A 115,343-nucleotide genomic window follows, 5' to 3' on the forward strand; every position below is an offset into this window, starting at 1 on the left:
ACCTTCTACTTGCTTGATCCGTAATATTTCACAAAAGCTGCATCATGCCGTTTCATCTGGTTGAAAACTGCACCAATAATGCGTGACTGGACAAAATCTAATTTTTCCTTTGCCTTACGTACATATGCCTTCTTTACTTTGCCCGCATGAATAACAAGTAGAACACCATCACAGAAAGAGCTGATGATCAGACTGTCTGTGACTGCCAGAACCGGCGGTGTATCAAACAAGATTAAATCGTAGCATCCTCGAAGCTCTTCAATCAAAGCTTTCATTCGAGTCGATCCAAGCAGCTCTGCCGGATTTGGCGGAGTCGCTCCGGAAGTAATTAGTGATAAATTTTCCACACCGCTGTCCTTTATTACTTCCTGCAAGGTATTCATACCCGTTAGCAGATTCGTCAGACCTAAACGATTCGTTTGTGAAAAAATACGATGAACTACAGGCTTCCTCAAATCAGCATCAATCAGTAAAACCCGCTTTCCCTCCAGAGCATAAGCAACTGCCAAATTACTCATTACCGTTGATTTGCCTTCTCCCGGCTGTGCAGAGGTAGCCATTAATAGTTGAATTGAAGAATCTACCGAAGAATAATGAATGTTGGTCCGCAGCGTTCGGTAAGCTTCAGATACGGCTGAGCTTGGATTTATCAATACGACTAACCGGTTATCATTGGTTAAGCGTGACATAGGAATTCTCACCTGCTTCATTTCGAATTAGGACTATTTCTCCGCGACTATTTCTTAAATCCTCTTTCTTTATTTTGCCCATAGCTGCAAGGAGAGGTATTCCAAGAAGCTCCTTGAGTTCTTCTTCATTTTTTACGGTATCGTCAAGGAAGTGGAGGATCAGAGTCAGAGCAATTGCAGCCATAAGAGAGAGTACAAATGCCATCAGCACACTCATGAAAACATTAATGTTAACTGGATCATGCACTTGATCATCGCCTGTTTTTGCTTCATTTAAAATGGTGATATTGTCGACATTCATAATGCTAGGGATTTGTGCTTTGAACACTTGCGAAATGGCATTTACTGTTTCTGCTGCGGCTTCATAGGATGTGGACCAGTAGGTCAGGTTAAGCACCTGCGAATTATCTGAGGAGCTTACTGAAAGCGTACTGGCCATTTGATAAGAAGAGTCCTTGATATTAGGATATTGCTGTACGACTTTATCCAATATGGCGGACGATACGATTATTTCTTTGTAAGAGTCCATTAGCATCAGGTTCGTCTGTAATAAACCGACGCTCGGAAATCCCTGCTGATTCTCATTAGCTGATTGGTTGACGATCAACTTTGCGTTTGCTTCATAAATCGGTGTTGTATAGTAGTGGCTTTTTATTCCGGAAGCCGTGCAAGCCAGCAGGACAATTATAGTTATCAGCCACCACTTTTTAAGTACAATTCTGAGATACTGTTTAATCTCCACTTCCGCACCTCCGCCAGCACTTTTTCGATACGTTTTGTATATATACAACTTTATGATACAAATAGTAGCATGTCAAGAACTATTCCATCTTAAAAGCCGGTATTTCTGAATGAGCATTCAGAGATACCGGCTAATAGCTTCTGTTATGTCGGAGTTATGCCTTACGTAAGCGGCGTAATCTGTAGTTTTCCATTTACTAATTCAACTTTGCCTCTAGTACCTGTTGCTTTATCAATAAGAATGAGTGCATCTCCGCTTTCGATTGCTTGCTTCGTATAAACATGATTATATGGTGAGTAAGAACCGTTGAAATCGTAAGATACCATAACGGCAGCAATGTAAGTTGGCTGTGTGGCAGATAAATCAAAGAAGGAAGCTGAATAAGCGCTTGTATGCGGGGCAGATTGCTCCCGGCAAGTAATCCGTGTCCATTGGTTCACCGGTACTTCAAAGGTGTTGTCGTACAATGTGGTGAAGTTCCCGAATTCAAGCCTGCTGCGGTATCTGGCTTGCGGGGAAAGAACATAATACTCAAAGCATATGAACCGTTTCGTATCCACTGTAAGCGGTGAAGTGTTAAACGGTATCCCTACAAACGGGCTGCTCGATCCGTTCGGAGTTACTTTGAGTACAGCTGTGACCGTCTTATCCACGTAAGACTTCATTTCAGAGCTGAATGGAACCGGTAAGGTGTCCAAATTCGTTATCATGGAGAGACCAACTCCGGTACCTGCAACGATATTCCAGTTTTTCAACAGCTCGGGGTTTACAATTAAATTACCGTGGCTGACCGGACTGTTTGCTTTGGCGTGAATTGATTCTCCAACAGAGAGTGGTGTTGTATAAAGCAGGGTAGATACTACGTTTCGCTGCAGGACCTTCACATACTCAGGCTGCAGCCCTTGTATGACATTACCCTTTTCTAACATGTTGATACTGGCTGTTCCTGTAGTTCCTGGAGCGCTTGATTTGACGACAACACCTTCAATATTATCAAAATGAGCATTCGAAATTGTTCCCAAATATACCCCATAGCTTTGCTTCGCTTCCCGCGCCTTTAACGTATCGGGAAGAGCATAATATTCTGCCGAAGCCGGATCAATAGAAGACCAGGACATGCCAAAGCCTGACATATATAACCCGCTTGTTACTGATTTAGACAATAACCGGACAGCCGCTTCCCCAATTTGCTCGAAACGGACAGACTCCATCGTCCCGCTTAAACCGCCAACAACACCACTGCCATTGTTATAGGTGTCTGAATCGATTACTTGATAAATACCGTATGGGGAGTATCCCATATGCACACGCTTCATTGTTACGTTAAAGCCGCCGTAGTGGCCGACATGTTCTTTAATCCCCAGCATAATACAGCAGAACGCACCTGTAATTCCACCGCCCTCAATGAAGTAATCTTCACTGTTTTTCATACAATAAAGGCCAATTAATCCTTCCCATGTACAGTCATATGAGGTGACATGTCCATCAGTGCTGTTAAGAAGCAAGCCTACCTTCACTTGTTTGGTACTGACGCTCCTGAAGATCGGTTTAGCTCCTCCTGCCACCTCGATAGCTGCAGTACCTGTTGCAAACATGCTGTATGAATCCTGATCAAACAGACTCTTGTTAATCCAGGTTGATAAGTTCCGGGAAGTATAGCTCACCTGACCAATAATAGCGAAATTCTCAAAACTTGCGTCAACAGCAGCACTCTCAATCCGGATACAAGGCAGCAGGTCCGTCGTTTTATCAATCGGATCCCACACGAGCAGGGAACCAGCCTGACCATCATCGAGATAGTTAGCTGCTCCATACATTCCGCGTGAATTATTGATAATCGTCTGACGGATACGGTATTTACCTACCGGGATAAAAATCCGGTATTTCTTCCCGCATAGAGACATGGCTGCTTGAAATGCTGCAGTATCATCGGCCGTACTGTCGCCCACAGCCCCAAACCATGTCGGATAAATATCTCCCACCTTAGGTGCTCCTGCGATGATACCTCCAGTCGTAATGTCGAAGATCCAATCATAAATACTTGCCGCAATGGTTCCGTTTACAGTAATCGTAATCCCTTTTGCTGGTTTCAGCCGGGCACCTCTTGCAAATTCAAGCCTTTTCGCAGCTGGGATCATAATATTTTTTTCAATTAAATACACCCCTGGCGGGATAAAAATTGCTGTTGTTGCCGTATCATTAACCGCTGCTAACAGCGCATTATAGCTGCCCGCAGCACCTGTGGCATCGGCCCCTTTCCAGCGAATGTTGAAACCACGTGTACTTAGTTCAGTGTCAAGCGTATCAAAGTTTGCATTCAAATCAGTTTGTTTTACGGTTTCACTTGTTCCCCAACTGTTCATGCCCATATTTTTTGTTTTGCCTGTCGCCATACATATCCTCCTCCTTTCATCTCCTCCTTCCATATATGAAACAACTCTATGAAATGCAACTGTGACTAGCCCTCCTCAGTTTTATAGATTTCAAATGATAGAAAGGCGCATTGTCCCCTCATGGAGACGAATGCGCCTTTGATTCATGTTCACACCTACATATTCGTACAATGCTCCTCGACTTCTTCCCACGTATTGTACAACTCGACGATTCGGCTATCCTCTTCTCCGTTGCCGGATTGTACAATAATGATCTCTAGCTCAGATACCGCACGGATGCTGTGCAAAGTCTTCATCGGAATATGCAGCACATTGCCAGCTCTCACCTTCATATAATTGCCGTTCTGGACGAACTCACCTTCACCCTTCACGATGGTCCATACTTCTTCCCGATTGATATGAAGCTGGTAGCTAATATTCCGGCCTTGCAATATACCTACACGCTTGGTTACGACTGAGCGTCCATCATCATAATGCTGATCGTCGAGAATCCTAGCCCAGCCCCAGCTCCGCTCCTCGAACTTCGGGCCTTGATTATAATTAATGAAGTCTTTCACTCGTGGACTTGCGGTCTTCTCCGACACCAGAATACCATCCGGGCTTACAGCAACGACCACATTCGATAAGCCAAGAATAGATACCGGAATATCAATCTCATTAATGAGATGAGTGTTGATGCTGTCTTCACTAATCATGCCTTTGCCGATCAGATGATTGCCCATCTCTTCCGTCAGCGTATTCCAGGTGCCAAGATCTTTCCAGTAACCTTCGTACGGCCGGACGACAATATGGCTAGTCTGCTCGACCACTTCATAATCGAAGCTGACTTTCGGCAGTGTATGATACTGCTTCAATAACTCTTTATAATGAAGAGGTAGCCCTTTCTGCTCAAGCAATTGAATAAGAAACCCAAGCTTAAAAGCAAACACGCCGCAGTTCCATAACGCATGATGCTCTTGGATAAGCTCAGCAGCACGCTCTTCAGAAGGTTTTTCCTCAAACCGATTCACATCAGAATAGCCATCACCATCTTGATCTCCGGAAGGAATAATATACCCGTATTTCGAGGAAGGGTAGGTTGGTTTGACTCCAATTAAAGCAAGGTTTGCCTCCGTAGCATGCAGGACGTCCTCGAGCTGCTTGACTTCATCAAAAAACCGGTTCTCTACATAAGGATCTACGGGCAAAATAACAATCACTTCATCCAGCCCGACCTCTTGCTCCGAATAGAGATAAGCTGCAGTTAACGCGATCGCGGCGAAGGTATCTCTGCGCTCAGGCTCAATAATCAACGGCACATTCCGGCCAATCTGACTTTGCATCATTTCGACCTGCGATTTGCCGGTTGCAATATAACTATTTTCAGAGAGTCCCTTTTCGGCAATTTGTCCCCATACTCGCTGGACCATGGATACAAGCTGATGCTGCTCATCCTCGAGCACCTTCAGGAATTGCTTCGAACGGGCATCATTGGAAAGCGGCCACAGCCTTTTCCCCGAGCCTCCAGACAACAGTACTAGCTTCATTCCTACTCCTCCGTTTCGCTCTATCTCTAATAAGCGTTCTTGGAGCCGAACATGACCCTCACGGTAAGCAGGACCAGCTTCAGATCAAACAGAAATCCCCGCTCTTCGATATACTTCAGATCCAGCTCAACCATTTCCTGAAAGCTGAGCTCGTTACGGCCACTAACCTGCCACAGCCCGGTGCATCCTGGCAACACCTTAAGCCGAAGTTTATCGTAGCTGCTGTAGTCCTGTACCTCACGTGGCAAAGCAGGACGTGGACCAACCAGTGACATATCGCCCTTAATCACATTCCATAACTGTGGAAGCTCATCGATACTTGTTTTCCGGATGAATTTCCCCACTTTCGTAATCCGGGGATCTTCCTTCATCTTAAACATGGCGCCTTCGATTTCATTCTGACTAAGCAGTCCTTCTAGCAGTTCCTCAGCATTGGCGACCATCGAACGGAATTTAAACATCTTGAATACCTGCTCATTGCGCCCTACCCGGGTTTGATAGAAGAAAACAGAGCCCTTTGGACTCTCCAGCTTGATACATAAGGCAACGAGAAGAAAAATCGGAGCAAGCATAATCATTCCAGCTGAAGCAGCAATAAGATCAAACCCTCGCTTAATCATTAAATAAAGCCGCAAAGGCCGACGCTCGTAAGCCGTATACAGGGTTGCGGCATCAAAGACCGCTTCGAGATCATTTTGCTGAGGGGTCGGAGCCATCACCATTCACCTCTAATTAATCTTATTAGACTGCTCTCTCACAATCATTTCTTCCATAGCAGCAAGCAGAGGAATTCTAAGCTCTTCATTTCTTAAAGCAAAATCAAGCGTTGTCGTAATAAAACCTAGCTTCTCCCCAACATCGTACCGGATCCCCTCGAAATCATAAGCATATACGCCTTGACTTTCATTCAGCCTCTGAATGGCATCCGTCAGCTGGATTTCGCCTCCAGCCCCTTCTTCTTGATTCTCCAAGTAATCGAATATTTCAGGGGTTAAAATATAACGTCCCATAATAGCAAGATTGGAAGGCGCCTGTCCCTTATTGGGCTTCTCTACAAAACGCTTCACCTGGTAGAGCCTGTCGAACTTCTCGATTGGATCTACGATCCCGTATCGATCCGTCTGATCTTCCTTAACAGACTGAACACCAATAACCGAGCGGTCCGTCCGTTCGTATTGCTCAATCAATTGCTTCACGCACGGCACTTGCGACTGCACAATGTCATCACCAAGCAGAACAGCAAATGGCTCATTGCCGATAAAATTACGTGCGCACCATACCGCATGGCCAAGTCCTTTTGCTTCTTTTTGCCGGATATAGTGGATAGCGACGTTTGATGAACGCCGAACCTCATCCAGCAATTCAAACTTGCCTTTGCTGAACAAATTATGCTCCAGCTCGAAGGCATGGTCGAAATGATCCTCAATCGCCCTTTTCCCTTTGCCCGTTACGATAATGATGTCTTCAATGCCTGATGCGATTGCTTCTTCGACAATGTACTGAATCGTTGGCTTATCGACGATCGGCAGCATTTCTTTCGGCATAGCCTTTGTTGCCGGAAGGAACCGGGTCCCGAGTCCCGCAGCAGGTATAATTGCCTTTTTCACCTTATTCATTACACTCTCACCCTCACCTATCCGTTTTTGTATATCTCTATATAAAACAAGCCCTGATAAGGTCCAGAGCTGCCAAACCCGCAGCAATCTTTACTGATTAAGTGTGGCGTATGATGCTTCTTTACTTTTCAACGATATAGACGGCGGCTTCTTGGAACCGCCAAGATCCTGTCTATTAATTTTATTGATTAAGGCAAGAACAGGAAGATCCAAGGTTTGCAGCATCTCGGTCTCGCTCTTGATTGTGTCGTCCAAATAATCAAGCAGGAAGATAATGCCGACGGCCAGCATTAACGATACGATAAAGCTGATCAGCATGTTAAGAATAGGGCTATTGTTAATGGGACTTGGCAAATCTTTCTCATCTGCCTTATCCAAAAGGGTGACGTTATCCACTTGCATGATATTCGGGATTTGCTCTTTGAAAATTTCAGATACCGCATTTACAATTTGAGCAGCCTGCTGATAGGAAGAACCGCTGTACATGATGTCCATTACTTGCGATTCATCTGCGGAGGTGACTGTAACTTTCGAGGATAATTGATCAGAGGTAGCGCCAATATTAGGATTTTGTTCTACAACCTTATCCATAATGAATGCTGATTCAACAATTTTCTTGTATGAGTTGATCAACATGACATTGGACTGTAATACTCCAAGATTAAGCGTTTCTACACCAGCCTGCTGTGGGGATTGATTGACAATAAGAGTTGCTTTAGCCTGATAGACAGGGGTTGTGAAAAAATAACTCTTAATGCCGGTTGCAACGACTGCGACTATAACGACGGCTGCGATTAACCACCACTTCTTCATCACGATCTGAACGTACTGCTTTAGCTCCACACGCTTCCCTCCTGCAACCTAAGTAGGACTTCCGATACAAACCGTATCCTTATTTGTACTACTTACTTTAAGATACAAAACGTATCATTGTCAATAGTTTTCTGAGCTGTTTTCATAACCTTGCGACATTTTGTTGCATAGTGATTTTCTGTAAAAACAATAAAAACTCATGTAAACGGTTACCCGTTACATGAGTTTTTATGCTTGAAAAGACTCTATGATTCTAGCTTTCTATTGCCCTAATCACTTAGAAATTTCGCTATACCAACGTCGGTTTCCAATGGGTAGACAGGAGTTCCTCCGATATCGTTACAAAATGAGCTCCAGCTAGTGCAGCTTGCTCCACATGAGCGATATACAGATACTCGCCGCAATGATCTCGGCAGACAATTTATAGTTCGATTAATCGTCTAGAGATCCTCAATAGGTCCCATGCCATAAGTACCAGTATCGTCAAGACGTCCGTTGAATGGACTTATGCCTTTTTCCGATAAAGCACATTTCTTGTACCTATCTTCCGTCATGGGCAGATACTCCTCTTGAGTTACAGCTGATCTCCGAAAAACATTTGAATCTCATGTTCTGCACTCTCGACAGAATCAGAACCATGCACAATATTGCTTTCTACACTTAGCGCAAAATCACCACGAATGGTTCCGGCATCTGCATCCGATGGATTTGTCCGGCCAATCAAAGTACGGGCATTTTTCACAGCACCAGGGCCTTCCCAGACCATAGCGAAAGAAGGACCTGAAGTAATGAACTCGACTAATTCACCGAAGAACGGCTTCGCCGCGTGCTCACTATAATGGCGCTCTGCCAAAGGCGTATCGATCTGAATCAATTTCGCCTGTATGAGCTTAAAGCCTTTGTGCTCGAATCTTGCTACTATGCTGCCGATTAATCCACGTTTCACACCATCGGGCTTCACCATGACAAAGGTTCGTTCCATTCCCATTCCTTCTTTCATTCCTAGTTTATTTGCGTAGAAGAGGTTTGTTCGGCAGATAATGCAGGGACTTCACATATCGCACGGTACGGGTCTGCGCCCGCATCACCATGGAATGAGTCTCCGCCCGCTGATCCGGCATATAACGCACGCCGCCTAGGAATTCTCCTGGCGTCACACCAGTCGCTGCGAAGATGACATCCCCATTACCTACCATGTCGTTGATCACTAATATTTTGCGAGGGTCAGACAGCCCCATGGAGACACAGCGCTCATATTGCTCTTCGCTTTCCGGCATTAGCCTGCCTTGAATCTCGCCGCCTAGACATTTGAGCGCAGCTGCTGCAAGTACGCCTTCCGGCGCACCGCCGGATCCAACATACAAATCGATGCCCGCTTCCGGGAAGGATGGTGCAAGCGCCCCGGCTACATCCCCATCCGACAAAAACTTGATACGAACGCCAGCTTCTCTCAGCTCACGGGTCATATCCGCATGACGCTCCCTGTCCAGTATCATAACGGTCAGATCCGTAATTGGCTTATCAAGCGCCAGCGCCGCCTTTTCCAGCGTCGTTCGGATTGGATCCTTCAGCGACAATTTCCCTGCAAGCTCAGGACCAACTGCCAGCTTTTCCATATACATATCGGGCGCATGGAGAAGCTGACCTTTGCCTGCTACTGCAAGAACAGCCATTGCATTATTAAGACCTCTGGCAACGATTTCCGTCCCTTCTAGAGGATCCACGGCTACATCTACCTCCGGCCCTAACATGCTGCCCACTTGTTCACCGATATAGAGCATTGGCGCTTCATCCATCTCACCTTCACCAATGACGACCGTTCCGCGGATCGATACCGTATCAAACATACTCCGCATCGCCTCAGTCGCCGCACCGTCGGCGCTGTTCTTGTCTCCCCGGCCCATCCAAGGGGAGGCGGCAAGCGCCGCAAGCTCCGTGACTCGAACAAGCTCTAAAGACAATTCGCGTTCTAACATAATTGGGCATCCTCTCATAACGTATTGCCATTTTTATGTGATAAATACGTTGGCAACGTTTTTTTATTTAAGATAAACGTTCAATAATGAGTCCTGCGGTCTCTTCAATCGCGCGATTGGTGACGTCAATTACCGGGCAGCCTAATGCTTCCATCACTTGGGTTGCATACTCAAGCTCCTCCAAAATACGCTCCATAGATGCATACTGGGCAGAGCCTGGAAGTCCTAACGTCTTCAGTCTCTCACTTCGAATGTGAAGCAGAGGCTCCGGCTGCATCGTCAGTCCAACAATCAATCTGCCCGGTGCTGGTGTTAGTTCGGCAGGTGGTCTGACTTCCGGCATAAGTGGTAAGTTAGCAGTTTTAATCCCCTTGTGGGATAGGAAAATGCTAAGTGGTGTTTTCGACGTGCGCGACACACCAATCAGCACAACTTGTGCTTGCATGAATCCTCTTGCGTCCTTGCCGTCATCATATTTGACCGTGAATTCAATCGCATCCATACGGCGGTAATATTCATCGTCAATGGAGTGTAGTAGTCCCGGCATGCGCTTTGGCGAACTGCCAAAGGTATCAACAAAAGCCTGCATCATTGGGCCCATAACATCGACTGCTCTAACACCCCGGCGGAAAGATTCCTCCTTCATAAGCTCACGCAGCTCAGGTTGAACAAGCGTATAGCTGATGAAGCCGCCCGTTCTCGCCGCTTCCGCGACAATCTGGATCACTTCTTCTTCAGTCTTCATATGACCGAATCGTTTAATCTTTACATGATCCGATGCGAACTGACGCAGGGTTGCTTTCGCAACTGCCTCTGCCGTTTCCCCTACCGCATCTGAACAAACGTAGATGATCTGCTCTGACATACTCCTAATCCCCCAGTTCCGCAGCTGTTGCAATATCCGACATCAGCCGGATAATGTTCGATTTCGATACCCATCCACTAATCTCCGGCCCGCCTTCGCCAGGTATAATGACAGGCAGGCAGTCAACTTGATGGAGCATCATCTTTCGAACCGCATCAGAAACGGATTCTTCCGGAACTAATGTGACGATATTGGGATAACGAGTCATGACCATACTGACTGGCACAGTCGCTGCTCCCGGGTTTCCGAGCGTCATTTTCAGCAGATCCTTTGGTGTAACGATGCCTGCCAGTTTCTTATCCTCGTTAACGATGAGCAATGTATTTGCATTCTCAGTGAACAAGGTAATGACCGCATCATGAACGGACAACGTCTCCGGTATATTGACCGGAACCCCTTGAATTTCACGAACCTTAATATTGTCGAAGCGCTGCCGTGTTGCCGTATCGTCCGTTGAACGGTATGCCGTGCCGAGAAAATAACCAACCTTCGGCTTAGCATCAAGCAAGCCAAGCATGACAAGCAGCGACAAATCCGAACGCAGCGTCGGGCGACTGACGCCCATATATTCTGCAAGCTGTTCCCCTGTAATAGGCGCGTGCTTCTTAACTAGCTCTAGTAATTCTAGCTGGCGACTCGATAGCTGGATAACGGTTCACCCTTTCATTCTCTTTATTACACACATTTACCTATATTACCATCATTATTCGGAAATAATATATCACATATATATTTAATACACAATATATGTTCATACACACGTCATATGTGCTCTATTTATGCTACTATCACCCTGCTTATCGCTTCATTAGGGTTCTCAAATCGAATATACCCTAGGACTCCTCCGTTAAAGCACATAATAACCAGCACACAAAAAAGGCGCATCATCCATAGGATGACACGCCTCCTTCACCTTACAAACCTTTTATTCCGTGAGCTCCAGGAACAAGTCGATATCCTTCGTTGTAAGCTCAACCGCATCACGCCAGAAATCTGCTTCATCCAGTTTAACACCAAGATGCTTCTGCGCGAGCTCTTCCACAGTCATACGACCCGTATCCCGCAGCAGCTGCACATAACGGTCGGCAAATGCCGGACCTTCCTGCTGAGCACGGGCATAGATGCCTGCGCTGAACAAATAGCCAAACGTGTACGGGAAGTTATAGAACGGCACACTCGTAATGTAGAAATGCAGCTTGGATGCCCAGAAGTGCGGGTGCACTTCGCCAAGCGCTCCGTTGTACGCCTCACGTTGTGCTTCCACCATCAGACTATTCAACTTCTCTACTGGCACAATGCCAAGCTTACGCTGCTCATAGAACCGCGTCTCAAACAGTACCCGTGCGTGGATGTTCATGAAAAAGGCTACAGCGTTCTGGATTTTGTCTTCCAATAGGCCTAGCTTCTCTTCCTTGTCGACAGCCGTTTTCATTGCTGAATCAGATACGATCAGCTCTGCGAAGGTAGATGCCGTCTCTGCCACATTCATCGCATATTCCTGCGACAACGCGGGTAGGTCATCCATCACGTATTGATGATAAGCATGGCCAAGCTCATGAGCAAGCGTTGAGACATTATCCGCTGTACCCGAGTATGTCATGAAAATCCGAGTCTGACGGCTTTTCGGGAAAGAGGTGCAGAAACCGCCTGGCCGTTTGCCTGCGCGATCCTCAGCTTCAATCCAGCCATCCCGGAACGCCATCTCAGAGAAGTCTGCCATATCGGGGCTGAACTTGCGGAACTGCTCCACAATAAACTTCGCGCCTTCGTCAAAGCTGACCGTCCGTGCAGAAGAACCAAGTGGTGCACTGACATCATGCCAATCCAGCTTCTCTAGACCAAGCAGCTTCGCCTTACGCTCCAAATAACGGACCAGCTTAGGCTTGCCCTCATTGATGGCAGACCACATCGCATTAAAGGTCGCTTCGCTCATCCGATTAATTTGCAGCGGCTCCTTAAGTACCGAGTCCCAGCCACGTTTGTCGTACAGCTTCAGACGGAAGCCGGCAAGACGATTAAGGGAGTCTGCGCACAGCTCTGCCGCATCGCCCCACTCCCGTTCCCACTCAGCAAACGCTCGGATACGGACCGAACGGTCACCATCTGACAGTCGATTGAACATTTGTCCTGCGGATAACACTTTTTCCTTACCGTCTTCATCTACATCTGTAAACTTCGCTCTCGATACGATCAAGTCGTAGAGTGCACCCCAGCCATGATAGCCATCAACCGCCAGATCGCCAGCTAATGCTTCAAGCTCAGGAGCCAGCTTTTCCTTCGCCAGTTCACGCCGTTCTGACAAGCTGAATGCCACTTCTGCCAGTGGGCCGTCACTAATGATTTGTGCCCATTCTTCGTCACCGATCTGGCGAAGCTCACTATCATAACGGGTTAATACCCCCAGCAGCTTAGCACTAAGCGTCTTCACCCGATCACTCAAGCCGCTTGCTGCAAAGTCCTTCATATTTTGCGCCTGCAAGCATTCCACAAAAGATTCCGACTGGCGCAGACGAATCAGCACAGATTGAATAATGGCCGTCGTCTCCTCGATCTTCTTCTTTGGTTCTGCACTGCTGCCTGACAGCAGTCTTTCCAGCTCGGCGACATCTTTATCCATACCGTTAAGCTCTCCGGCGAAAGCGGCTGAATTCGAGCCTCCTTCATAAAACGTCTCCAAATCCCATTTCATCGGGTAATTACCTGTCGTCATTCTGCCGTTCTCTCCTTCATTCTCATTTAGGCTATGTAGGCCTTCATCAAAAACACCGCCACAAAAGATCACGAAATAAATTTGCGCAATCTCTATCAGCGGTGTATAACTTAATTATATCTAAATTACACTTACGAAGTAAGAATTATCGCAATTCTTTTAAGCATACGCTTACGAAGCAAGAATTACTTCGCAATTCTTTTAAGGCCCACGCTTACGAAGCAAGAATTACTTCGCAATTCTTTTAAGGCCCACGCTTACGAAGCAAGAATTACTTCGCAATTCTTTTAAGGCCTACGCTTACGAAGCAAGAATTACTTCGCAATTCTTTTAAGGGGGAATAACATCATGACTCAACCATTGCAAATCTCGGCCGACACAGCCATCAAGCTGTCCAAGCAGCTTGGCGTGCCGATCGAACATTTGATGCATATGCCTAAACATATTTTGCTGCAAAAGCTTACCGAGCTGGCAAAAGCGGAAGCAGAGGCTAATAAGCCGTCCGAATCCGCTTCTGAGGAATCATCCTCATGATTCCATTCGAGAAGACTTGGCCTTACGACATTATCATGAAGGATATTTACGTCCCAAGCTGCCCATTCTGCGGCAGTGATAACGTATTGATACCTCTGCGTGTCCGTGAGATCGAAGAGATTCATCACGGCAAAAAAAGACTGCTCGTCTTCCCCTGCTGTCATAACAAAGTCACGATCCTTGATATGGATCATGACTATATGCTAACGGATCAGCCGCTCCGCAGACTGACCCGTTAATGTTGGACAAGCCAGTTAAGCCGTCGTTTGCACAGGAGAATCTCCTTCTCCTTTGCTTTCGCCTGATGATACTGGCTGTCCGTTATTCAGCTGTTCGCGGATCAGCTGCCATTGCTCACGGCTTTTCCGAATCATAGCGGCATCCATAATTCGTTTATCGCCAACGATTCGGGAGAACCATTTGACCGCTTCAGTGAGCTCGCCGGTACGCCTGTTCAGTTCCCCAATCAGATACATGAGCTTCGCATTGTTCAGCTCCGATCCTTCTTCCTCGTATACCTTAATATACGCTTGCAGCGCGAACCGCATAAACCGCTGTTCCTCCTGCTGATTGCTCTCATAACGATATAACCACGCTATATGATGCAAAATGCCCGCGATAACCCTCTGTTTTTCCCCAATCGATTGTGCCGACAATAGGGCAAGCTTGTACACCTTCATTGCCCCAGCTGCGTCTCGTTCACCACCATAATCACACATCGTCCAGCGTGAACCAATCTGCGCATGGTAATCTTTTTTCTGATGTTCTGTAAGCCTTTGTATCCCATTCTCTGTTGTTGCAAATCCGCAAGCCGGACAGACTCGGACTACATAATAATCCGGATTCGCATCCGACCGGTAATACCCGCAAAAATCAGAATCCATAGACATCGCCTTCTTAAAGCTCGGGCGAACACGTGATGTCGTAAAGATGGTTTCACAACAAATGCAATTCATCTTTGTCTGATAGAGCGGCTCCATACCAATCCCATCTCCTATTCGGGTGTGTTCACAAAATGGTGGGCAGGACCTGATAGTCTTTCAATAATGTACGATTGCAGCTCTTCATCCAGGCCGGAAACCTCTTGTAATGCTCTTCTCATACAATCGAGCCAAGCTTCAGCATGTTTCGGCGTAATCGGAAAAGGCATATGCCGTGCCCGCATCATTGGATGGCCGTATTCATCAGAGAACAGCATTGGCCCTCCAAAAAACTGCGTCAAAAACATAATCTGCTTCTCCATAACGGGAAGGATATTATCCGGAAAAAGTGGACCGAGCAGCTCATGCGCCTGTACTTTAGGGTAAAAAGACTCAACAATTCGTCTTAAAGACTCAGCTCCACCTATTGCTTCATAAAGGCTTATATTCCTATTCATCGTCAAATTCATCTCCAAAATGTAGGTATTTAGTATTATATCATAAAAAAAATCCCGCATCGTCTCCAATGCGGGATTGTTATCAATAAGCCGAAACGATTCGTGTTAACCTTCGTAGTCCTCTTCTCCCGGTGCTGTTAAGGATTCTCGGATGACATAAACAAATGCACAGACCAGAATGCCAGCGATTATACTCATTCTCATCACTCCAAGCCTTCAAAGGTACCTTCATTGTAACATAAAAAAACGGACCGTCCAGCCCTTTTTGCAAGCGTTTTCTTAGAATTATGAAATTTTTTTTTCGCACATAAATCGTCCAAAAGTGATGGATGTCCAACTTTCTTCATATACCTCATGTAGAGGTTGTACATTATGCCTGCCGTATATTCAAAGGAGGACGTATTCATGCTGCTCCGAACGCTTACCCGTCCGGCCTCGCTAACAGGCCTTTGTGCCTTGCTTATCGCCTTGCTAATGGCGGTTTTCCCGGCTCAAACGCTGGAATCCTCACTTCGGGGATTATCGATATGGTGGCAGGTGTTATTTCCTGCCCTTTTCCCTTTCTTCGTTATCTCCGAGCTGCTGCTCGGCTTTGGAATCGTCCATTTCTTCGGCAAGCTGCTTGATCCGCTTATGAGACCGCTATTCCGGCTTCCTGGCATCGGCAGCTTTGTAGTTACAATGGGCTATGTATCCGGTTATCCAGTAGGAGCAAGGCTTACTGCTCAGTTATGGGAGCAGGGACTCGTGAATCGGGCGGAAGGGGAGCGCCTTGTTGCTTTCACCACCACATCGGATCCGATCTTTCTGATTGGAGCCGTATCCGTTGGCTTTTTCCACAATGCGGCTTTAGCTCCTGTGATTGCAGCTGCCCACTATGGCGGAGCATTTATCATCGGGCTTCTCATGCGCTTCCATGATCGGCAGGCGCCGATAACGGAGTCACCTGTTCATCGCCGTGCCCATCACCGGCGTACCTCCCGCCTGGTCGAGGCGACCAAAGCCATGCATGGGGCAAGACTCCTTGACGGCAGAACCCTCGGCAAGCTGCTGCAAGACAGTATCCAATCTGCGCTTCGTCTTATGATCGTTGTTGGCGGGCTTGTCGTTTTTTTCTCCGTTGTGATGGAGCTTCTGACACGTGCTGGTGTCGTTGAGGTATTAGCTGAGGGGCTGCGGCTTTTGTTTGGAGCAATTGGACTTCCTGTTAAACTGGCCGATGCCAGTATTTTCGGCTTATTCGAAGTTACTCTTGGGGCAAGGGCAGCAGGTGAGGCCGGTACGGGTCTTATGCACCAGACTGCAATTGCCGTTTGGATTCTCTCTTGGGGAGGACTTTCTGTACATGCCCAAGTACTCAGCTTGTTAAGCCGCACGGACCTTCGTTATCTTCCGCTTATGTTCGCCCGGCTGGCGCATGGCTTCATCTCTGTTGTGCTAGTCTATATGTTATGGGGATGGCTGGCCCCTTAAACTTTGTGCTCAGCGTTGAATTTGAAACCATATTCCTATATCATCAATAGTACTATGCAATGTGTCCGGAAGGGGTTTAAATTTCTTGAAATATGCAATCATTGATCGTGGCGATCAACTATCAAAATCATTAGCGGAGCAATTCCATCTGCTTGCGGCGGAGCGCGGGCTCACGCGTCATGACGACGCACCCGACATTATCGTGTCTATCGGCGGAGATGGAACGCTGCTTCAAGCTTTCCACAAATATGTTGACCGGGTGACCGACGTATCCTTTGTTGGGATTCATACCGGCCATCTTGGCTTTTATGCGGATTGGAAAGCAGATGAATTAGAGGAGCTTGTCACCATGATGGCGGAAGAAACGCCCCACATCGTCCGTTATCCATTAGCTGAGATCGCGGTGGAAACGGTCGAACAGAACTATTACTACCTTGCCCTTAACGAATTTACTTTAAAAGGCGTTGATGCGACACTGGTCGTACAACTACGCGTTAATGACGAATCCTTTGAGATGTTCCGTGGGGACGGAATTGTTATCTCTACCCCTTCGGGAAGCACCGCTTATAACAAAAGTGTCGGAGGCGCTATCGTCCATCCTTCGATTGAATCTCTGCAGATTGCAGAGATCGCATCGATCAATAACCGTGTCTATCGAACACTTGGCTCATCATTCCTGCTACCGCAGCATCATCACTGCGATATCAGTTCCAAGAAGGATCAACGCTTGCTGCTGACTATTGACCACCTCAGCTTCCAACGGACCGATATCCGCTCCATTCGCTGCAGTGTATCCACAAGGAAAGTCAGCTTTGCCCGCTATCGCCCGTTCCCGTTCTGGAACCGCGTCCGCGACGCGTTTGTCGATATGTAGGTACAAAATAGGGGCTGTCCGTAAGGTCAAATTGACCTTTGGACAGCCCCTATTGTTATTATTGACGGCTTCCTTGCTCCTTGCCTTGCTCTTTGTTGCTGTGTTCCCTGCCTTGCTCTCTGCCTCTATCCCTGTCTCTCGGCTTCTGTCCCGATTGTGCATGGGATTGAACGGGCACTTGCTCAGATGCTGCGGCTACATCTTTGCCCGCTGCGGGCCTAATTGGCTTCTTGCCGTTTGGACGATAGCTTTTCCGATGTTGATCCTTACCGCTCTTGTGCTGTTGCTGCCGGGCAGGCTGCTGCGATTCTTCACCACTGCGTGGACTTCTTCCCGTTGCTGCGCTTTCACGGGCTGCTGCGGCTGCACCAGCCAAGATGGCATCAGCAAGCAAGGAGGAAGCTCCTGCATCCAGCTCTTCCTCTGGGTAACGCCTGTCCGATGTGAGCGTCTCCTGCTTCAGCGAAGCTTCCTGATCTTCCGCTTCTTCTTCGTCAGTTGATTTCTTCACTGTACCTGTCTTCTCCAAAACAAAATACGCACAGCCGAAATTGCAATATTCATTAATATAGTCAGACATCCCCGAGAATGAGCTATCCTTGGTCACCTTCATATGGTTATCCCGGAAGAACCCCTTCAGGCGCAACTGGCTGTAACCCCAATCACCAATAATAAAATCGTAACGCTCCAGTACATCACTATAACGATCCTTGAACGCGTCTACATTCCAGCCATTGCGATTCTCATGAATAAGTTCATAAATTTTGCCGCCAACTTGGATCAATTCCGTTTCCCCTCTTTCGAATTCCCCAATAGAAGCTATACGTTGCTAAGCTCGCGTTCTTGCGCAGCCGCCGCGGAATCGGTCTGTTCATGCGCATGATAGGAGCTTCTTACAAGTGGTCCCGACTCGACATGACGGAATCCACGCTTGTATCCTTCTTCTTTCAAGCTTTTGAATTCATCCGGGTGAACATAACGTTCAATCGGCATATGGTTTGGCGTCGGCTGCAAATATTGGCCTAACGTCAAAATATTGCAATCCACAGCCCGAAGATCGTCCATCGCTTGCAGCACTTCTTCATACGTTTCGCCAACGCCAAGCATAATGCTTGATTTCGTTGGGATTTTTGGATTCATTTCCTTCGCGCGTCTCAGCAGCTCCAGCGATCGTCTGTATTTTGCCTTCGCCCGTACACGATTGGACATTCTCTCTACCGTCTCGATATTATGGTTCAGAATGTCCGGTTTGGCATCCATGACAACCTGAAGGGCATCGCTATTCCCCATAAAGTCAGGAATCAGTACTTCTACCCGGCAGAAAGGCATCCGTTCACGAATCGCTCGGATTGTACCTGCGAAGATCGCTGCACCACCATCGGCAAGATCATCCCTTGCAACTGATGTAACAACGCAGTGGCGAAGCCCCATTTGCTCCGCTGCTTCCGCTACACGTTCCGGCTCCTGAAGATCAAGCTCCGTTGGCAGTCCTGTCTTAACCGCACAGAAACGGCAGGCACGCGTACAAATATCGCCTAGAATCATAAAAGTCGCAGTTCGGTTCGCCCAGCATTCATAAATATTCGGGCAGCGTGCTTCCTCGCAGACCGTATGAAGCGTTTTTGTACGCATCATATCTTTAATTTCTGTGTAGTTGCCTTCAGTTGTTAGTTTTATTTTAAGCCAGTCCGGCTTTTTCAGTTTTTCTTTATTTGATTTCATCTGGAATTCCCTGCTTTCACTTTCAATTGGACAGCTGAATCTCACCGTTTATTATAGCATAGTTCGGATAAAATCCAATGATTTGCAAAACATAACGAATATTGCTTCGAGCTTGTGAAAGGGTGGAACGATTGAAACCAACTATTTCTATTATTACAGCTGCCGTTGTCGCTTCCATGCTTATGACCGGGCAATTATGCTACGCAGATCGGAACGTCAGCAAAGCTGAAGCTGAGCCAGCCAATACGCAATCTTCCAACGTGGACATTGATCCTATGGTTAGCAGACAGCAGATGTACGATCGGCTAAGTGTCATGACAGGTATTCCATGGTACCGCCTTGCTGCTGTTGATCAATACGAACGAACGTTGTCAAAGGCTCGTCCGAAAGCCCGTCCGCAGCTCGGCAGCATCGTTGGTGTTTTTATCGATGAGGAGCTATGGGCTGGAGCATTGAATCCGGATCCAACCGATAACATACCGGCTTCCATTCAATGGTTCAACGGTGTTGGCCGCGATGGCGACGGTGACGGCTTCGCAGACCGTTCAAGTGATCTGGATCTGCTGTATTCCGTTGCGACACGACTTCTGCAGTATGGTGGATCAACAGAGGATGACTTCTCCATCGGCTTATGGGAATATTACCATAATAGCAGAGCGGTGCAGCGCATTCAGCAGTTCTCAAGTATTTATGCCGCTTTTGGCCGGCTGGATCTGTACGACCATGCCTTCCCGGTTCCCGTTGGAACCAATTATTCGTACAAAAGCACATGGGGTAATGCCCGTGGCTGGGGAGGAAGGCGGACCCATGAGGGAACAGATATTTTCGCTAATTACGGCATTCCTGTTCGAAGCACCTGCTTTGGCGTAGTAGAAGTGAAGGGCTGGAATCCATATGGAGGCTGGCGAATCGGCATTCGGGATTTGAACAATTATTATCACTATTACGCTCATCTGTCTGGCTTTGACAAGACAGTCGGAATCGGTACCATTGTAAAACCTGGCCAAACGATCGGGTGGGTCGGCAGCTCAGGCTATGGGAAGCCGGGAACGCAAGGCAAATTCCCTCCTCATCTGCATTATGGAGTTTACAGGGATCGCGGCCTTATCGAATGGGCCTTTGATCCTTATCCGCTTCTAAGACGGTGGGAGCAGGATGAGCGCCGCAGGTTAAAATCAAACCATTAAAAGGGGCGATCCCTAAAGTCCGATTGGACTTTGAGGGACGCCCCTTTATTTTTGCTTCACTCACCGCCAGCATTGCCGGCATTAGCATTACCTGCGGCGTTATTGGCGGAACCGCTATCTCCACTGGAAGGAAGCGGCGAATTAGCCGAATCCAGCTGTTCCTTGAGCATACTTCCATCCGAAGGCTGGGTAACCCCTGCACCTTTTGACATCGGCAGAGATATATTTGGCGCATTTGGTGCAGATTCTCCGACAGCCTTGCCTTCATTATCGTAGTAATACATCGGCACATCACCAACAACCAGCAAATAAGAGATCGGAATTTCGGTTTCTACGATCTGAGGGTCGGTCTCAAACGGAACGATAATAGCAACCTCGGATACGATATGAATGTAGACTTCAATCAAAATCATATTGATGCCTGCATTCGTCTGACGTGTATTCAGATCAACTTTCACCGCGCCAACCGGCTCGAACTTCACGGGAATACGTGGACCATAAGTCGAAATCAGCGCACTGCCAAGTGCATTACCGACTGGAATATGCTCCGGAATTTCCTTAAGCTCGTCAAGAGTAGCCTGTACGGTTTTAATCGTTTCCGAGCGGATCTTTGTGTGCTCCGCATAGTTCAGCATAAAACCGGATACTTTTCCGTTGCTGTTCATTTTCCAATCAATCAGCTTCTCGAAGTCGGCATTGTTTACGACCTCATTCGTAGTAGCCTTATTAATAGCCTGTGTGGCCACCTGCTTAATACGTAGCTGAGCCACCTTCATGAGAGGCGGGCGTAAATGTTTTTCAATGTACACGAGGGATTGGATCGTTCCGAACAAAAGGATAAGGATGGTAAAAATGATCCACATTTTCGTATTCCGCTTTCGTGACTTCAGCCTTGTACCTCCACTGTCTGAGGAGCGGATGTTCATCGTCTTTATTGACTTTATCGCCTTTGCCGATGATCTTACCGGACGTTTACGAGGCTGCCACATCCCGCCCCAGCCTGCGTTAGAAGCGGTAGGCTTCGGTTTACTTGAATGCCACTTCTTGCGTTGTCCCCACGGCTTCGGATTGCTGCTTGAGGTGGAGATTTTACTGCCCCAGCTGACCCGCTTCACCTTGGCAAATGGATGATTAGACCATAATTGCTCCAGGCTCAGGCCAAGCGATCGAAGCAGCCATCCCCTTCTTCCCCATTTCGTCACGTTCGTCGCCTCCTAAAAAGAATTGCCACACAAATGGTCTGACATTGACCATTTGTGGAAATTCTTGCTTCGTAAGCATAGTCCAAAGAATTGCCACACAAATGGTCTGACATCGGCCATTTGTGGAAATTCTTGCTTCGTAAGCATAGTCCAAAGAATTGCCACACAAATGGTCTGACATCGGCCATTTGTGGAAATTCTTGCTTCGCGCAAGCACAGTCCTTAGCCTAGGACCTGTACCTCTACATGCTTATGCGAAGCTAGGACAAAAAAGACGACCTCCCGTTATTCCAAGATCAGTTACTCCCAATATCCTCTATGAACTTCAACGACCTCTTCCTCCAGCTCGGGGAATGGCCCAATTACTTCGATCGGCTTCTGCCCTTTGTCAAAAATGTCTCGGCACGGCAGATTAAACGTTGGATTCTGTTCATGATCTCCAGTCAGCTTCAGAAGTGCTTCTTCTGTCGCTGCGTAAACCACTTTACCTACATTCCCCCAGTAGATGGCACCTGAGCACATCGCACATGGTTCAAACGTGGTGTACAGCGTGTAATTCCACAAATCATGATGCGAGAATTGATGCGACGCTTTTTCCATCAGAGCCGTTTCGGCATGACCGGTACAACGTTTTTCCGTAAGCTCTACGTTCTCCTGCTCCAAAACAATCTCACCCTGCACATTCACAAGAATGGCGCCAAATGGCGTATTTCCGTTTTCTCTGGATTTGCGGGATACCTCAATACAATATTTCAAATAGTACGTATGATCATGTTTCATGCGCTTCTCGCTCCTCTCGTTTCCCTTATCATAGTGACATTAACCGAAGGAGTAAACGTGCTTAGCTTAAACTTTGTAGCGGCGACTAATGAGTCGTTTTTTCTTTAGTTCCCGCGCACAGTCCGGATCTGCTTCGTAAGAAGCTTCGCTTATGCTATAATAGCCGAAGCACATTTGGGATTAATGGAGGATGTTATGTTAACTTTTGAAGAAAAAATCGCGATTATCGAATCGTTCCCGGAGCTGGAGCGGTCTGATGTATCGCTTGGACGTGTGAACTTCCAGTTCGAGAACAGCTTATATGACCGAAAAAATGTTGTGTACCATTTGCACCCGAACGGTAACGGTTTTGTGTATGCCGGACTGCTTCGCAATTTTAACCAGGATGACAAAGGCATGATCAATATCCGCGACTATAGCGAGATACAGCTCCGTACGCTGCTTCGTCAATCAATCGACTCGTTGTCGGTCCGTGAGGAAGAGCCTGCACCAAAACCGTCTCGTAACCGGAAGAAAAAAGACCAACTGTGGACCAACGAGGAAAATCAAAGTCTTGTCGTGAAATGGGAAGATGATATGTGGTACATCTACGCCGGTATGAACCTTGAAATGGCGTTTGAGACGCATAAAGAGGTTGAGGTATACATGGAAGAGGAAGGGTTTACTCGGGAGCTAGGATAGTCAGCAGTTGAGAGCAGTCCTATTTTGGGGGACTGCTTTTTTTATTGAAAATTTGGAGAGTAACCTGTACACGCAAAAAAACGATTAACTTAAGGCAGAGTGCCCAGGTTAATCGCCAGCATGTTAAACAATAAGTGCAGTACCACTTAGCCTCTGATCCAGCATAGCCCTTAGCATGGTTCCAATCCATACACCTGCTTCAGCAGGCGGGGTGCCGCCTTCATGAATATTAGAGATTACGTTACGATTAGAATCCATCTTCCCGGAGCATGGCTTGTAACACATGTAGGCACTCATGGAGTTAGCGGATAAGAGCCCCGGGCGTTCTCCAATCAGCATAACTAATACCTCAGGATTCAAAATATCACCGATATGATCCATGCTGGCTACCCGTCCATACTTAACAAATAGAGCTGTGCCGACCTCCATCCCCAATCGTTTCAACGAATCAAGTAAAGACGAGTAAACATCCTTCAAATTTGCTTCGATCGCTGCCGCGCTAAGTCCATCCGATACGACGATCTGCACCTGCGGTGCATGGACGCAGCTTGCCCTTATTTCCTCTGCAGATTCAGCCGTAAGTCTCCTGCCAAGATCAGGCCTCTTTAAATACTGCACCTTGTCTAAAGCTTGCGTCTTCACAGAGAGTAAACCCATCTCTTCGATCAGTACGCGAGGAACTTCGCTGTAAACCGCGTCCACAGCCGCCGCATGGTCTAGCCGTAATTTCAACAGATTACTCGTTAGCGGCCTCGTGCCAGACCGCCCCACATCTATGCGGGCCACAGTCGCACTCCTCAGTTCATTCCATTCATCCAGCTGATTGCTCATCCGAATCCCCCTCTCCATTACCGATTCTTACATAAAGATCTTCGGATCTCCTGCTTTCGCTGTCAGCCTGCCGTTCTTCATCAACTCCATTCGTTCAAGCCAACGCTCGAACGCAGGCGCTGGCCGAAGCCCCATCGTTTCCCTCAACGTTGCGATATCATGATAGCTCGTGGATTGGTAATTTAGCATGCAATCGTCAGCCATAGGTACACCGATAAGAAAGTTAACTCCCGCTGCCGATAGCAGGACAGAGAGATTATCCATGTCATTTTGATCAACCTTCATATGGTTCGTATGGCAAACGTCAACCCCCATAGGCAACCCATGAAGTTTGCCCATAAAGTGATCCTCGAGCCCTGCACGAGTAACCTGCTTACTGTCATACAAATATTCAGGACCGATAAAACCTACAACGGTGTTGACCATAAACGGTTTATAATGTCGGGCTAGCCCATAACAACGTGCCTCTAAAGTCAGTTGATCGATTCCATGGTGGGCATCAGAGGACAGTTCCGAGCCTTGCCCCGTTTCAAAATACCAATGGTTGCACCCTGTCCCTGTTCCCTCGGTCCGAACCACCTCGTCCGCTTCATCCAGCATCACTGCGTTAATCCCAAAAGCTTTATTGCCGAGCTCCGTACCCGCTAAACTCTGAAATACCATATCAGCAGGAGCTCCCATTCGGATCGCGCGCAGCTGTGTTGTAATATGAGCCAAGACGCAATTTTGCGTCGGCACTTCCCAGCGAGCCATCACATCCTTTGTCATGGAAAGGATATTATAGACACTTTCAGCAGTATCAATGACCGGATTAATCCCGATTACGGCATCTCCGATGCCATAGGAAAGCGCCTCGTACAACGAAGCCCGAATACCTTGTAAATGGTCAGAGGGGTGATTCGGCTGGGCACGACCGGCAAGGACGCCACGCTGGCCCATCGAATAATTACATGTCGTCACAACCTCAATACGAGCGGCAGCTTGGATCAGATCAAGATTGCTCATGAGTTTGGCACAGGCAGCAATCATTTCACTTGTCAGCCCTTGACCCACACGAAGCAGAGAATCGGAGCCGCCATCCATTTGCAGCAACTGCTCCCTAAGCTCAGCTATAGTCCAGTTTTTAATCTGTGCGTACACATTTTCATTAATATCCGACTCTATGATACGCGACACCTCATCGATCTCCCCAGGGAGCAATGGCGACTCGCGGATATCCGATAATCGGAGCTCCGCCAAAACCATCTTAGCTGCAACCCGTTCTGTAGCGTCTTCGGCAGACAATCCTGCCAGTCTGTCTCCCGACTTCTCCTCATTAGCTTTAGCCATGACCTCCTTGAGGTCACGGAATTGAAAATGTCTCCCTCGTACAGTTGCCGTCATCTTCATTGTCTCTCCTCCTCTCCAATTTGAATTTCATCTCTTCGCTCATTAAAGCTGCATTTATACATCATATGCAGACACAAGCATCCATGCAGACGCTCGGTATTGTCGTAGCCAAGTACTACTTTCCACATATGTTATCACAAAAAAATCCCCTCCACCGTAAACTCGGTAGAGGGGATCGTTCTATTTTTTATGGTGCGCGCTTTGGAAGCTGCTGCACATATTCGTCCGACAGGCTCATCAGCTTCATAATGTAGTCGTAATCGCCGCGGTACGCGGAAAAGTCTTCGACGGGCTGCATCGTCTTGAGTGAGTATGCTGTGCCATCATCGAAGCCTTTGCCTGGGACAAATAGGATATCGTTATTGAAGAATGATCCTGTCGGCAAGTAGTAACGCATCCCGAACACGTTATGATCCGTGTTGAGCAGGTCATGCCCAAATGCTACGACGCCTTCATCTGCCGGCTTAACGCCAAGCAGGTTCGCCAAGGTTGGCATTATATCGAGCTGTCCGCCTGGCTGATCAACGACCTGTCCGCCGTTTTGGCCAGGTACATGGATGATTAATGGAATGTTGAAACGGCTGAGCCGATCATCATAATGAATGCCTAGTTGCTCACTGATTTGCTCAGCACTCGCTTTATCCGGCTGCAGACCAAAGTGATCGCCGTATGCGACAAGCACCGTATCATCCCACATGCCGTTTGCTTTCAGTTTATCAATCAGTGTTCCAAGTGCATAGTCCGTGTAATGGATTGCCTGCAAATAGTTGCCAAGCTGAGTCCCTTCCAACTCTCCAGGCAATGCTAATGGAGCACGGTCCTGCGGCACCTGGAACGGGAAGTGGCTGGATACCGTAACCATCTGCGAATAGAACGGCTTATTCTGCTCATGTAGTGCCTGCAGCTTGTCGACAGCCACTCGGTATAGTTCTTCATCCGATGCGCCAAACTCGTTAAAATGATCATTCGTATAATATGGCTTATCATAATAATGATCGAAATGAATCGCAGGGTACATCTTGTTCCGATCCCAGAAGGCAACATCATTCACGTGGAAAGTGTCTGCTTCATAACCCCTGCTTTGCAGCATACGCGGCATACTTGGAAGCTCCCGGTTGCCGTACCCGGTCGACATCGCGATCTCTCCAGTCGGGTAGATCGAAGTGTTCGACATAAACTCAGCATCCGAGGTGTTGCCTTGACCAATCTGCTGGTAAACGTGAGGGAAGTAATAGCTCTCATCAGCCAGCTTATTCAGCACTGGCGTCAGCTCCGTTCCCCCTAGGGACAAATGAAGCGGAAAATTTTGAAAAGCTTCCATCTGAACCACAATCACATTTTTCCCTTGTGCACTCCCGAATTGAATCGCCGGCTGCTCCGGCTGGTCTTTATAAGGATACGAAGCCATCAGTGCTTCAATCTCGGCTTTTGTCTCCTCAATATTGCCGCTGCTCGCCATCGCCTTTTCGGATTGGTTCTCCCAAGCGGCCGCAGCCTGATATCCGATAAAACCAAGCCCTTCGGCTTGCTCCAGCTCATTTGGAATATCGTTCCCCGCATATACGATCGTTCCCGATACAGCAATACAGACAAGCAGACCACCAAGCACGATACTCGCATGACCAATTCTTTTCCGACCTGAAACACGGGTTCCTCTCACCATACGTACGATATATAGGATTGCTAGAATCACAAGATCGAGGAAATAAATATAATAGACGTTCTTAATAAGCGATTCTACACTATCCTGGATTTGATTGACCTGATCGAGTGCTTTCAACGCTGTATAAGTAGGCACAGAGCCGTAATAACTGAAATAAACGGTTGATGCAAACAGCAGCACAGATACAATCAAATTCACGGCCCAGTATGCGATTCCTCTCCATCTTGCAGCGGTAACAAGCTCCACGATGAACAATAGGCCAAGCCAAGCGGCTGCGTCAGCCAGCAGTCCGTCCCACTGCAGCTCCCCAAACAAGAAGACTCGGAACAAGACGGATTTGATCAGCAAAAGCCCAAAAATCCATATCATCGGCGAACGCCGGTAATCATCTTTGTAAAACGATAACAATGTACTCACTCCTCAAGCGTAAACGGCTGCGCCGTCCTTAGGAGGAGCAGCATACGTTTCGCGGGTGAAATATAAGCGCAGTATAGAGTAAATTTATACTTTCTTATAGTTTAAGAAAAAAAGAAGCCGTCAATTGACGGCCACTTTCAATGCATCTCTACTATTCTATTTATATTAACCGATTTACTAGTAAGAGAAAAGGGCAGGAGGATGTATGTTCCATGTCAATTAATAGCTAGCACACCAGCTTACACTGCTGGCTGAATGTTGTCAGCAGGTTTTTTCGACTGACGCATAAAGTACAAGAAAGTCAGTGCCAGGAACACGATAGCAAACGATCCCAGGACAAGCATCTGTTCACGCATGAGCGCATAATCACCGCTGGCAATAATCGTCTTGAAGCCAGTAATCGCATGGGTCATCGGCAGGAATGGATTCAGCTTCTGCATCCAATCCGGCAAAAGTTCAAGCGGGAATGTTCCCGCACTGGAGGTCAGCTGGAAGATCATCAGCAGTACGACCAGGAAGCGGCCTGGATTATCTAGCCATGTGACAAGCGCTTGAATAATAAAGGTATAAGCAAGACTCGTCAGGATGGTAAATAGAACAAAGAGCGGTACACTCGTCACTTCAATCTTCAGTCCATACAACAGAACAGCATCTGCGATTAAGGACTGCAACAGGCTTATAGTTACATAAGTTAATGTGCGGCTTAAGAAGCGGCCCATAGGCGATGCTCCCAATGTGTAAGATTCCCGAACCGAGAATACGGTTGTGTAAACAAGAGCCCCCATAAACAGCGCTAATGACAAGAAGTACGGCGCAATACCAAGTCCATAATGATCGAGTTTGTGGTCCGTATTTTCCTTCACTACAACAGGCTCCGCAAACATATTAACAATGTTGTCGCCGTCCTTAATACTGCCCGTCTCAGCTGCAGCATCATTAAGCTTTGTCGCAAGCTCGCCTGAACCATTCACGAGCTGCTCAGAGCCGTCTTTCAGTTGTCCTGCGCCTTGATTCAACTGCTTCGAACCGTCGGCAATTCCATCTACACCGCCAGACAACTGGCCAAGCCCCTCTTTCAACTGGGCAGCACCACTGTTAGCCGCTTTTGCACCATCAGCAAGCTTAGCTGATCCAGTACCAGCTTCCTTCAGCTTTCCGCCAAAAGTCACCATTCCAGCAGCAAGTTTATCTTGCCCTTCACTCAATTGAGCTGCTCCAGCATACAGCTGATCCTGGCCTTGTGCCAGCTTGCTGCTTCCGGCAAGAAGCTGATCCTGCCCTTCCTTCAGCTGTGCACTGCCTGCCGCAACCTGCTTGCTTGCTGCAAGCAGCTGTTTCAGCGACTCATTCTCCGCAAGTTCAGGTGTTGCCTCCATCAGTTGCTCAAGTCCTTTAGCCACATCAGCAGCACCAGCTGCTACTTGACTGCTAGCTGCGGAAGAAGCCGTCAATCCTTGCTTAAGCTCAGCTGCACCATCCTTAGAAGACTTCAAACCTTGAGCCAACTGAACTGCTCCGGCCTTGGACTTGGCAGACCCGTCTTCGAGCTGCTGCTCAGCTGCCGTTAATTGACTCAATCCACTAGCTAGGCTCGATGCGCCGGATGACAATTGGCTAGTGCCTTGATTCAAGCTAGCCGCTCCGTCATACAGCTTGGATACGCCACCGCTTAACTCGGACGTGCCGCTAGCTAATTTGTTCAGGTTCTCTTTCAGCGTGACCAAACCGTCTTCCAGCTTGCCCGCGCCATCCTTCAATTCCGTAGCGCCTTCTCCCGCTTGGCCGAGACCATCGGAGATCGTTCCAACCTGATCAAACATGCTGCGCGTATAAGCTTCCGTTATTTGTACGTTCAGCTTAGACTTCAACTCTTTCATCGCACTGCTGCCAATCTGTCCGGCAACAAAGTTATATTCGCTGTTTGGCTCGAAGATCAGTTCCGCCTGAACAGGATTTTCCTGCGTTAAAGTCGCTGCATTTTCCGAGAAATTGCTTGGTACGGTAATGGTCATATAATAGTCGTTATGCTCCATCCCTTCCTTCGCCTGTTCCTCATTCACGAAATTCCACTTGAAATTATCACTTTTCTTTAATTCCTCAACGAAATCTTCCCCAACATTCATCGTTTTCCCTTCATAATCGGCCCCTTTATCAAGGTTAACAACTGCAACGGGCAGCTTGCTCGTTTGGGCATAAGGGTCCATTGACCCGTCGATCAGAATACTGCTGTACAGCATTGGGAGCAGCGCGACGCCAAGAAAAGAAAGCAGCAGCATCCTTTTCGTCATAAGAGTTTTCATGTCTTTAAAGAAAACCTGAATCGGCCTCATATTTACACATCCTTCTTCCTATTGAATAACTGACTAAATTCGTATTTCGGTCATTTTAGACCAAAAAAACAGCCCTTTCAGGCTGGAATTTTACAAGGATCTAGCTTCTTTCATAATCCCTTGCGTGATGAGCATTGCGATGTTCTCCTTAATCTGCTCCTTCGTCAACGGCTCGCTATGTGACTTATTCCATTCCGTCGCCAGACCAAGGTACAAGCGGAAAATCATATAGGAAGTGATCGTTGTATCACATTCCCGCACTTCGCCCTTCTCAATGGCCAAATCCAGCTTTTGCTTCAAGAACTCAAGTCCAAACTCCTCCATCCGCCGAATTCCTTCCAGCGCCTGGACAGTGCCGATATCCCGAACCTCTTGAGCCAGCTTCACGAACAGTTCATGATCCGAACGGAACTCCAGGATAGAATCAAGCAGGTTGAACACACTATGGATAAAGGATCTTTGGCTGTCATCTTTCGCAAATCCGCAGTTCATAGCTTCCTTCAATTCGATCTCAGCTTTGTTCAGTATCGCTTCGAATAGTTCTTCCTTCGTCTTGAAAAAAGTATAGATCGTGCCTTTACCAACACTTGCGATCTTGGACACCAAATCCATTGTTGTCGCCTTATAGCCAAATTGTGCAAAGGACTGCGTCGCTGCTTTCAATATTAACGCTTTGCGGTCAACGGACATGCTTCTTCTCTCCTTTCGTTCTTGATCATGAGTTCTCAGTAAATTGACCAAAAATCAATTCCAGTCAATTAGTCATGATTTATTTATAGCATAACAAAGATACGAAGATCAAGTGCAACTTTCCCCCTCATCCATGGTACAATCAACGTACATTTCATTTCATGGAAGCACCGGAGGAACAGTTACTATGAATAACGGCTTTGATCTTATGATTACCATTATCCCCATCATTACTGTTTTAGGATTCGTCATCGTCATTGGAACAATCGTATATAAACGTTCAATAAAAGACTCGGCTTCCACCAGCATTGTGTCTAAACAAACGGACGTGCAGCAAAATCCCCATAAGCATGATGAATAACTCTTCGTTACTTGGCTAACTCCCTGACAGAACCACCCTTACGCAAAACAGGCGCAGCACTACAGCGCATAGCAGGGTAATCAGGATGCCGGAGCATTTGGCCAAGCATCTCAACTGCTGCAGTGCACAGCGCTTTTTTATTTACTGCCATCGTAGTAAGTGGTGGATCGGACTCCGCCGACATCGCAAGCCCGTCGAACCCAATAACCGAAACATCCCCAGGAACTTTTACGCCCCTCTTCTCTAGTTCCTTCATCAGCAGCAAGGCAATCCTGTCATTCCCGCAAAAGACGGCCGTTGGATATTCTTCTTCCTGGAACCGGTCGCAATAAGCCGATAATTCCTCCTGCGTCCGGCTGAAGCTTTCCGACTCGAGCAGACACAAGGCAAAATCAGGCTGAAGCTTGTACTGCAGCATCGCTTTCGTATACCCGAACCACCGCTCCTCATGACTAGTCGTCAAATGAATTGGCGCGATACAGCCGATTCGCTTATGTCCAGCTAGTATCAATGAAGTGACTGCTTCACAAGCTCCTTCAATATTAGCTGAAGTAACTGCCGGCGTATCGAGCTCCCGATAGTAGGAATCAAAGAGCAGCATTGGCTTCGTAAGTGTCTGTTGTACTTTTTCGATATATTCCTTCTCTAATATGCCAAAGGCAATAATGCCCTGATAATCAATATGCTGCACGAGCTCAGGAAGGATTCTATCTTGTTCCTGTGCATGGCTGACCCGTACGATAACCGCACTATAGCCTTCCTCCTGCAAACGACTATCAAGTCCCCAAATCAAATCGTGATAAAACAAAAAATGCTCGTTATCCGCATGGCTCATCACCCGCTCTGGTACAAGCACAAGAATTGGAGCACTGATGGATGATTGCCCTGCATCTACAGAATAACCAACTTCCTGTGCAGTCTGGATGACAAGCTGCCTCAGCTCTTCTCCAATTCCTTTTTTATTAGACAACGCTAATGAAACGGCATTACGTGAAATGCCCAGCTTGTCGGCAATGGTCTGCATCGAAATTTTTTTTGGTCGCGGCATTCTTCTACTTCCCCTGTTCCTATGTTATAATCAATTTACTTTACAAATATTTATTTTGTCAAGTTTAGTAAAGTTGTATTCGATAACTTGGAGGGATTGAGATTGGCGAATCAACCGATTTTCCTGGAACCAGTATTTCAAGAACGCATTTGGGGCGGCAAGCAATTAAGAGAACAGTTCAATTACGATATTCCATCTGACCGTACTGGAGAATGCTGGGCAGTGTCCGCTCATCCGAATGGACAAAGTATTGTTCATAACGGACCATATAAAGGACTAAAGCTTGGAGAGTTATGGGATCAGCAGCCGCAGCTGTTTGGCTCGAGCGCTGTTAAATTCCCATTGTTGACTAAAATTCTAGATGCCTCGGATGATCTGTCCGTTCAGGTCCATCCCGATGACGCTTATGCATTGGTCAACGAGAACGGCGAGCTTGGCAAAACCGAATGCTGGTACATTCTTGGCTGTGAGCCGGGAGCTGAAATTATTTATGGTCATCATGCTACTTCCAAGGAGCAGTTCAAGCAAATGGTTGATGCGGGAGAATGGGATAAGCTGCTCACTCGTGTAACTGTAACGCAAGGCGATTTCTTCTATGTTCCTAGCGGAACGCTTCATGCACTAGGGAAAGGTATTCAAGTACTCGAGACGCAGCAAAGCTCGGATACGACTTACCGCATCTACGATTATGACCGGACTGACGATAAAGGGGCTAAACGTGAGCTTCATTTGGACAAAGGTATTGAAGTAACGACGGTTCCTCATGTCGATGCCAAAGCTTCTTCTTCTATTGAAACCATTGGTGGAACAGAAGTAACGACTCTGGTATCCAACAACTTCTTTACCGTTCAAAAGTGGACAGCTGACGGAGAGTCCAATTTCCCAGCTCCAGTGAAATTTACGATTTGCAGTGTGATCGAAGGCAGCGGAGAATTGGCTAATGAAACCGGCAGCTATCCGCTGGTCAAAGGCGACCACTTCATCCTTCCACTTGGCTTCGGGGAATTTACGCTCCTTGGCAAGCTTGAACTTATTATTTCACATGAGTAACAACCACTAGAGGAGGCGACAAACTTGCGTATTGGGGCAATTGAAGCAGGCGGAACCAAATTTGTATGCGGCATTGGCAACGAACATGGCGAGATTGAAGAACGCATCAGCTTACCTACTGAACATCCGGAGTCAACCCTTCGTGAAGTACTGAACTACTTCCGCGATAAAAATGTTGAAGCCATCGGGATTGGCACCTTTGGACCTATCGATATTGATCCTTCAAGTCCAACTTATGGATTTGTCACCACAACACCAAAGCCAGGCTGGTCCGGGTTTGATTTTCTCGGGACGATGAAACGTGAGCTGCCTGTTCCTTATGGTTGGGATACAGATGTGAATGCTGCAGCATTTGGCGAAGCCAAATGGGGAGCTGCCAAAGGGCTGAACAGCTGCCTTTATTACACCGTAGGTACAGGGATTGGCGTTGGCGTTTACACCGAAGGCAAGCTTGTCCATGGTCTGCTTCATCCAGAAGGCGGTCATGTCATCACCCGCAGACATCCGGAAGATACATTCGCTGGATGCTGCCCTTATCATGGCGACTGTCTGGAAGGAATGGCTGCAGGTCCGGCACTTGGACAACGCTGGGGCGTGAAAGGTGATGAGCTGACAAAGGATCATCCCGCATGGCAAATGGAGGCCTTCTATCTTGGCCAAGCTTTGTCCAGCGCTATTCTGCTGCTATCCCCGAAGAAAGTAATTCTTGGCGGAGGCGTTATGCACCAAGAGCAGCTGTTCCCGCTGATCCACGCGGAAGTTCAGAAGAACCTGAACGGCTACGCTTCGCATGAAGCCCTCCGTGAAGGTATCGCCTCTTACATTGTTCCGCCAGGACTTGGCGACAACGCCGGCTTATGCGGATCGATCGCGCTTGGTATCGACGCGTTGGAGAAGCTATAATAGATAGAAAGGCCTTCCCAAGTATCATTAAACTCGGGAAGGCCTTCTTTTATTGCATGCTCTCTACGACATTATTCCATCCGGAAAACAATTTCCGTGCCTGTTGGCTTCTTTTTCAATGGCCTCTCATATTCGCTGAACACGAAAGTAATTCCTCCCAGATCATCTGGAAGAGCGGGTGAAACAACAAATCCGTAAGCAGCATGACCACCTGAGCTTGTTCCTTGATCGATCCGGCAGTGATAGCCTTCTCCCAGCTCCAGTTCGATATGGGTATGTTTATTCTGTTCTTGGTCATCACCATGAATACTGAGGCAGACGACGCTTGCGTTCTCATATTGCCTAATGCCGGATAACGTATAGATAATACCCTCTCTCTCCACATTTCGAAGAACAGGCAAATACTTGCGGAAGCTTGATGGTTCAACTACTGGCAAAAAATGCTCTTCATTCATTAATAGTCCAAACAACGATTTCAAGAAATCCTCATACAGATGGTAACGATCAGCCCAGCTCTCAATACTCTTGAAGGGCGGATACCCCGGATTCTGATTCGAAATCTCTCTTCGTTCTTCCAGCAAAGCACAAATCTGCTCATCAATCTTGAATAAGCGTGCATCATAGTGGTCCGTTGGCCGCTCCATAGGCAATCTTCTCATCCTAATCACACTCCCTCTATTAATTCAGCTTGCCCAAATCACCAGTAATGAGAATGTAAAATCCCCAGCCAAGAACGAGCACCGACCCAAATCTGCTTAGAAAAATATAATGATCACTAGGTTCGGATTTGCCATCCACAGCCCAGCCATGCTTCATGTGCCAGCTTAAGGACGGGAAGAACCACCCTAATACTCCTGAAATAATGAATATAAGCGAAATGAAAACAGCCAAGTCATCATCCCCATCTGTTCATTTGCCAAAAAATTAGGCCTTCTCCGAATGGTTCACTTAACGGAAAAGGCCCTAATCAACTTTCAATATAACTGAAACCAAACTCTTTGAGAATACCAAAATAGTGATATTTATATCGTTTTTTCTATCTCTTTCCGAACAAAAGGCACTATAAATTGATTTTACGAATAGGACACTCCGATTCTGTAAAAAGTAAATTTATGAGAAAATCTAGACTCTTCCGCATGATAAACACAAGAGCAGCACAAATCAATACGGATCTTACCCAGAACAAGGAACATCACCCGCTCTTTGCTAATCTGGAGCATAATAAACAGCAGCTAGTTGCTGTTTATTCAAGCTGTACCGATTTTATTATTCGTACCTTCCCTGTCGGGGGAGTGAAACAGGCAGTTGTTTTTTATATCGACGGACTATCTGATACAGCAAGAATTGAGCAAACGGTTATACAACCGCTAATGAGCTTTAATGGCGATGTTACTTCCATTACTTACTTGTCCGAGCATCTCGTTACTTCTGCCTTTTCGAAGTATCTAACTACCTTTGAGGACGCCATTAAGCATTTATCAATTGGAGAGCCTGTATTGTTCTTTGATGATGAACCTCGGGGTATAGCATTTGGTTTGAGCAACTGGCAAGCCCGGTCCATCGAAGAGCCTACCGCTGAATCTGTTATTAGAGGCCCCAGAGAGGGCTTCACGGAAACCTTACGTGTCAACACGTCTCTTATTCGTCGGATTATTAAAAGCCCCCTGCTCAAAATGAACTCCATCCATCTCGGAGAGTATACACAGACAAATGTCATCATTACGTATATCGACGGCTTGGCAGCACCCGAACTGCTGAAAGAGGTCGAGCGGCGTCTGGAGCGTATACAAATCGACGGAATTTTAGAGAGTGGTTATATCGAGGAATTAATTGAGGACAGCCCGTTATCGCCGTTCCCGCAAATATTGAGCACGGAAAGACCGGATGTGGTCTGCAGCAACCTTCTTGAAGGCCGAATTGCTATTTTGACTGAGGGAACCCCTTTTGCCCTTATTGTTCCGGTAACCTTCTTTTCCTTTATGCAGTCGGCAGAAGATTATTATCAGCGGTTTCTGTTTAGTACAGCACTCAGATGGCTGCGGTATTTTTTCGGGGCAATCTCCCTACTGCTGCCTTCCATCTATGTAGCCCTGCTCACCTTCCACCAGGAAATGGTGCCGGGATCTTTATTAATCAGTATGGCAACCTCCCGCGAAGCCGTACCTTTCCCCGCCTTGGTTGAGGCATTGCTGATGGAGATTACATTTGAAGCTTTACGGGAAGCCGGGGTAAGACTGCCGAAGCAGATCGGTGCTGCTGTTAGTATCGTGGGAGCGCTAGTCATTGGGCAGGCAGCGGTTCAAGCCGGACTTGTGTCGGCTCCGATGGTCATAATTGTTGCGATTACAGGCATCTCTTCCTTCATGATCCCTCGTTATGTGACCGGACTGCCCATCAGAATGCTGCGGTTTCCGTTCATTCTGCTAGCAGGTTCACTTGGACTACTTGGTATTATGTCAGGATTTATCGCTCTCGTTATCCATCTATGCAGCCTGAAATCCTTTGGTTTGCCCTATCTGTCCAGTGTGGTGAGGACAGAACTGAAGGATATTCTCGCGAGATCCCCTATGTGGATGATGGATACAAGGCCCGAACTCTACGAAACAACGAATAACTATCGGCAAGCTTCTGACCAGAAGCCTGATCCGGCACAAGGTAGGAATGACTAGAAAGGTGTGGTGATGACAATGGACAATGGGAAAATTACTTCTTTTCAGATGTCGCTTATGATGTACTCGGTTATATTGGCAACCGGGTTTATTACGATCCCCGTCATTTCTGCCCAATACGCCGATAATGACTTCTGGATTACGCCTATCATTGCCATCTTATCAGGGGGGAGCGTTATTGCAATTTCGATTAAGCTGCATCGATTATACCCTAACAAAAATTTGATTCAATATGGTGAACGGATTATCGGGAAAGTGCCGGGAAAAGCGCTTGGTCTCATTTACTTTCAGTTTTTTGTATTAACGGCCGGAATTGTCTCCAGAGAATATGCCGAATTTGTTACTGGCAATTATTTATTTAAAACCCCTATGTTTTTTCTTGTTATATTAATGGTTCTGCTTGCTGCCTTTACTGTTCGCGGGGGGATAGAGCTCTTGGTTAGAAGTGCGGTTTTGTTAACCCCACTCTTTATTTTGCCGTTATTTTTTCTGCTGTTATTAATACCTGATTTCGAGATCAGCAATATCCTGCCGATCATGAGTCACGGATTCACTCCGGTTTTGAAGGGCTCTCTCCCGCCAATATCCTGGTATGCCGAATTTTTAATGATTGCTTTTTTCCTGCCCAGTGTTATTGATCAGGAGAAAACAGTAAAGTACAGCTTTCTTTCACTCGCAGCTGTCGCAGCCAGCTTAACTTATGTCTGTCTGATCGCACTGTTCGTACTCGGGCCAGATACAGCCAACAAAGTGTATCCGGTATTAACAACGTTTCGATACATATCCCGGGCTGATTTCTTCGAGAACTTGGAGGCCTTGCTTCTAGCCATGTGGGTCGTAGGTAATTTCATTAAGATTGCGGCTGTTTATTACGCTGCTGTCTTATCGTTTACGTCCTGCTTTAATATTAAGGATTACAAACCTTTTGTTTTTCCAATCGGTATTCTGATCGTCATCCACTGTTTTTGGGATTTCCCAAGCTTCTTCAAATTGGCTGGTTTCCTCCATAATGCCGGTTTATTTCACTTGACTACCTTCTTGCTTGCCATCCCGTTCCTGCTTCTGATTATTGCCTTATGCCGAAAACAATGGAGTAAACTGGTCTCATGAGGAGGATCATGATGCGTACAATCCTCTTCGGGTCAATGCTATTGCTTGGTGGATGCTGGGATCGAACAGAACTTAATGATCTTGCGCTTGTTTCGGCTACGACCTTTGACAAAGGAGAGAATAATAAGGTCCTTGTTACCGTACAAGTGATTATTCCGCAAAATCAGGGCGGAGGACAGCAAAGCGTTGGGAGCGGAGGCAACGGACCGAAAGCAACTACCCGGTCGGCTGAAGGAACCAATATCGCAGATGCCCTGTCCAAGCTGCAACGCAAGATGCCAAGAAGATTGTTTTGGGGACAATGCAAAATTTTCATATTCAGTGAGGAGATTGCCAAGTCTGGTATTCGTGAGGAATTTGATTTTCTCATTCGGCACCCTCAGCCCCGTGAACGAGCCTATATGATGATCAGTAAAGGAAAAGCAGCAGACGCGCTTGAATTGATCCCTCCTATAGAACGCACGTCATCGGAAGCTCTGCGTGAAATATCCAATTTGCATGACGGACTGCATGTCACGATGGAGCAAATGAGCATTGATCTGAAAGGGGATTCCGGAATTAATCTTCTCCCCCTGGTCTACATTTTGCCGCCTTCCAAGCTTGCAGATAAACCCATACAGACCATCCCTTATATGAAGGGGGCTGCTGTGCTGACAAAAGGTAAGCTGGTTGGCGAGCTGCCGGAAAGGCTGCTCAGAGGAATCTTACTCATGTCAAATAAAGTGGGGGATTACAGCGTTACCTTTAATGTTGGCGACGACCAGAAACAAGTATCCCTAAATCCCGTCAAAACCAAAACAAATCTGATCCCGCATATTGAAGGGAATACCTGGTCGATGACCATTAAGGTGAAAGCAGAGGGCAGTATTATTCAGAACAATACGAATATGGATCCTACGAAGCCGAAACAGTTGGCTAAAATGAATGAGGCATTTCGCGAAGATATTAAGAACCGAATTCAGGCTGCTGTCCTTTATTTGCAGAACAATGTGAAGACAGATGCCGTTCATTTTTCAAGAGAATTTCAAAAAAAATATCCGAAGCAATGGGATAAAATGAAGGATCAATGGGATGAACAATTTCCGAAGGTTAATGTTTCAGTTGAAGTCAAGACAGAGATTAAAAAACCAGGCTTAATTAATGCTCCCGGCGGAATGTCGTTTGAAGAGGTGGAGTAAAATGAGACTACAATTTATTACCCTAATCACTATAGGAACGATCCTGATCATTTGGCTTGAATGGCAGAAACTCAAGAAATGGGGTTCGAAAGAAAAGACGGTATTTTTCTCCCTGCTGGCTGTCCTATGGATCTTTCTCTTCCTAGACATTCCTAATACGCCCGGGACGCCCAGCCTAATTGAATTTCTATACAAGCCATTCAGAAGTCTAGCTGAACGGTAAGAAGACGTAAGTTAAAAAGCCAATGAAGCTGTCTACTTCATTGGCTTTTCTAGAATTAATACTTAAGCTAAGTTGGGCATAACCTTCTGTTCCGTCATTTCATTCAAATCGGAAGTCAGCTTGTCCAGCTGCAGGAAGCTCTCGACTACCTCAATAATGCGGCTGTCCTGCGTCGTCATGCTTGCGGACATCTCTTGAATAGCCGCCATATTTTGCTCCGTTGCACTAGCAATGGTCATGATCTGGTCCGTTATTCTTCTGTATTGCTCTTGCAGCTGCTCAGCTGAATGATCGACTTCGGTCGAATGGCTCTCCAGGTTATTGGCGTCTGCTGCCAAAGCTCGCATCACATCAGCTACTTTACGGGTAGCAGCCGTACTGCCAATAACCGATTGCTGCCCTTCGAGCACCTGCTCTGCTGCCCGGATCGTCTTCGAACGGATGCTTTCGAGAATCTGCTCAATCTGTTCTGTAGACTGCTGAGAAGTTTCCGCCAGCTTACGGATTTCATGCGATACAACACCAAAGCCTTTGCCATGTTCACCAGCACGGGCAGCTTCGATAGCTGCATTTAAAGCCAGCAGATTGGTCTGCGTGGAAATATGCTTGATAGTAGCGACAATCTCGCTAATGCTCGCATTTTGCTCCCCTAATTCATTCATAAGCTGAACCGACGAATCAATTGATTCGTTAACCCGCTCCATCTCTTGTTCAAGTACCGTTGTTCCTTCGCTTCCAGCCTTCGTCAGCATAGCGGAGCTTGCCGAAATCTCTTTCATTTCGGTAGAGCGGTCAGCTAGTGAGGAAACGGATTGCTCAATATAGCTGATCGATTCGCTAATATCGGTAATGCTGGAGGTTTGAGCCTCCATACTGGAGGTGATTTCTGTGAAGGCGGAGGTTACTTCTTTGGAGATGGAACACGTTGTTGTCATATTCGTCTTCAGGTTCGTACTAAACGTATTAAGGAGGGCTGCTGATGAAGAGACTTGACCAACCAGCTCAAGCGACCTATTGTTCTCTGTCATCGCTTGTTCACCTTGCTTAATAATATTAAGCTGCAGCCGTTCGCTGAATCTAGTAGAGACGTATAAAGGTACAGCAACCATAGCCAAATACATAAACATTGTCGTTGGAGCGTTATCACCAAAAATCTCCGTTTTGTCAGGACTTATGTAACAATAAATAGTTAGAAGGACACCCATCAGTCCGGAGAAACCGATAGCCCGGGAATTACCGTAAAGCGTCATAATGGCAAGATTCACATACACTAGAAAATAGGTTGTAATAATCGGACCAGTAAGCAGTAATAATAAGGTCAGGATCGTTACGATAGCAGAAATAAAATACATAATGTACGTCGTTAACCAGTGTTTGTAGACGAACAATGTGGTCGCGCCGCATGTAATTGTCCCTACAATACACAACATGATAACGGAATCCATTCCCGCCCCTGTTAACAAATCAACCGCTATACCCAGAATAAGCATTCCCCAGATAATGTTAACGAGTAATTTATTACGGCGGTGCAAGGTTTCCATATACTCCATAAGTTCTCCACCTTTTTTACCATAATATAGGCAATAATTTTGATAATATCATAAATCGCTATAATTCGACATCTATTTTACAAAGTGGACATAGCCCTTATAATCCTGTAATCTATTGTGACACTATAGCAACATGGAGGTGTTCGACTGTGGCGAAAGATATCCGCTCCCGAATTGAAGTTGATCAAATTAACTGTGAGAAAGAATTGACCCTCGCGTTAATTGGAGGCAAGTGGAAGCTTATTATCCTCTGGCATCTGGGTATAGAAGGCACGAAGAGATTCAGCGAGCTGCAGAAGCTCATTCCCCATATCACGCAAAAAATATTAACCAACCAGCTTCGTGAGTTGGAAGAGGACCAGCTTGTCGAGCGAACTGTTTATCCGGTAGTTCCCCCTAAGGTAGAGTATAAGCTGACTCCATATGGAGAAAGTCTAGTCCCAATCCTGAAGCTGATGTACAACTGGGGCAAGCATTATGGCGAGCAGGTGCTCGGCAGAACTTCTGATTCCGAACCTATTCCCCTTCAAGCAGCAGAAAAATAAATGAAAAGATTAGTCTCACAAACTGGGCAGACTCCGCATGGGGTCTGCCTTTTTGCTCATTACAGTTTCCTGCAGGATACCGACTTACTTGAAAGTGCGTACTTCCTTAATTTTCGGTATCGTCCTAATATGAACTCATCCCTAACAACAACATTCAAATTAAAGGAGAGATTCATCATATGGAACTTCAATTAGCACTAGACTTGGTAAACATCCCTGAGGCAATACAAGTAGTTAAAGAGGTGGCCCCTTTCATCGATATCGTGGAAATCGGGACTCCTGTTGTTATAAACGAAGGGCTTCGCGCAGTGAAAGAAATCAAGGAAGAATTCCCTTCCCTCAAAGTACTCGCAGATCTGAAAATTATGGATGCAGGCGGTTATGAGGTAATGAAAGCTTCAGAAGCTGGAGCGGATATTATTACCGTACTTGGCGTATCCGATGATTCCACTATTAAAGGTGCTGTGGAAGAAGCACGGAAGCAAAACAGAAAAATCATGGTCGACATGATTAATGTGAAAGATATTGCTGCACGTGCAGTAGAAATCGACAACCTTGGCGTTGATTATATCTGTGTACATTCCGGCTACGACCATCAAGCAGAGGGTAAAAACTCGTTCGAAGATCTGGCTACGATCAAACGTGTCGTAAAACAGGCAAAAACAGCAATCGCAGGCGGCATTAAGCTTCAGACATTGCCTGAAGTCATCAGTGCACAGCCTGATCTTGTTATTGTTGGCGGCGGCATTACAAGTGCTGGGGACAAACAAGCAGTAGCCGCTCAAATGCAGCAGCTGATCAAACAGGGGTAATACTATGAGTACGCTCATTTCAACATCGTCCATTATTGAGGAATTAGAGCGGACGCTTCGGCATATTCAGCCAGATCAGATTGAACAGCTTGCCGAGCAGCTCTCGGTGGCAGAGAACATTTTTGTGGCTGGGGCAGGACGGTCGGGGCTGATGATGCGGGCTTTCGCGATGCGCCTGATGCACATGGGATTCCGTGTGTATGTTGTCGGCGAGACCATAACACCAGGTATTTCTGAAGGAGACCTGCTTCTAGTTGGATCGGGATCGGGCGAGACAAAAAGCCTGACCGCGATGGCTTCCAAAGCAAGCAGTATTGGCGCATCAGTAGCAGCCATCACAATTGTGCCGGAATCCACTTTAGGCACCTTAGCTTCTACGGTCGTCCATATTCCAGCTGCTACGAAAGAAAGCAAGTCTGCTAGCTCCAAACAGCCAATGGGCAGCTTGTTCGAGCAAAGCCTGCTTCTGCTGCTGGATACGGTAGTGCTGAACCTGATGGAGAAAAAAGAGCTTCAAGGTGCAGCTATGTTTAAGATTCACGCCAACCTCGAATAAGAACGGCAAAAAACTCGGTATTCTTCATCCGTCATACAACGGATGGAATGGATACCGAGTTTTGTTGTTTAAGCAATGGAAGCTGCTTTAAATATTTTCTGAAGCATTAGAGTTGCTGCCCCGTAAAGTGCGCCGTCATCCGGGTAAGAGGAGGAACAGATTCGGTCAGGCGAGAATGGTACCGGGAAAGGAAACTTCACCAGCTCATCAATCAGCTTGCTCATAAATTTGGACGAATCTTTCATCCAGCCCTCGAAAACGATCGTCTCGGGACTTATGAAGTTGACCGCCGAAGCGACCATGATCGTAGTGACATACAGCACTTTGTCGAAGACGGGTTCCAGCCACTCTTCATGAACGTTATAACACTGCAGCAGCTCCTCGAACGACTCAGGCGAACGCTTCCCGTTTACTTCGGCTAGACTTTGACAGCGCTTCAGGATGTATGGAATCGTAATAACGGTCTCAATACAGCCCCTTCTGCCACAGCTGCATATCAGCCCTTCTGGATCAACCGGAATATGGCCAATCTCACCAGATGCGCCAAGATACCCGGAGAAAATCTCCTTATTCAAAATAAGTCCGGACCCGATTCCTTCATTAATAGTGAAATAGAGCAAATGACTCTTATCTTCTCCGATCCCGTTGTACTGCTCGGCAAATGCTGCCGCGTTCGAGTCGTTGATAATCTGAAGCGGTATATTCGGATACAAGGAAGACAACCGTTCTTTAAGTGCCAAATGCGACAGCTTCAGGTAGCTGGAATAAATAATTGTCTCACCGCGTTCATCTATAATACCCGGAGCCGCAATACCAATTCCCTTCATGCTTCCACAATCTTTCACCTTCGGATCTTCCAGACAGCTTGTAAGAGCGGTTTCAATCTGCTCCATCATGGCGTCATTGCCAATAGCGATCTTGGTCTTGAACTCGGCGATCTTATCACCATGCAAGTTAAAGACTGCACAGATCAGCGCACTGTTACTTAAGAAAATCCCAACGACATAACCGCCATGTGCTTTAATCTGAAGAGCAATCGCTCTTCGGCCTGCTCCGACCATCGGACGCTCGCCTACTTCTTCAACCATATCCGCAGTTATAAGCTCTTCTACAAGTGCAGAAACGGTTGTCGCGCTCAGCCTAGTAATGGAAGAAATCTCAGCTCTGGATAATTTGTCACCGCGGTGAAGTAAATTTAAAATAGTCGCGGTATTAATCTCTTTCATTAATTGTAGATTACCCTTTTTAATAGACGGCATAATTATCCCTTCTTACTTCCTTGTTACGGCTGCCTCTGCAAATGCCAACAAAGAGTAATGAGAAGTTGAACAAATCAATACTTTACCCGCTGATTGCGGAAGAACTGCCGCATCATACGGATTCCGTAATACAAGATTAAGCAGCGGTTTGATCGCAGCAAGCTGCTCTGCCAGCTCCAGCTGGCCTTGGAACAGATGAGCATTTATCGTTCCTTGAATAAGACATTCGTATGAGTCACATTGTACCAATATTTCCGCTATTTCACTAGACTCCGGATTCATTGATATATTCCGTTTATCCACCTGAATACCATAGCTTTGCAGAATTTCGGCTAAGATGATTTCCGTGCTGCTAGATGTATCCGCCACGGTTAATCTTGCTTGCTCAGGCAGTAATAGAAGATAACGGGGTTCCGCTGTAAGGGGAAGCAGATGCTGCGAATCATTGATGATATGAATCGTCTGGCGGGCGAGCCGCTTGGCTTCATCCTTCCATTGTTCCATGGTGAAAGGCAGCGCCGCTTCACGATAGGATTGAAACTTAGCCGTTAACTGTTGAATTCTACGATAAGAATCATCGATCCGCATCATGGGGATTCGACCATCCTGAACGGCTGCCACAATACCAGCAACGACCCTGTCCTGGAAATCTGCTGTGTGGCACATTAGTATCCTATCATTGCCAGCAAGCACTGCTAGTACACCAATCTCTTCAGGCTTGAAAAAATCACGGATCGCCGCCATCTCTACATCATCCGTGCAAATGACACCTTCAAAGTTTAACTCTTCCCTCAGCAGCTTTGTCACAAAGAACGGATTAAGAGATACTGGAAGCTCCCCCGCTTCATCAATATTTGGGAACACGAGATGCGCCGTCATAATGGCATCTACTCCAGCTTTGATAGCTGCCTCGAATGGAAGAAGTGGTCCTTGCCTCAGTTCTTCTAAGGTGAGCATGCATTCCGGGAGCATATAGTGGGAATCGCCGCTGACTTGACCATGACCGGGAAAATGTTTCGCCGTCGCAGCAATCCCTGCCTCATGAAGTCCGCTTATATAAGCCTCTCCGAAATCTGCGGTCTTATAAGGATCAGAGCCAAAGGAACGGATACCTATGACGGGATTGTCGATATTCGTATTAACGTCAAGAACCGGCCCCCAGTTCATTGGAATGCCCAGTTCATGAAGCTGACTGCCAATTAATTTACCAAGTAGAAACGCCGTCTCTGGATCATCCCCAACACCTACTGCCCCGTTGCCGGGGATAAACGGATAAAATGATTTAAAATTAGACAGGCTCCCCGCTTCCTCATCGATCGAAATAAAATAGGGGGCCGGAAGCTGCTGATTTGCAGCCAGCTTCCCTACCTCTTCGATAAGAAGCCGGGTCTGCTGTTCCGATTTTATATTATGAGGGAATAAGCCGATACCGCCGTATTTGTAACGGGATAGACGATCTTGGAACGGCAGTCCCGCTTCATAGGAAGGAACACCGACCACACACATGGCCGCTACTTTATCCTCAAGCCGCACAGCTGGTTCCTCCTTTAGTTTTAACTGAAAATATACGCATAAATTCCTACCTTTCTATGACTTCACTGCCCCGCTTGTCATCCCCGCAATAATATACTTCTGGAATAGAACAAAGATCACCACGACAGGAAGCGTTGCAACGCAGGAGGCAGCCATCAGGTGAACCCAATCTATCGCATTAAAGCCTTTATACAAAGAAAGACCAATCGGAAGGGTCCTCATTTTTTCCGAGTTCGTAAGAATTAGCGGATTAATAAAATTGTTCCATGAGCCTAGGAATTGCACGATGATCATAACTCCAAGGGCAGGCTTTGCCAGAGGGAAAATAATTCGCCAGAACACGCCAAACTCGGAGGAGCCGTCAATCTTGGCCGCATGAATCAGTTCCGTCGGAATGGTCGATATGTATTGTCTCATCAGGAAAATCCCCATTGGCGTCACAAGGCTGGGTACAATTAAGGCGGCGTATGTATCAATCCAGCCCAGCTCTCTCATTAGCAGGAAGATCGGAATAAGCGTCACCTGGAAAGGAATCATCATCGTTGCAAGTATGGCAAGGAACAACAGGTTTTTACCAACAAAACTCATCTTGGCGAAGGCATAGCCAACCATCGAGCCAAACAGCACATTACCCGCAACAACCAGCACAGCTACTAGCGTACTATTGAAGAAATAGGTTCCGAACGGACCGCTGCTTAGAACATCTACATAGTTCTGAAGCGTAATTTTGTGCGGGATAATATCGCCTAACGTCTTAATCAGCATACCGTCACCCTTCAGTGACATGCTAATCATGTACAGATACGGAAAGAACATAAGCGCGAGCGGGATAAGCAGAACAACAAATACGATGGTGGACCGGACATTGTTTTTCAAAGCCATTATTCGCCTACCCCCTTGTTTATGCGAAGCAGCCCCATTTGAATCATCGTTACCAACAGAATAAAGATCATCAACAGGTACGCAACTGCCGAGCCTTTGCCTAATTGGAGATTGGAGAATGAGATGTTGTACATATAAAGTACAATTGTTTTCGTCGAGTTAAGAGGACCACCCTTGGTCATGACAAATACTTCCGAGAACACCTGCAGAGAATTGATCGTATTCATCACAATGACGAGAATACTCATCTGCCTCAGATGCGGTAAGGTTACCATCCGAAACTGTGTCCATAAGCCTGCTCCGTCAGTCGTTGCCGCTTCATACAACTCCTTCGGAATCGACTGCAATGCCGCTACATACATCAGCATGTAAAAGCCCACTGCCGTCCATACCGACATTGCCATAATAGAAGGAAGTGCCGTCTTTACATCAAGCAGCCAGGATACTCTCGGCAGATGAAGGACATCGAGGATGGCATTCAAAATGCCCGAAGGAGCATACAGCAGCATGAACATCATCGAGACAACAACAACCGAAGTAATCGTTGGCATGAAAAAACCGACTCGGAATAGGACCTTTCCTGGAATACGGCTGTTCACCGCTATGGCCAGAATCATCGCAAGGACTGTCGTAATGGGAACCGTCACAATAACGAAGTAGATCGTGTTCCACAGCGACTTCAGGAAATCCTTATCCTTCAGCACATGAATGTAATTATCGAGACCCTTCCAGACGGGATTGATATCAAGCATGCCCGTATCTGTGAAGCTTAGATAAAAAGAGAAGACAATCGGGAATAAACCAAAGATAAGGAAGGAAAGTAACCATGGCGAGAGAAAAAAATACGCGGTAGCATTTTGCCTAAGCTTGATTCGGCTGGCCGTCTTCACATTGATTCCTCCATTAGCAGGAGGTGGAGGAGGCTATCCCCCACCTGTCCCTATTTCTATTCAGGCCTCAGCAAGCTGTTTATTTTATCGGAGGCTTCCTTCATGGCATCGGCTGGTGCTGTTTTGTTCAAGACCACCTGCTCCACGGCCATCGTTACCGCTTCAGATATCGGCTGCCATTCCTTCATACTTGGCGGGTTCTTTGCATTCGGAAGCTGCTTCGCAAATACGGTGAGCTCCGGCTTGTCGGCGAAGAACGGATCACTTTCCATACCTGGGTACGGCGGGAAGACCGACTTCGCACTCTCCGTAATCTTCATCGCATTTGCTTTGGACGTCATAAACTGTACCAGCTCATAAGCTTCGTCCGGATATTTGGATTTCGCCGAGATGCTTAAGATCTCACCACCTCCAAATGTAGCTGACGTGCCGTTTGCATTGGCAGGAATTTCGGCTACGCCCCATTTCAGATCAGGCGCATTTTGTGGAAGGCTGCGCAGATTCCATGCCCCGGATATAAACATCCCAACATTACCAGCGGCAAATTCCTGCCCGATTATGGCATCTTGTGCAACCAAGGAAGATTTGGAGAGCTCATTATAATAGTCCATGGCACCTACGGCAGCCGGATCGCTAAGTGCACTTGCCGTATGGTCATTATTCAGGAAATCGCCGCCGTTGCTCCAGAGGAAGATCGAGAACTCGGTCCAAGGCGTCTCCGCTTCACCTGCTGCAATACCAAACCCCTTTGTTTTCGTCTTCGACGTAATCGTCTCGGCTGCGCTCTTCAACTCATCCCAAGTTTTTGGCGGACTGTTTGGATCAAGACCTGCCTGCTCAAACAACTCCTTGTTGTAGAAAAGGGACCGGGTGCCAAGCAGCCAAGGTACTCCGTAATATTTCGAATCAATCATGACACTGTCCCAGCCTATGTACTGGTCCTTAACATCCGCGATATGATCCGTTACATCAAGCAGCGCGCCTTGCGTAGCGAATTGTGTTACCCATGTATTGCCGAGCTCGACCACATCAGGTGCTTCATTAGCGCCAAAAGATGTCGTTATTTTATCCAAGCCGTTATCCCAGGCCAGCTGCTGCACATCGACCTTTATACCAGGATGCGAGTCTTCGAATTCTTTAATAATCGGTGCGATATTAATATCGGAGCTGTCGTCCATCGTGCCCATGAACTGCCAGAACTTAATCGTCTTCGTCTGAGCTGGCTTGTCTCCATTACCCGATGTTTCCGCCTCATTGTTACTATTACCGCACGCTGCGGTTACAAGCATTAAAGCACTTGCCGTTAAAGCTAATAAAGATTTCCGCATTCCCCTAACCCCCTCTTAGAAATAAAAAATAGAAACATGACTAAGACTTACGGACAAACAGGTTAACCGGACGAGTCGGCCTCACCTCCTGCAAGAATCGGATCGAATGCTTTTGTATGGACGATGCGGGTTTGTCATGATGCGGGAGTGCTGTAGGTGTGAGTTCTTGGATAGTTGTACGAGAAAGGAAAGCAGTGAAGTTTGATACTAATGTGTTGCGATGAATGGTAAAAGAGGTGTGTTTACTCTTGATGAAATGGCTCAAATAATTAATTTGTCCATTGGATTTATTTATATTGTATGAACTTCCCCAAGTTCTGTCAACGGGTGATGTGAAGAAACTTCTCATCGCTTGTCTACAGCAAATCTATACTTTTTGATGAAAACGCTTTAATTTATATGGCTTTGAATGTGCTAAGATCGACCTGTAGACAGCAGAATGGAGGGATTTTTCTATGAAGACAGAGGTACATAAAGGAGCTTTTTATACAGGGAAATATCGGAATCTATTTGAGGAGCTTGGGTATTCGGAAGAAGCCGTACAAGCGAAACTGAAGCAGGCGTGGTCAGATATCCTGGGAAATGATTCAGAGGTTCAAATCTATTATTCAATGGGTGATGATAAAGGTTATTTGCTGGATACCGGCAACATAGATGTGCGGTCTGAGGGCATGTCCTACGGGATGATGATGGCGGTTCAAATGAATGATAAGGAGATCTTCGACCGGCTGTGGAATTTCTCCGTCACCTATATGCAGCATACAGAAGGCCGCTACAAGGATTATTTCGCTTGGCATTGTAAGACTGACGGTACTCGTCTTTCACAAGGGCCGGCTCCAGATGGAGAAGAGTTTTTCGCATTGGCCCTCTTCTTTGCCGCTAACCGCTGGGGAGATGGACCCGAGCCATACAATTATTCGGAGCAGGCAAGACGAATCTTGCGGGCATGCGTACATCAAGGTGAGGACGGAAACGGCGGAGATCCGATGTGGGATCCAGCAACAAAACTAATTAAGTTCGTTCCGGAGTCATTATTTAGTGATCCATCCTATCATCTTCCCCATTTCTACGATCTGTTTGCTCTATGGGCTGATGAAGAGGACAGGCCATTCTGGAAAGAGGCTGCTAAAGCAAGCCGGGCTTATCTGCATACTGCGTGTCATCCCGAGACCGGGCTTTCACCTGAGTATGCAAATTATGATGGAACGCCTGCAGAGGTTCAGCGTCATGGCGACTTCCGGCATTTCTACAGCGACGCTTACCGCACAGCAGCCAATATCGGCCTGGACTGGGCATGGTTCCGCCAAGATCCTTGGCAGGTGGAGCAGTCGAACCGAATTCAACAATTTTTCCGCAACATTGACGTTAACGATTATCGCCGCTATACGATTGACGGCAAGCCGTTCGAGGAGCCGGCGCTGCATCCAGTAGGACTGCTTGCGACGAATGCAATGGCCTCGTTAGCAGCAGATGGACCCGATGCGGAGCATTTCGTTCAGTTGTTCTGGAATACCCCGCTGCGCACGGGAGAGCGCCGTTATTACGATAACTGCCTCTACTTCTTCAGTCTGCTGGCGTTAAGCGGCAGCTACCGGATTTATTAATATCACTCCTCTATCCGTAGAATTGATAGAATTCTATGCTACAATAAACGGGATAGTCGACTAGAAAACTAGAGACATAGCAGCTACTACTGCTATGTCTTTTTTTTGTGGGGTGAAACAGATATGAAGGATTATGGCCATGAATTTGCGGACATTTTTTATTACACACCAAATGAATTTGAGAAGCTTGGCGGGCTTTGGCCGCTTCGCACAGGACATAATATCGCGAAGGCCAATTACAGCGTTGGGCCGAGGGTTATAGAATGCTTTTCCTTTCATTTTGTGCTTAATGGTGCGGTCACGTTGTCCAGTATGGGAGAGACAATTACGCTGACGAAAGGAAGTATGTTTTGTCTGTTCCCCGACGTGAAGCATAGCTATTGGATTACGCAATACGACCCCGATTCCCCGCTGCAATTGCACTGGCTGGCCTTTAATGGGGCACAAGCGGAGCTCCTAGTGAAGAGACTTGGAATAACGGAGCAAAAACCGTATTTGCGCAACCGGCTCACGACCGAGCTCACCAATCAATTAAGGGCTTGTATGGAACGGATGAAAACACCGCAGAAGGATGGAGATTTGCAGCTGCAGATGAAGCTTTACCAGTTGTTTGAATTACTGTCGCGCCCGCTTCCAGAAGTTCTGAAAGATAAGGATTGGTTAAAAGCCTGCCTGCAATATATGGAGACACATTATGCTGAGGGCATCACCGTCACCGACATCGCTCAGTTGACCGGCATGCACCGATCTCATCTGTCCAGCAGATTTAAACATAGCTTTGGAATGAGTCCTCGCGAGTATTTAATAAAGCTGCGTATGGAGCGCGCTGAGGAAATGCTGCATAACCGGACGTTATCCATTACGGAAATTTCACTGTCGCTAGGATATTCGGACCTGTATACCTTCTCCCGAGCTTTCTGCACCTATTATGGGATGTCGCCTTCCCATTACCGCAGCATCCCTAACAAAATGTTAAATCGATGACAACGAAATGTCATTTCTATTTGCTGCCGCTTAATTTATGCTAAATCCAGCCCATAAAACCAACTATATGGCTTTGAATACTTTGTTTTAAAGGAGAATGTTGTAATGATGAATAACCATCGAAGTAAACTAACCGTGTCCGCGATGATCGCACTTGGTCTGACACTTGCAGGATGCAGCTCTAGTAAGGACAGTAGTAACACGAATACGAATAACAAGGCTGACGAGGCATCCGCGAATGCGGTTAATGCTAGTGGTTTTCCGATTGTACAAGAACCTATCAAGCTGAAGATGTTTTCGCGTATCGCTCCAGTAAATGGTCCTTTCAAAGACATGCCTGTGTTTCAGGATTACTCCAAACTCAGCAACATCCAGGTGGATTTCACCGAAGTACCTACGGACGGCTTCCAGGAGAAAAAGAATTTGCTGTTCGCAGCCAACGAGCTTCCAGATGCCTTGTTCCGCTCGGCTCTTACCTCTCTCGAAACGATCCGTTACGGATCGGCTGGTCAATTAATCCCGATCGAGAACCTGATTGACAAATATGCACCAAACTTCAAAAAACTGATGGAGCAATACCCTGAAATTGCACCAGCTATCACCACTCCGGAAGGCCATATTTACGCACTCCCAACCGTCGTTACCTTAAGTGCTGCGCGGACGGACAAGAAGTGGATTAATCAAGCATGGCTGAAAAAGCTGAATTTACAAGAACCGCAAACAACAGAAGATCTGTATAAGGTGCTGGTTGCCTTCCGCGATCAGGATCCAAACGGCAATGGCAAGCAGGATGAAATTCCGATGACTGCACGCGCAAGCAGCGGCGTTGGTCTAGGGCTGCCTATTCTCTCTATGATGAGCGGCTCTTTTGGCCTTGATTCTCAGCTAGGCTATAACATTAATCTGGATAATGACAAAGTCGACATCTGGATGGGCAATGACCGTAACAAGGAGCTGCTCCAGTATTTGAACAAGCTTTACAGTGAGAAGCTGCTGGATCCTGAAGTATTCTCACAAACGGAAGCACAATACCTTGCGAAGCAAGGGTCAGGAAACCTTGGCTTCTTCTTTGATCAAACGAATAATTCATTCCTGCCTATCCAGGAACAATATACAGGAATTGCTCCGCTCGAAGGTCCGCATGGCGATCGTCTACAAAGTCAAGGCGCGTCTGTTCCGCGGGATCTAGGATCATTTGCCATCACATCTGTCAACAAGTATCCGGAAGCTACTATACGCTGGATTGATTACTTCTACGGCGAGGAAGGCTCGACTCTGCTCCGATTCGGAAGAAAAGGAGAACATTACGAGCTGAAGGACGGCATTCCGTATTATACGGAGGAGTTTTTGAACACAGGAAACCAGGGGAAAATCACACCTTATGCCGGTGGTGGAGCTCCTCACTTAATTAGTGAGAAGGTAGCTTCCTTTATTAATCCGCCTCAAGTACAAGAGGCTCAAACGAAGCTCGATCCGTACATGCCAAAGGTCCGCTACGCATCTCCAATGTTTGATGAGGTAACGGCTAAGAAAGTGGATGTACTTCGCAACGACATCGATAAGTATTACGAAGAGCAAAGTTCCAAATTCATTACTGGTGCACTCAGCTTTGATAAATGGGATGATTTCCAGGCTACTTTGAAGAAGCTGAAAATCGACGAACTCGAGAAGCTGTACCAGGATGCTTTTGATAAAATCAAGTAATGACCGAGGAGGGCGCTTATGAATGCGGCGCAGACTAAAAATCCAACCATCGTTTCTTCCCGCAGCCGTGTCATACGCGGCTCCCGGCTGTTTAAACAGATTGCCAGACGATATGACCTTTACTTGATGCTTCTTCTGCCTATCGTCTGGTATCTCATTTTTCAATATGGACCATTATATGGGCTCCAAATCGCCTTTAAAGACTTCAACCCGGCAAAGGGAATTGCAGGCAGCAGCTGGGTAGGTTTTGAGCATTTTACGCGTTTTTTTGATTCGTATTATTTCTGGAGACTGCTGTGGAATACCGTTTCTATTAATCTATTTTCGCTGCTGATTGCCTTTCCGATACCGATATTACTGGCACTCATCATTCAAGAGCTGCCAAGCAAAGGCTTCAGCAAATGGCTTCAAAATATTACGTACCTTCCACATTTTATTTCGGTTGTTGTTATCGTCGGCATGCTACAATTGCTGCTGTCTCCCAAGAGTGGTCCCGTCAATGGGCTGATCGAGACTTTTGGAGGCACGCCAATCCGATTTCTTGAGGAAGCCTCATGGTTCAAACCTATCTTTATCAGCTCAAACATTTGGCAGAACATGGGCTGGCAATCCATCATGTATATTGCAGCCCTGGTCGGCATCAACCCTCAGCTGTATGAGGCGGCGAAGATGGACGGTGCTTCCCGGCTGCGGCGCATTTGGCATATTTCCTTGCCTGGCATCGTTCCGGTCATTGTGATTTTGCTTATTCTTGATATCGGCCATTTCATGAATATTGGCTTTGAGAAGGTGCTGCTCATGCAAAACAGCTTAAATATTGAAAAAAGTGATGTCATCTCTACTTTTGTCTATACAACGGGTATTCTCAAAGGGGAGTACAGCTATACGGCCGCGATTGGACTATTTAATTCCGTCATTAATCTGGTGCTGTTGCTGGTAGTCAATCGTTTTGCTCGCAAGCTTTCGGAGACAAGCTTATGGTAAGGGGCGAGCAGTTATTTAACATAGTCATCTATGCATTAGCCGCAGTTATTATAGGCATTGTGCTTTATCCTCTGCTGTTTGTGGTCAGCGCTTCATTCAGTGATCCAGCGAAGGTGCTCGGCGGCGAAGTATGGCTTCTGCCAAAGAGCGTTACGGCTGAGGCTTATACGGAAATTTTTCATAACAAGGAAGTGTGGCTCGGATATCGGAATACAATCGTGTATACGGTAGTTGGCACCATTATTAATATCATTATGACCATCTTGGCTGCCTATCCGCTGTCGAGGCCTGATCTTCCTGGACGAAAAATATTGATGCTGTTCATTACACTTACGATGTTTTTCAGCGGCGGCCTTATCCCAACTTATTTGCTGGTCAAGGATTTGGGGATGGTCGATACGATGTGGTCGCTTATCGTTCCCGGTGCGATCTCTACCTACAATCTGATCGTGATGAGAACTTATTTTCAATCGAGTATTCCTTGGGAGATTCAGGAGGCAGCCCATATGGATGGCTGCTCGAATTGGCGGCTGCTGCTGAATATTATTTTGCCGCTGTCAAAACCAATTCTGGCTGTTATGATTTTGTTCTATGCGGTAGCTCATTGGAATTCCTTTTTTAACGCACTTATTTATATGCGTGACGAGTCACATTACCCGCTTCAGCTTGTTTTACGAGAAATATTAATGTTCAGCCAATCTGCTGCTGCGGATGGAACTGTCGGTCTGGAAGATAAGATTCTGCTGGCCGAGAGTATCAAATATGCGATTATTATCGTCTCCAGCCTGCCTGTCTGGATTATGTATCCTTTTGTGCAGAGGCATTTTGTTAAAGGTGTTATGATTGGTTCAATTAAAGGATAATAGACGAAAGCCCTGATCCATCAAGGATTCTTGATGATCAGGGCTTTTTATTCGCTTAATGAAGTAAGTTCAGTACGACAGACTGCTGCGCTTGCAGAATCACTTTGCTCTGAAAATGTACGGTATTTTCAGTGATACTAAAGCCTATCTCATCATCGCCGATATGAATGTGATTGACCTTGTTAATTTCGGATGCTGTTAGCTTAAGCATTTTCAGTTTCAGCTTGCCAGCTAATACCTTTACGCTCACCTTGTCTGCTGTCATCTCGAATATGCCCCAGCCCTGGTCAAGCGACCATAGGGTCCGATACTCGCCCTCCATCATTTGAACGGGTTGAAAGCCGATCATCCCTTGGACCACATCGAATTCAAATCCGCTAAAAGCATGGAGTAAGGAGTAGCTCGCCATAGACCGCGCATAGTTGCTGCCGCATTCGATCTCATTCCAAGGATTACGTTTCTCCCCATCGTAACGATCTCGAATCGCTGCTACAATGGAAAGACCCTCCTCAACAAGACCCTCTTGAATCATGTGCGAAGCCGCTTGATATTCAAAGCCTGTCATCGTCTCCGAATTATAGGTCAGCGGGATCGAAGGCTTGCTGGTTCCCTCCGGCCATGTACAAATGATGAGACCTGCTTCATCATTTAGGGAATATAAACGCCAGGTGTTAGCTTCATTTCTCATGCTTGATTTAAAATTATACCGATATAACGATTGCAGTGCCGTGCGGGTTTGAGCTTTATCGAAAATCTCTCCCAATCCGCATAAATTGGCATGCCACTGAGCAATAACCTGATCGATCACACAGCCATCTGCAATCTGGTATTTGATTTCCTCCAGCTCTTCATTCCAATAGCCTTGTACTGCGTCGCTCCCGAATTGCGTAAGGATCGTTTGATCGGACAAATCCACACTCTGTGCATAATACGAACCGTAAAACAGATGCTGATCTACCCATTCTTTTCCCTTATTAAAAATTCCTTGATAGTTTTCGGCTGTGTCTGATTCGCCTAAGAAGGAAGCCATCTCAGAACCCGCCTTCAGTGCAGCGAGATAAAATCCAGTCAACCAGGAGTTAGGCCCATAAAGCTCCATGTCAAGGGTATGGTGCTGTCTCCCCTCCAAAACCCCTTTTTTTAAAGGGTCCCATTGATCAACGTTCGTATCTGCCCACGCATATTCAATGGAGCCCTTTATCGCAGGCCAATTCGAAACTAACCACTCTGTATTGCCGGATATTTTCCAATCCCGATAAGCTTTAATAACGCCCCCAAATTGACCATCCGCGCAAGCATGATAATGCTGTTGCTCCCGGCCGACGGGCAGCATGAGTCTAAATGTCATACGCCCATCCGGGCGGCTGTTATAGCGAAAATCGAGATCACGCATGCTTCTTTCCAGCTTTGGAAATAGGAACGGCAGCGCATAGGCGTAGTTCCACACATGTGTACAGGAGCCTTCACAGGAGCCGGTATCTTCCGTCACTCCCTCGAAGCCATAGAAGGAGCCATCCGTCAAACGTAAGCAGGTCGCTGACTTTAGCACGGATAAATTAGCGGACACCGCTTCCTTGACGACCTCGGGTATAGTGGAAGAAAACAGGGCCTCTTTAAAGGTTATTGTTTCTGCAAGGAGGCGATCCCAGTGCTCTAACGCATATTTTCCGCTTGCCTCAGCATTTTCGAATAACGAAGCATAGTAATGTTTCCAGCTGTTAGAACCGGCCACTTGCGGATTCCAAAAATTAACCATATTCGGGAAGCTCCAGCTGATCGTAAACCTGAACTTCCCCTTCTCGCCAGGATTCAGGGTAAAATGTGAAGCAAGTGTAGCCGTATCCTTATGTCTCTCGCTAGGCGGCATCTCTTCGGTATATGTTCTATTCTTCAGTGGTCCGGGCTTTGCAAAATCATGCCAATACATCTCCAGCGCATCGCACCATCCGCCGCGATACCAGAAATCTTGATGGCTGACTTTAGCCGCATCCGTAGCGATACATATATCGCCATAATGCGGATGATCCTCGTCGTACTGCTTGGAGGAAAGTCCCAGCGTATGTATTTTGTGACCCGTCTCACTCACCGATTCTTCATATCGATGGATGACCCTCTCCGTAGGAATCGGGTTCCCTACCGACAAACCGATCGTATAGGTGATAGATTCCTCGCTGCTATTTTCGATCTCCCATTCGAAGAAAGCAGCAGGAATACTCGAATCCCGATCATTAAGTGGGATAAAGGGATTAAAGGCCAGCAGCTCCACCCGTCCGGGAAACGAAGGGTCTGCGAACGTCATTCCAGCCAAAGGAAATTCTCCCCTGAACTCGGTCTCTCTAAAATGCGGCATGCCAGCCATCGTCTGGCTTTCTGGTCCAAAGCCATATCCGCTGTACCACGGGCCTCCCCTGATGTGCTCTCCTATGTAAGGTGCCTGCAAGTCCCCATTTAGAATCCTGGCGTCTAATAGACGATCCTCTTGCTCTGCCTTAATAGCAAAATGACTAAAACCATTAAAGCTCTTTTTATTCGGCCGATTAAAAATCTCCCAATCAATCAGCCTTCCATTGCCGGAAAGCCCGATGCTGCCGCTGCCAATCCCACCAAGGGGGAAGGAGATTTCTCTCGTTTTTGCACCTTTATACACCTTTTCCATATCGAAACTCCTCTCACAATCCAATGAAGTACGAAGAGAAAGCTGCTAATGATTCTATTATAATAGGCTCTGCCAATTAGAAAAACCTTACAAACGAGAGTAAAACAATGAAGCCAGGACCTCTGCTTGAGAAGCCCTGGCTTATGTTTAATTTATTGTATCCGCCCAAGAATGCTGCGGCTTCCAGCCGAGTACCCTTTGAGCCTCCATGTTACTTACAAGAGCGGTCCGTTCCGGGAAGGCGTCACGTAAATCCTTCACATCGGGGTAGAACTGATCAATGAGCTGCTCCGTGCTGAGATCACTAAGCGTATCGCTGCTCGTAATATTGAGGCAGATCGCCCCACGATCCTTGACCTTAAGCGAAGCAATGCATGCACTGACGGCATCCCGGATATCGATATAGCTCCAGAAAATATTTTTAAAAGCTTCTGGTTTGCGGATGGAAAGATGCTTGTAGTCCTCCGGCTTTGTAATCATGGAGAAACGGAGTGAGATAATCTGCATCCCATTGCGCCGATCGAACATGGAAGCGGTAAGTTCGTTCACAACTTTAGATAACCCGTAACACTCCTGTGGCTGCTGCGGATGCTCTTCATCGACTGGCAGATAATCCGGCGAGAAGGGTGTTGGCGCCCAAGCAAAGCCATAGGAGGATTCGCTGGAGCCAACTACTACTTTACGAATGCCAAGAAGCGATGCTGCCTCGAGAATATGATAGCTGGACACTACATTATTAGCGAAAATATACGGGTACGTGTAACCAAGCGGAGCTGGAATGGCTGCCAAATGGATAACTGCGTCAGCCCCGTGAAGCGCAGATACGACCTGCCCGAAATCATTTAGATCCACTTTGATCTGCCTGCACTTTAATTCATTCGAACGCTGTGTATCAAGCGAGGTAACCGTATAACCCTCTTGCAGGAGCTCCTTAATAAGTGCCATACCCAGCTTACCGCTGCCGCCTGTCACTACAATTGTCTTCATGTGATTACACTCCTATTGTCCAATATTGTTATGGGCGAACCAACGTACCATCTGCCTTGCGATCAAGCTGATAGGGGTTAAAATAAACCGATCGGCTCCACCCTTCTCCAAGCAGCTGCTGCGCTTTCAGCTCATCTAGTTCAATGCCAAGTCCTGGCTTTTGTGACGGATACAGATAACCGCCTTTCCGTTCAATGTGCCCCGCAAAAGCATCCTGCTCCTCCGGCCGGAAATGGTTCACTTCCTGAATACCAAAGTTCCAAATAGCCATATCGAGGTGCACAGCCGCCGCTTGGTTGACAGGGTCATTTTCCCCGCCTTCCTGCCAGGCAGTCCGAACGCCAAACGCTTCTCCTAACGCAGCAATTTTGCGACACGCACTTATCCCTCCTGCCTTCGAGACACGTACGCGGATAAAATCAATCAACTGCTCCTTGATCAGTTGTGTCCATTCCTGCGGATTTACGAATAACTCGCCGACAGCTTGAGGTGTTGCACTTTGCTGCCGCAAATGGCGATACCATCCGATCTGTTCTGGTGCTAACGCATCCTCAAGGAAGAACAGACTATACGGCTCAACCCGCTTGGCCAGCTGTATGGCGTTAACCGGTGATAGATGCTCATGCACATCATGGGTAAACTGAATGTTCATCCCAAATTCATTCCTTAGCTGCTCGAACATATTTGGTATCGCATTCAAATAAGACTGCTCATCAAACACTGGCCCGCTGCCCCATGCCTGCTGAGGAAGATTCGCCTTATCCCGATCGATAAAACCGCCGCCTCCGTAGCCGCCCATTTGAACACGGATCACAGAGTACCCCTCTTCGATGAACTTGTGTACATCCTCCTTCAGCTCGCCAATATCCTTCCCGCCCGCATGTCCATAGCATGGAATCGCTGCACGACAGGCACCGCCAAGCAGCTGATAGACCGGCAGGCCGGCTTCTTTTCCTTTTATATCCCACAGCGCCATATCAATACCGCCAATTGCCGTATGAAGCAAAGCTCCGTTTCTCCAATATCCACTCATATACATCGTCTGCCACAAATCCTCTATATTGGCGGCCTCTTTGCCGATTAACAGAGGGGCAAGCAATTGCTCAATAATCTGCACGACCGCTTCCGGGTTATACACATCCGATGCAGATCCAAGCCCATATAGTCCATCCTGGTCAGTCATAACTTTAACGATGGTCCAAGTCCCGTTTTTGCGGGTACGAATACATTTGATTCCTGTAATTTTTGCCATCCTATTGTCCTCCTCTTGTCGTGCTTCCTACCATTCTAAGCCCGTTCACAGGCATGCTAAATAAGACATCTTTAAACTTTCTGTCGCAATATTGGCTTCTTTCGCTCCAGCTATGTTTACGTGCTTATCGTTGCGCTAGAGTAGATATGAGCTTGCTAGATCTAGAGTCCAGACAAACATGAAAAATAGGCTGGAGCAAAGGTCTGTTAACGACCTTTGCTCCAGCCCTTTTCTGTTATCTCTTCAGCGGCTCGTAGCCAGCTGCTTGATAGATCATCTCGCTGAGGCGCACCACTTTGAGTGCGAATTCGCCAGGAACGAGTACTTCATGACGGCCGAGGATGGCGTCGATGAAGCTTTTATCTTGATTGGTGACGGGTTCGGGCAGCTCTGGCACGATGGTTTCCTCGCCCATACGACGGAGTGTGATATTACCATTGTCGTAGAAGATCCCGCCTTCCTCTCCGCAGAATGCAAACGTCTCATGCCAGCCAGGTGCATACCCAACGAAGTTCAAACTAGCGATAGCACCTTCCTCAAACTTGATCGAAGTAAAGGAATCAATCTCAACCGGCGCGCCATGGCTATTAATCCGCGATTGAACGTCCTCAGGAGTCAGTCCAGTTGTCCATAGCAGCACGTCGATAATATGGCTTCCCGAATCCATTAGGAACCCGCCGCCGGATAACGACGGAATCTGCCGCCAAGTATCAGTTGTAAGCTGGTACCACTCTTGGAAAAGCGATGCCGTTACGGAAGTAACCTTCCCGATTACTCCACTTTGAATCGCATCCCGGATGTACAAAAACTCTGGCTGAAAATGCCGCTGGTACGATACCTGCATCACTTTCTCCGTCTGCTTGGCCTTCTGAATCAGCTGCTCAGCTTCCTCCGATGAGCAGGTCATCGGCTTCTCAATCAGGACATGCAAATTATGATCCAATACATCATAGGCTTGTCTGAAGTGAAGCGTATGCGGCGAACAGATGACAACCGCGTCAAGCTCCCCTTCTTCCAACATATCCTCATATTCGGAAAACAACCTGGCATCCTGCAAACCAAATTTTTCTACAAAAGCAAGGCGATTGCTTTCGCTTGTATCCGCAAGCGCCGTAATTTGAACCTCAGGGAGCTCCAGCAGTTGTTTCGCATGCCAGCCGGCAATACCTCCCGTGCCAATAAATCCAATCCGAATTGTACTCATCACATACAGCCTCCCAACATTAATAGCCATGCCTGTGTCTGCAGTCTAGTAAGCGCTTACTTGTCTTTCTTACCACATCGGAAAGTTTAAGTTCTTTAAAGCGATAAAGCGTAAAGAAAATCATTACGATTGGCGATAAAAACTTCCGCTTAAACGCGGTCGCTCATCTTCGAAGTACAGATAGGAGTTTTTCTCATTTGTCCAAAGGCTTGTGTAGTACGCTAATAATACGCCAAAAAGGAGCCAGATTCCTGCATGGAATCTGGCTCCTTTCACACTTATTAACGATTATAAATTCGGTAGAATAGAACAGCTGCTTCTGCTCGTTTCAATTGGCCTTTTGGCTCCAGCATTCCATCATGGCCTTGCAAGAGACCGGCCTTCACAAGAGAGCTTATACTTCCCTTCGCATAAGCCGATATTTGATCTGCATCTGTATAATCCGCAAGCACATCCTCTGTGCCAACCGGTAGACCGGCTTTCACAGCTGCAAGAGCACGTTCGATAAACGTTGCCGCTTCTTCCCTCGTGATTGGTGCTTCCGGATCAAACCGGTTACCACCGGCACCATTTGTGATACCAAGCGACTTCGCAATGCCTACAGCCTCAGCATAATAACGACTTGCCTGCACATCTGCAAAGCTGCCTGGAGCATCCGAGGTGAGTCCAAGTGTATCTATGAGCAGCTTCACGAAGTCCGCCCGTTTGATAGATGCACCCGGCTTAAATGCCGTTTCCGATACACCTTTAATAACACCTTTTGACGCAAGCACCTCAATCGCTTCTTTCGCCCATCCGTAACCGTTTAAATCTGCAAACGATTTTTGCACATATGCAACTGCATACTGGCTAAAATGTTTTGTAGTAAATACGATCTGTCCGCCAGTTGCATCATAACGTGCGCTTGGCACAGGGAACGATTTTCCACTTCCGTCAATATACCAGATGGTCAGCTTATTTGTATCCACTTTCTCAGTCACCGAAGGGGCATAAGGAAGTGCTACCGTGACCGGAGATTGGCTATTATGCCAGTCAACAGTATGACCTGAAGATTGAACAGTCAGATCAACAACTGGACGATCTCCAATCTTCTTCAACAGCTCTTCGCTCCAACCACTTCTGTCTGCATTTCCAATACTGATGATTACGGTTTGACCAAGCTTACTCGCATCAGGCGTCAGCATATCACTGGACAATAGAATCGTTCCAGACGGTGTAATGAGCTCAATCTGCCGATTCGAGGATTGCTGTGTCAAATAACCCGACGGAAGCTCCAAAGAATAACCGTTTGCTCCACTAGCAGCAGGCAGTACAACCGTAATCTTTTTCTTGCCGGCTTGATCTGCTGCTTTGGAGAACGCTTGATCAAGCAATGTTGCCGTCAAGGAAAGCTTCGCATTCTTCGAGCTTGCATCTACAACAGCAGTACCTTCCACTTGTACCGTTCCATCTGCCTTAACTGTTACTTTCGGCTGATCAACTTGCCCAGAGCCTGAGCCAGATCCTGTACCAGGACCCGGATTCGTCGATCCGCCAATTGCAGTCAGTCTCGCTGCTAGTCCAGCCTTCACTGTTCCTTGCGGAAGCAGGCTGACAAAGTTCGCTGCTGCATCAATGCTTGTAACATCTTTCGCTTGTTCAGCCGCAGCAACCGCTGCTTCAGCCGATTGCGCGAGCAGGCTTCCATAATCAGAGCTAAGCAGGTACAGATCACCAAACTGCGTAGCATCCTTACTTGTTCCAATTCCTTGGTTATATTCGATAAAACCAGCACGGCCTGCGCCATCATGTTCATTAAGCAGGATCGTCAGACCAAGCTGATCCTCCGGCGAGAAGGTATATCCCGCACCATGAAGCGCAGAGATTGGAAGAGTAATCTCATAGAGTGTCGCATGCGTCGCTTCATCTCTTGTAATAACAGCATCCGCTGCGTTAAAAGCTCCAGCTGCTACGCCAGCAGGCGCACGCCATCTCCATTTCGATACCGTACCGCTATTCGTCAGCGCAAAACCAAGCTCGTTGACATTTTGGCTGGTAGAACCATCTTTTCTCGATAAATCGATACCAAGCTGCAAGCTGTCGCCCTGCCAAATATCGCCGTTTGTCCACGTTTGATAATGCGTATTATCCGTTGCACGGACCGTCACGTACAAATTCTCATCATCCCACCGAACGGTTGATTGTGCACTCAGGTCATCCTTGCCGCCCCAATTGCCGCCAAGGCTCGAGTAATTAACTGCACTTGAAATATCAATGACAGGCTGTACCTCGCTCTCGTCATCGAGACGGGTCGCGAAAGACTGTGCCGTTTTCACCTGGGTCACATAGGAATACCCGTTATCCAGCGTCACTTTATACTTCAGCGTATCGCCCGACAGATAAGGGAGCTTGATCGTTACACTCTCACCAAGTGCGATATTGTTGAAGCGGACCGGTACGAACAGATCTTTGTAGCTGTCCGGTGAAATGACTTCAATCTTGCCAGCAAGTGGAGCCGATTCTGTCATATTGGTCAACTTCAGCGCAAAATTCGCATTTGCCGGATGACTTTCATCAAACTCACCTTTCACCAGATCCAGCGATACCGGAACCAAATTCGTTCCTGTTACTTTTGTGCCCGCTTCATTGACCAGCTGCAGTCCACCTTTGAACAGGTTGTTAGCGATAACCAGCTTCTCAATGTCTGGCCCAGCATACACATGATTCGTATTTGGCTGCTGGAAGTAGGAATCATAGAGCGTAATATCGCCGCCAATAGCATTGATACCGCGTTGTCCTACTCTCGTAAAGTTGCTTTGCTGGATACGAACTTCTCCTCCGAAAATATCAAAGGAACGGGTCGTATCTCCCCACATCGAAGAGTTAAAGAAGATAGCCTTGGAGTCAAAATCTTCCCCAACAACAACGTACACTTTATCGGAGGAGCTCATCGAGACCAGCTCGGTGTTAATCAGTTTAAGACCTGCTTCTCCTGCGCTGTCCAGCACCGCGCCCTTCTTGCTGCCATCCGTACCGTGACCGATGACGACAGCTTCCGGCCCTTTACCATTCTGCTCCTCAAAATGAATACCATATTTCGAGCCATACACAAATGTATTAAAGATCGTTTCGCCTTTAACATCGCCAATACGGAATGCGTCCAGATTTTCCTTCTGGTAGCTCCATACCGCATCAAAATCCTGGTCGTTAGACGGATGGTTAGGGAAATTGTTACGTCCGTAATAATGCGGATTGAACTGTACGTTACGCATTAATCCGCCTTCAGCTCCGCCGCCAAGGAAAATACCTTCCATCAGCGGTGATCCAGCTACGTAATCGATATAGTGACCGCTTGTATTATGGGAACCAAAGTCTACGCCTTTATACGGGTTAATAAGCGTTGTATCGATCAGATATACACCTGTTCCTTGACCCTGTACCGTCCAGGCATACGGCTTCACATTGGTCCAGCTTTGCTGATCGTAATAGACCGACAAGCCTCTTAAGCCGGCATCCTGCTCAAGTGACAGGAATGGTACACCATCTGGATCGTTTTCGCCATGATTCGTGAATAAAACAGTACCTCCGCCAATCGTATGATGCGGAACATCCCATGAACCACGCAGCTCAACGCCGCTTGGAACGGTCAGCGGATCATTAGCGCGATAGATACCAGCCGGCAAATAAACGGTGCCGCCTCCTGCTGCATCAGCATCATCAAGCGCCTGCTGGATAATGGCCGATACATCTGTCTCACCTGTGCTGTCAGCCTCATAAGGTGCTGCTGTAATATCAAACAGACTGTTGGTTGCTGGTTTAGGTCTGTTTTCCAGATCTAATGCTCCCACTTCAGGAAGCTGTTCAAGTGTATACTGCGCTCCTTGGCGGACACTAACCTCCGCTGCTTCGCTCTCATCAAGGACAGCCAGACTGCCGTTATGACCGGAATTGATCGCGTTAACGGTATTAACGCTGCCTTCCAGCTTCACATGCTTCGAAGCCTTAGCGAAACTCGACTGACCTAATAGGAATGAGCCTCCCTTTGCTTCAATAGCATAACCGCCGCTTTGATCATCCCAATTCTCAAACGTACTGTTCTCGAAGGACAATACTCCACTGCCTTCATTTACAACAGCATGATGCGGATTACCGCCAAACGTCACCGTATTGAACTGGGCAATCGAATGGAAGCCCTCTGTTGCATAGACAGCTTTTGGCTCTGTACCCACACTCGCCTTAAAGCTGCTGTCCGAGACAAGAAGGCCAAAATCGTTAACGCCTTCTATTTTCAAAGCCACATTACAATCTTCAATATTAATTTTATAGAGCTGGGCATTTGCCGTCTCCAGGCTGCCCGTTCTTGTTGTAATCCGCATACCTGTTTTGAAATCGGCAATATGAATGTCCGACATGTACTCCCAGTCCGACCGGCCCATCACAATGCCTTCCGAATTGGTCGTCATATACGACTTCAAATCTGCTTCTTGAGGTGAACCTGCAAGACTCGAGTCAGCCCAATACGAAGAAGACAGCCTTACATGCTCCAATCTTCCGATATCCGTCGTGTAGTCGAGGAAAATTCCCGTTTTAAGTGCTGTGCCATACAAATTACGGACATAGTGAAGCTCATTCCAGGATGGACCAATCTTGATCCCGTTATAGGAATTGACGAGCGTCACATTCTTGATCGTCATGCTGTCACCCGACAGCTGCTCGAACGTCCACGGGTAAGCAACCGGCGAACTGGCCGACTGCTCCGGATACCAGACGGACAAGTTCGTCACGCCGCTCACCGGTGCCAGCTGCAGGAAGCTTGGGCCATTCTCAACACCCTTGTCGGCATATACAGCAAGGATGGTTCCTTCGACCTCGCCTCCTGAAACCTCAGGACTGTTCCAGTCACCACGCAGTGTAACGCCAGTTGGTACGATTAGATGTTTGGTCAGTTTATAGGTGCCAGCAGGTGCAAAAACAACTCCGCCGCCCTTATTGCCGGCTGCCGCCAGCGCATCCTCGAAGGCTTTCGTGTCATCCGCTGTACCGTCGCCAACTGCGCCAAAATCCTTCACGCTCATATCGGCAATTACAACGTCATCCGTTGGATAGACCGTGTCGTAGACTTTGGTCGCTGTATCAGAGTTCAGCTGCGGCGATTTCTTCACCGTAACCGATGCAATATGCAGATCGGGATTGCTTCCAAGTGCTCCCGGCCCGGATACATGAAGCCGGAAATCTCCGTTATTCGTACGGTTAGCAAACTTGGCGTCGCCAAGCTTAAAGGTATGTTTTCTCCACGTATTCGTATTCGTATAAGTAAACTCTGGCGCATCCTTGAACGATGCCGACTGCGAATCGTACTGCAGCTTCATGCTGCCGCTGCCGCTGTCATAATATTCGACCGTTACAAAAACATCCTGGTCCGAGTTGTCATACAAGTAAGCGTCATCTACATTGAAGTAAAAATAGAGAATATTATCGCCATGAACCGTTGGGCTAATCGTTTGATTCGTTTGCCAATACGTTTTCCCCGCGATTTCGCCCGTCAGCAAATGCTCTGCTGCTCCATCGCCTGGTACTGCCGTAATGCCATTAGATACCGGTGTCTCGCCCAAAATGATTCCTGGATCCGATGTTTCCGGTTCTTCAGGAACTGTTGGCTGCTTCGCTGTCTTCTTGACGGTAACACTCGCCAGCTTCAAATCAGGATTAAGCTCACCGTTAATACCTCCACCTTCAATCGCAATCCTGAAGTCGGTATCGTTCGTACGGTTTGCGAACTTCGCATCCGTCAGATTAAAGGTATAGTCCTTCCAGCTCTTCGTATCGCCATAAGTAAACTTGGCGCTGTCCTTAAAGGCAGCCGACTGCGCATCATATTGGAGCAGGAAGCTCCCGCTTCCCTCATCATAGTAGCGAAGGGTCACATCAACGTTAAAATCAGAGCTGTCGAATAAATAATCGTCGCTGACGTTCATATAGAAGTAAGTGGTACCTTCCGCCTTGTTAGTCTGCCAATAAGGGATATCCGCTTCCGTACCCGTCAGAAGTCCATCTCCATTATCCCCCGCTCTACCGGATAGACCATTCTCAACCGGTGTTGCCCCAAGGGTAATGCTCACATCATCAGCAGCTTCATCCGCCGCATGAACACTAGGCAAACCAATGAAACCAACAGAAGAGAAAATCATCAGCATAACGAGTAGTCTCGCCATTTGAGCACGTACTTTTGTCCAATTTTGGTTCGTTATCACAATCAAACCTCCATTTTTGCAGATGTATTTGGTCTGTATCCGCTTACATAGTCATAAAAAAAGAGAAGCCCCCTATAGGTGTCATCAGGCCGGCTTCTCTTCGAGTGTCTGTGCGGTATGTTAGTTGTTATTACTTCTTGTTAGCTAGGAAAGCATCAATTTGTTTTTGAGTCTCTGTGATAATGGTATCGAGACCATTTTTCTTTTGTGCTGCGATGTAATCATTAACCGATTTCTCTACATCTTTCACAACGCCAAACTCAATTGGTCTGCTGAGCTCGTCACTTGCTGCATCACGTTTGGCCACTTCGTTCTTCATTGTATCTTCAGCAAGGAAGAGACCGTCGATTGGCGAGTTGACATTGTTAGGCTCACTTGCGAACTTCGCTTCATTCACCCAGAAGTCTGCTCCGTAAGTCATCGTTGGACGCATGAATTGCGGCTTCCAGAACGCCCATTGGCCGCCCCACTCCATGTAGTTACTTGTTGTTGTTTCCATGCCATCCGGATATTCCGCTGTATCACCGTTCAGGACATACGTTTTGCCTTCAATACCGTATTGTACAAGGTCATACAAGGTTTTGTCTGTTTCCATCATGTCAAGGAAACGAAGGACGCGGTCCGCATTTTTCGAGTTGCGGTTAATGGCAACAACGTTAGCAAGTGCGGTACGGTTAATGAAACGTTTGTCAGGGTAGAACTCAGAAGCGACCAGCTTATACGTTGGGTCAGCGAAGCCAGGGTTTGCTTCTACCCATTCATGGGAAGTAACTGTAACCAGCTTCTTGCCGTTTCTCCACTCAGCTGCTTCATCGGTCTTGTCGATCATCGCATCACGGTTGATGAGGTTATCGTCATACCATACTTTCGCAAGCTTAGAAGCTTCCAGGTAGAACGGCTGCTGCTCAACCGGCTGTACTTTTACAGCTGGATCGCTCAGGTAGAAGCCAAGACCATGGAAGTTCAGGTCGACCCACTCATCACGAATCATGTAGATCGACAGCGGTGTCGTACGGGAAATTCTTTCGTTCGGGTAGGCTTCTTTCATCTGACGAAGCAATTTGTCCATATCTTCAATCGTTTTTACAGAGCCTTCTGGAATGTCCAGCCCTGCTTTCTCAGTCAGGTCAGAGCGCCAAGCGATGAATTTACGCTCATTCATCTTCATTGTCCACGGCAGGCCAACAATGTTACCATTTACCGTTGCAGCGCCAAGTGTACCTTGCTCCTCATATTTCTTATACAGGTTAGGTGCATATTCTGGCAGCAGATCGTTTAACGTCATATACGAGCCTTTGGCAGCCATCTGTTTATACGACAGCCAGTCACCGTCAAAGTTCATATCCCACTTATCGCCGGATGCAGCCATTACGAGCATTTTATCTTTGAAATCGCCAAACGGAATAAAGTTAATATCGAATTTAATATTGAGTCCTTTTTCTTTTACATAATCGCTGACTTTGGACCATACTTCGTCCGTAGCCGCTTTCTTGTCACCACCGAAGTAGAACTTCAGCGTAACTTCTTTTTCCGGCTCTTTAGACGGCTCTGTTCCTTCTGTCTGTGAGCTTTCCTTAGGAGCGTTGCTGCCACCGCTGTTGCTTGGCGTGTTGCCATTGCCGTTATTGGAGCTGCATGCCGAGAGCATAATGCTTAGTGACATCGTAGCTGCGAGGGCTAACGACATAATGCGGATCTTCTTTTTCATCCTGACCTCTCCCTTATGCTTGTCATTTATATACTACACGGCGTTAGCCGATATAGTCATCCCTTTACTGCACCTACCATAAGACCCTTGACGAAATAACGCTGCAAGAATGGATACAGGAAAACAATTGGGCCAATCGTGACGACCGTAAGCGCCATCTTGATCGATTCTGACGGAATTTGCGCCGATATGCGCTGCATCGCAGAAGCGTTGCTTGAACTCTTCAGGAAATCGACGTTGGAGACGAGCGTTCGCAGTAAGAGCTGCAGCGGCTGAAGCTCTTGCTTGTCAACGAACATCAGGCCAAGGAACCAATCATTCCAGTAGCTTAATGCGACGAACAATCCAACGGTTGCGAGTACGGGAAGCGAGAGCGGCATAACAAGGCGGTAAAAGATTTTGAAATCTCCTGCTCCGTCCATTTTCGCCGACTCATTAATTTCCTCGGGAATCGAATGCATGAAGTTGCGGATGAGGAACATATTGAACGCATTAGCGAGCATCGGTAAAATCAGTGCCCATAGCGAGTCTTTCAGATCGAGATAATGAACGCAGATGATATACCATGGCACCAGACCGCCGTTGAACAGCATCGTAATAATAACGTAGACCGATAAAATATTACGGTACTTGAAGGAGCGTCTTGCCATTACATACGCCCCCATGCTGGTGACGAGCACAGACAGGACAGTCCCTGCTGTCGTTACAAGAATACTGATGCCGTATGCATCAATGATCCGGTTGGAGCCAAGAAACAGAATCCGATAAGAGTCAAACGTTATATGATGCGGCCATAGCGTATAGCCGTAATCCATAATGTCCTTTTCTGTGCTTAGCGAGCCTGATATAACCATGATGAATGGGAATAAACAGGACAAGCTGAACAAGGAAATGAAGAGAACGATGAGAGACTGCGAGATTGAGAATTTATTGACGGGCATATTATGTTTCCTCCGTTCTAGAAGATAGCCGAATCTTTATCGATTTTGCGAGCTGCGTAGTTGCTGACAATAACCAGAACGAAGGCAATCATCGACTGCAGGAAGCCTGCCGCGGAAGCCATTCCGATGTCGCCGGATTTACGCAAGCTGCGGTAGACAAAGGTGTCGATTACATCTGTTGTTGGGAAGAGCAGCGAAGCATCGCCAACCATCGCGTAAAACATGCCGAAATCCGCATTCATAATTCTTCCCACAGCAAGCAGGGTTAGTATAATGATCGTTGGTCTCAGCATCGGAATACTGATATAGCGGATTTGCTGCCATCTTGTCGCTCCATCAATCGAAGCTGCTTCATAATAGGAGTTATCGATGGACGTCAGCGCCGCCAGATAAATGATGGTGCCATATCCTGTCACCTTCCATCTGACTGCGATGGTAAGAATGATCGGCCAGAGTCCCGCTTCACTATAGAAGTCGATCGGCTGGAGGCCGATGGTTGTAAGGAAGTGGTTGACCGCGCCACTCTCGAAGTCGAGCAGGTTGTAGGCGAATACGCCAACGACAATCCAGGAAATAAAGAACGGGAGGAACGTTAAGGACTGTGATACCCGTTTGAAATATTTGTTCCTGATCTCGTTGAGCAACAACGCGAACCCAACTTCGAAAATCAGGCCTACGATGATGAACAACGCGTTCAGCAGGATCGTGTTTCTCACTGCCCGGAACGCCGTGTCCGAAGAGAACAAATAGTCAAAGTTATTAAATAGCGGATTCATCCAATTACTGCCGAATATCCCCTTGGTAAAATCGAAATCTTTGAAGGCGATTACAAGTCCGGCCAGCGGCAAGTAGTTGAATAGAAATAGGAGTACCGCTACTGGGAGGAACATAAGCAGCAAGGTGCGATTTTTAAACAATTCCCGAATGACTCCATTTTTCATAGCGTTTTCCCTTCTCTCTTGTGATAGTTTTATTGTAGATTTGAGGGGAATTGAAAACCATGAGTGGATCTTATACTTTATAGTTTGGGATTAAACAAAGCTGTCCTGAGGTTGGTTTTGTTGTGATTAAAGAAGAGATATGCCCTATGTAGGGGAGAGTGGTATGCCCCTTCGGCCGCGGTTGTCTGCAGGAAATTAGAACAATTCCACTAGAGTGGATATTTCCCGCAGACAAAGGCGGACGCTCTCGCTACTCAGGGGCATACCCCTGCTCCTAGCAAGGCAATATCTATTCCATAATCAAAGCAACAAAGCCGCCCTCAAAGGCGGCTTTGTTTGTTGGGGTGGGGCCGGGATTTTACTCGCTGTATGTATGGGGCGGGCGGCTCGCGTAAGATTTGAAGTACAAGGATCACTAACCTTAATAACGAAACAGCAGCAGCCAAAGACTTAAAAATAAAGTCCTAGACTGCTGCTGTTTTATTTAAAGCCGCTCCGGGTACAAGAAGAGTAGAAGTTAAGTGAGGTAAAAAAAATTGAGGACGGTGATCCGAATGTCCGTTCAACAGCATGATTACGAAGAACGCCATATTGAGAAAAGGCATGACCCGAGCCGTGTGGCATCCACATTTATCAAATACTTTGCTTATGTGATCATTACTTTCGGGGTGCTGTATTTCATCGCAAAATACCTCCTGCCGATGTTTTAGTCCTCGGCGTATCGACCAAAGATTGACTTAACAAGAACTAAAACCGTCCAAAACATTGGACGGTTTTAGTTCTTGTCTATTTCTACAAATTAAATGAGGGTCGACCTTTAATCCCAATTTCTTCAGTTGGAGAATAAGGGTATTCCATTTCCCACCGATGAGATCGAGCGTCGCTTCCACGGGGATATTATAGGATTTATTTTGGTTACGGGTCATCTCTGTAATTCAACTTTCCCAAGTACCATCCGCTTTTGTTACTTGCCATTTACCGTTTTTGTATTCAACTATAACTTTTGTTCCTATCGCTCCATCACCAGCTCTATTTTTAGAGCCTTCAACAACAAACTTCTTGTTTTTAATCTCTGTCTTTTCGACTCGCAGCAAAACACCGTCAAGAACCATCGTCTGAGGATTATATAGCCCCTCGGACTTTAATTGGTCATATGTCGCTTCTATTACTTCAACATTGTATTTGTTAAAATACATTAAGATTTGTTTCTTGTCTGCATCGTCAAGGTCTTTAAAGGTACTCATGTCAATTGCAATATATTTCATATCTCCATTTAGACCTTCGTCAATCGGCATGTACGCATCTAATGCTAAACTGTATAGTTCCCCCATATCTTTTGTTGGTTTCGTGTTCGTACACGCAGTGACTAACATTAGACAGAGTAAAGTCAAACATAATAAAAACTTTGCTATTCTCATTCCCACCCCTCCAATTTTATCAGACGAAATGGGTTGTTTTTTTGTTTCAAGCTTATTCCTAATGAGGATTTTCCGCGCTGTAATGACGGCAGCGGCTCAATCTTTTATTTTTAATGCGGAAGTCGGTGGAGTAAGGGATTTGGAAGTAGAAGTAACGGACAGGAGTGAGCAGCAATGCAGCTGAAACCGCACAAAACCATTGTGACCTTCATAATAATCTGCGCACTGCAGCTAACGTTCTCAGCGGTGCGGTTATTCAATACGGACCATCAACTGGTACCGGCTTTTATTGGCTTTACGTATTTCCTTGTGAGTCTAGTATTCCTGGGGCTCCTCGTCGTGATGCTAATCGACCTGCTGACGAAAGCCCGGCGAACGATTCAAGGCTGCATCATAAACAAGGAAGGCAGTATCATTAACGTGCTGCGGGATGACGGTAAGTTAAAGCGTTTCAAAATAAACGTGCCAGAGGTGCTCGAGGCGCTCCGAGTTGACCATAGAGTCGAGATCGTGAGCACGAATCTGGCCAATCTTCCGAGCCGGATCACGGTAATTGAGTGACGAGTGCAACTCCTCCACCTCCAAGAAGGCTTTTTATTAGAGCCTCGCGAACGTGATGTAATCGATTTGCACTGGCTCTGCCGATTCGATCCGAAGTGCCCGGTTGATCTGTCCCCGGTGATATTGCCCATGTAAGAGGACCTGCAACAGGATGTCCCGGATGGACGTTTGGAACGGAACCCCGCTCTGGTTTGCATAGTCGATCATCTCGTCCAACTCGGATTCCTCCAGTCCTTCGATATAAACGCGATATTGCTTGGCGTTTTCTTCGAACATCGTCCGGATCTCCATCAGGTCTTCCGCTTCCTCCCACAACGAATATTGCGCACTGCCCTTGCCTTGCAATCGGGACAGCCAGACTTGTTCCGCGACCGCGACGTGCCGAACCAGCTTCAGAAGGTCCTTGTTCTTCGTTCCACTCTCCTCGAGCGCGTCCAATATACGTCCGTCCGCCCAGTATAGGTGCTCCATCATGCACTTGATTGTTTTCATTTCTGTTTCCCCCTCTTCATCTCATCGATTACTAAACATATTTGTTAGTAATTTTACGTTGTCATTGCCTTAAGTTTCAATATCCGAATAAATAAACTCGAGCATTTTCGAGCCAAGTTTTAGATGATAACTCCTGTTTAAAGTTAGGCTTCTCTTGTTTACCTACTAATAAGAGGAGTGATGGCAATGAAACGAGTTTCAAAGATTCTTCCATTTTCCAAAAATTTATACTGCCGTTTTCGTGATGATGATGTTCCTGCTCTAGGGGCGCAGCTTACGTATTATTTTATTTTGTCATTTTTTCCGTTTCTTATTTTTGTGGTGAGCTTAATGAGTTTTGTCCAGTTGTCTGGAGACAGTGTCGTCGCTGAGCTTATTCGTCTGCTGCCGGAGCAAACGGGTGAAGCGATTGAAAATATTTTGCAGGAGGTAACGAACAACAGCAGAGGTACGCTGATATCGATCGGTATGATCGCTACGCTCTGGTCAGCGTCCAATGGTGTTAATGCGGTCATTAAGGGTGTTAATAAAGCATATGATGTCGAAGAAAACCGCCCGTTCTGGAAGGTGAGAGCGATCTCGCTTGCTGCGACGGTTGTGCTAGCCCTTGCCATTTTGCTGGCGATTGTTTTGCTTATTTTTGGAGAGGTGATCGAAGAATTTCTATTTGATTGGTTCGATTCCCCGGTAGGCTTCGGACTCATCTGGGGCATATTGAAATACGTCTTTCCCATTTCGTTCATGATTGTTGTTTTCTCGCTGCTCTACTGGATTGTCCCCAACCACAAAATTCGTTTCAAAACAGCCATTCCAGGTGCTATGTTTGCGACCTTTGGCTGGATTGTATCCTCATTGCTGTTCCAATTCTATATTAACAACTTTGGCAACTATTCCAAGACGTACGGAAGCATCGGCGGCATTATCATCTTGCTGATCTGGCTGTACATCAGCTCCAATATTATCATTCTAGGCGGAGAGGTCAATGCTACACTTGCAAGTGAGCAAGCGAAGCCCTCTGTTGATAACGCGCTGCGGAACAGCAGCGGTAAGCAAAAATCACACTCGATTAAGCTGTAGTCAGGATACAGCAAATACGATCAACATAGCGACTAGAGCGGGAGCGCACATATTGAAATTACCCGTTAAAGTAACGAAGCTGCCATGGCGGCAGCTTTCATTTTTGGTATATTTCAATTTTGGAACTCAATATCATGTGCGATACACCACTCAATCACCAATTCCTTTATCTTGTTCTCCTTGTAGGTATACCATTTCTTATCAATGCCAAAATCTATTATTTTATCTTTAAATCTGCGAAATGCGCCTTTCCCAATAATTGCGGCATTTAGCGCTTCATTGATCTTTTCATCTTCAAGAGTACTTATGAACTCTTCTATGAGTTCATATTCGTTATAGTCGTTTTTTAACGTGAAATCAGCATATTTCCCTTGTTCATCCTCGAGTATGCAAATTGCCCGTTCAATGTTCTCTCTTTGCCATTCGGGGAAATTTTCAAGCGGCCGTTCATCTTCAGCAGCTCGAATTTCTTCTCCACTTAATGTAATCACTTCACCTGTTGTAACATCTATATAAGTAAACGTATCATCTAAATCCATTTCAATCTCGCCGACTAATTCATCCAATTTCACGGGTTTCTTCACTAATAAAACCATCCTTTCCTACTCATTAGTAGAGTTCTTTATTCCAGCAAACGTATTGTCATATTGACTATTATTAGCATTAAAATTATTCCTGATATAATGAAATTGGTAAATATGTAATTTTTTTATTAGGAGGGAATAATCTGAGGCAGTATGCTAAATACATTCTCGCTGCTTTTGCTGCTGTATTAGTTGTGGTGACTGTCTTACTCGTACAGCGCAGCTTTTTTCAAGAGAAGCTTACTGATTACACGATAGTCAATGATGGTATCGTGGTCACTAAGGAATTCAGCGTCAAGTCCCATACCGCAAATCAAAACACATCAGCAACAGGAACAATCTTTGTGTGGGGCGAGAAACAAATGGCTGATCGGATGCGAATTGTTGCTTCGTATGAGATTGATCCAAAAGATTACGGCGGAATAACCGTGTACATTCCAAAGAAATGGTATATCTCCAATATTCTAAGCAGTCACCCTGAGAATCAAAAGACATCTCTACAGCCATACGCTTCTGAAGGAGATATGACCCTAGGTAATAAATGGAGGAATCAGGTTGTAATTGGTGTAGATTATTTAGGTAAACCCTCAGGAGGAGGAACTGGAACGATAATAATTGATTTAGTTTCTGATCACAAAACAATCTTACCATCGGAAAACTTCAATTTTGTGGTTGCTGTAGGCTCCAATACGGATCCGAAAAATGGTGCGAGGTCAGTAGGAGTAGATTTCATCAAGATTCCTATCTCTGTAGATGCTGAGAGCTAAGGTGAAAGCTTGAATCGAGACTTTAAAGGTATTTCTTTGTCCAATTATTAAAAACTATTATAAAAATGATAAGTCGAGTAAAATCAGCAAGCCCCCTAAAATGATAGGACAATAATACCCCATATCTAATTAATTTTAGTTTTTTGCCATTAGGACTTGTTTATTAAGAAGTGAACGTGAAGCTTATCCATTGCGCTGTCATGGTAACTGAACCATCCGAATTCACTAGTTCGGTTGCTGGTTTGTACTCCCATTCACCTCTTTTAGATATACCACAAATTGGAATTTACAGATAAGTTCACGTTTTCATATTAAAGGAAAATACTGATCTATATTTCAGAAAATGTGATATTATTTAATGAAATAACATCAGGAATTCGAGGTGGATACTGTCCCATAACAAGCTATTCCACAGACTCTGCAATTTCGATAAGTACGTATTGAAAATTGAATGTAGAATAACTTACTTGAGATTATAGAGAATCTCCGTTTCAAGCTTTGATTCATCCTCATTCCAATGTCCGTATATCTCCAATATCGGAGCCTCATGGTGTTCTCCTAGAGCTTTTATAGTCGATTGTATGCTCCTATACGTTTTGTCTAATTCACTATATGGTCCGATGTGCTTACAATAAGCATATTTTTGAAAAATAACATCCCTCGTTACCAATAATGAATCTCCTACAGGCGGAGAGATCAGCTCGATTCCAGCAAATATAATGTGATCAATATCATAAACTACATGATTTATTCCTGTATGAGAGAGTTCTTTGTTTTTTACTTCCTTCCAAACCTGGTCCAGCAATTCGAAAATCGTTTCACTATACGCTTTTTTTTGATCATGAAGTTTAGAAACGCCGAACAGTGTAAAAGTTTTACTTTGATTTATAATGACTGTCTCCATTTTCAGCTCCCCTTCTCCCGTTTATTTGGTAGCTTTAACGAATACTTCTTCTTTATTCTGCTCCTCTTTCCTCTAACATTACATTAAATTGTTATTATTGCGTTCGGTTTTCGAGGCTCCGATGGCTCCTATTCTATTAATATAAGCCATCGCTAGGGCTCGATCTTCTAACGCTTACTCGGATTGTCGGATGAGCGCGATTGGTATATTCTTGTATTAATGTATACGATACGCATGCAATTTCATGAGGAGGCCCTATCCATTGAAAATAAAAGTGCTGATCGCGGATGATAATTCGTTTATCCGTGAAGGAATGAAGATAATCCTCACCACGTTCGATGAGTTCGAGGTGGTCGCCACCGTCAGCGATGGAGCGGAGGCGGTAGATTATTGCCGCTCGCACGAAGTTGACGTCGCCCTTCTCGACGTGCGAATGCCGAACATGAACGGCGTCGAGGCAACCCGTCTCCTGACAGAGCAGACGAAGGCTAAGCCGCTGATCCTTACCACGTTCGACGACGACGAATACATTCTTGAGGCGGTGCGGTCGGGCGCCAGAGGGTACCTCCTCAAGAACAACGACCCCGAGAGAATCCGGGACGCCATAAAGAGCGTATATAACGACCATCATGTTCTCCAAGACGTCGTCCTGAATACGATCAAATCCAATCTGATGACGGGCACGCAATTGCAACCTCAGACCGGCCGCGAGCAGCATAACGGTCATGCCGCCGCTTTCGATCCGGTTCAACCCGCTCCCGCTCCATCCTCCGGATCGGATCGAATTGACCGCAGCCTGTTCACAGAACGGGAACTCGAAATCATGGCGCAGATCGCTAAAGGGCTCTCTAACAGGGAAATCTCGAAGAAGTTGTTCATCTCCGAAGGCACGACCGCTAATTATATCACGTCGATCCTGAACAAGACGGGACTTGAACATAGGACGCAGATCGCGATCTATTACTTGACAGGTGAAGTCAAGCATTCAGAAGATTAGGGAGTCGCAACATGGAATTTTGGATCATTGGCAACAAGGCTGTATTGCTTTTCTATGTTATCTTTCTCTCTTATTCGGTCGTGCGCGGAGTGTCTCCCTTGGAGATACTAGCCTATTTGTCCTATTTATGCGTGAACATATCCATTCCGATTCTGAGAAAGCAAAAACGGTTTCAGCTGCTGGTATCGGTCGCTTCGGCCGTACTGGTCGCTCTGTTCGCCTATCGTCTAAATACGATTTTTATCCTTCTGCTGTCCGTCAATCTCTACGAGATTGTGTTACTGTCGGGAGGAAGGAACCGCTTCGCCCTGCTGCTTGGACTTGTGCCGCTGTTCCTCATTCCTGACGATGAGATACTAGTCTATCTTCTCGCAACCTCTTTAAGCTTTCTACTCTACTATGGCATGCGGGTTTATACGGAGAAACTCGAGAAGATCGGCGAGGAGAAGGAGGCGTTACGCCTCGATCTACAGCGTTTGAAGCAATCTCTTAGCATGAACGAGGAGTATATTCGCCAATCCAAGTACACAATCAAGCTGGAGGAGCGCAATCGGCTGTCGCAGCAGATTCACGACGAAGTCGGCCACGCGATGGCCGGGGCGCTCATCCAGATGGAAGCGTCAAGGCGACTGCTCGACTTGAATCCGGATAAAGCCTCCGAGCTTCTCGGCAACGCGATCGCGATCTCCAGGGAAGGGTTAGAGCAGATCCGCCTTACTCTTAAAGATATGAAGCCCCGGTCAGAGGAGCTTGGCATCCATCGGCTTCGGCTGTTCGCGGACGAGTTGTCCGCCAATCACTCGGTGAACTCGACCGTCACGCATGCGGGAGATCTGGATGTGATCACGCCTCTTCAGTGGAAGATCATCCATGAGAACGCGAAGGAGGCGGTCACCAATTCGCTGAAGTACGGAGGGGCGACCGCCATCGAGTTCGAGATTCGCGTGCTGAACCGCATGATCCAGTCTGTCGTCGCCGACAACGGCAGAGGTGTGGACAAAATCGTCAAAGGGCTGGGTATCGTCGGCATGGAGGAGAGAGCCGCATCCGCGGGAGGCACCGTCATCGTCGATGGTGCCAAAGGCTTCCGCGTGACCACTCTCCTGCCCCTTCAGAAGGGCGGATGAAAGAACTCATGCTTCGAACATGAAATTTCTCATATACAAAGGATGAACTTATGCACTGACATGAGGTCATCCTTTTTTATTAGAATAAAGCTATAAACATTAACGAAAACGGAGTGATACGGATGAACGTATTAGAAATCCGCAACCTGACCAAAAAATTCGGCGACTTCATTGCCGTCGACAACATGAATCTTAGCATTAGCGAAGGAGAGATCTTCGGTTTCCTCGGAGCGAATGGCGCGGGCAAGAGTACGACGATCAACATGATTTCCTCGCTGCTGCGGATCACGAAGGGGGATATCCAGGTTCTCGGCAGAGACATTGTGAAGGAGAACAAATTCGCCAAAATGAACATCGGCATCGTACCGCAGGATCTCGCGATCTACGAAGAGATGACCGCCTACGAGAATGTGAGCTTCTTCGCCGGACTGTACGGTCTCCGCGGCTCGCTGCTGAAGGACCGCACGGAGGAGGCGCTGGAGTTCGTCGGTCTCGGCGACAAGCACAAAGCTCTGCCGAAGAGTTTCTCCGGCGGCATGAAACGGCGCCTGAACATCGCCTGCGCCATCGCCCACCACCCGAAGTTAATCATCATGGATGAACCAACCGTAGGTATAGATCCTCAGTCGCGCAACTACATTCTGAACTCGGTCAAGAAGCTGAATCAGATGGGCTGCTCGGTCATCTATACGAGCCACTATATGGAAGAGGTCGAAGAGATCTGTACCCGAATCGCAATCGTCGACCACGGCAAGATCATCGCTGAGGGCACGAAGGAGCAGCTCAAGTCGATCATTACCGATACGAAGGAGACTTGGATCGGCGTGAAGAACGCTGAGCGTCTTGATCTGGATGCACTGAAGGGAATCACCGGCGTCAATTCCGTTCAGTTAGAAGAACAGATGGTCAAGATTGTGTCAAGAGGTGAGATCAACAATCTCAATTGGGTTATCCAACAGTTGATTCGCGATCAAGTCGAGATCAGCTCGGTCGAAGAGCAAGCCCCTAATCTGGAGACGGTGTTCCTGACCTTAACAGGCCGGAAACTGCGCGACTAAGGAGGACGAGGAACGTGAACGTGCTAAACATTACGTTATTCGAAATCAAGAAGAGCTTGCGGGATAAGCGCACCCTGCTCTTTATGCTTGCTTTTCCGATCGTACTTATTCTGATTCTAGGAACAGCGCTAACAAATGCCTTCCATAACGGTATTGAAATCGGAGATATGAAGCTGCTTGTTAAAAATACCGCACAGAATCAGCAGTTGCAAAGCTATTGGAACGGCTTCGCTCAAGCGATCGGCAAAGAAGGCGTCGAATTAACGCCCGCTGTGAACGGCATCGATGGCAAGGAAGCCGTTCAGGATAATCAATTTACAGCGTACGCGGAGATCGACGATAATGGCATTCACTTCTACGGAAGCAGCCGTGAGACAATCTCGAGCAATATCATCCAAGGCATGCTAACTTCGTTCGCCGACAAGTACAGCTTGGCCGCGGCAGCAGTAAGAAACGATCCTGAAGTGGCGCAGACCATCATCGCGGGATCGACATCTGCCAGTTCGTTCGTCCAGGAGTCCTCGCTCGATCCTGACCGTAAACCGGACTCCATCGATTATTACGCGATCGCAGAATCAACAATGATTGCCTTCTATGCCTGCATGTCGGCTAGCTGGCTCATTCGCGGCGAAGTAAAGCGGAAGACGGCGCTCCGACTGGTCGCCGCCCCCATCGGGAAGCTGGAGATCTTCGCGGGTAAGGTGATCGCTAGCACCATCATCAACTTCCTGTGCATTCTCGCGGTCGTCCTGTTCAGCAAATACGCGTTCAACGCCAACTGGGGCCATCACCTCGGCTTTGTGTTCCTCCTGCTGTTCACGGAAGTTCTGCTGGCAGTCAGCTTCGGCCTAGGCATCGCCTTCCTATTTAAAGGCGATGCCGTCAACGCCGTCATGATGATTTTCGTTCAAGTGGCATCTATGATCGGCGGCGCCTACTTCCCTGTCGACGAGGCATCCGGCGTCTTCGGCGGAATCGCGAAAATCTCGCCTCTTCGCTGGGCGAATGAAGCGTTGATGAACTTGATCTATAACGACGACTTGTATGCTGTATTCCCGGTCATCGGGCTTAATACCGCGATAGCGGCAGCGTTCCTCGTATTCGTCGCCATTACAATGCGCAAACGGGAGGCATTCTGACATGACTAACATTCTTTGGATTGCTCGCAGGCTGCTCCAGTCGACCTTCCGCAAGAAATCGAGCTGGATCGTATACTTCGGATTGCCAATCGCCGCCATCCTGCTCTCCATGCTGATCTACGGAAGCTCCAGCGGCGGCAGCCTTCACGTCGGCGTCCTCAACAAAGACGGCGACAAGACCTTGACGCAAGATACGATTCATTTTGTAGAAGGGCTGAACCACGTGAAAATCACGATGACGGATGAAGCATCTATGAACAAGGACATCGCTTCCGGCAAGCTGGACAGCGGCCTTATCTTCGAGGAAGGATTCGCGGACAGCGTTCAGAACGGTCATCCGACCCATCTGCGCCTCGTTTCCGCCAAAGGAGCGGAAGTGACTTCTTATGTGAAGGCACTTCTTGACGGCTACCTCGGTAATGTCGCCGCTATTGGCCAAGCGACGAAGGACGACGGGGATGCGTTCGACGCCATCTATGCGGATTACAAAAAGTCCAGCTTCAAGTTCGACACCGAGTCGCTTAAGGACACGGCGAAGTTTAAGGATATGACGTATCAATCGATCGGCTTCCTGTTGATGTTCCTCCTTACATCTGCAGTCAACATGTGCGGGCTTATTCTTAAAGAGAGAGAAGACCGCACCTTCCTTCGTCTGCTCTCGTCACCACTGTCGGCCCGGGGATTCGTGCTTGCGAACGTGCTCGTTACCTTCATCATTCAGGTGCTGCAGATCGTCATTACGCTGTTGATCTTGAAGTATGCCTTCGGCATCGATTCCGGCATTCCGTTCGGAGATATGCTCGGCACGCTCCTCCTGTTCTCGCTCGTTGCCATCAGTCTCGCCCTGCTGCTCACCGCGTTCTCGAAGAACAGCACAGGCGCCAGCGCTCTGCAGACGCTGATCATTACACCGACCTGCCTGCTTGCCGGCTGCTTCTTCCCATCTGAGATTATGCCGGATACCGTTAAAAAAATCTCGAGTTTTCTCCCGCAGCACTGGCTTCTCGATACGATTACGAAGCTGCAGGACGGCCAAGCGATCGGAAGTCTCGGGCTCAACTTGGCCATTCTCGTCGCCTTCGCTGCCGTGTTCACGCTGGTCGCCATATACCGCTTCAGCCGCAACAATGATGTAAGGCAGTTTATCTAAGCTTGCAAAAGCGTCCTCTCCCACTCAGGAGAGGGCGCTTTTGCAGCGTTCTTATCATTTAGTGCTACACGAATTGAATTCGGGAGGAAGCCAAAAAAAATTATAAACGCTACTGACATACTGTTGTCAGTAGTGTTTCTTTATAATCGGAGTAAGTAACCGTAAAGGAGTATGAGATAAATGCGATGTGTTTTGGCCCAAAATGATAGGATACGGTATTGTATCATTGATTATAGGAAGGATGGTATCTCGTGAATTTTGCTTCTGTACGCATCATTACTGACGACGTGGATCGTCTAGTTAAGTTCTATGAGAAAGTCTTGGGTGTTCCGGCGGAGCGCCCCGCGCCCGTCTTTGCCGAACTCGTAGTGCCATCGTGCACCCTGGCGATCGGCCACTCCCAGACGGTGCAGCTGTTCGGCGCTGGTTCCGCAGTAGCGGCCGACAATCACACTGTCATCATCGAGTTCCGCGTCCACGATGTCGATGCCGAATATGAGCGCTTGAAGCCGTTTGTCGATGAGTGGGTAAAAGAACCAACCACGATGCCGTGGGGAAACCGTGCTATGCTGTTTCGCGATCCCGACGGCAACCTGGTTAACCTCTTCGCCCCGGTGACCGAGGAAGCGATCAAACGTTTCAGCGGTAGGCAGTAACGGAGAGTTGAAGTGAGTGAGGCAAACTTTCGTGGTTAGTAATTTTACTGACCGCTTCATAGAAAGAGGCCAGAGACCATAGCAACGAGCTTTGGTCTCTTCACCGTTAGCTCAATGAAGCGGCGCCAGTTGCTGCTGCAACATACCAACTGCAATGCAAGGAAGACGTTCGCTTGCTTTCTCCGAACCGCCATGCCATCATCAAGAAAAGAAGTATTGGCAACGTAATGAAAGGGCAGGGAGTTTCACATGATTCATTTCAATTCGGATACTTATCAAGTCGTATACGCGGGAGAACGCGTTCATCTCCTGCCCAAGGAGTTCGTGCTCTTCCAATTTCTATACGAGCATGCCGGACGCTCTTTCACCCGGGAGGCTTTGCTTGATGCCATATGGCCGATGGAAGCCCCGACCGACCGGACCGTGGACGACCACATCTACCGCATTCGGAGAAAATTGGCAGGATGGAACCATCTGTTCCGCGTGGAGACCGTCCGCGGTCAGGGTTACAAGCTCGTGCGCCGCGCTCCCGAGTCGAAAGATAATCCGTTATACTTTAACGAAGAGTTCGCGTTTGACGTGAAGCGTTTGTTTTCCAGGTATCACGGCCTTGGCATGGGAGCAGCCATGCAACTGCTGGCGGAGAACCGTGAGGTTTTAAGCCTGCCGGGTGACCCTTATAATGACGCCTATCTCCGTTTTATTCGCGGTGATTTCGAATGGCTCCTAACAGTGGACCGCATTTCCCTTTGGCAGAAGCTGACGTATGCCGTATATATCCACTCCGTCATTCAACCGGAGCCCGCAGCTACGCTCCCTTACTTCGTAAAGCTTCTTGCCAAGGCCGACACACTGGAATGGCGATATGACTTGCAGCTAAGCCTCGTTCACCTCTATACGGAAGCCGGCAGGCCGGATAATGCTCGTAATGTTCTCGAAGCGATCCGGCAGGAGATTGAAGAGCTCAACTCCCCTAGCTTCAAGGCGGTCTTTCTGCTGCAGGAGACTTATCTGGCAATATGGACGGGGAAACTAGAGACTGCGAACGCCAAGCTACGCGAATGCGACGAGCTCCTGATAAGTCATCCAATCAAGCGCGAGCGGGGAGCTTATCACGTGGCCATGGCAATGCTCCTATACCGGCAAGGCGATATTCCCGCCGCGAGACTTATTTTGGATGAAGGGTTGGAGACGCTCCGCCATACGGAATTCCTCCCCCATCTGCTCTTTAGCTTAAATACAATGCTGCGATTTCTCTCCAACCACGAGTGCGACGAAACTTATCGGTTAGCCTATCAACGGCAGCGGGACCAGCTTGCTGTCCGTTACCGCTTCGAAGAGCTGCTGCCTCGAACGGAGCATTTGCTTATAAAGCATCTCTGATCATTCTCTGACATTTCCCTGCTACGATTGGATCATAATGATTTCAATCAGGGGGTTTGCCGCTTCCGATGTTAAGAAAAAATCGCTCGTTCGCAAAAATGTTCGCCGCCTACGGCCTCTCGGCTTTCGGCGATTATTTCGACTTTATGGCAGTCACGATTCTTCTCGGCTTCATGTGGAAGGCAGATGCGATGACGATCGCGCTGCTGCCGCTTTGTTTTGCCGTGCCTGGCATTGCATTCAGCCAGTTGGCAGGCATTTTGGCGGATCGCTGGAACAAACGGAACCTGATGATCGCCACCGATCTCCTGCGCTCGGGATTAACCATCATGCTCATCTTCGCCCCTAACGCGGGATTACTGCTCGGCTTGATCGCAATCCGATCGACCGCCCGCGTCTTCCACTATCCCGCACAACAATCGATGACTCGGGCAGTTGTTGCGCAGGATCTGCTCTTGCAAGCAACCTCTCTTAACGGAGCCGTCTTCCAGCTGTCCAAAATAATAGGGCCTTTGCTTGGTGCCTCCGTGGCGACTACATTCACCCCCTCCGTCAGTATGGCGGTGAATGCGGGCTGCTACGTCGTGTCCGCCTTCCTGCTCCTGCTTGTCCCCGCCGCCGATGGGCGCATACCAGCCGCTGCTTTCGCAATCAAGGAGAAGGGGGGACTGCGTGGCGAATGGCGTGAAGGATGGCGCCTTCTCTGGCACAGCCGCATCTTGCGCATGAGTCTTCTATTCAGCTTGATTGGGCTGGCTGGCATCCAAATGATTGATGCCCAATTCGCCGTCCTCTTCCGCGAGATTGCCCCAGAACAACCCGAGTTGATGGGTTGGCTCGTGACCGCGATCGGGGCTGGCGGACTCGCGAGCGTAACTTGGCTTCGCCGGTACCAAGAGCTTACGGCGTACGGACTGCTTCTCGGAGGAGGCGTGGGACTGATCGGCCTGATGTTCGCGGCAGCCGGTGCTTTCCGGCAAGACAGTCCACTTTGGCTCATGCTGCTGGTATTCTTTATTGGAGGGATCGGTACTGGCCTTACCTCCTCGGGCATGAACTACATTTTGCAGAAGGAAACGCCACCCGAAGCCATAGGCCGCGTCAGCGGCATATTTGAATCCTTGACTAGCGTCATCTTCGTCATCGCTCCGCTCAGCGGCGGTGCGCTGATCGGTCTCATGGGGGTGAGCCGCACGTTCTTGATCGCCGGGCTCGCGGTTGGAATAATTGGGTTCGTTGGAATTGTGCTTCGTTGGCAACTATGGGGAAGAACGGATGCCGGGAAGCCGGAGGTTTCGCGCAACGCATAAATCGGTTTGTAATATGGCCAGATACAAACAAGCAACGGCTAGAGAATGGATGTCATGAACGTCAAAAGACCTTCATCAAGTGATGAAGGTCTTTTGACTGCTTGCCTATAATAATTCATTTATCAGCTCTTCTGCATTATTAGAATATGTACTTTGTATATAGAAACTGCTGCAAGTATAAAAAAGGGCAAATATTCCAACGCGGAAAATGTACTCCAAAATAATTAACTGTTGGTTTGCATATCCCTACCCCACGTGTTAATATTTTTATATCGACAAATTTGCAGGTCTATAAAAAAGGAGGCTCACACGCCTATGTGCCCCCGTACCAAAGAACAAAATGAGTTCATTCGCATGCAGCGCAGAGAACAGATCCTGGACGCTACTGCGCGCGCCTACTTCCGCACGGGCGGGAGCTTTGATATTCGTGATGTCGCCCGCGAGGCCGAGCTCGGTTACGGCACTGTGTACCATTACTACCCCAACCGACATTTATTAATAGAAGATGTGCTGGATAGCGGCTTCGAGCGATGCCAGCAAACCTTGGCAGAATGGGTGAACATCTATGACGGCAGCCCTGACAGGCAGCTATTGATGTATTGCACGGCGCTGCTTAAGTTGTGGCAATCGGACGCTCGTACATATCTTGTCTACAAGATGGCGTCGGAGCATTATGCAAGCTTGCCTGAGAAGGAACGGCAAGCCACCAAGAGACGATTCATGGAACGGCTGTACGTTCCGCTCCAATCGATCGCCAAGCGCGAAGACGACAGCGTCGACCATATGCTTGCAGTGCTGGTCGGCTGCTGTGGGCTGCACTACTATGCAGACACTTCCGAGCTGGACGTCGATCGAATAGCCCAGCTCGCGATGCACGCCATTACGAAGGAGCCCTGATACGAACATGATCATCTTAAAAAGCAAACATGAAATCGAGGCCATTCGCAAGGCATGCCAAGTGGTAGCCGAATGCCATCGCACGATCGCCCCGCTTATCCAACCGGGCATCTCGACGAACGAGATTGAGCGCATCTTTGAGGAGATTATTTTAAAGTACGGCGCCAAGCCTTACACGAAGGGCTACAAGGGCTATCCATATGCGACCTGTGCCTCCGTCAACGATGTGATCGCGCACGGTTTTCCTAGCGATAAGCCACTTGAGGAAGGCGATATCGTGACGATCGATACGGTTGCAGAACTCGACGGCTGGCTCGGCGATTCGGCCTGGAGCTATGCGGTCGGAAATATCTCGCCGACGGCCGAGAAGCTGATGCGCGTAACGAAGGAATGCCTTGACCTGAGCATCGCGCAGGCACAGCCCGGCAATCGGCTTGGCGACGTGACGAGCGTGATCCAGCGGCATGCCGAATCGAATGACTTCGGCGTTGTGCGCGACCTTCTCGCGCATGGTATCGGACGTGACCTGCACGAGGATCCGAACTATATACATATCGGCAAGCCCGGCAAAGGCCTTCGAATCAAGGAGGGCATGGTGTTCACGATCGAGCCTATGATCACCGAAGGAACCTACTTCATGACAATCGATGCAGATGGCTGGACTGCACGGACGCTGGACCGCAAGCTAGCTGCCCAATACGAGCATACGATCGCTATCACCGCTGAAGGTCCACAGATCCTGACCGCACAATAGTATAAGTGGAAGTCGACCAACGGGATGGTCGACTTCTTTACATGTATTCGGCCGCATCTTTCTTCATTCGATATATGTGTTTACCGTTTATAATACAGCTCATCGGAATTTGCTTATCTTTCTGATAATGGCTGTGCTTGGAGATGGAGCCGATCTGTTGGTGGATGGAGGGGAGGCCTTTTGCCACTGCTCACGAAGCTGTTGTGTTTTCTTGTTCCATGCTTCCGTCTCCGGGATGAGATGGCTCGCATCATAGCCATTAAACACGATCTCGTTGATCATATTTACCCAATTATAATCGGAAAATCCGGGTATCGTTGCGCCTGGCAGAACGAGTCCGTTATCTTTGGTCATTTTAACGGCTTCAATATTCCGACCCTGCCAGATCGGTGCTTTATCGATATAGTCAGTCAGCTCAGGATCAATAACGGAGGCGTTGGCCCCTTCGTCAATCTTCCATTTTTGCGCTTCAAGCTCGAATTGAAAGCTTATCCATTTGTACGCTTCCTCTTTATGCTTTGAGCCGCTGAGCAGAGCAAGTGGTCCATAGATATGGAACGAATACTGGTTCAACTGCCCCCGGGGGAAGGGCAGAATATCCCAATTGAACTTCGCCTCCCGCTGCAGGCGGGGCAGCAGCCAGTCTCCTCCTATCTCGAAGGCTGTCTTTCCGTTCATGAAATTTTTAACGAGATCACCTTCTTGAGCAGATCTGTACCAGGAGAGCATAGAGCCGTCCTTCGTGACGAACTCCGTCAACCAACGCACATCATCCAGTACAGCTGGTGTATCCAGCAGGCTCTTCGTCATAGCTTCGTTCATATAAGCCAGATTTGGAACATGTCCGTCGGCAGCAGCTTTCAGCGGAAGGAGGCGCATCACGAACTCATTGCTGGTAGTAAGGCCATATTCGCCTGCCGCTGGATCGGTTACTTGCTTCGCTATATAACGGAAATCATCAAAGCTCCACGTATTAGACGGCATCTGTACGCCATGCTTCGCAAGCAGATCCTTATTAACGACGATCCACATTGGCACGTCCACGAACGGGACAGCGAGTCTGCGGCCATGGAAATTCATCGTATCAAAATAACCGTCCGGCAGCACTTTGTCCTGGAAGGACTCATCTTTATCCATGTATGGCTTTAAATTAGCCAGCATCCCTTTCTGTTCATAGGCAAGCAGATCCCCGGCAATCCAGGTCAAGTCAGCAGGTGTTCCCGCTTTCTCCAGCTCCTCAATCTTGGCCATAATATTCGAATCATTCGCCTGTACCATAATTGGTTCGATGGTAATCCAGGGATACCGCTCATGGAATATATCATAGAGCTGTTGATACCGGTCATCTGCCCAAGTAAGCAGCCTTAGCTTAACAGGCGCAGGTTCCTGGATTTTGTCAGACGGTTTAGGCGTATAGCTGGAGCAAGAGACAAGAACCAGAACAAGTGTCAGGAGTAAACTTCCAACAACCCTATGTTTGTTTTTCATTTGATACTCCTCCTTAAATGAATTGCCACACAAAAGGTAGGGCATCTACCGTTTGTGGTGATTCATACTTCGAAAGCATGTCTCCTTTGGGTATTACTCTTAACTCATTGTTGGATGGAATCCAGCTCTTGCCCTTCCTTAAGCACCGGATGCCTTAACGTAATTCTGGTTCCAATCTCCGGACCCGTTACGATCTTGAGCTTATAAGCCTCGCCAAAATACAGCTTCAGCCGGTCGTTCACATTGCGCAGCCCCACTCCTCTTCGCGACTGCGAGAACTTGCTGCCTGCCTGATCTTCCTCCTGTTCGAGCTGATCAAGCACCTGCTGCGGAATTCCTTTTCCATTATCGGCAATATCAATAACAATATCGTCATCCTCTTGCCTTGAGGCAATCATTATTTTCCCTTTATCAAAATTATCCCTTACACTATGCTGAATTGCATTCTCTACTAAAGGCTGCAGCAGAAGCCGCAGGAACGGCAGATCAAGCGTTGCATCGTCGCAGGAGTACAGGATGCGGATCGTTTCCCCCATCCTTGCCTGTTCAATAGCCACATATGCTTTCACCTGATCAAACTCCCGACGAAGCGTCGTAATCTCTTTCCCTTGATTGAGACTGAGGCGAAGTAGATTGCCAAGCGCCGATACCATTTCGCTTATATCGCTCCTACCGTGATTTTCCGCCTTCCACCGGATCGACTCCAATGTATTGTATAGAAAATGTGGATTAATCTGATGGCTCAGCACCTGGAATTCCAGTACCTTCTTGTTTCGTTCCGAACGTGCCGCATCTTTAATCAACCCATCAATTCGCTGCACCATGCTTCCAACACCCCGGTACAGCCAACCTACTTCATCATTGCGGGATGACCATGGCGATAAATACTGAAGATTATCCGATTCGAGCCTGCGCATCAACCGGACCAAATGAGCGATAGGCTGCGTGTAAGTAACGGTGAGATAGATCACAACACTTATACAGCAGATCAAATAGACGATAAGAAAAATAATAAGAACCTTATTAATCTCATCAATCGTACCCGTCAGTTCATTAAGCGGCGTCAGGCTGACGATTGTCCAGGGATGATTAGCCATCGTCACATAAGTTGCCAGATAGGTATGCCCGCTAATGGTGATCGACTTGGAACCGGCATCGCTTGTTTTCATAAACGAAACAAAAGAATCGGAAGGAAACGGCTGCCCGGTCCATTCATTGACAGCGGAATCGTAATGGACGATTCCCTTCTCGTTCACAAGCAGCAGCTTCTGATCCTTTAATTGATCTGAAGGGGAGAAATAGCGCACTAGGAAATCATCGGACAAGTCGGTCGCAATAAGACCCCGCAGCTTGGAATCATATATTCCAGAGAACCGTTTCACATAAGTAAGCAGCGGCTTCGCATATCTCCCCTGCTTTGGCATGGTCAAATACCAGATCGGCTCCACCGTTGCCCTCGAGCGTTGAAACCAGTATTGATCGCCGACACGGACCGATTCATCAATCGATCTCATATACGAAGGATACTTCGTTGGATTGATTGGATACACCTTCACCCGGAAAGCATCGATGACTGGTGTCGTATGAATGAGCGTCGTCAGCATATTCACCGTAAACGATTCTTCTTCCGAATTATCAATCGGTTCCTTGTACAGCAGATCTTGAACGCTTTTATTGCCAATTACCTCATTCACCTGCTCATTGAGATTGTTCAGGTAAATTTCAAAATTCTTCTTAGCCTGCTGCAAATAACTCATCGTCATTTTCGCATTCGCATCGGATATCCCCTCAATTGATTTGATATGGGAATAGTAGGCAAATAGTAGAAATGGAACAATGATGATGAGCAGAAATATAAAGATCATACGATTGCGGAAGGAGGATGCCAGCCGGAACGATATTTTTCTCACCTAATAAACCTGCCTTTCATGTAAAGAAAAAGCGATAAAAATGAACATTAAAGTTTACTTATGCCTCATTGTAAGTGAATGCCCTATTCTTTACACTTGTTGCATAATGACTAACCTTCTATGAAAAGAGGAACCATCATGCCATCATCTAAGCGTATTGTACATGTTATCTCTCACACTCACTGGGACCGGGAATGGTATATGCCGTATGAAGCCCATCACGTCAAGCTGATCGAAACGATGGATACGCTGCTGAATACTTTCGAAGCAGATCCTGAATTCCGTAGCTTCTATCTGGACGGGCAAACGATTGTATTGGACGATTATTTACAGGTGTATCCAGAGAAACGGGACCAGATCCAGAAGCTCTGCGATGAGGGCAAGCTCTCCCTAGGCCCTTGGTATATCCTGCAGGACGAATTTTTGACGAGCAGTGAAGCAAATGTACGTAATTTACAGATCGGACACCGAGATGCTGCCAAGTTTGGTCCAATCTCGAAGCTGGGTTACTTCCCCGATTCGTTTGGCAATATGGGACAAGCGGCACAGCTCCTGAAGCAGGCAGGCATTGATACAGCCGTCTTCGGAAGAGGAGTTAAGGCGACCGGCTTCAACAACCGGGTTGATGACTCGGGACTAGAGTCGCCTTACTCCGAGCTGATCTGGCAGTCACCGGATGGCTCTAGTGTGCTTGGTATCCTGTTTGCCAACTGGTACAACAATGGTATGGAGATTCCCGTTGATCCGGCTCTAGCAAAGCCTTACTGGAAGCATCGTCTGGCACGGGCAGAGCAGTTTGCTTCCACCCCGCATCTGCTCTTGATGAACGGCTGCGACCATCAGCCCATCCAGACGAACCTGTCCGAGGCGCTTCGCACGGCAAGAGAGCTGTTCCCGGATTACGAGTTTATCCATTCCAATTTCGATGATTATGTCCGTGCTGTGAAAGCCGAGCTTCCGAATACGCTTAGCGTAACGCGAGGTGAACTCAGAGGTCAGCAGACCGATGGCTGGTATTCTCTTGTTAACACCGCTTCTGCACGTGTCTATATCAAGCAGCTTAATCAGCAGAACCAAACGCTGCTGGAAAAGGTGACCGAACCTCTAGCCGCCGCTGCACACAGCCTTGGCAAGCCTTATCCGCATGGACTGCTGCAATATGCCTGGAAGACACTGATGCAGAATCATCCGCATGACAGTATTTGCGGCTGCAGTGTCGACGAGGTGTACGATGAGATGAAGACACGTTTTGCCAAAAGCATGGAGGTTGGCAAACGGCTGACTGAAGAAAGCGTCAGATTCATCAGCTCTAAGATCGATACATCCTCCTTCGCTTCGCTTAGTGAAGAGGCTGTTCCGGTCGTTGTCTTTAACACCAGCGGTTACGAAGGCTCATCCGTCATTTCCGTTGAGATTGAATATTCCCATCGCTTCTTTGATCAAAGTGAGGATCCAGTTGCCATTGCTGCCGCCGTAAAAGAACGTTCGCATGCTGAAGGATATCTGGTTAATGCCGCTGGTAACCAAATCGCTCATACGGCAGAAGATTTAGGTGTACGCTTCGGCTATGAGCTGCCAGGCGATAAGTTCCGCCAGCCTTATATGGCGTGTGCACTACGACTAACCTTTGAAGCAGCTAACTTGCCTCAGCTCGGCTATCAGACCTTTGCCTGGATTCCGGATGGAGGCGCTCACAACAAGCCAGCCGCAGAATCTCTGATCAGCAGCAGCCGGACATTAGAGAACGGTCATCTGAAGCTGACCGTTGAGGACGATGGAAGCTACTCCATCCATCATAAGGCAAGCGGTCAAACGTACACCGGACTTGGGCTTTACGAGAATGTAGGCGATATCGGCAATGAATATATTTTCAAACAGCCTGTAGGCGATAAAGCCATTACAACCAAAGGGCTCAAAGCGGCCATTCGAATCGTAGAAGACACGCCATACCGGGCAGCGATTGAAATCACTCATTCCTTTGCTATTCCAGCAAGCGCGGATGAGCGGTTAGCCCAAGAGATTAACACGATGGTCGAGTTCCGCCAGCGGAAGGCTGGACGATCAAACGAGCTTGCTCCACTTGTTATTGTCACTAGGCTCAGCCTTGAGCGTGATGGCAAAGGCGTAGGTGTTCATGCACAGATCGATAATCAATCAAAGGATCACCGCGTTCGCGTATGGCTGCCATCCGATACTGAAGCTTCCACACATTTTGCAGACTCTATCTTTGAAGTGGCTGAGCGCCAGACTGTTCCATCATCCGTTTGGGAGAACCCTAGCAACTGCCAGCATTTGCAAACCTTCATTGATGTTCACGATGCCAATAGAGGGCTGACGGTTGCCGGCAAAGGCCTTAACGAATACGAAGTGATGCTTGATGGCAGAAATACCATTGCCCTTACACTGCTTCGATCAGTCGGCGAGCTTGGCGATTGGGGGGTATTCCATACACCTGATGCGCAGTGCCTGGGCATCAATGAAGCCGAATGGATGATCATCCCTTATGGCGGTGAGAACGAACGGTTCAACGCTTACCGCGAAGCTTACCGTTTCCCGGTGCCAATTACCTCAAGAAGTATGGGATTACAACAAGGTGAGCTTCCACTGAGCGACCATTTTCTCACTTGGAACGGTGACGGCCTTGCATTCTCCAGTCTGAAAATCAATGAAGATCGCGGTGATCTGATGGCACGCTGGTATAATCTTTCGGGTGAATCAACCCAGCTTACTGTTCAGCCAAAATCCGCAGCAGCGAGTTATGAGAGCAACATAATGGAAGACGCTAGTGATGAAACTGTGGGCAGCAGTCTTCCAGTAGACGGCTTCAAAATTGTAACGATTGGTATCAAATCTTTATAATAAGCAACAAAAAAGGCAGTTCCAAAGGTAAAGCTATTCACCTTGGATACTGCCTTTTTATACCTTACTCGTCCATAATGCCCCGTTGTCTACGGTATTCTTTTGGCGTACAGCCAACCTGCTTCTTGAACAGCTTTGAGAAATGGACAGGGTCCTTATAGCCGACCTGGAATGAGATTTGATATACCTTGAACTGGATATCACCAAGCATTTCCTTTGCTTTCTCGATCCGGATATCGGTCAAATATTCGAGGAAGGTCTGCCGTTTGTCTTTCTTAAAAAGTTTGCTTAGCCATACTGGCGTGACATGAACTGCATTTGCTACACTTTGCAGCGTTAAGCTTTCCGCATAATCACGCTGCAGAATTTTTTCTGCTTCGCATATAATCTGGCTTGGTGTAGACGAGAGACTGCGGAAATCTGCAGCAATTTCCTTCAGGCATTTTTCTGCCTGCTCCCTAAGCGATTGAAGAGTATCATATCGTTCAAGCTGCTCCCATAACGCGATTGGATTACTGATCCACTTTTTATTAGGAACGCCCGCAGCGGATGCTTTCTTGAAAATCTCAAACAGCCACTCGAAGATATTCTGCTGAATATCCCGCAGCTGTGTGAGCTGCCACCCCTGAACCATTAACTCAAACCGGTCCAAGGCCGCTGAAATATCTTCATCCGAGCCAAATTTGACCAGATCCAGTACTTCTTCCGGCTCCGCAAGCGTTAGATCAGCGTTGTCTCCCTCTTCAAAGCTTCCTTGCAGCGTAAATACCCGATTGCCGCCATACACCGCCTTTTGCTCCAGCACAGCAAGCGCCTCGGTATACATATCATGCAATTGCTCGAAGGTACCCGGATTCGTCCGTAGTCCCGCGCTCGCTTTCACTTTGACAAAATCATTGATGCGCTTAATGCACAAATACGCGATGCCGCTCGTCAGCTCCAATTGATCCGTACGCATGCAACTGAGCAGAATGACCCAACGGTTCCCGCTATCCATACATAAAGCGTACGGATAAGGATAATCCTCTTCTAATGTCTGGTTCACCACATTGCCGATACCAAACAGAATGAGGTCTTTTTCCTGAGCCCGGCGGTTCTCGATTGCCTTCAAATCATCGGCTTCAATAACCATCAGCGTCATGTGCTGACTGATCATCCACTCCAGATTCAAGGTTGTCAATCGGTGGCGCCTTCTTGTTTCCTTATAGGGATCATGCTCCTGCTCTACCATTTCCCGAAGCAGCTCTTCGCGCATCTTAGGAATTGCGAATTTGACCTGATTCATCAGCATCTGCTCATTATGCTGTTCAAGCTGTTTCCTTTTAATATTATCAAGCGCTTTACGTATCATTTGCTCCAGTTCACTGATATTGATTGGTTTAAGAATATAATCGAGGGCACCGGTTTTCATCGCCTGCTTCACGAGTTCGAAATCATCGTAGCCACTTACTACAATCGCCTCCGGATGATAATCCGTAAGCTGCTGCAAGGCACTTAGAAACTCAAGCCCGGACATCCGGTTCATCTTAATATCCGTTACAATCAAATCCGGACGTACATCCTGCGCAAGCATAAGTGCAGTATCGCCGTCATCGGCAACCAGTACCTCATCAATGCCAAAAGAAGCCCAAGGAAAGCGGTTACGTAAACCTTCGCGGATCTCGAATTCATCATCCACAATTAAAGCTCGCAGCATCCACTCACCATCCCCATTATACAAATCATAACCTGTCTTGTTGTGTTAGCCTACCTCCATACTAAACGACTCTATTTTGGATTGCACGGGGGTAAAACAAAACTTTATGGGGTTGTATTAAATTGTTGGCGGATAGATGCTGCATGGCCAAAGTACATTAGGGTAAAAGGAACTAACCAATCACGAGAAACGGCTCCAATTCTTTGAAAAGCTTTTTGTAGTTCACATCATCCGGTACAACAAGTGTCAACGGTTCACTTAGCTTAAGCACGAACAAACCAAGAATCGACTTCGCATCAGCCATCCCGCTTTTGCCATGAATCCAAATATCAAAGTCATATCTGGAGACGATATGGTTGATTTGTTCAATATCTTTCACGTCTTTTACTTTGATTGGTACGATCATCACGAACTGCCCCTTCCAGCATCCAACTTTTTCTTATTAGTTGTGTGCGGATAGACATTGCTTTATGCGTACAGGCATAACATGTATTGGACAGGTAAGTGAAGGGAGAGGGCTGACATGGCTTGGCGTGATCTCATACCAAACGATGCAAAGAACACCATTGATAAGTTAATTGATCGCAAGAAAAAATTGGATACTTATAAATCAAGAGCGGCAGCATGCGCATTGCTTTGCTTATTTTGTTTTCTAATGTTTGCCGTTGTCTACTATAAAAACATTGCCTCCATTAACGGCAGCTATATCAGCTTCTTTGAAGGCATCCTGAACAGCTCTTTCCTTATCTTCCTGATCGCCGTGTTTATCGTCAGCTTTGTCTATCTGTATGTGCTGGCCAAGGAGATCGATAAAGCGAAGAAAAAGTATGAGACACTGCGGATGGAGACGATTGATAAGTTCGATACCACGTGGCTGAAAAGTATCAGCTTCGAAACTAGAAACCAGATCTCCCTAGAGATGACCGATTACGATATTAATATTGATTTTAAAGGTTAGATACAATCTAATTTCTCATCAAGATCAAATGAATAACGATAAAATCCCCCAAGGGCATTGCGCAGTTCCCGATAAACGCGATCAAATAAGCGCCATATTCGTTGCAACTCAGATTGCCATCTTCGGTCAATAGCCGGGAGGTTAAATGAAATTCTTCCCAACTCTTCATCTATCTCAAACAGGACATTCTCTGCCACTTTATGAAGTGATTTAACCTCCTCCTGCTTTTCGCCCGACATTTGAGCGTAGAAGATATTTTGGATAAGGTAGGGTAGGGTTCGAATTGCTGAAGCAAGGGAACAGAAGGAAGTAATATCGTACCGAAAATCATGGATCCAATAGCGAAGAAAATCATTAGAGGCTTCAACAAAATGCTGGGTTGCCGAAATGGCTTCATGGTAGACATGAGGAAATAGACGAGTGGACATAGAGAGGTCTCCTTTAATCGGGGAATTTGTGTTTAGCATCGGACGGGAGTACCGGGGTAATAAGGTAACTCCTATGGGAGGTTTCATCCTGAGCTTTCCATTTAAAATAATACTTCTAAGTTATCTTTTTGACAATCTTAGTTATTTGCAATGTCAGAAAGAACAGCGGACTAACTAGCTGCAATGCTAGTGTAGTCCGCTTTTTAATTGGATTACAGTTTCCCCGGTATCCCGAAGTGAGGTGTCCCATCTTCATTCCAAGAGATTGCTTGCACACGAGCATGACGGTTTGGATCCGACAGAGCACTTCCTATAAGTTCTTTGTAAGGACGGGCATGATAGACGATCAGGTCGGTAGAGCCATCTTCACTCACCGTAAAACAGTTATGTCCTGGTCCATAGTTAGCGCTCTCCTCATTTGTCTCAAATACAGGATGAGGATGCTTTGTCCACGAATTCGAATCAAGCAAGTCAGCATCATCAGCAACCTCCAGCAGTCCCATACAATATCGATGATCAGTGGCACTTGCTGAAAAGGCAACAAAAATCCGGCCATTACGCATCAGTACAGCTGGTCCTTCATTTACCCGATGACCTTGAATCTCCCAATCATATTCAGGTGTTGCTAACAGAACTTGAGGACCAGCAATCGTCCATGGGTTGACCAGTTTGGCTATGTATAAATTGCTGTCTGATTCTTTATATTGCGCCCAGATCAGATATTGATTTCCATGATGATTGAAAGTCGTAGCATCAAGCGAGAAGCTCTCGAAATCGAGTGCTATTTTGCCTTTTTCAACCCACGTGCCAGTTATCGGGTCTTCATCGCTGCACTCCAGAACATAAGGCCGAATTGCCCATTGGTCCTCAGCCGTCCCCGCCGCGAAATAGATATACCACTTGCCATCGATGTAATGAATCTCAGGCGCCCAGATATGGTTGCCCATCTCTCCGACTTCATGCTTGCGCCAGATCACCGTTTCCTCCGCATCAACAAGCCCTTCAAGCGTAGCTGCCTTCCGCAAAACAATCCGGTCATACTCGGGTACCGAGCCTGTGAAATAATAGAATCCGTCTGTATGCTTGAGCACATAGGGATCTGCGCGATTTACGATCCAAGGATTGGAATAGCTGAGTGCTTCACTTGCCATTTGTTCCCCACCTCTAACTTCTATATTTATTCTATTATAATAGATCACTTCTGTTAGAAAAAGTGAGGAAACGGCTATCTCGAACTACTTCTCTCTTGTGCTGCATTGCGGAGAAGATACCGAGGAATGGATCAAACCTATTGGACATACCATCAAGACCATCTGCCTCAACCTAGGTGAGCTCACCATTGATGGCAGGCATAACGTCATGCTTCTTCCTATTATTTTACTGAATGGTAATCTTTCTGCTGGGCTATATTAAATGAACAGCCAGAGAGCTTTGATATATAAGGCTCTCTGGCTGTTTTCACGAAATTGAAATAAGCTTCCCTACAAAAACCTCATCTTGTTGTTACACTAAAGGAAAAGACGATTCAGGTATCATGTCATTGGAAAGGTGTAATAAAGATGTGGAAACCAGACCGAACCAGTAAAACAGCATTGTACCAACAAATCGCAGAGTATATTGAGCAGCGTATTACATTAGGTGAAATGCCACCTGGAAGTATGCTGCCTTCTGAACGCAAACTAGCTGAACAATTAGGTGTAAATCGAAGCACAGTTGTCCAAGCCTATGAGAATCTTCGTTCCTCTGGAATCATTGAGAGCACAACAGGAAGCGGTACCCGCGTCTCACAATCGAAGTGGGGGACGGCTCAGATTCAAACACCGAATTGGAATCGTTATGTAGAGGGAGGGACACTTCTGCCTAACCTCCCCTTTTTAAGAAGAATAAGAGAAGGCGTTCAAAGTGGGGAACCCTTCATTAATTTCGCTAACGGAGAACTGGCTCCAGAGCTTTCACCTAATGAATGGATTAGAAATGTCATGCAGAACCAGCCATTCCATGAACCGTTAGGATATGGGGATCCGCAGGGCTATGTTCCACTTCGCAACGCTTTAGCCTCCTTTCTCCTGGAGCATCGCGGTATTAAAGCGACTGATGATTCTATATTAGTTACATCCGGATCCCAACAATCCTTATACCTTGTTACCCAATGTCTCTTAAGTCCCGGAGATGCCGTTGCTATCGAAAACCCTTCTTATAATTACTCTTTACCCATGTTTCAGTCAGCAGGCATCCGTCTATTCGGATTAACCCTTGATAAGGATGGTGTTGATCCGGAGGAAATTCGCACTTTATTTAAGCTGCACCGAATCCGAATGGTATTCTTAAATCCGAATTATCAGAACCCGACGGGAACGGTTCTAAGCACACAAAGAAGAGCAGACATACTTGCTTGCTGCGAGCAGCTTGGAATTCCGATCGTGGAGGATGATCCCTTCAGCTTAACCTCTATGGATGAAGACGTACCTCCCCCAATTAAGTCTTTGGATCGAACGGGCACTGTGTTATACATTGGATCTTTATCTAAGATTGCAGCTTCAGGTATGCGAATCGGCTGGATGGTTGCTCCTCATACCGTTCTTCAGCGCCTGGTAGACGCGCGGCAGCAGATGGATTTTGGCCTTAGCATCTTCCCGCAATGGATTGCCGCTCATCTTCTTGATTCATCGGCGTTAACTGCCCATTTGTACCGTCTGAGAGAGGCTCTGCGCAACCGTCGTAATTTAATGGCAAATGCTCTTAATCGTATGTTAAGAGATAAGATTTCGTTCGAATTGCCTGCAGGCGGATTAAATCTCTGGTGCAAAATAAATGAGGATGTCGATGACTATACGCTGCTGAGAAATGGTTTTAAGCGTGGCGTCTTGTTTGTCCCGGGCAGCGTGTATGGTTCTGAAGCAGGATTTGTTAGACTATCCTACGCCCGTCCCGCTGTAGAAGATATCGATATTGGCATCAGCAAATTCACCGAAGCTTTACATGAAACGATAACCAGATAAAAAAGGGCCAATCATCATGGATTGGCCCTTTTCTTGATCCGTATAGTTAAATGCGACATTACAGCCCCTACAAACAACGCCCATAATGGGGCAGACAGTCCAAAGAGGTTAATATGCATCACAGCGACCATAAACGTAAAGATGGATGCAAGAAGGTCCGAACACTTTCGTATAACGGCTCTGCCTGCTTGAAGGAATAAACCGAGTAACGGAATCCCCGTCATAATCGTGATAAAGGATGAGGGCAGTATGTGTACCCATCCAATCATTTGCCAAGCAAATATACCAAATAGAATGACCATTCCATTAGAGATTAATGCTGCAGAAATTCGGTTAGAATGATCTCCCGCTTCCGGACTGCTGCACAAGGCAGTCATCATTCCGCCGACATTAGCTGCATGTCCTCCGAATAGCCCTGCGCAAATACAGGCTAATCCAGAAGCAGTAATCGTTCGATTTACGGGGGGATCATACTGATGCCTTCTTAACGAAGCAAGCGCAACAGCTATATCATTGCTCATGATTAATAAAGATAATGGAATCGCAATAGAGATAAGCCCAGTGACTGTAAAATCGGGTACGACTAGCGATGGAAGTTTAAAGGCCATGCCGACTGCTTCATGCAAAGGCAGTTTATTCTGAATAAGCAGACCAATAACCGCCATCAATAATGACCATATGACAGGTGAAAGCCATTTGGTAAACCTCGGAATCACCCCATAACCAACCGCTGCCAATATACCGCATAACGGAAGCTGGAATGAAGCCGGTATCATTCCCCAAACATAAGAGAATAGCAAGCCTGCCAGCAAAGCATTAATGATAGGAGTAGGGACAAGCTTAAGTGCCTTTCCAAATATACCCGTAAAGCCCACTACAACCATCAATAGTCCTGACAGAATAAATCCCCCTGCTAGTACAGGTAACGAATAATGGCTCGCGATAGATCCTACAAAAGCAATCCCTGTAATGGAGTGTGCTCCTGCAAAAGGTATTCTGTATCTCAACGTTAATAGCGTGTTCAACACTCCACCTATTACATATACAGAAAAAAAACATGTAAGGAGTGTATCGTCAGGCCAGCCAGCTATTGCAGCTGCTTTAACCAGCAATATAGCTCCTCCGGTACATGCCAGCAATGCGGACAGCAATCCCGTTGTGAAGGCTCTCAAGGTCGTTACATCCCCTACCCTTTACTGTTAGCCTCATTAAGATCTTCATGACGAATGACCTGGCGTCCAAACATAACGATAATAAATGGACCGGAGATAAATGCTAAACTAACCATGATGAAAGAAACTAAAACTTCCATTCGTATTCACCTTCTTCTTCGTATGACTTTTATTACTATTAATCATAAAATGGAGGTGAACGAATGTAACCAGCCAATTGCGTACAATCTTATACCATCCAATTTTGTAATTGGAGTGGTTAGCAAAGAGCTTATAAGCAGAAAAAGGCTTACTTAAAATAAGTAAAATAACAAGCCAGTCAGATGCTGCATCTGACCGGCTTGTTCACTTACTTAGTCCATAATAGTTATCAGCCCTTAGCTGCCAGGAACGCAGAGGTCTGTGTTTCAAGTTCACTCTTCACTTTATCAACACCAGCTGCTTTCATCTTGGAATTCAGCGAATCAAACTGCTTATCGACATCCTTCACAGCCCCAATAGCAAGCGGCATGAAGTACTGAGTGGAGACGTTCTTCAGATTCGCAATTTCGGTCTTCACGTTATCCGTGTTGAAGGTAAAACCAAGATACGTAATTGGCTGTAAGAAGTCTTTAATCTTGTTGTTCAGCTCGATATAAGAATCCGTCCAGCTAACGCTTGGCTTGAAGTTATCCTTATCAACGAACCAAAAGCCTGCGGCATCAGGCGGATATGTGTTGGTTTCAGCAGTTACACCGTCGGGCAGAGCCAGCTTATCATCGGCCGTAATAACATAGTTTTTACCTTCGATACCGTAATAAGCGTTAAATACGTAAGTAGGATCTTCCATGATCAGATCAAGTGCTTCCATCGCCCGCTCCGGATGTTTGGAGTTAGCAGCGATTGCAATACCGTTGTTCAGCCAACTGTTAGACGGTGCATGACCTGTTGGTGACAGAACCGGCATAATGTAAGTCTCAATATTCTTGTCTTGGCAGGACGACAGTGTCGCTTGAATATCAATCGAGTTGCCAAACGCTACACCTGATTTGCCATCGCAGAAGTTATCTTTCGAGCGGATCTTGTTGGAATAGGGATTCTTGTTAACATACCCTGCATCATACCACTGCTTCATAATGCCTGCTGCGTATTTGAACGCGCCTTGAACGGGCTCGTCCGTAATGCTTAGGATTTTGCCGGATGGATCTTCCTGATCCGTATAGTTGCCAACACCGGAAGGGTCACCGGAATCAATTGGAGCACCAGCATAAGCGAACTTCTCTGATACCAAAGCCCCAAATGGCGTAGGTAAGTCATACTGGGAATCCAGATTAAGCGGAATCATGTTTGGATAATCTTTCTTGACCTCAGCGAAGTAAGGCTCAAGTTCCGAGATCTTAGTCGGATTAGTTAAACCAGCCTTCTCCATCACGTCTTTGCGAAGGACAATGACGTTTACTTTGCGGTCTGGCGTTGTTGTTGGAATCATGTACTGCTTGCCGTTAACTTGTGCTGCTTTATAAGCAGCCGGATCTTGCTTTGCCGTGTACTTCGGCATGTATTTCTGGAACATATCCTGAGTCAGTTCTTTGAAAGAGCCCTTGTTCGCTTCAGGCACATAGAAGTTCCAGTCCGCCGTGAAGACGAAGTCGACATCTTCACCGGACGCTAGAATAAGAGGATATTTGGAAGCGATGTCTCCCCATCCAATATAGTTAATTTCTAGAGTTGCGTTAATGTCCTTCTTCAGCTTCTCATTAAGTGCCGTCATCACATCCGGCATACCCTTTGGCGCTTCGCCAAGTAAATAACCAACAAGCTTTATCTCCTCCGAGTGGTCATTACCGGTATCTGTGGCTGCCGGCTCAGTGCTGTCAGCAGATGGTGAAGCCGAAGGCTCCGTTGAGGCATTGGAAGCTGCTGCTGTATTACTATTATTATTGTTGTTGCTGCTGCAGGCTGTGATTAGAAGCGCAATCATTGCGATCAATGCCAGCATAGTGAATAGGCTTTTTGTATTTCTTTTCAAGTGAATCCCTCCCCTTATAGTGGCCAAGCAATTACATCATCTATATACATTCCGAGATTGTACCGGAATCTATATCAACCTTTTACAGCACCAATCGTGACACCACTTACGAAATATTTCTGAGCGAACGGGAAGACAAGCAATATAGGACCTGTTGCGATAACTGTCATCGCCAGTTTGAATGTCTCCTTCGGAGCATCCAGGCTTGTCACATGCTGAGCCATAGCTGACGAGAGATTAATTGAAGACAACATCTTATACAGCAAATATTGCAGCGGAATCATAGAATCCTTCGTGGTGAACATCATGGCTGTCCACCAGTCATTCCAATAAGCCAAGGCAGTAAACACTCCGATAGAGGCAAGCGCTGGCTTACTAAGCGGAAGAATCATCTGCAAGAAAATCCTCATCTCCCCTGCTCCGTCAATCCTCGCGGATTCAATAAGCGGTTCAGGAACGGAGCTTTTAATAAAGCTTCGAAGAATCAGAATGTACATCACGTTGAACATCGGCCCCAGAATGAGTACGGCATAAGTGTTGGTGAGATGAAGATTGCGGCTAAGCCAAATATAATAGGGTGCTAGACCGCCATTAAACAGCGTTGTGAAGAAAAGAAAGAACGCCAGCTTGTTGCGATGCGCAAGCTCCTTCCTCCCGAGGACGTACGCCGCCATCGTCGAGATGAAGAGCGATACAACTGTACCAACAACGGTCACAATAACGGAAACCTTATAAGCGGTGAGAACATCCCCGGGGTAGCGGAAAATATACCGGAACGCTTCTGTTGAAAAGTCTTTCGGCCAGAACCAATAACCATCACTCAGCACAGAGCTTTCCGAAGAGAATGCACCGGCCAGCAGAACAATAAAGGGCAGCAGGCAGATCAGCGCGATAATGGAGACGACCGTATACGATATCGTTGTAAAGATAGGAGCGGAATTCAGCTTTCCTGTAGAAGCTTGACTGCTCATGTTAACACCCTGCTTTCTCACTTAAGTTGAATAAAGGCTGCAGATTTTAGAACAAGGCTTGTTCCTTGTCATATCTGCGGACAAGCCAGTTGGCTGCCAAGATAATAATCAGCGTCAGCACGGATTGGTACAGACCAACCGAAGACGCCATACCGAAGTCTGCAGACCCCATCAAAGAGCGGAAGGCAAGCGTGTCGATAATGTCTGTGGCATCCATTAACAATCCGTTATTACCGATTAACTGATAGAACATATCGAACTCGCCTCTCATAATCCGGCCTAGACCCAGTAGAATCAAAATGACCATCGTTGGCTTTAGCAGAGGTAGTGTAATCTGCATAATGCGCTGGAGCCGGGTAGCCCCATCAATGGTTGCCGCCTCGTATATTTCCTGGTCAATGCCCACAATGGCAGCCAGGTATAAAATGCTTCCGTAGCCCACCCACTTCCACACATACAGGAACGGCAGCAGGAAGTACCAATAGCTGGTGTTGGAATAAATATCAAGTGCCTGTATATCGAGAAAATGAAGAACCTTGTTTACAATGCCATACTCATAATTAAGGAAGTTATAGACAAACGCCGATACGGTAACCCAGGATATAAAATAAGGGAGGAACATCAGTGTTTGGCTCAGCTTCTTGAACGACTTGCGGCGGATCTCGGATAAGAAAACGGCAGCAACGATGGAGAACACGGTGTAGCAGCCTAAGAATATAACGTTATACACCATCGTATTGCGAGTCACAAGCCAAGCCTTCCCCGAAGCGAAAAAGTAATGAAAGTTATCCAATCCAACCCATTCACTTAAGAACATGCCACCATGCCTGGAATAGGATTCGAACGCCATAACAATACCGCCCATCGGAATGTAAGCGAATACAACATAATAAACAGCAACGGGTACAAACATCAGATACAACAGCCAATTTTTTCGAATATCCTTCATGTAGGCGACCTCCATAGCATTCTCTCCAGCAATCTCTATCTGCTTCCAATGTTACCGAAAGTGCCTTCCGCCTCACACGGGGTAAACTTACGATCATCTTTGAAAATCACATCTGCCGGCACTTATAAAAAAAAAGCCCACCCGGCATTACCGCCCGGACAGGCTTCCTCAATCTAATTATTGATTTGCAAGATAATCAGCCGCTTGCTTCTGTACTTCCGCCTTAACCTTATCAATTCCAGCCTTCTTCATATGCTGTACCAACGTATCAAAAGCAGCCTCCACATTATCAACCGCCCCGATATAGATCGGCTGCGCATATTGTGTGGATATACTTTTCAGATTGGCAATCTCCGACTTCACTTGATCAGAATTAAACAGGAATCCAAGTAAAGGGGTCGGCTCGAGCAGCGGCTGAACCCGCTCCTGCAAAGCCTTATAGGGATCCGTCCAATTGGCAACCGGTTTAAAGAGGTCCTTATTCACAAACCAGAAGCCGGCAGCATCAGGAGGATATGTATTCGACTCGGACGTAACTCCTTCTGGCAAGCCAATCTTATCGTCAGGTGTAATGGTATAGTTGATCCCTTCGATGCCATAATAAGCCAGATACGCATAGGAGGGATCCTCCATAAGCAGATCAAGAGCCTCCATGGCCCGCTCCGGATTTTTGGAGGAAGCGGATATCGCTACACCATTGTTCAGCCAACTTGCCTTCGTGGCTTTCCCGGACGGATACACCATCGGAAATGGATATACATCAATTCCCTGCTCCTTGCAGGACATAAAAACATTCATCATATCGATGGAATTGCCGAATGCGATACCCGATTTGCCGTTGCAGAAATTGTCCTTGGAACGAATGCTGTTGGCATACGGGTTTTTATTCATATATCCCTTGTCATACCACTCCTTCATTATATAAGCGACTTCCTTCTGCCAGCTCAGTATCGGTTCCTCTGTCATGCTGTACATGACACCCTCCGGGTCCTCCATATCCGCTGTTATTCCTTGAGCAAGCGGATCACCTGAATCGAATGGAGCACTAAACCAGGCGAATTTCTCCATCAGCAAATAAGTAAACGGGGTTGGAAGATCATATTGGGAATCAAGGTTGAGAGGAATCATGCTTGGATAACTGCGCTTTATCTCAGCGAGGTACGGCTCAATCTCCGAGAACTTTGTAATTTGCGTCATGCCTGCCTTCTCCATCACATCCTTACGGAATAAGGCAATATTCACCTTACGATCGGGAGAGGAGGTCGGAATCATATAAGGTGTTCCATTTACGTCGGCTGCACGGAGCGCTTCGGGCGCCATAGCCTCCATATGCCTCGGCATGTATTGCTCCAGCAAGGATTGACTAAGCGGATAGAATGCCCCCTTTGTAGCCTCAGATACATAGAAGTTCCAGTCCGCTGCAAAAATAAAATCAACATCCTGGCCGCTTGCAAGAACAAGCGGGTACTTCGAAGCGACGTCATTCCACGCTATGTAATTAAGCTCAATCTTTGCATTGATATCTTTCTTCAGCTTCTCGTTAATCGCCTGCAGTACTTGCTGCATGCCCTTCGGTGCCTCTCCAAGCAAATAACCTACAAGCTTCACTTCCTTCTCGTGACCAGGACCTGGGTTAGCTGCTTCTTGTTCATCCCCATTACCAGTGCAAGCTGTCAATCCAAGCACGAGAAGCACGGACAGCAGAGCCGCCCCCAGCCATAACTGTCCTTTTATTCCCCGTCTCATTGCGCTCTCCCCCGTTCATCCAGTCTTCGTTCGGGCAGCCGCAGCAAAACGCTGGTTCCTTCTCCCTCTGAGCTGTCGAACCTCAGTCCGTATTGAAGACCATAAGACAGCTGCAGCCTCTCTTCAATATTACGGACGCCATAACCTCCCCTGTCACCCTCCACTGAAGGGGCTTGCAGGATCGTACTAAGCTGCTCGGCAGACATGCCTACTCCATCATCTGTCACTTTAATCAGAAGATCACCCTTATCAGTCCAGGCTGCAATCCTGATCTCTCCTTCTTCACTGTCCTTCTCCATAATGCCGTGCAGAATTGCATTCTCAACAAGCGGCTGCAGCAGAATCTTGGGCAGCTGGCAGTCATATAGATCTCTTGAAACCTCAAACTCTAATCGGACGCTGTCACCAAAGCGCATATTCTGGATTCGAACATACGCTTCAATATGCTTCAGCTCGCTCTCCAGCGAGACATATTCCTTGCCGTTCGACAAGCTTAATTTGTAGAAAACAGCAAGCTCGTCTACGACCCGCTTAATATCGCCCGCATTGGATTCAATCGCCATCGCATTGATCAGATCAAGTGTATTGTACAGAAAATGAGGGTTGATCTGCGCCTGGAGCGCCTTCAATTCTTTATTTTTAACCTCGCGCCCAAGCGACGACTTCTCTTCGATTAGACCAGATATGTTCTGAACCATCGTATTGAAGTTATGGGTCAGCTCACCGATCTCATCATCATTCGCCGGCAGAGGAGCAAGCTGGAAATGTCCATGCTTCACCTTCCGCACATGAACAATCAGCCTTCGAATCCGCTTTGTCGCCGAAGCAGCTACGAAGAAGGAGAAAGGCAGCATAAAGGGCACAACGATTAGGAAGATCGATATTATCCGGTTTCTCGCTTTGACGCTGGATTGCAATATATCGGTATAAGGCACCACAAGTGCAACTTTCATATCCGTATGAGGAATAGCCTGCACGCCAAGCAAATGCCGGCTTCCTTCGATCGGATAATTATTGTTATAATAGTTGTCCACTTCGTCGGAATCGAGGTACAGCTCGCTTACTTTCTTCACAAGCTCATCCGAATAAGAGAACCGGTCGGATTTGCCAAGCAGCTCTCCTTCATCATTAAACAAGAACGCAGCTGCATTCGGAGTCAGGATAGCATGGTTAAGAACAGACTCCATCGCTGCGGGCTTTACGCGGGCCCGGACAATACCATCAAATTGCTGAATATCATGTTCATTCGGAATTTTACGCAGGATAGTTAATTCCCGGCTGTCAGCACCGGGCGTTATGGCAGTGGAAGGCAGCCATGCGACAAAGGCGTTAACAGAGGAGAACCGGGTATACCAAGCTTCCGATTCCACTTTCTTCATATCCAGGAAATCAACATTTTCCGTTGCGCCGGCTATACCTTGTCTCATATAGATCTGAATGGAATCTATATCTTCATTATAACGGAACTGATTAATGAGCCTTGAAAGCTGCAGCGAAGCCATATGCCAGACGTCTATGTCCTCATAAGGCTTGGAATCCTCATCAACTGCCTTCTGGACAAGCTCGTTAAAGGCGATAAAATTAAGCACTTCCGTAATCGCTTCCGACTTATATTCGAGATAAGCCTTCGTCTCATCCAGCATTTTACGTGAGGCATAGACCGCCGCTTCTTTATTCTCTTGCTGCGTGGTGCTGATATGAATAAACAACAGCAGCAGAAACGGGATCATAATGACCAGAACATAAGTCGCAAACAGTTTATACCGAATGCTTAAGAAGATTGGCCGTTTCAGTCTTCTTCTCATCGGGCGGCACGCTCCCTGAATTCGGAAGGAGTGCAGCCTGCGTTTCGTTTGAAAAAGGTGGTGAAGTAATTAGCATCAGTCATGCCTATCAGAAGCGCCACTTCAATCATTTTTACATTCTGATCACTCAGCAGCTCCTTCGCCTTGTTCATCCTTGTATCCGTAATATACTCCTTAATCGTCTGCCGACTATGCTTCTTGAAATAAGCGCATAGATACGTTTCACTTAGCTGAACATGATCAGCTATCGCACGGATCGTAAAGCCTTTCTCGTGAAAGTGGGCATGGATATAACGCATAATCTCCCTCATCTTACCGCTTCCCGCTCCTGCCTCATCATCGCTTGGCTCGGCCATCGCATCAAGAAACGACAACACATATTGTTCCAGCTCCTCCAGGCTTGGAATGCGGTCGATCTCCTTCCACATGTAGCGCCTCTCGGTATCTTTCGAAATCTCAGCCAGCCCAAGCTGTACAGCTGTCTCCATAATCGCAATGAGGAATTGAAAATAGGTATCTTTGAGACGCAAAATATCAAGGTCCATCTGCTTACGTGCGTAAGCCGTCCATTCCCCCACGATTCGTTTGGCTTCATCTACATGGCCTTTACGCAGCTGATCACGCATCATCCGTACCTCTTCCCAGTTCGTCACAACTGGGGCATAACTATCAAGTGCATCAGAGAAAATCGGCTTCGATCCGCTGCTATAATATTGGTAAGCACACGCAAGTGAAGCCATTCGATAGGATTCCGGAATTTCCTTATGAGAGAATACCGTCTGCCCGATTCCGATTCGAATATCGACGGATGGTCCCGCAATAACACGGAGCTCCGAGAAAACATCCTCTATCTCTGCTCTGCCATTTCGATAGGTGCTGCCATACTCACCCGGCAAGATAAGCACCAGATGATTAAGCGAATCAAATCCGGCAAGCGCTTTCATTTCATTAAAACAATTACAGCTCGAAATCGCTTCTAGTATTCTTAATTGCGTCACACCTGGATCTTCCGGGAGATTGAAAGGACTCCAATAAAGGCTTGAGACCGCTATCGTAAAAGGTCCTTCCGCTGGAAGCAGGAACGTTTCACGGCTGCGCAGCGCAGGAATAACATGGGGGGCCTCCGGGTTAGACACAAGCCGGCGCACCATCTCTTGTCTCAGATAAGGCAGACTGTGGTCGTACCCTTCTTGGAGCTTCCGTTCTTCCTCCTTGCGCTTCTGCTCTTCCTTGCGGAGCCGAATGGCGGACTCCACCACATCACGTACTTCGTTCAAATTCACGGGCTTCTCAATATATGTAAATACTTTCAGTTGAATGGCTGATTTCAGATACTCCTTATCGGAGAAGCCGCTGAGGAAAATAATCGGGCAATCAGGATCGGTCTCCCGATACTGGCTGGCGAATTCGATGCCGCTCATCTTCGGCATTCTTATATCACACAAAATGATATCAGGCTTACGTTCCATTGCAATCTCGAGTGCCTGAAGTCCGTTGCGCGCCGTTTCTACTTCATCAATACCAACAGTGTCCCAAGGGATATAATTTCTCAATAATTCTCTTGTCCGAGTCTCGTCGTCAATAATTAATAACTTCAAGAGAATCCCTCCTGAATCCGATGTAACGGATAAGATTCACACTAGCTAATTGTGGACACGACTCCGTCACCTCATTATAGAAGGAAGATTGTGGCCTGCATACAGGAAAAAGCTATGATTACCTTTGATTCTTGAAGCTGATTCCTCCTTGGTATCGGCATAGCAAAAGCAGCAAGCCTTAGAGATGCTCCCCGGCTTGCTGCCTGCAATTGAATAGTTAGTTTTTAATCAATGACCAGTCATCCACTCTCACCCAGTTGCCGGCATTAGCAACCGAATACAGGCCAATCTGTGCTTGGCCGTTTGTCACCTGAATATTAGGTACCGTTATCTGTGTCCAGCTGCTGATCGACGTATTAATAGCGGCATCCAGCTCGGAGCCACCGTAATTTTTGACATAGATCTGGGCAGTTGTCTGCCCACCGCTGCTCTTCACCCATACCTTCAGCGTATACGTTCCGTTCGGAAGACCGGTCACCGTTTGGTAACGGCTCGCACTGTAAGCGGTCGTTGCATATTGATTACCCGACCATCTTCCCGAATGGGCTCCGCCTTCAATATTAGAGTTAGGATCTGTTGCCGTATTAAACCAGGTACTCCAGCCCGCCAGACTGATCTGGGCTACCCTGTCTGCCTCATAGCTTGAATTCATGGCATAGTTGTTGCCGCTGCCCACACTCCAGGTTCCCGTTGCAGCATCTAGATTAAACTGGCTTACAGAGCTCATTGTTGGTGTCGTACCGCTGAACGAAATCGGCATCCATTGATTATAACCAATTCCGTTGCCGGCGAAGTCGCTCCAGCGGTCACCGCCGAATAGAATCGTGGTCTGCGAGGTTCCTTGCACTTTAATAAACATGGAAGTTTGCGAGACATGCGAGAAGTCTACATCTGTTCCATTCATGACAAACTCACTTCCATATGTGCCTTTAATGCTTGTCGAAGTGACACAGTAAGTATGCGAAGCATTCCATCCATGCAGGTCGGATGAGCATAAGTAATACACACCGTTATATTTGAACATCGCATTCCCTTCACGGCCGCCTGCGCTGCTGTTGAACACGTTAGTCGCCGGTTCGACGTTCAAATAATCTGATGCCCGAAGCTCAGAGACATAAAGATGACTTCTTCCGCTGGCATTACTGAATATGAGATAAGCCTTCCCGTCATCGTCGACGAAGGTGGACTGATCGCCTGACATGTTGTTTACTACATTCGTAATTGAGGTTTGGACATGATCAAAGGTAAAGGTTCCCGTTGGCGTACTGCTTGTCGCGAAGGCAATCCCACTTCCGGCAGGACCCGCATATTGCGTGATCAGCACATATTTCTGCGTATTTGTGTTGTACACAACCCCGAGGCGCCCCAGCCAATCCGCATCCCAGGTCGAGCCATCGGTCGCACCGGTTATCACATTGCCGCAGAACGTCCAGTTGGCAAGGTCAGTAGAAGAATAGCAGGTCACAGCAGCGAAGCTTGTGTCGCTGTTTTTGGAAGACGGATTATTATAGTAAGTTACCGCTCCATTATATTTGACTCCGTACCAGTAATACGTGCTGCCAACTTTCAAAATATTTCCGCCTTGAGAGTAGATGGGATTGCCTGAGGTATCCTTCCAGAAAACATCATTATTAATCGTCTTAGCCGCCGCACTTGCCGTCTGTGCGCCAAAGGATAACACAACAGCGGCGAACAATATCAAGCTTTGCAAAGTGGCCAACCATTTCAACTTCATCTTCATTCCTAGCACCTCTCTTTACGATATTGGTACATACTCCTTCCTCTAACTCCTCCTTTCTGTTGTAGTCGCTGTATATTTTAAAGCGCTTTCAAATGGTGAGAAAGCGGAAGAAGTTATGATTATCTTTACTAACTTACGATTAATAAAAAAAGAGACCGAGGAAAGACTGCCCATCACGGCAGTCTCCTCGGTCTCCACTATTCAGCTCCAACCTCCATGTTATCAAATAGCTTGGTATTTTCCTTAATCAGCCCCAAGCGGCCAGCTCCAGCTCGAAATCGTTCGCGAAATCAGGACTGATTGGTGTGACCCGCACGTTTACGTCAGCCTTCCAGATGTTGTCTACCGGGATGTCTGAAGAAGTGCCCTCGTAAATATAGAGTCCCTTACTCTGCTGCTTTATGGCTTTTAGTGTCACCTTCCAGAGACCGCGATGGCCATCGGAGCCAACCGCCTCCACGCGGACGTCCTTGTGCCATATGGCGCCGAGCTCAATCTCAGCCCGGAAAGACTTCTTGTTCATTCCGATTCTGCAGCTATTGTCTTCAATAATATCCACTTTCCTGACATGCACACCAGACCAGTTGTCGCGGATAAAATGCTTGTAAGCCGCAACCCTTGACGCAACCTCGAGGTTATCCGCAGCGAAACGTTTCCCTCTTGCACTGGTTGGAATGTACATCTTGTGCCAGTAATCGGTAACCATTCTTTGAGTGTTGTAGACAGGTGCAAGCGAACAGATCGATTCCTTCATTACGTCGACCCATTCCATCGGGACCATCTGATCACCCTGCTTGTAGAACAACGGGATAATCTCTTCCTCAAGCAGCCGATAAAGCGCTTCAGTATCCTGCTTCGCCTGGAGCTCGGTGTCGCTATCCATCGTACTCTCGATAGCCCATCCGTTTCTACCGTTGTAGCCCTCTACCCACCACCCGTCTAGTACACTGCAGTTAAGCACGCCATTCAGAGCAGCCTTTTGCCCACTTGTACCGCTGGCTTCCATTGGCTTCAGTGGCGTATTTAGCCAAACATCAACACCTTGAACAAGCAGCTTTGCCTTATCCATAGCATAATTCTCTATCATGAAGACGCGGTCTTTGAACCTATTATCATGAGACAGCTCCACAATTTGGCGAATCAGGTCCTGCCCAGGTCCGTCAGCGGGATGCGCCTTGCCAGCGAAAACGAGGACCACCGGGCGGTCTGGATTACCCAGTATACGCGTGATCCGCTCCCGGTCACTGAAGATAAGCAATGCCCGCTTATACGTCGCAAATCGTCTGGCAAAACCAATGATTAACGGCATTCTATCAGCCGGGGAGAGCGGCAGACCAAAAGCCTGAAGCATCTTGAGCTTAGCCTGCTGATGTTCCTCCCACAGCTCGATGCCAGGAATATCCCGAACAGCAGCCCATACTTCCGGCTCTGCAGTTTGCAAAGTCCAGTCGGACGGGAGATACCGGTCGAACAGCTCTTTCAAGTCAGCCCCTAGCCATGTCCCGGTATGGATGCCGTTTGTAACCGAATCGACGGGAATGTCCCGTACTGGAATATGCGGCATCCAACGATGGAACATTTCCCGGGTAACCTCACCATGCAGTTTGCTCACCCCGTTCACTTTCGACGAGGTACTGACGGCAAGACGCGTCATGTTGAACACGCCGTTCATGCTGCCAAGTGACAATACCCGCTCCCTGTCAGTTCCGAGCTGCCAGTAGTAGTCACCGAAATAACGGTCCATCATGTCGATGGAGAAAACGTCATGCCCAGCTGGAACCGGTGTATGCGTCGTAAAGACGGTGCTTGCCTTGACGGCTTCGAGTGCTGTCTCGAAAGACAAACCTTCAGCGGAAAGCATGCGGATTCGCTCGAGTGTTAGGAAGGCGCAGTGCCCTTCATTCATATGCCAGACCTCTGGCCGGATGCCTAGTGCCGTAAGCAATCTTGTACCACCGATGCCGAGGAGGATCTCCTGGCTTATACGAATATCCTGTGCACCTGGATATAGCGTGTCAGTCAAGTGGCGGTCCGCATCACTGTTCGATTCAACATCGGTATTAAGCAGGTACAAGATGACCGAGCCCACCTGTACGGACCATGCTTTTGCATATACCTTTCTGCCCTGGAGCGGAACCTCAATAATGATAGGCCGACCATTGTCATCCCGCACAAGTTGAACCGGATAGACACTGGCCTCTAGGTCCACTTCGGGGTACAAATGATGCTGTGAACCACTTTCGTCAATACGTTGCTGGAAATAACCTTTACCATAAAATATACCTACGCCCGTAAGCGGAATATTCAAGTCTGCTGCCGCCTTGACATGGTCGCCAGCCAAAATGCCAAGGCCACCCGAGTAGATCGGTAAGGATTCATCAAGTCCGAACTCCGCCGAGAAATACGCAATACTGTTGTTTTGCATAATTCCACCCCATTTTTCACCAAATTGCACCATGAAAGCGCCTAATAACTTAGTGCCTTACTACTATATGACGATTTGTGGTACATGTGCCTATATTCGTAAGCCACGGTTCATTAGTTTACTGTCTAACAACAAAAAAAAGAGCCATATGGAATGAAATTCCACTGGCTCATTATTAATTATTTTTTTTAGGTTAATAGCGCAGCCAGACGCTCATTTCTCCTCGCTCACGGTTGCCCCACAGATAATAAGGAATTGCTTTGAAGCGAACAGCTTTTTTCTGCTTGCTTAACGTTCGGTATGGAAGGCCCGGCTCCCAGCCAGAATCGTCCGTAACAACCCCGTCCCCTTCCACAACCACGCATCCTCCAAGCAGATCGGCAGCCATATGCTCTGTCAGGGTTGGTTCATCGGTAATCGACAAAGAAGCAAGCGGCTTCCCGTTATCTGCTTCTTCCACGCAATACACGAGCGGGCCACGTTGGATAGCAGCTTTACCAGCATCCGCGCGGATTAGCGGGTTCGCTGCTATAAGCTTTGTCTCGATTGGCAGCAGCCATTCCACCAGATCTCCCTCTTTCCATATGCGGTCGACTTTCGCATAGCCTTGTTCGATGTGGTAATGAACGGATTCTCCATTCACTTTCAATGTCGGGCGGTCACTATTGAACCAGTTCGGAATACGAAGCGCTAGAGCAAACGGAGCTTCATTTGTTTCCTCCGGCAAGGACATCATGAATTCAACCCGGCCGTTCCATGGAAGCTCCGATTTCTGGCTCAACACTACCTTTTGGCCTCCCGCCTCGAATGATACCTCGCTACCGATATACAAATGAACGTGAACTGTACGGCCGTCTTCCGATACATCATAAATATACTCATCAAGCGAACCGATCAAGCGCGCCACGTTAGGCGGACAGCAGGAACATCCGAACCATTTCTGCCTAACTGGCTTCACATGGAATTTATCCGGATTCTTGGCACTAGCTTCAGGTAAAACTTCGAGCGGATTCACGTAGAAGAAATGCTTACCATCCTTAGCCATGCTTCCAAGCACGTTGTTGTACAAAGCTCGTTCCATCACGTCGGCATATTCACTCTTTGCTTCCAATTGAAGCATCCGCCGCGACCAGAAGATCAAGCCGATCGAGGCACAAGTCTCCGCATATACAGTATCGTTTGGAAGATCGTGATCGAATGTAAAGGCTTCTCCGAGATGAGTTGCACCTATTCCTCCAGTGATGTACATTTGTTTGCCGGTCGTATTGGCCCACAGCCGCTCGCAAGCTTCGCGGAGTTTAACATCGCCAGTTAACCGGGCAAGATCGGCCATTGCCGTATACAGGTATACCGCCCGAACGGAATGCCCGACGGCGACTGGCTGCTCACGAACTGGAAGATGGCTTTGATAAACCTCAAGATTAGGCGCACCCTGAGCCCAGATCGTAGTCCGACCGCGGCGTTCCCATTCTTCAATAAAGTAGCTTGGCTTACTGCCGCGTTCGTCAATGAAGTAAAGGCTCAAGTTCAAATACCGCTCTTCTCCTGTAACCTGATACAGCTTGACTAAAGCCAACTCAACCTCCGGATGGCCGCAGTAAGCCTTCATTTGTCCCGGGTTTGTCCCGAATAAAGTAGCGATCAGGTCGGCGAAACGGCAGGAGATATCGAGTAAATTCCGCTTGCCCGTAGCTTTATAGTAAGCAACTGCGGCTTCGAACAGGTGACCTGCACAATACAGCTCATGGGCTTCATACAGGTTCGTCCACTCATTTCCAGGCTCCTGAATCGTGAAGTACGTATTCAAATACCCGTTCTCGTGCTGTGCTTGTCCAATTAACGCGATAGCCTCGTCCGCGATTTGTTCCAGCTCCGGATCG

The 115,343-nt window shown here is 47.3% G+C and carries 98 protein-coding genes (1 of these 98 running past the window's edge); 38 read left to right on the forward strand and 60 right to left on the reverse strand.

All coding sequences use genetic code 11. The annotated features are described in order from the left end of the window. Positions 1-5: 5 nt before the first annotated feature. The 12 genes from AC0YNT_RS23905 to AC0YNT_RS23960 form a co-directional block, all read right to left on the reverse strand. Positions 6-689, reverse strand: coding sequence for a CpsD/CapB family tyrosine-protein kinase (locus AC0YNT_RS23905; protein ID WP_475806852.1), 684 nt, complete (start codon positions 687-689; stop codon positions 6-8). Beyond that, the gene (locus AC0YNT_RS23910) at positions 670-1,431 is read right to left on the reverse strand and encodes a YveK family protein (RefSeq protein ID WP_475806853.1); all 762 of its coding nucleotides are present in this window, start codon (positions 1,429-1,431) and stop codon (positions 670-672) included. Before AC0YNT_RS23910 ends, AC0YNT_RS23905 begins: the two co-directional genes overlap by 20 nt. Before the next feature lie 161 nt (positions 1,432-1,592). Continuing rightward, entirely contained in the window at positions 1,593-3,824 is a 2,232-nt protein-coding gene (locus tag AC0YNT_RS23915) for a glycosyl hydrolase family 28-related protein (protein WP_475806854.1), read from the reverse strand. A 155-nt stretch (positions 3,825-3,979) separates the two neighbouring features. Further along, complete coding sequence (locus AC0YNT_RS23920; RefSeq protein ID WP_475806855.1) at positions 3,980-5,350, reverse strand: sugar phosphate nucleotidyltransferase; 1,371 nt, start codon at positions 5,348-5,350, stop codon at positions 3,980-3,982. A gap of 26 nt (positions 5,351-5,376) precedes the next feature. Then, complete coding sequence (locus tag AC0YNT_RS23925; protein ID WP_475806856.1) at positions 5,377-6,066, reverse strand: sugar transferase; 690 nt, start codon at positions 6,064-6,066, stop codon at positions 5,377-5,379. A 12-nt stretch (positions 6,067-6,078) separates the two neighbouring features. Continuing rightward, positions 6,079-6,966, reverse strand: a complete 888-nt coding sequence (galU, locus tag AC0YNT_RS23930) for a UTP--glucose-1-phosphate uridylyltransferase GalU (RefSeq protein WP_475806857.1) — start codon at positions 6,964-6,966, stop codon at positions 6,079-6,081. A gap of 90 nt (positions 6,967-7,056) precedes the next feature. Then, positions 7,057-7,809, reverse strand: a complete 753-nt coding sequence (locus AC0YNT_RS23935; RefSeq protein WP_475806858.1) for a YveK family protein — start codon at positions 7,807-7,809, stop codon at positions 7,057-7,059. A 544-nt stretch (positions 7,810-8,353) separates the two neighbouring features. Next, positions 8,354-8,761, reverse strand: a complete 408-nt coding sequence (ndk, locus tag AC0YNT_RS23940; RefSeq protein ID WP_475806859.1) for a nucleoside-diphosphate kinase — start codon at positions 8,759-8,761, stop codon at positions 8,354-8,356. Between the two features lie 25 nt (positions 8,762-8,786). Beyond that, the gene (gene glpX / locus AC0YNT_RS23945) at positions 8,787-9,755 is read right to left on the reverse strand and encodes a class II fructose-bisphosphatase (RefSeq protein ID WP_475806860.1); all 969 of its coding nucleotides are present in this window, start codon (positions 9,753-9,755) and stop codon (positions 8,787-8,789) included. Positions 9,756-9,822: 67 nt separating this feature from the next. Further along, positions 9,823-10,620, reverse strand: a complete 798-nt coding sequence (locus AC0YNT_RS23950; RefSeq protein ID WP_475806861.1) for a pyruvate, water dikinase regulatory protein — start codon at positions 10,618-10,620, stop codon at positions 9,823-9,825. Between the two features lie 4 nt (positions 10,621-10,624). Continuing rightward, positions 10,625-11,269: a CBS domain-containing protein gene (locus tag AC0YNT_RS23955; RefSeq protein ID WP_475806975.1), complete on the reverse strand. Its 645-nt coding sequence runs from the start codon at positions 11,267-11,269 to the stop codon at positions 10,625-10,627. 276 nt (positions 11,270-11,545) lie between these two features. Then, the gene (locus AC0YNT_RS23960) at positions 11,546-13,330 is read right to left on the reverse strand and encodes a M3 family oligoendopeptidase (RefSeq protein WP_475806862.1); all 1,785 of its coding nucleotides are present in this window, start codon (positions 13,328-13,330) and stop codon (positions 11,546-11,548) included. 348 nt (positions 13,331-13,678) lie between these two features. Between AC0YNT_RS23960 and AC0YNT_RS23965 the strand changes: the two genes are divergently transcribed. Both AC0YNT_RS23965 and AC0YNT_RS23970 read left to right on the forward strand, forming a co-directional pair. Next, positions 13,679-13,864 carry a YycC family protein gene (locus AC0YNT_RS23965; RefSeq protein ID WP_475806863.1) on the forward strand — a complete coding sequence of 62 codons (186 nt, stop codon included), beginning with the start codon at positions 13,679-13,681 and terminating at the stop codon, positions 13,862-13,864. Continuing rightward, entirely contained in the window at positions 13,861-14,103 is a 243-nt protein-coding gene (locus tag AC0YNT_RS23970) for a hypothetical protein (RefSeq protein WP_475806864.1), read from the forward strand. Before AC0YNT_RS23965 ends, AC0YNT_RS23970 begins: the two co-directional genes overlap by 4 nt. Positions 14,104-14,118: 15 nt before the next feature. On the opposite strand, the gene AC0YNT_RS23975 is transcribed toward AC0YNT_RS23970, so the two are convergent. Further along, positions 14,119-14,844, reverse strand: coding sequence for a DUF2225 domain-containing protein (locus tag AC0YNT_RS23975; RefSeq protein ID WP_475806865.1), 726 nt, complete (start codon positions 14,842-14,844; stop codon positions 14,119-14,121). A 14-nt stretch (positions 14,845-14,858) separates the two neighbouring features. Then, positions 14,859-15,242 (reverse strand): globin domain-containing protein, encoded by a 384-nt coding sequence (locus AC0YNT_RS23980; RefSeq protein WP_475806866.1) that lies wholly within the window; start codon positions 15,240-15,242, stop codon positions 14,859-14,861. Positions 15,243-15,647: 405 nt separating this feature from the next. Between AC0YNT_RS23980 and ylbJ the strand changes: the two genes are divergently transcribed. Together ylbJ and AC0YNT_RS23990 are read left to right on the forward strand one after the other, a co-directional pair. Continuing rightward, complete coding sequence (gene ylbJ / locus AC0YNT_RS23985; RefSeq protein ID WP_475806867.1) at positions 15,648-16,715, forward strand: sporulation integral membrane protein YlbJ; 1,068 nt, start codon at positions 15,648-15,650, stop codon at positions 16,713-16,715. Between the two features lie 85 nt (positions 16,716-16,800). Beyond that, the gene (locus tag AC0YNT_RS23990; protein ID WP_167281950.1) at positions 16,801-17,589 is read left to right on the forward strand and encodes an NAD kinase; all 789 of its coding nucleotides are present in this window, start codon (positions 16,801-16,803) and stop codon (positions 17,587-17,589) included. 58 nt (positions 17,590-17,647) lie between these two features. Here the strand turns inward: AC0YNT_RS23990 and AC0YNT_RS23995 are convergent, their stop codons facing one another. Together AC0YNT_RS23995 and lipA are read right to left on the reverse strand one after the other, a co-directional pair. Beyond that, positions 17,648-18,373 (reverse strand): YutD family protein, encoded by a 726-nt coding sequence (locus AC0YNT_RS23995; protein WP_475806868.1) that lies wholly within the window; start codon positions 18,371-18,373, stop codon positions 17,648-17,650. Positions 18,374-18,408: 35 nt separating this feature from the next. After that, entirely contained in the window at positions 18,409-19,311 is a 903-nt protein-coding gene (gene lipA / locus AC0YNT_RS24000; protein ID WP_167281946.1) for a lipoyl synthase, read from the reverse strand. A gap of 131 nt (positions 19,312-19,442) precedes the next feature. On the opposite strand from lipA, the gene AC0YNT_RS24005 reads away from it, so the two are divergent. Beyond that, complete coding sequence (locus AC0YNT_RS24005) at positions 19,443-20,498, forward strand: M23 family metallopeptidase (protein WP_475806869.1); 1,056 nt, start codon at positions 19,443-19,445, stop codon at positions 20,496-20,498. Between the two features lie 56 nt (positions 20,499-20,554). Here the strand turns inward: AC0YNT_RS24005 and yunB are convergent, their stop codons facing one another. Both yunB and AC0YNT_RS24015 read right to left on the reverse strand, forming a co-directional pair. After that, complete coding sequence (gene yunB / locus AC0YNT_RS24010; protein WP_475806870.1) at positions 20,555-21,700, reverse strand: sporulation protein YunB; 1,146 nt, start codon at positions 21,698-21,700, stop codon at positions 20,555-20,557. Between the two features lie 300 nt (positions 21,701-22,000). Further along, a complete protein-coding gene (locus tag AC0YNT_RS24015; RefSeq protein WP_475806871.1) occupies positions 22,001-22,480 on the reverse strand; it encodes a nucleoside deaminase in 480 nt (159 codons plus the stop codon). 195 nt (positions 22,481-22,675) lie between these two features. Between AC0YNT_RS24015 and AC0YNT_RS24020 the strand changes: the two genes are divergently transcribed. Continuing rightward, positions 22,676-23,161, forward strand: coding sequence for a hypothetical protein (locus AC0YNT_RS24020; protein WP_475806872.1), 486 nt, complete (start codon positions 22,676-22,678; stop codon positions 23,159-23,161). A 123-nt stretch (positions 23,162-23,284) separates the two neighbouring features. Here the strand turns inward: AC0YNT_RS24020 and eutC are convergent, their stop codons facing one another. The 5 genes from eutC to AC0YNT_RS24045 all read right to left on the reverse strand — a co-directional run bounded on the left by eutC (position 23,285) and on the right by AC0YNT_RS24045 (position 30,481). Further along, a complete protein-coding gene (gene eutC / locus AC0YNT_RS24025) occupies positions 23,285-23,992 on the reverse strand; it encodes an ethanolamine ammonia-lyase subunit EutC (protein ID WP_475806873.1) in 708 nt (235 codons plus the stop codon). A gap of 27 nt (positions 23,993-24,019) precedes the next feature. Next, on the reverse strand, positions 24,020-25,381 hold the full coding sequence (locus AC0YNT_RS24030; protein ID WP_475806874.1) for an ethanolamine ammonia-lyase subunit EutB: 1,362 nt from the start codon (positions 25,379-25,381) through the stop codon (positions 24,020-24,022). Between the two features lie 187 nt (positions 25,382-25,568). Beyond that, positions 25,569-27,413 (reverse strand): LTA synthase family protein, encoded by a 1,845-nt coding sequence (locus tag AC0YNT_RS24035; RefSeq protein ID WP_475806976.1) that lies wholly within the window; start codon positions 27,411-27,413, stop codon positions 25,569-25,571. Between the two features lie 287 nt (positions 27,414-27,700). Then, positions 27,701-29,791, reverse strand: coding sequence for a YhgE/Pip family protein (locus AC0YNT_RS24040; RefSeq protein WP_475806875.1), 2,091 nt, complete (start codon positions 29,789-29,791; stop codon positions 27,701-27,703). A 90-nt stretch (positions 29,792-29,881) separates the two neighbouring features. Beyond that, entirely contained in the window at positions 29,882-30,481 is a 600-nt protein-coding gene (locus AC0YNT_RS24045; RefSeq protein ID WP_475806876.1) for a TetR/AcrR family transcriptional regulator, read from the reverse strand. A gap of 187 nt (positions 30,482-30,668) precedes the next feature. On the opposite strand from AC0YNT_RS24045, the gene AC0YNT_RS24050 reads away from it, so the two are divergent. Next, a complete protein-coding gene (locus tag AC0YNT_RS24050) occupies positions 30,669-30,842 on the forward strand; it encodes a hypothetical protein (protein WP_475806877.1) in 174 nt (57 codons plus the stop codon). 7 nt (positions 30,843-30,849) lie between these two features. Here the strand turns inward: AC0YNT_RS24050 and AC0YNT_RS24055 are convergent, their stop codons facing one another. Further along, positions 30,850-31,890, reverse strand: a complete 1,041-nt coding sequence (locus tag AC0YNT_RS24055) for a substrate-binding domain-containing protein (RefSeq protein ID WP_475806878.1) — start codon at positions 31,888-31,890, stop codon at positions 30,850-30,852. Positions 31,891-31,992: 102 nt separating this feature from the next. Here AC0YNT_RS24055 and manA point away from each other — a divergent pair, with 102 nt between their 5' ends. Both manA and AC0YNT_RS24065 read left to right on the forward strand, forming a co-directional pair. Beyond that, a complete protein-coding gene (gene manA, locus AC0YNT_RS24060; RefSeq protein ID WP_475806879.1) occupies positions 31,993-32,940 on the forward strand; it encodes a mannose-6-phosphate isomerase, class I in 948 nt (315 codons plus the stop codon). 24 nt (positions 32,941-32,964) lie between these two features. Next, positions 32,965-33,843 carry an ROK family protein gene (locus AC0YNT_RS24065; protein WP_475806880.1) on the forward strand — a complete coding sequence of 293 codons (879 nt, stop codon included), beginning with the start codon at positions 32,965-32,967 and terminating at the stop codon, positions 33,841-33,843. A 71-nt stretch (positions 33,844-33,914) separates the two neighbouring features. Here AC0YNT_RS24065 and AC0YNT_RS24070 read toward each other — a convergent pair whose 3' ends face one another. After that, a complete protein-coding gene (locus AC0YNT_RS24070; RefSeq protein WP_475806881.1) occupies positions 33,915-34,502 on the reverse strand; it encodes a hypothetical protein in 588 nt (195 codons plus the stop codon). Between the two features lie 19 nt (positions 34,503-34,521). Continuing rightward, complete coding sequence (locus tag AC0YNT_RS24075; protein ID WP_475806882.1) at positions 34,522-34,734, reverse strand: DUF6199 family natural product biosynthesis protein; 213 nt, start codon at positions 34,732-34,734, stop codon at positions 34,522-34,524. A gap of 221 nt (positions 34,735-34,955) precedes the next feature. On the opposite strand from AC0YNT_RS24075, the gene AC0YNT_RS24080 reads away from it, so the two are divergent. The 4 genes from AC0YNT_RS24080 to AC0YNT_RS24095 are packed head-to-tail and all read left to right on the forward strand — an operon-like array spanning position 34,956 to position 39,023. Then, the gene (locus AC0YNT_RS24080) at positions 34,956-36,512 is read left to right on the forward strand and encodes a spore germination protein (protein ID WP_475806883.1); all 1,557 of its coding nucleotides are present in this window, start codon (positions 34,956-34,958) and stop codon (positions 36,510-36,512) included. Between the two features lie 18 nt (positions 36,513-36,530). Continuing rightward, complete coding sequence (locus AC0YNT_RS24085) at positions 36,531-37,622, forward strand: GerAB/ArcD/ProY family transporter (protein WP_475806884.1); 1,092 nt, start codon at positions 36,531-36,533, stop codon at positions 37,620-37,622. Positions 37,623-37,630: 8 nt separating this feature from the next. After that, entirely contained in the window at positions 37,631-38,800 is a 1,170-nt protein-coding gene (locus AC0YNT_RS24090) for a Ger(x)C family spore germination protein (RefSeq protein ID WP_475806885.1), read from the forward strand. A 1-nt stretch (position 38,801) separates the two neighbouring features. Continuing rightward, a complete protein-coding gene (locus AC0YNT_RS24095; protein ID WP_475806886.1) occupies positions 38,802-39,023 on the forward strand; it encodes a hypothetical protein in 222 nt (73 codons plus the stop codon). Between the two features lie 62 nt (positions 39,024-39,085). Here the strand turns inward: AC0YNT_RS24095 and AC0YNT_RS24100 are convergent, their stop codons facing one another. Continuing rightward, entirely contained in the window at positions 39,086-40,573 is a 1,488-nt protein-coding gene (locus AC0YNT_RS24100; RefSeq protein ID WP_475806887.1) for a methyl-accepting chemotaxis protein, read from the reverse strand. A 149-nt stretch (positions 40,574-40,722) separates the two neighbouring features. Between AC0YNT_RS24100 and AC0YNT_RS24105 the strand changes: the two genes are divergently transcribed. From AC0YNT_RS24105 to hxlB, 3 genes are all read left to right on the forward strand, one after another. Beyond that, positions 40,723-41,118 (forward strand): winged helix-turn-helix transcriptional regulator, encoded by a 396-nt coding sequence (locus tag AC0YNT_RS24105; RefSeq protein ID WP_167281921.1) that lies wholly within the window; start codon positions 40,723-40,725, stop codon positions 41,116-41,118. Between the two features lie 179 nt (positions 41,119-41,297). Beyond that, the gene (gene hxlA, locus AC0YNT_RS24110) at positions 41,298-41,930 is read left to right on the forward strand and encodes a 3-hexulose-6-phosphate synthase (protein ID WP_475806888.1); all 633 of its coding nucleotides are present in this window, start codon (positions 41,298-41,300) and stop codon (positions 41,928-41,930) included. Between the two features lie 4 nt (positions 41,931-41,934). Next, entirely contained in the window at positions 41,935-42,486 is a 552-nt protein-coding gene (gene hxlB, locus AC0YNT_RS24115) for a 6-phospho-3-hexuloisomerase (RefSeq protein WP_475806889.1), read from the forward strand. 68 nt (positions 42,487-42,554) lie between these two features. Here hxlB and AC0YNT_RS24120 read toward each other — a convergent pair whose 3' ends face one another. The 5 genes from AC0YNT_RS24120 to AC0YNT_RS24140 are packed head-to-tail and all read right to left on the reverse strand — an operon-like array spanning position 42,555 to position 48,378. Continuing rightward, the gene (locus tag AC0YNT_RS24120; protein ID WP_475806890.1) at positions 42,555-43,745 is read right to left on the reverse strand and encodes an ROK family transcriptional regulator; all 1,191 of its coding nucleotides are present in this window, start codon (positions 43,743-43,745) and stop codon (positions 42,555-42,557) included. A gap of 12 nt (positions 43,746-43,757) precedes the next feature. Then, the gene (locus AC0YNT_RS24125) at positions 43,758-45,278 is read right to left on the reverse strand and encodes a glycoside hydrolase family 3 N-terminal domain-containing protein (RefSeq protein ID WP_475806891.1); all 1,521 of its coding nucleotides are present in this window, start codon (positions 45,276-45,278) and stop codon (positions 43,758-43,760) included. A 54-nt stretch (positions 45,279-45,332) separates the two neighbouring features. Continuing rightward, entirely contained in the window at positions 45,333-46,160 is an 828-nt protein-coding gene (locus tag AC0YNT_RS24130; RefSeq protein ID WP_475806892.1) for a carbohydrate ABC transporter permease, read from the reverse strand. Next, positions 46,160-47,050 carry a carbohydrate ABC transporter permease gene (locus AC0YNT_RS24135; protein ID WP_475806893.1) on the reverse strand — a complete coding sequence of 297 codons (891 nt, stop codon included), beginning with the start codon at positions 47,048-47,050 and terminating at the stop codon, positions 46,160-46,162. The genes AC0YNT_RS24130 and AC0YNT_RS24135 overlap by 1 nt, the downstream gene beginning before the upstream one ends. Positions 47,051-47,106: 56 nt before the next feature. Further along, the gene (locus AC0YNT_RS24140; protein ID WP_475806894.1) at positions 47,107-48,378 is read right to left on the reverse strand and encodes a sugar ABC transporter substrate-binding protein; all 1,272 of its coding nucleotides are present in this window, start codon (positions 48,376-48,378) and stop codon (positions 47,107-47,109) included. 455 nt (positions 48,379-48,833) lie between these two features. Between AC0YNT_RS24140 and AC0YNT_RS24145 the strand changes: the two genes are divergently transcribed. The 5 genes from AC0YNT_RS24145 to AC0YNT_RS24165 all read left to right on the forward strand — a co-directional run bounded on the left by AC0YNT_RS24145 (position 48,834) and on the right by AC0YNT_RS24165 (position 54,517). Beyond that, positions 48,834-49,982, forward strand: coding sequence for a family 8 glycosyl hydrolase (locus tag AC0YNT_RS24145; protein WP_475806895.1), 1,149 nt, complete (start codon positions 48,834-48,836; stop codon positions 49,980-49,982). A 123-nt stretch (positions 49,983-50,105) separates the two neighbouring features. Next, the gene (locus AC0YNT_RS24150) at positions 50,106-50,966 is read left to right on the forward strand and encodes an AraC family transcriptional regulator (protein ID WP_475806896.1); all 861 of its coding nucleotides are present in this window, start codon (positions 50,106-50,108) and stop codon (positions 50,964-50,966) included. A 108-nt stretch (positions 50,967-51,074) separates the two neighbouring features. Further along, complete coding sequence (locus AC0YNT_RS24155) at positions 51,075-52,670, forward strand: extracellular solute-binding protein (RefSeq protein WP_475806977.1); 1,596 nt, start codon at positions 51,075-51,077, stop codon at positions 52,668-52,670. 18 nt (positions 52,671-52,688) lie between these two features. Further along, entirely contained in the window at positions 52,689-53,654 is a 966-nt protein-coding gene (locus tag AC0YNT_RS24160) for an ABC transporter permease (protein ID WP_475806897.1), read from the forward strand. After that, positions 53,648-54,517: a carbohydrate ABC transporter permease gene (locus tag AC0YNT_RS24165; protein ID WP_475806898.1), complete on the forward strand. Its 870-nt coding sequence runs from the start codon at positions 53,648-53,650 to the stop codon at positions 54,515-54,517. Before AC0YNT_RS24160 ends, AC0YNT_RS24165 begins: the two co-directional genes overlap by 7 nt. Positions 54,518-54,572: 55 nt before the next feature. Here AC0YNT_RS24165 and AC0YNT_RS24170 read toward each other — a convergent pair whose 3' ends face one another. The 8 genes from AC0YNT_RS24170 to AC0YNT_RS24205 all read right to left on the reverse strand — a co-directional run bounded on the left by AC0YNT_RS24170 (position 54,573) and on the right by AC0YNT_RS24205 (position 70,436). Next, positions 54,573-57,173, reverse strand: a complete 2,601-nt coding sequence (locus AC0YNT_RS24170) for a GH116 family glycosyl-hydrolase (RefSeq protein WP_475806899.1) — start codon at positions 57,171-57,173, stop codon at positions 54,573-54,575. A gap of 147 nt (positions 57,174-57,320) precedes the next feature. Next, positions 57,321-58,160 (reverse strand): NAD-dependent epimerase/dehydratase family protein, encoded by an 840-nt coding sequence (locus tag AC0YNT_RS24175; protein WP_475806900.1) that lies wholly within the window; start codon positions 58,158-58,160, stop codon positions 57,321-57,323. A gap of 28 nt (positions 58,161-58,188) precedes the next feature. Next, the gene (locus AC0YNT_RS24180; protein WP_475806901.1) at positions 58,189-59,412 is read right to left on the reverse strand and encodes an enolase C-terminal domain-like protein; all 1,224 of its coding nucleotides are present in this window, start codon (positions 59,410-59,412) and stop codon (positions 58,189-58,191) included. Between the two features lie 235 nt (positions 59,413-59,647). Further along, positions 59,648-60,616 (reverse strand): Gfo/Idh/MocA family protein, encoded by a 969-nt coding sequence (locus tag AC0YNT_RS24185; RefSeq protein ID WP_475806902.1) that lies wholly within the window; start codon positions 60,614-60,616, stop codon positions 59,648-59,650. 281 nt (positions 60,617-60,897) lie between these two features. Next, complete coding sequence (locus AC0YNT_RS24190; protein ID WP_475806903.1) at positions 60,898-66,846, reverse strand: S-layer homology domain-containing protein; 5,949 nt, start codon at positions 66,844-66,846, stop codon at positions 60,898-60,900. Between the two features lie 130 nt (positions 66,847-66,976). Further along, entirely contained in the window at positions 66,977-68,554 is a 1,578-nt protein-coding gene (locus AC0YNT_RS24195) for an extracellular solute-binding protein (protein WP_475806904.1), read from the reverse strand. Positions 68,555-68,610: 56 nt separating this feature from the next. Beyond that, complete coding sequence (locus tag AC0YNT_RS24200; protein ID WP_475806905.1) at positions 68,611-69,495, reverse strand: carbohydrate ABC transporter permease; 885 nt, start codon at positions 69,493-69,495, stop codon at positions 68,611-68,613. A gap of 17 nt (positions 69,496-69,512) precedes the next feature. Beyond that, positions 69,513-70,436, reverse strand: a complete 924-nt coding sequence (locus AC0YNT_RS24205) for an ABC transporter permease (RefSeq protein WP_475806906.1) — start codon at positions 70,434-70,436, stop codon at positions 69,513-69,515. A 554-nt stretch (positions 70,437-70,990) separates the two neighbouring features. Here AC0YNT_RS24205 and AC0YNT_RS24210 point away from each other — a divergent pair. Beyond that, entirely contained in the window at positions 70,991-71,146 is a 156-nt protein-coding gene (locus tag AC0YNT_RS24210; RefSeq protein ID WP_475806907.1) for a hypothetical protein, read from the forward strand. Positions 71,147-71,371: 225 nt separating this feature from the next. Here the strand turns inward: AC0YNT_RS24210 and AC0YNT_RS24215 are convergent, their stop codons facing one another. Continuing rightward, positions 71,372-71,854: a peptide ABC transporter substrate-binding protein gene (locus AC0YNT_RS24215; RefSeq protein ID WP_475806908.1), complete on the reverse strand. Its 483-nt coding sequence runs from the start codon at positions 71,852-71,854 to the stop codon at positions 71,372-71,374. Positions 71,855-72,028: 174 nt separating this feature from the next. Between AC0YNT_RS24215 and AC0YNT_RS24220 the strand changes: the two genes are divergently transcribed. Continuing rightward, positions 72,029-72,415: a hypothetical protein gene (locus AC0YNT_RS24220; RefSeq protein WP_475806909.1), complete on the forward strand. Its 387-nt coding sequence runs from the start codon at positions 72,029-72,031 to the stop codon at positions 72,413-72,415. A 36-nt stretch (positions 72,416-72,451) separates the two neighbouring features. On the opposite strand, the gene AC0YNT_RS24225 is transcribed toward AC0YNT_RS24220, so the two are convergent. Further along, positions 72,452-72,889 carry a DinB family protein gene (locus tag AC0YNT_RS24225; protein WP_475806910.1) on the reverse strand — a complete coding sequence of 146 codons (438 nt, stop codon included), beginning with the start codon at positions 72,887-72,889 and terminating at the stop codon, positions 72,452-72,454. A gap of 204 nt (positions 72,890-73,093) precedes the next feature. On the opposite strand from AC0YNT_RS24225, the gene AC0YNT_RS24230 reads away from it, so the two are divergent. Next, positions 73,094-73,984 (forward strand): YihY/virulence factor BrkB family protein, encoded by an 891-nt coding sequence (locus AC0YNT_RS24230; protein WP_475806911.1) that lies wholly within the window; start codon positions 73,094-73,096, stop codon positions 73,982-73,984. A gap of 113 nt (positions 73,985-74,097) precedes the next feature. Here AC0YNT_RS24230 and AC0YNT_RS24235 read toward each other — a convergent pair whose 3' ends face one another. Next, a complete protein-coding gene (locus AC0YNT_RS24235; protein WP_475806912.1) occupies positions 74,098-74,568 on the reverse strand; it encodes a UPF0158 family protein in 471 nt (156 codons plus the stop codon). Positions 74,569-74,762: 194 nt separating this feature from the next. Here AC0YNT_RS24235 and AC0YNT_RS24240 point away from each other — a divergent pair, with 194 nt between their 5' ends. Further along, entirely contained in the window at positions 74,763-75,335 is a 573-nt protein-coding gene (locus tag AC0YNT_RS24240; protein WP_475806913.1) for a hypothetical protein, read from the forward strand. A gap of 463 nt (positions 75,336-75,798) precedes the next feature. Here AC0YNT_RS24240 and AC0YNT_RS24245 read toward each other — a convergent pair whose 3' ends face one another. After that, a complete protein-coding gene (locus tag AC0YNT_RS24245; protein WP_475806914.1) occupies positions 75,799-76,239 on the reverse strand; it encodes a GyrI-like domain-containing protein in 441 nt (146 codons plus the stop codon). A gap of 262 nt (positions 76,240-76,501) precedes the next feature. Here AC0YNT_RS24245 and AC0YNT_RS24250 point away from each other — a divergent pair, with 262 nt between their 5' ends. From AC0YNT_RS24250 to map, 10 genes are all read left to right on the forward strand, one after another. Then, a complete protein-coding gene (locus AC0YNT_RS24250) occupies positions 76,502-77,236 on the forward strand; it encodes a response regulator (RefSeq protein WP_475806915.1) in 735 nt (244 codons plus the stop codon). A gap of 11 nt (positions 77,237-77,247) precedes the next feature. Continuing rightward, complete coding sequence (locus AC0YNT_RS24255; protein ID WP_475806916.1) at positions 77,248-78,363, forward strand: sensor histidine kinase; 1,116 nt, start codon at positions 77,248-77,250, stop codon at positions 78,361-78,363. 122 nt (positions 78,364-78,485) lie between these two features. Next, a complete protein-coding gene (locus AC0YNT_RS24260; RefSeq protein ID WP_475806917.1) occupies positions 78,486-79,421 on the forward strand; it encodes an ABC transporter ATP-binding protein in 936 nt (311 codons plus the stop codon). A 14-nt stretch (positions 79,422-79,435) separates the two neighbouring features. Then, positions 79,436-80,560, forward strand: a complete 1,125-nt coding sequence (locus AC0YNT_RS24265; protein ID WP_475806918.1) for an ABC transporter permease — start codon at positions 79,436-79,438, stop codon at positions 80,558-80,560. Between the two features lies 1 nt (position 80,561). Then, positions 80,562-81,710 (forward strand): ABC transporter permease, encoded by a 1,149-nt coding sequence (locus tag AC0YNT_RS24270; protein WP_475806919.1) that lies wholly within the window; start codon positions 80,562-80,564, stop codon positions 81,708-81,710. A 251-nt stretch (positions 81,711-81,961) separates the two neighbouring features. After that, positions 81,962-82,366, forward strand: coding sequence for a VOC family protein (locus AC0YNT_RS24275; protein ID WP_167281861.1), 405 nt, complete (start codon positions 81,962-81,964; stop codon positions 82,364-82,366). Between the two features lie 249 nt (positions 82,367-82,615). Then, positions 82,616-83,749, forward strand: a complete 1,134-nt coding sequence (locus AC0YNT_RS24280; protein WP_475806920.1) for a winged helix-turn-helix domain-containing protein — start codon at positions 82,616-82,618, stop codon at positions 83,747-83,749. Positions 83,750-83,847: 98 nt separating this feature from the next. Further along, positions 83,848-85,059, forward strand: coding sequence for an MFS transporter (locus AC0YNT_RS24285; protein WP_475806978.1), 1,212 nt, complete (start codon positions 83,848-83,850; stop codon positions 85,057-85,059). 507 nt (positions 85,060-85,566) lie between these two features. Next, entirely contained in the window at positions 85,567-85,956 is a 390-nt protein-coding gene (locus AC0YNT_RS24290) for a hypothetical protein (RefSeq protein ID WP_475806921.1), read from the forward strand. A gap of 7 nt (positions 85,957-85,963) precedes the next feature. After that, positions 85,964-86,710: a type I methionyl aminopeptidase gene (map, locus tag AC0YNT_RS24295; RefSeq protein ID WP_475806922.1), complete on the forward strand. Its 747-nt coding sequence runs from the start codon at positions 85,964-85,966 to the stop codon at positions 86,708-86,710. Between the two features lie 99 nt (positions 86,711-86,809). Here map and AC0YNT_RS24300 read toward each other — a convergent pair whose 3' ends face one another. Both AC0YNT_RS24300 and AC0YNT_RS24305 read right to left on the reverse strand, forming a co-directional pair. After that, positions 86,810-88,198, reverse strand: a complete 1,389-nt coding sequence (locus AC0YNT_RS24300) for an ABC transporter substrate-binding protein (protein WP_475806923.1) — start codon at positions 88,196-88,198, stop codon at positions 86,810-86,812. A gap of 104 nt (positions 88,199-88,302) precedes the next feature. After that, the gene (locus AC0YNT_RS24305; protein WP_475806924.1) at positions 88,303-90,108 is read right to left on the reverse strand and encodes a sensor histidine kinase; all 1,806 of its coding nucleotides are present in this window, start codon (positions 90,106-90,108) and stop codon (positions 88,303-88,305) included. A gap of 138 nt (positions 90,109-90,246) precedes the next feature. On the opposite strand from AC0YNT_RS24305, the gene AC0YNT_RS24310 reads away from it, so the two are divergent. Continuing rightward, entirely contained in the window at positions 90,247-92,967 is a 2,721-nt protein-coding gene (locus AC0YNT_RS24310; protein ID WP_475806925.1) for an alpha-mannosidase, read from the forward strand. A gap of 64 nt (positions 92,968-93,031) precedes the next feature. Here the strand turns inward: AC0YNT_RS24310 and AC0YNT_RS24315 are convergent, their stop codons facing one another. Further along, complete coding sequence (locus AC0YNT_RS24315) at positions 93,032-94,663, reverse strand: response regulator transcription factor (RefSeq protein WP_475806926.1); 1,632 nt, start codon at positions 94,661-94,663, stop codon at positions 93,032-93,034. Between the two features lie 172 nt (positions 94,664-94,835). Beyond that, a complete protein-coding gene (locus AC0YNT_RS24320; RefSeq protein WP_167281840.1) occupies positions 94,836-95,069 on the reverse strand; it encodes an HPr family phosphocarrier protein in 234 nt (77 codons plus the stop codon). 117 nt (positions 95,070-95,186) lie between these two features. On the opposite strand from AC0YNT_RS24320, the gene AC0YNT_RS24325 reads away from it, so the two are divergent. After that, positions 95,187-95,621 carry a DUF2663 family protein gene (locus AC0YNT_RS24325; protein ID WP_475806927.1) on the forward strand — a complete coding sequence of 145 codons (435 nt, stop codon included), beginning with the start codon at positions 95,187-95,189 and terminating at the stop codon, positions 95,619-95,621. Here the strand turns inward: AC0YNT_RS24325 and AC0YNT_RS24330 are convergent. Next, on the reverse strand, positions 95,618-96,049 hold the full coding sequence (locus tag AC0YNT_RS24330; protein WP_475806928.1) for a hypothetical protein: 432 nt from the start codon (positions 96,047-96,049) through the stop codon (positions 95,618-95,620). The two genes, AC0YNT_RS24325 and AC0YNT_RS24330, sit on opposite strands and share 4 nt — an antisense overlap. 212 nt (positions 96,050-96,261) lie before the next feature. Beyond that, positions 96,262-97,200, reverse strand: a complete 939-nt coding sequence (locus AC0YNT_RS24335) for a glycoside hydrolase family 43 protein (RefSeq protein WP_475806929.1) — start codon at positions 97,198-97,200, stop codon at positions 96,262-96,264. Positions 97,201-97,608: 408 nt separating this feature from the next. Between AC0YNT_RS24335 and pdxR the strand changes: the two genes are divergently transcribed. Further along, entirely contained in the window at positions 97,609-99,048 is a 1,440-nt protein-coding gene (gene pdxR, locus AC0YNT_RS24340) for a MocR-like pyridoxine biosynthesis transcription factor PdxR (protein ID WP_475806930.1), read from the forward strand. A gap of 14 nt (positions 99,049-99,062) precedes the next feature. On the opposite strand, the gene AC0YNT_RS24345 is transcribed toward pdxR, so the two are convergent. The 10 genes from AC0YNT_RS24345 to AC0YNT_RS24390 form a co-directional block, all read right to left on the reverse strand. After that, positions 99,063-100,220, reverse strand: coding sequence for a benzoate/H(+) symporter BenE family transporter (locus AC0YNT_RS24345; RefSeq protein ID WP_475806931.1), 1,158 nt, complete (start codon positions 100,218-100,220; stop codon positions 99,063-99,065). A 370-nt stretch (positions 100,221-100,590) separates the two neighbouring features. Beyond that, positions 100,591-102,228, reverse strand: coding sequence for a DUF3502 domain-containing protein (locus tag AC0YNT_RS24350; protein WP_475806932.1), 1,638 nt, complete (start codon positions 102,226-102,228; stop codon positions 100,591-100,593). A 74-nt stretch (positions 102,229-102,302) separates the two neighbouring features. Next, the gene (locus tag AC0YNT_RS24355) at positions 102,303-103,199 is read right to left on the reverse strand and encodes a carbohydrate ABC transporter permease (protein ID WP_475806933.1); all 897 of its coding nucleotides are present in this window, start codon (positions 103,197-103,199) and stop codon (positions 102,303-102,305) included. Between the two features lie 46 nt (positions 103,200-103,245). Then, positions 103,246-104,148, reverse strand: a complete 903-nt coding sequence (locus AC0YNT_RS24360) for an ABC transporter permease (protein WP_167281823.1) — start codon at positions 104,146-104,148, stop codon at positions 103,246-103,248. A gap of 177 nt (positions 104,149-104,325) precedes the next feature. Further along, complete coding sequence (locus AC0YNT_RS24365) at positions 104,326-105,894, reverse strand: extracellular solute-binding protein (protein ID WP_475806934.1); 1,569 nt, start codon at positions 105,892-105,894, stop codon at positions 104,326-104,328. Beyond that, a complete protein-coding gene (locus AC0YNT_RS24370) occupies positions 105,891-107,699 on the reverse strand; it encodes a cache domain-containing sensor histidine kinase (RefSeq protein WP_475806935.1) in 1,809 nt (602 codons plus the stop codon). Before AC0YNT_RS24370 ends, AC0YNT_RS24365 begins: the two co-directional genes overlap by 4 nt. Then, positions 107,696-109,297 (reverse strand): response regulator, encoded by a 1,602-nt coding sequence (locus AC0YNT_RS24375; protein WP_475806936.1) that lies wholly within the window; start codon positions 109,295-109,297, stop codon positions 107,696-107,698. Before AC0YNT_RS24375 ends, AC0YNT_RS24370 begins: the two co-directional genes overlap by 4 nt. A gap of 217 nt (positions 109,298-109,514) precedes the next feature. Further along, positions 109,515-111,038: a family 43 glycosylhydrolase gene (locus AC0YNT_RS24380; protein WP_475806937.1), complete on the reverse strand. Its 1,524-nt coding sequence runs from the start codon at positions 111,036-111,038 to the stop codon at positions 109,515-109,517. Between the two features lie 247 nt (positions 111,039-111,285). Beyond that, positions 111,286-113,463 carry an alpha-glucan family phosphorylase gene (glgP, locus tag AC0YNT_RS24385; protein ID WP_475806938.1) on the reverse strand — a complete coding sequence of 726 codons (2,178 nt, stop codon included), beginning with the start codon at positions 113,461-113,463 and terminating at the stop codon, positions 111,286-111,288. A gap of 193 nt (positions 113,464-113,656) precedes the next feature. Then, on the reverse strand, positions 113,657-115,343 hold the 3' portion of the coding sequence (locus AC0YNT_RS24390; RefSeq protein ID WP_475806939.1) for a glycoside hydrolase family 127 protein. Its footprint extends 251 nt past the window's final position; 1,687 of the gene's 1,938 nt are visible here — the last part of the coding sequence; the start codon falls outside the window, past its right edge — the gene reads right to left on this strand; its stop codon occupies positions 113,657-113,659.

The organism is Paenibacillus sp. J22R56 (assembly GCF_056269375.1).

What these genes read in the sequence shown, in the direction of transcription:
- AC0YNT_RS23905 (WP_475806852.1), bottom strand. Translation starts at nt 689, where the DNA reads ATGTCACGCTTAACCAATGATAACCGGTTAGTCGTATTGATAAATCCA.
- AC0YNT_RS23915 (WP_475806854.1), bottom strand. Translation starts at nt 3,824, where the DNA reads ATGGCGACAGGCAAAACAAAAAATATGGGCATGAACAGTTGGGGAACA.
- AC0YNT_RS23920 (WP_475806855.1), bottom strand. Translation starts at nt 5,350, where the DNA reads ATGAAGCTAGTACTGTTGTCTGGAGGCTCGGGGAAAAGGCTGTGGCCG.
- AC0YNT_RS23925 (WP_475806856.1), bottom strand. Translation starts at nt 6,066, where the DNA reads ATGGCTCCGACCCCTCAGCAAAATGATCTCGAAGCGGTCTTTGATGCC.
- galU (WP_475806857.1), bottom strand. Translation starts at nt 6,966, where the DNA reads ATGAATAAGGTGAAAAAGGCAATTATACCTGCTGCGGGACTCGGGACC.
- ndk (WP_475806859.1), bottom strand. Translation starts at nt 8,761, where the DNA reads ATGGAACGAACCTTTGTCATGGTGAAGCCCGATGGTGTGAAACGTGGA.
- glpX (WP_475806860.1), bottom strand. Translation starts at nt 9,755, where the DNA reads ATGTTAGAACGCGAATTGTCTTTAGAGCTTGTTCGAGTCACGGAGCTT.
- AC0YNT_RS23950 (WP_475806861.1), bottom strand. Translation starts at nt 10,620, where the DNA reads ATGTCAGAGCAGATCATCTACGTTTGTTCAGATGCGGTAGGGGAAACG.
- AC0YNT_RS23960 (WP_475806862.1), bottom strand. Translation starts at nt 13,330, where the DNA reads ATGACGACAGGTAATTACCCGATGAAATGGGATTTGGAGACGTTTTAT.
- AC0YNT_RS23965 (WP_475806863.1), top strand. Translation starts at nt 13,679, where the DNA reads ATGACTCAACCATTGCAAATCTCGGCCGACACAGCCATCAAGCTGTCC.
- AC0YNT_RS23970 (WP_475806864.1), top strand. Translation starts at nt 13,861, where the DNA reads ATGATTCCATTCGAGAAGACTTGGCCTTACGACATTATCATGAAGGAT.
- AC0YNT_RS23975 (WP_475806865.1), bottom strand. Translation starts at nt 14,844, where the DNA reads ATGGAGCCGCTCTATCAGACAAAGATGAATTGCATTTGTTGTGAAACC.
- AC0YNT_RS23980 (WP_475806866.1), bottom strand. Translation starts at nt 15,242, where the DNA reads ATGAATAGGAATATAAGCCTTTATGAAGCAATAGGTGGAGCTGAGTCT.
- ylbJ (WP_475806867.1), top strand. Translation starts at nt 15,648, where the DNA reads ATGCTGCTCCGAACGCTTACCCGTCCGGCCTCGCTAACAGGCCTTTGT.
- lipA (WP_167281946.1), bottom strand. Translation starts at nt 19,311, where the DNA reads ATGAAATCAAATAAAGAAAAACTGAAAAAGCCGGACTGGCTTAAAATA.
- AC0YNT_RS24015 (WP_475806871.1), bottom strand. Translation starts at nt 22,480, where the DNA reads ATGAAACATGATCATACGTACTATTTGAAATATTGTATTGAGGTATCC.
- AC0YNT_RS24020 (WP_475806872.1), top strand. Translation starts at nt 22,676, where the DNA reads ATGTTAACTTTTGAAGAAAAAATCGCGATTATCGAATCGTTCCCGGAG.
- eutC (WP_475806873.1), bottom strand. Translation starts at nt 23,992, where the DNA reads ATGAGCAATCAGCTGGATGAATGGAATGAACTGAGGAGTGCGACTGTG.
- AC0YNT_RS24030 (WP_475806874.1), bottom strand. Translation starts at nt 25,381, where the DNA reads ATGAAGATGACGGCAACTGTACGAGGGAGACATTTTCAATTCCGTGAC.
- AC0YNT_RS24035 (WP_475806976.1), bottom strand. Translation starts at nt 27,413, where the DNA reads ATGATATGGATTTTTGGGCTTTTGCTGATCAAATCCGTCTTGTTCCGA.
- AC0YNT_RS24040 (WP_475806875.1), bottom strand. Translation starts at nt 29,791, where the DNA reads ATGAGGCCGATTCAGGTTTTCTTTAAAGACATGAAAACTCTTATGACG.
- AC0YNT_RS24045 (WP_475806876.1), bottom strand. Translation starts at nt 30,481, where the DNA reads ATGTCCGTTGACCGCAAAGCGTTAATATTGAAAGCAGCGACGCAGTCC.
- AC0YNT_RS24050 (WP_475806877.1), top strand. Translation starts at nt 30,669, where the DNA reads ATGAATAACGGCTTTGATCTTATGATTACCATTATCCCCATCATTACT.
- AC0YNT_RS24055 (WP_475806878.1), bottom strand. Translation starts at nt 31,890, where the DNA reads ATGCCGCGACCAAAAAAAATTTCGATGCAGACCATTGCCGACAAGCTG.
- AC0YNT_RS24070 (WP_475806881.1), bottom strand. Translation starts at nt 34,502, where the DNA reads ATGAGAAGATTGCCTATGGAGCGGCCAACGGACCACTATGATGCACGC.
- AC0YNT_RS24080 (WP_475806883.1), top strand. Translation starts at nt 34,956, where the DNA reads ATGAGAAAATCTAGACTCTTCCGCATGATAAACACAAGAGCAGCACAA.
- AC0YNT_RS24085 (WP_475806884.1), top strand. Translation starts at nt 36,531, where the DNA reads ATGGACAATGGGAAAATTACTTCTTTTCAGATGTCGCTTATGATGTAC.
- AC0YNT_RS24090 (WP_475806885.1), top strand. Translation starts at nt 37,631, where the DNA reads ATGATGCGTACAATCCTCTTCGGGTCAATGCTATTGCTTGGTGGATGC.
- AC0YNT_RS24095 (WP_475806886.1), top strand. Translation starts at nt 38,802, where the DNA reads ATGAGACTACAATTTATTACCCTAATCACTATAGGAACGATCCTGATC.
- AC0YNT_RS24100 (WP_475806887.1), bottom strand. Translation starts at nt 40,573, where the DNA reads ATGGAGTATATGGAAACCTTGCACCGCCGTAATAAATTACTCGTTAAC.
- hxlA (WP_475806888.1), top strand. Translation starts at nt 41,298, where the DNA reads ATGGAACTTCAATTAGCACTAGACTTGGTAAACATCCCTGAGGCAATA.
- hxlB (WP_475806889.1), top strand. Translation starts at nt 41,935, where the DNA reads ATGAGTACGCTCATTTCAACATCGTCCATTATTGAGGAATTAGAGCGG.
- AC0YNT_RS24120 (WP_475806890.1), bottom strand. Translation starts at nt 43,745, where the DNA reads ATGCCGTCTATTAAAAAGGGTAATCTACAATTAATGAAAGAGATTAAT.
- AC0YNT_RS24130 (WP_475806892.1), bottom strand. Translation starts at nt 46,160, where the DNA reads ATGGCTTTGAAAAACAATGTCCGGTCCACCATCGTATTTGTTGTTCTG.
- AC0YNT_RS24140 (WP_475806894.1), bottom strand. Translation starts at nt 48,378, where the DNA reads ATGCGGAAATCTTTATTAGCTTTAACGGCAAGTGCTTTAATGCTTGTA.
- AC0YNT_RS24145 (WP_475806895.1), top strand. Translation starts at nt 48,834, where the DNA reads ATGAAGACAGAGGTACATAAAGGAGCTTTTTATACAGGGAAATATCGG.
- AC0YNT_RS24150 (WP_475806896.1), top strand. Translation starts at nt 50,106, where the DNA reads ATGAAGGATTATGGCCATGAATTTGCGGACATTTTTTATTACACACCA.
- AC0YNT_RS24155 (WP_475806977.1), top strand. Translation starts at nt 51,075, where the DNA reads ATGAATAACCATCGAAGTAAACTAACCGTGTCCGCGATGATCGCACTT.
- AC0YNT_RS24160 (WP_475806897.1), top strand. Translation starts at nt 52,689, where the DNA reads ATGAATGCGGCGCAGACTAAAAATCCAACCATCGTTTCTTCCCGCAGC.
- AC0YNT_RS24165 (WP_475806898.1), top strand. Translation starts at nt 53,648, where the DNA reads ATGGTAAGGGGCGAGCAGTTATTTAACATAGTCATCTATGCATTAGCC.
- AC0YNT_RS24170 (WP_475806899.1), bottom strand. Translation starts at nt 57,173, where the DNA reads ATGGAAAAGGTGTATAAAGGTGCAAAAACGAGAGAAATCTCCTTCCCC.
- AC0YNT_RS24175 (WP_475806900.1), bottom strand. Translation starts at nt 58,160, where the DNA reads ATGAAGACAATTGTAGTGACAGGCGGCAGCGGTAAGCTGGGTATGGCA.
- AC0YNT_RS24180 (WP_475806901.1), bottom strand. Translation starts at nt 59,412, where the DNA reads ATGGCAAAAATTACAGGAATCAAATGTATTCGTACCCGCAAAAACGGG.
- AC0YNT_RS24185 (WP_475806902.1), bottom strand. Translation starts at nt 60,616, where the DNA reads ATGAGTACAATTCGGATTGGATTTATTGGCACGGGAGGTATTGCCGGC.
- AC0YNT_RS24195 (WP_475806904.1), bottom strand. Translation starts at nt 68,554, where the DNA reads ATGAAAAAGAAGATCCGCATTATGTCGTTAGCCCTCGCAGCTACGATG.
- AC0YNT_RS24200 (WP_475806905.1), bottom strand. Translation starts at nt 69,495, where the DNA reads ATGCCCGTCAATAAATTCTCAATCTCGCAGTCTCTCATCGTTCTCTTC.
- AC0YNT_RS24205 (WP_475806906.1), bottom strand. Translation starts at nt 70,436, where the DNA reads ATGAAAAATGGAGTCATTCGGGAATTGTTTAAAAATCGCACCTTGCTG.
- AC0YNT_RS24210 (WP_475806907.1), top strand. Translation starts at nt 70,991, where the DNA reads ATGTCCGTTCAACAGCATGATTACGAAGAACGCCATATTGAGAAAAGG.
- AC0YNT_RS24215 (WP_475806908.1), bottom strand. Translation starts at nt 71,854, where the DNA reads ATGAGAATAGCAAAGTTTTTATTATGTTTGACTTTACTCTGTCTAATG.
- AC0YNT_RS24220 (WP_475806909.1), top strand. Translation starts at nt 72,029, where the DNA reads ATGCAGCTGAAACCGCACAAAACCATTGTGACCTTCATAATAATCTGC.
- AC0YNT_RS24225 (WP_475806910.1), bottom strand. Translation starts at nt 72,889, where the DNA reads ATGATGGAGCACCTATACTGGGCGGACGGACGTATATTGGACGCGCTC.
- AC0YNT_RS24230 (WP_475806911.1), top strand. Translation starts at nt 73,094, where the DNA reads ATGAAACGAGTTTCAAAGATTCTTCCATTTTCCAAAAATTTATACTGC.
- AC0YNT_RS24245 (WP_475806914.1), bottom strand. Translation starts at nt 76,239, where the DNA reads ATGGAGACAGTCATTATAAATCAAAGTAAAACTTTTACACTGTTCGGC.
- AC0YNT_RS24255 (WP_475806916.1), top strand. Translation starts at nt 77,248, where the DNA reads ATGGAATTTTGGATCATTGGCAACAAGGCTGTATTGCTTTTCTATGTT.
- AC0YNT_RS24260 (WP_475806917.1), top strand. Translation starts at nt 78,486, where the DNA reads ATGAACGTATTAGAAATCCGCAACCTGACCAAAAAATTCGGCGACTTC.
- AC0YNT_RS24270 (WP_475806919.1), top strand. Translation starts at nt 80,562, where the DNA reads ATGACTAACATTCTTTGGATTGCTCGCAGGCTGCTCCAGTCGACCTTC.
- AC0YNT_RS24280 (WP_475806920.1), top strand. Translation starts at nt 82,616, where the DNA reads ATGATTCATTTCAATTCGGATACTTATCAAGTCGTATACGCGGGAGAA.
- AC0YNT_RS24285 (WP_475806978.1), top strand. Translation starts at nt 83,848, where the DNA reads ATGTTCGCCGCCTACGGCCTCTCGGCTTTCGGCGATTATTTCGACTTT.
- map (WP_475806922.1), top strand. Translation starts at nt 85,964, where the DNA reads ATGATCATCTTAAAAAGCAAACATGAAATCGAGGCCATTCGCAAGGCA.
- AC0YNT_RS24300 (WP_475806923.1), bottom strand. Translation starts at nt 88,198, where the DNA reads ATGAAAAACAAACATAGGGTTGTTGGAAGTTTACTCCTGACACTTGTT.
- AC0YNT_RS24310 (WP_475806925.1), top strand. Translation starts at nt 90,247, where the DNA reads ATGCCATCATCTAAGCGTATTGTACATGTTATCTCTCACACTCACTGG.
- AC0YNT_RS24315 (WP_475806926.1), bottom strand. Translation starts at nt 94,663, where the DNA reads ATGCTGCGAGCTTTAATTGTGGATGATGAATTCGAGATCCGCGAAGGT.
- AC0YNT_RS24320 (WP_167281840.1), bottom strand. Translation starts at nt 95,069, where the DNA reads ATGATCGTACCAATCAAAGTAAAAGACGTGAAAGATATTGAACAAATC.
- AC0YNT_RS24325 (WP_475806927.1), top strand. Translation starts at nt 95,187, where the DNA reads ATGGCTTGGCGTGATCTCATACCAAACGATGCAAAGAACACCATTGAT.
- AC0YNT_RS24330 (WP_475806928.1), bottom strand. Translation starts at nt 96,049, where the DNA reads ATGTCCACTCGTCTATTTCCTCATGTCTACCATGAAGCCATTTCGGCA.
- AC0YNT_RS24335 (WP_475806929.1), bottom strand. Translation starts at nt 97,200, where the DNA reads ATGGCAAGTGAAGCACTCAGCTATTCCAATCCTTGGATCGTAAATCGC.
- pdxR (WP_475806930.1), top strand. Translation starts at nt 97,609, where the DNA reads ATGTGGAAACCAGACCGAACCAGTAAAACAGCATTGTACCAACAAATC.
- AC0YNT_RS24355 (WP_475806933.1), bottom strand. Translation starts at nt 103,199, where the DNA reads ATGAGCAGTCAAGCTTCTACAGGAAAGCTGAATTCCGCTCCTATCTTT.
- AC0YNT_RS24360 (WP_167281823.1), bottom strand. Translation starts at nt 104,148, where the DNA reads ATGAAGGATATTCGAAAAAATTGGCTGTTGTATCTGATGTTTGTACCC.
- AC0YNT_RS24365 (WP_475806934.1), bottom strand. Translation starts at nt 105,894, where the DNA reads ATGAGACGGGGAATAAAAGGACAGTTATGGCTGGGGGCGGCTCTGCTG.
- AC0YNT_RS24370 (WP_475806935.1), bottom strand. Translation starts at nt 107,699, where the DNA reads ATGAGAAGAAGACTGAAACGGCCAATCTTCTTAAGCATTCGGTATAAA.
- AC0YNT_RS24380 (WP_475806937.1), bottom strand. Translation starts at nt 111,038, where the DNA reads ATGAAGATGAAGTTGAAATGGTTGGCCACTTTGCAAAGCTTGATATTG.
- glgP (WP_475806938.1), bottom strand. Translation starts at nt 113,463, where the DNA reads ATGCAAAACAACAGTATTGCGTATTTCTCGGCGGAGTTCGGACTTGAT.